This window comes from Streptomyces sp. NPDC017936 (assembly GCF_044328485.1).
In the GTDB taxonomy this organism is placed as follows: domain Bacteria; phylum Actinomycetota; class Actinomycetes; order Streptomycetales; family Streptomycetaceae; genus Streptomyces.
On sequence record NZ_JBIRHK010000021.1, the window covers coordinates 53,696 to 164,783 of the forward strand.

At 71.3% G+C, this 111,088-nt stretch carries 108 protein-coding genes and 10 pseudogenes (1 of these 118 only partly in view); 59 read left to right on the forward strand and 59 right to left on the reverse strand.

The window, feature by feature from the left end; genetic code table 11:
• Positions 1-199: 199 nt before the first annotated feature.
• The 5 genes and pseudogenes from ACH4F6_RS34085 to ACH4F6_RS34105 form a co-directional block, all read right to left on the reverse strand.
• Positions 200-379 (reverse strand): thiazolylpeptide-type bacteriocin, encoded by a 180-nt coding sequence (locus ACH4F6_RS34085; protein ID WP_397964241.1) that lies wholly within the window; start codon positions 377-379, stop codon positions 200-202.
• Between the two features lie 47 nt (positions 380-426).
• Positions 427-624: a thiazolylpeptide-type bacteriocin gene (locus tag ACH4F6_RS34090; protein WP_381224036.1), complete on the reverse strand. Its 198-nt coding sequence runs from the start codon at positions 622-624 to the stop codon at positions 427-429.
• A 531-nt stretch (positions 625-1,155) separates the two neighbouring features.
• Positions 1,156-1,631 (reverse strand): annotated as a pseudogene (locus tag ACH4F6_RS34095) (IS5/IS1182 family transposase); the annotation flags it as partial.
• Positions 1,632-1,725: 94 nt separating this feature from the next.
• Positions 1,726-2,865 carry an FAD-dependent monooxygenase gene (locus ACH4F6_RS34100; protein ID WP_397964242.1) on the reverse strand — a complete coding sequence of 380 codons (1,140 nt, stop codon included), beginning with the start codon at positions 2,863-2,865 and terminating at the stop codon, positions 1,726-1,728.
• 954 nt (positions 2,866-3,819) lie between these two features.
• Complete coding sequence (locus ACH4F6_RS34105; protein ID WP_397964243.1) at positions 3,820-4,155, reverse strand: EthD domain-containing protein; 336 nt, start codon at positions 4,153-4,155, stop codon at positions 3,820-3,822.
• 65 nt (positions 4,156-4,220) lie between these two features.
• Here ACH4F6_RS34105 and ACH4F6_RS34110 point away from each other — a divergent pair, with 65 nt between their 5' ends.
• Positions 4,221-4,595 carry a MerR family transcriptional regulator gene (locus ACH4F6_RS34110; RefSeq protein ID WP_397964244.1) on the forward strand — a complete coding sequence of 125 codons (375 nt, stop codon included), beginning with the start codon at positions 4,221-4,223 and terminating at the stop codon, positions 4,593-4,595.
• Between the two features lie 16 nt (positions 4,596-4,611).
• Here ACH4F6_RS34110 and ACH4F6_RS34115 read toward each other — a convergent pair.
• From ACH4F6_RS34115 to ACH4F6_RS34125, 3 genes and pseudogenes are all read right to left on the reverse strand, one after another.
• A pseudogene (locus ACH4F6_RS34115) lies at positions 4,612-5,039 on the reverse strand (transposase); the annotation flags it as partial.
• A 36-nt stretch (positions 5,040-5,075) separates the two neighbouring features.
• Positions 5,076-5,612, reverse strand: a complete 537-nt coding sequence (locus ACH4F6_RS34120; RefSeq protein ID WP_397964245.1) for a hypothetical protein — start codon at positions 5,610-5,612, stop codon at positions 5,076-5,078.
• The gene (locus ACH4F6_RS34125; RefSeq protein ID WP_397964246.1) at positions 5,609-6,991 is read right to left on the reverse strand and encodes an SMI1/KNR4 family protein; all 1,383 of its coding nucleotides are present in this window, start codon (positions 6,989-6,991) and stop codon (positions 5,609-5,611) included. The genes ACH4F6_RS34120 and ACH4F6_RS34125 overlap by 4 nt, the downstream gene beginning before the upstream one ends.
• Before the next feature lie 226 nt (positions 6,992-7,217).
• Here ACH4F6_RS34125 and ACH4F6_RS34130 point away from each other — a divergent pair, with 226 nt between their 5' ends.
• The 4 genes from ACH4F6_RS34130 (at position 7,218) to ACH4F6_RS34145 (ending at position 11,448) form a co-directional block, all read left to right on the forward strand.
• The gene (locus ACH4F6_RS34130) at positions 7,218-8,069 is read left to right on the forward strand and encodes an alpha/beta fold hydrolase (RefSeq protein ID WP_397964247.1); all 852 of its coding nucleotides are present in this window, start codon (positions 7,218-7,220) and stop codon (positions 8,067-8,069) included.
• A gap of 496 nt (positions 8,070-8,565) precedes the next feature.
• Positions 8,566-8,859: a hypothetical protein gene (locus ACH4F6_RS34135; RefSeq protein WP_397964248.1), complete on the forward strand. Its 294-nt coding sequence runs from the start codon at positions 8,566-8,568 to the stop codon at positions 8,857-8,859.
• A gap of 593 nt (positions 8,860-9,452) precedes the next feature.
• Complete coding sequence (locus tag ACH4F6_RS34140) at positions 9,453-9,959, forward strand: hypothetical protein (protein WP_397964249.1); 507 nt, start codon at positions 9,453-9,455, stop codon at positions 9,957-9,959.
• A gap of 58 nt (positions 9,960-10,017) precedes the next feature.
• Positions 10,018-11,448, forward strand: a complete 1,431-nt coding sequence (locus ACH4F6_RS34145) for a flotillin family protein (protein ID WP_397964250.1) — start codon at positions 10,018-10,020, stop codon at positions 11,446-11,448.
• A gap of 127 nt (positions 11,449-11,575) precedes the next feature.
• On the opposite strand, the gene ACH4F6_RS34150 is transcribed toward ACH4F6_RS34145, so the two are convergent.
• Positions 11,576-12,055: an ATP-binding protein gene (locus ACH4F6_RS34150; RefSeq protein ID WP_397964349.1), complete on the reverse strand. Its 480-nt coding sequence runs from the start codon at positions 12,053-12,055 to the stop codon at positions 11,576-11,578.
• Positions 12,056-12,213: 158 nt separating this feature from the next.
• On the opposite strand from ACH4F6_RS34150, the gene ACH4F6_RS34155 reads away from it, so the two are divergent.
• A complete protein-coding gene (locus ACH4F6_RS34155) occupies positions 12,214-12,591 on the forward strand; it encodes an STAS domain-containing protein (protein ID WP_397964251.1) in 378 nt (125 codons plus the stop codon).
• A gap of 219 nt (positions 12,592-12,810) precedes the next feature.
• Here the strand turns inward: ACH4F6_RS34155 and ACH4F6_RS34160 are convergent, their stop codons facing one another.
• A complete protein-coding gene (locus ACH4F6_RS34160) occupies positions 12,811-13,506 on the reverse strand; it encodes a hypothetical protein (protein WP_397964252.1) in 696 nt (231 codons plus the stop codon).
• Between the two features lie 184 nt (positions 13,507-13,690).
• Between ACH4F6_RS34160 and ACH4F6_RS34165 the strand changes: the two genes are divergently transcribed.
• The 3 genes from ACH4F6_RS34165 (at position 13,691) to ACH4F6_RS34175 (ending at position 16,853) form a co-directional block, all read left to right on the forward strand.
• Positions 13,691-14,911: a PP2C family protein-serine/threonine phosphatase gene (locus ACH4F6_RS34165; protein WP_397964253.1), complete on the forward strand. Its 1,221-nt coding sequence runs from the start codon at positions 13,691-13,693 to the stop codon at positions 14,909-14,911.
• A 51-nt stretch (positions 14,912-14,962) separates the two neighbouring features.
• Entirely contained in the window at positions 14,963-15,382 is a 420-nt protein-coding gene (locus ACH4F6_RS34170; protein ID WP_397964254.1) for an STAS domain-containing protein, read from the forward strand.
• Positions 15,383-16,070: 688 nt separating this feature from the next.
• Complete coding sequence (locus ACH4F6_RS34175; protein WP_397964255.1) at positions 16,071-16,853, forward strand: TSUP family transporter; 783 nt, start codon at positions 16,071-16,073, stop codon at positions 16,851-16,853.
• Positions 16,854-17,123: 270 nt separating this feature from the next.
• Here the strand turns inward: ACH4F6_RS34175 and ACH4F6_RS34180 are convergent, their stop codons facing one another.
• Positions 17,124-17,876 (reverse strand): helix-turn-helix transcriptional regulator, encoded by a 753-nt coding sequence (locus tag ACH4F6_RS34180; RefSeq protein ID WP_397964256.1) that lies wholly within the window; start codon positions 17,874-17,876, stop codon positions 17,124-17,126.
• Between the two features lie 121 nt (positions 17,877-17,997).
• Between ACH4F6_RS34180 and ACH4F6_RS34185 the strand changes: the two genes are divergently transcribed.
• The 3 genes from ACH4F6_RS34185 (at position 17,998) to folE (ending at position 19,731) form a co-directional block, all read left to right on the forward strand.
• Entirely contained in the window at positions 17,998-18,546 is a 549-nt protein-coding gene (locus ACH4F6_RS34185; RefSeq protein ID WP_397964257.1) for a DUF2231 domain-containing protein, read from the forward strand.
• Between the two features lie 71 nt (positions 18,547-18,617).
• Positions 18,618-19,073, forward strand: a complete 456-nt coding sequence (locus ACH4F6_RS34190) for a hypothetical protein (RefSeq protein WP_397964258.1) — start codon at positions 18,618-18,620, stop codon at positions 19,071-19,073.
• A gap of 1 nt (position 19,074) precedes the next feature.
• Positions 19,075-19,731 (forward strand): GTP cyclohydrolase I FolE, encoded by a 657-nt coding sequence (gene folE, locus ACH4F6_RS34195; protein ID WP_397964259.1) that lies wholly within the window; start codon positions 19,075-19,077, stop codon positions 19,729-19,731.
• Positions 19,732-19,781: 50 nt separating this feature from the next.
• Here folE and ACH4F6_RS34200 read toward each other — a convergent pair whose 3' ends face one another.
• The 4 genes from ACH4F6_RS34200 to ACH4F6_RS34215 all read right to left on the reverse strand — a co-directional run bounded on the left by ACH4F6_RS34200 (position 19,782) and on the right by ACH4F6_RS34215 (position 22,946).
• Positions 19,782-20,375 carry a GNAT family N-acetyltransferase gene (locus tag ACH4F6_RS34200; RefSeq protein WP_397964350.1) on the reverse strand — a complete coding sequence of 198 codons (594 nt, stop codon included), beginning with the start codon at positions 20,373-20,375 and terminating at the stop codon, positions 19,782-19,784.
• A gap of 359 nt (positions 20,376-20,734) precedes the next feature.
• Positions 20,735-21,112, reverse strand: coding sequence for a LuxR C-terminal-related transcriptional regulator (locus ACH4F6_RS34205; protein ID WP_397964260.1), 378 nt, complete (start codon positions 21,110-21,112; stop codon positions 20,735-20,737).
• Positions 21,113-21,933: 821 nt separating this feature from the next.
• Positions 21,934-22,266, reverse strand: a complete 333-nt coding sequence (locus ACH4F6_RS34210) for an AzlD domain-containing protein (RefSeq protein WP_397964261.1) — start codon at positions 22,264-22,266, stop codon at positions 21,934-21,936.
• The gene (locus tag ACH4F6_RS34215) at positions 22,263-22,946 is read right to left on the reverse strand and encodes an AzlC family ABC transporter permease (protein WP_397964262.1); all 684 of its coding nucleotides are present in this window, start codon (positions 22,944-22,946) and stop codon (positions 22,263-22,265) included. The genes ACH4F6_RS34210 and ACH4F6_RS34215 overlap by 4 nt, the downstream gene beginning before the upstream one ends.
• 68 nt (positions 22,947-23,014) lie before the next feature.
• On the opposite strand from ACH4F6_RS34215, the gene ACH4F6_RS34220 reads away from it, so the two are divergent.
• A complete protein-coding gene (locus ACH4F6_RS34220; protein ID WP_397964263.1) occupies positions 23,015-23,584 on the forward strand; it encodes a helix-turn-helix domain-containing protein in 570 nt (189 codons plus the stop codon).
• Between the two features lie 19 nt (positions 23,585-23,603).
• Here ACH4F6_RS34220 and ACH4F6_RS34225 read toward each other — a convergent pair whose 3' ends face one another.
• The 9 genes from ACH4F6_RS34225 to ACH4F6_RS34265 form a co-directional block, all read right to left on the reverse strand.
• Complete coding sequence (locus ACH4F6_RS34225; protein WP_397964264.1) at positions 23,604-24,323, reverse strand: beta-ketoacyl-ACP reductase; 720 nt, start codon at positions 24,321-24,323, stop codon at positions 23,604-23,606.
• Between the two features lie 54 nt (positions 24,324-24,377).
• Complete coding sequence (locus tag ACH4F6_RS34230; protein WP_397964265.1) at positions 24,378-25,460, reverse strand: branched-chain amino acid aminotransferase; 1,083 nt, start codon at positions 25,458-25,460, stop codon at positions 24,378-24,380.
• A 40-nt stretch (positions 25,461-25,500) separates the two neighbouring features.
• Positions 25,501-27,096: an acyl-CoA carboxylase subunit beta gene (locus tag ACH4F6_RS34235; RefSeq protein WP_397964266.1), complete on the reverse strand. Its 1,596-nt coding sequence runs from the start codon at positions 27,094-27,096 to the stop codon at positions 25,501-25,503.
• Between the two features lie 91 nt (positions 27,097-27,187).
• Entirely contained in the window at positions 27,188-28,126 is a 939-nt protein-coding gene (locus tag ACH4F6_RS34240) for a fumarylacetoacetate hydrolase family protein (protein WP_397964267.1), read from the reverse strand.
• A gap of 1 nt (position 28,127) precedes the next feature.
• Positions 28,128-28,550 (reverse strand): acyl-CoA thioesterase, encoded by a 423-nt coding sequence (locus tag ACH4F6_RS34245; RefSeq protein ID WP_397964268.1) that lies wholly within the window; start codon positions 28,548-28,550, stop codon positions 28,128-28,130.
• A gap of 5 nt (positions 28,551-28,555) precedes the next feature.
• Entirely contained in the window at positions 28,556-30,397 is a 1,842-nt protein-coding gene (locus ACH4F6_RS34250) for an acyl-CoA dehydrogenase (RefSeq protein WP_397964269.1), read from the reverse strand.
• A 95-nt stretch (positions 30,398-30,492) separates the two neighbouring features.
• The gene (locus tag ACH4F6_RS34255; RefSeq protein WP_397964270.1) at positions 30,493-31,713 is read right to left on the reverse strand and encodes a beta-ketoacyl-[acyl-carrier-protein] synthase family protein; all 1,221 of its coding nucleotides are present in this window, start codon (positions 31,711-31,713) and stop codon (positions 30,493-30,495) included.
• Entirely contained in the window at positions 31,710-31,952 is a 243-nt protein-coding gene (locus ACH4F6_RS34260; RefSeq protein WP_397964271.1) for an acyl carrier protein, read from the reverse strand. Before ACH4F6_RS34260 ends, ACH4F6_RS34255 begins: the two co-directional genes overlap by 4 nt.
• A 73-nt stretch (positions 31,953-32,025) precedes the next feature.
• Positions 32,026-33,045, reverse strand: a complete 1,020-nt coding sequence (locus tag ACH4F6_RS34265; RefSeq protein ID WP_397964272.1) for a beta-ketoacyl-ACP synthase III — start codon at positions 33,043-33,045, stop codon at positions 32,026-32,028.
• Between the two features lie 160 nt (positions 33,046-33,205).
• Here ACH4F6_RS34265 and ACH4F6_RS34270 point away from each other — a divergent pair, with 160 nt between their 5' ends.
• The 5 genes from ACH4F6_RS34270 to ACH4F6_RS34290 all read left to right on the forward strand — a co-directional run bounded on the left by ACH4F6_RS34270 (position 33,206) and on the right by ACH4F6_RS34290 (position 39,376).
• The gene (locus ACH4F6_RS34270) at positions 33,206-34,582 is read left to right on the forward strand and encodes an FAD-binding oxidoreductase (protein ID WP_397964273.1); all 1,377 of its coding nucleotides are present in this window, start codon (positions 33,206-33,208) and stop codon (positions 34,580-34,582) included.
• A gap of 928 nt (positions 34,583-35,510) precedes the next feature.
• On the forward strand, positions 35,511-36,137 hold the full coding sequence (locus ACH4F6_RS34275; RefSeq protein WP_397964274.1) for a hypothetical protein: 627 nt from the start codon (positions 35,511-35,513) through the stop codon (positions 36,135-36,137).
• A 45-nt stretch (positions 36,138-36,182) separates the two neighbouring features.
• The gene (locus ACH4F6_RS34280) at positions 36,183-37,745 is read left to right on the forward strand and encodes a S8 family serine peptidase (RefSeq protein WP_397964275.1); all 1,563 of its coding nucleotides are present in this window, start codon (positions 36,183-36,185) and stop codon (positions 37,743-37,745) included.
• Between the two features lie 19 nt (positions 37,746-37,764).
• Positions 37,765-38,163 (forward strand): hypothetical protein, encoded by a 399-nt coding sequence (locus tag ACH4F6_RS34285; protein ID WP_397964276.1) that lies wholly within the window; start codon positions 37,765-37,767, stop codon positions 38,161-38,163.
• Between the two features lie 913 nt (positions 38,164-39,076).
• Positions 39,077-39,376, forward strand: a complete 300-nt coding sequence (locus tag ACH4F6_RS34290) for a hypothetical protein (protein ID WP_397964277.1) — start codon at positions 39,077-39,079, stop codon at positions 39,374-39,376.
• Positions 39,377-39,479: 103 nt separating this feature from the next.
• On the opposite strand, the gene ACH4F6_RS34295 is transcribed toward ACH4F6_RS34290, so the two are convergent.
• The gene (locus ACH4F6_RS34295; protein WP_397964278.1) at positions 39,480-40,373 is read right to left on the reverse strand and encodes a LysR family transcriptional regulator; all 894 of its coding nucleotides are present in this window, start codon (positions 40,371-40,373) and stop codon (positions 39,480-39,482) included.
• 103 nt (positions 40,374-40,476) lie between these two features.
• Between ACH4F6_RS34295 and ACH4F6_RS34300 the strand changes: the two genes are divergently transcribed.
• From ACH4F6_RS34300 to ACH4F6_RS34325, 6 genes are all read left to right on the forward strand, one after another.
• Positions 40,477-41,487 carry a DMT family transporter gene (locus tag ACH4F6_RS34300; RefSeq protein ID WP_397964351.1) on the forward strand — a complete coding sequence of 337 codons (1,011 nt, stop codon included), beginning with the start codon at positions 40,477-40,479 and terminating at the stop codon, positions 41,485-41,487.
• 150 nt (positions 41,488-41,637) lie between these two features.
• A complete protein-coding gene (locus ACH4F6_RS34305; protein ID WP_397964279.1) occupies positions 41,638-42,168 on the forward strand; it encodes a hypothetical protein in 531 nt (176 codons plus the stop codon).
• Between the two features lie 30 nt (positions 42,169-42,198).
• On the forward strand, positions 42,199-42,738 hold the full coding sequence (locus ACH4F6_RS34310) for a GNAT family N-acetyltransferase (RefSeq protein ID WP_397964280.1): 540 nt from the start codon (positions 42,199-42,201) through the stop codon (positions 42,736-42,738).
• A gap of 64 nt (positions 42,739-42,802) precedes the next feature.
• Positions 42,803-44,305 (forward strand): ABC transporter substrate-binding protein, encoded by a 1,503-nt coding sequence (locus tag ACH4F6_RS34315; RefSeq protein ID WP_397964281.1) that lies wholly within the window; start codon positions 42,803-42,805, stop codon positions 44,303-44,305.
• Positions 44,306-44,382: 77 nt separating this feature from the next.
• Positions 44,383-46,158, forward strand: coding sequence for an ABC transporter permease subunit (locus ACH4F6_RS34320; protein WP_397964282.1), 1,776 nt, complete (start codon positions 44,383-44,385; stop codon positions 46,156-46,158).
• Between the two features lie 15 nt (positions 46,159-46,173).
• Complete coding sequence (locus ACH4F6_RS34325) at positions 46,174-47,460, forward strand: MDR family MFS transporter (protein WP_397964283.1); 1,287 nt, start codon at positions 46,174-46,176, stop codon at positions 47,458-47,460.
• A gap of 158 nt (positions 47,461-47,618) precedes the next feature.
• On the opposite strand, the gene ACH4F6_RS34330 is transcribed toward ACH4F6_RS34325, so the two are convergent.
• Entirely contained in the window at positions 47,619-47,765 is a 147-nt protein-coding gene (locus ACH4F6_RS34330; RefSeq protein ID WP_397964284.1) for a hypothetical protein, read from the reverse strand.
• 2 nt (positions 47,766-47,767) lie between these two features.
• Between ACH4F6_RS34330 and ACH4F6_RS34335 the strand changes: the two genes are divergently transcribed.
• Positions 47,768-48,133, forward strand: a complete 366-nt coding sequence (locus tag ACH4F6_RS34335; protein ID WP_397964285.1) for a sulfurtransferase TusA family protein — start codon at positions 47,768-47,770, stop codon at positions 48,131-48,133.
• A 304-nt stretch (positions 48,134-48,437) separates the two neighbouring features.
• Here the strand turns inward: ACH4F6_RS34335 and ACH4F6_RS34340 are convergent.
• The 6 genes and pseudogenes from ACH4F6_RS34340 to ACH4F6_RS34365 all read right to left on the reverse strand — a co-directional run.
• Positions 48,438-48,767: pseudogene (locus ACH4F6_RS34340) on the reverse strand (transposase family protein); the annotation flags it as partial.
• Entirely contained in the window at positions 48,746-49,594 is an 849-nt protein-coding gene (locus ACH4F6_RS34345) for an alpha/beta hydrolase (RefSeq protein WP_397964286.1), read from the reverse strand. The gene ACH4F6_RS34345 and the pseudogene ACH4F6_RS34340, both read right to left, overlap by 22 nt.
• Before the next feature lie 136 nt (positions 49,595-49,730).
• A complete protein-coding gene (locus ACH4F6_RS34350) occupies positions 49,731-50,879 on the reverse strand; it encodes a hypothetical protein (RefSeq protein ID WP_397964287.1) in 1,149 nt (382 codons plus the stop codon).
• A 93-nt stretch (positions 50,880-50,972) separates the two neighbouring features.
• Positions 50,973-52,628: a hypothetical protein gene (locus tag ACH4F6_RS34355; RefSeq protein ID WP_397964288.1), complete on the reverse strand. Its 1,656-nt coding sequence runs from the start codon at positions 52,626-52,628 to the stop codon at positions 50,973-50,975.
• A 170-nt stretch (positions 52,629-52,798) separates the two neighbouring features.
• Positions 52,799-53,119 (reverse strand): annotated as a pseudogene (locus tag ACH4F6_RS34360) (ISAs1 family transposase); the annotation flags it as partial.
• 23 nt (positions 53,120-53,142) lie between these two features.
• Positions 53,143-53,529, reverse strand: a pseudogene (locus tag ACH4F6_RS34365) (hypothetical protein); the annotation flags it as partial.
• Between the two features lie 9 nt (positions 53,530-53,538).
• Here ACH4F6_RS34365 and ACH4F6_RS34370 point away from each other — a divergent pair.
• A pseudogene (locus ACH4F6_RS34370) lies at positions 53,539-53,867 on the forward strand (transposase); the annotation flags it as partial.
• 318 nt (positions 53,868-54,185) lie between these two features.
• The gene (locus ACH4F6_RS34375; RefSeq protein ID WP_397964352.1) at positions 54,186-54,764 is read left to right on the forward strand and encodes a 1,4-alpha-glucan branching protein; all 579 of its coding nucleotides are present in this window, start codon (positions 54,186-54,188) and stop codon (positions 54,762-54,764) included.
• 115 nt (positions 54,765-54,879) lie between these two features.
• On the opposite strand, the gene ACH4F6_RS34380 is transcribed toward ACH4F6_RS34375, so the two are convergent.
• Both ACH4F6_RS34380 and ACH4F6_RS34385 read right to left on the reverse strand, forming a co-directional pair.
• On the reverse strand, positions 54,880-54,984 hold the full coding sequence (locus ACH4F6_RS34380) for a hypothetical protein (protein WP_397964289.1): 105 nt from the start codon (positions 54,982-54,984) through the stop codon (positions 54,880-54,882).
• A 163-nt stretch (positions 54,985-55,147) separates the two neighbouring features.
• A complete protein-coding gene (locus ACH4F6_RS34385; RefSeq protein WP_397964290.1) occupies positions 55,148-56,308 on the reverse strand; it encodes a pyridoxal phosphate-dependent aminotransferase in 1,161 nt (386 codons plus the stop codon).
• 96 nt (positions 56,309-56,404) lie between these two features.
• On the opposite strand from ACH4F6_RS34385, the gene ACH4F6_RS34390 reads away from it, so the two are divergent.
• Positions 56,405-56,923 (forward strand): helix-turn-helix domain-containing protein, encoded by a 519-nt coding sequence (locus ACH4F6_RS34390; RefSeq protein ID WP_397964291.1) that lies wholly within the window; start codon positions 56,405-56,407, stop codon positions 56,921-56,923.
• Positions 56,924-57,015: 92 nt separating this feature from the next.
• On the opposite strand, the gene ACH4F6_RS34395 is transcribed toward ACH4F6_RS34390, so the two are convergent.
• Both ACH4F6_RS34395 and ACH4F6_RS34400 read right to left on the reverse strand, forming a co-directional pair.
• On the reverse strand, positions 57,016-57,195 hold the full coding sequence (locus ACH4F6_RS34395) for a hypothetical protein (protein ID WP_397964292.1): 180 nt from the start codon (positions 57,193-57,195) through the stop codon (positions 57,016-57,018).
• A gap of 59 nt (positions 57,196-57,254) precedes the next feature.
• Positions 57,255-58,082, reverse strand: coding sequence for a helix-turn-helix domain-containing protein (locus tag ACH4F6_RS34400; protein ID WP_397964293.1), 828 nt, complete (start codon positions 58,080-58,082; stop codon positions 57,255-57,257).
• 111 nt (positions 58,083-58,193) lie between these two features.
• Here ACH4F6_RS34400 and ACH4F6_RS34405 point away from each other — a divergent pair, with 111 nt between their 5' ends.
• Both ACH4F6_RS34405 and ACH4F6_RS34410 read left to right on the forward strand, forming a co-directional pair.
• On the forward strand, positions 58,194-59,006 hold the full coding sequence (locus tag ACH4F6_RS34405) for an alpha/beta fold hydrolase (protein ID WP_397964294.1): 813 nt from the start codon (positions 58,194-58,196) through the stop codon (positions 59,004-59,006).
• A 126-nt stretch (positions 59,007-59,132) separates the two neighbouring features.
• Positions 59,133-59,345: a hypothetical protein gene (locus ACH4F6_RS34410; RefSeq protein ID WP_397964295.1), complete on the forward strand. Its 213-nt coding sequence runs from the start codon at positions 59,133-59,135 to the stop codon at positions 59,343-59,345.
• Between the two features lie 282 nt (positions 59,346-59,627).
• Here the strand turns inward: ACH4F6_RS34410 and ACH4F6_RS34415 are convergent, their stop codons facing one another.
• Positions 59,628-60,776, reverse strand: coding sequence for a cytochrome P450 (locus ACH4F6_RS34415; protein WP_397964296.1), 1,149 nt, complete (start codon positions 60,774-60,776; stop codon positions 59,628-59,630).
• 449 nt (positions 60,777-61,225) lie between these two features.
• Between ACH4F6_RS34415 and ACH4F6_RS34420 the strand changes: the two genes are divergently transcribed.
• Complete coding sequence (locus tag ACH4F6_RS34420; protein WP_397964297.1) at positions 61,226-62,020, forward strand: hypothetical protein; 795 nt, start codon at positions 61,226-61,228, stop codon at positions 62,018-62,020.
• Positions 62,021-62,285: 265 nt separating this feature from the next.
• Here the strand turns inward: ACH4F6_RS34420 and ACH4F6_RS34425 are convergent, their stop codons facing one another.
• Positions 62,286-62,864, reverse strand: coding sequence for a suppressor of fused domain protein (locus tag ACH4F6_RS34425; protein WP_397964298.1), 579 nt, complete (start codon positions 62,862-62,864; stop codon positions 62,286-62,288).
• Here ACH4F6_RS34425 and ACH4F6_RS34430 point away from each other — a divergent pair.
• The 3 genes from ACH4F6_RS34430 (at position 62,822) to ACH4F6_RS34440 (ending at position 65,316) form a co-directional block, all read left to right on the forward strand.
• Positions 62,822-63,034: a DUF6183 family protein gene (locus tag ACH4F6_RS34430; RefSeq protein ID WP_397964299.1), complete on the forward strand. Its 213-nt coding sequence runs from the start codon at positions 62,822-62,824 to the stop codon at positions 63,032-63,034. The two genes, ACH4F6_RS34425 and ACH4F6_RS34430, sit on opposite strands and share 43 nt — an antisense overlap.
• Positions 63,035-63,801: 767 nt before the next feature.
• The gene (locus tag ACH4F6_RS34435) at positions 63,802-64,197 is read left to right on the forward strand and encodes a hypothetical protein (protein WP_397964300.1); all 396 of its coding nucleotides are present in this window, start codon (positions 63,802-63,804) and stop codon (positions 64,195-64,197) included.
• 270 nt (positions 64,198-64,467) lie between these two features.
• Positions 64,468-65,316 carry a sensor histidine kinase gene (locus ACH4F6_RS34440; protein ID WP_397964301.1) on the forward strand — a complete coding sequence of 283 codons (849 nt, stop codon included), beginning with the start codon at positions 64,468-64,470 and terminating at the stop codon, positions 65,314-65,316.
• A 293-nt stretch (positions 65,317-65,609) separates the two neighbouring features.
• Here ACH4F6_RS34440 and ACH4F6_RS34445 read toward each other — a convergent pair whose 3' ends face one another.
• Together ACH4F6_RS34445 and aspA are read right to left on the reverse strand one after the other, a co-directional pair.
• Positions 65,610-65,936 carry a peptidase inhibitor family I36 protein gene (locus ACH4F6_RS34445; RefSeq protein ID WP_397964302.1) on the reverse strand — a complete coding sequence of 109 codons (327 nt, stop codon included), beginning with the start codon at positions 65,934-65,936 and terminating at the stop codon, positions 65,610-65,612.
• 86 nt (positions 65,937-66,022) lie between these two features.
• Positions 66,023-66,198 (reverse strand): annotated as a pseudogene (gene aspA, locus ACH4F6_RS34450) (aspartate ammonia-lyase); the annotation flags it as partial.
• Between the two features lie 66 nt (positions 66,199-66,264).
• Between aspA and ACH4F6_RS34455 the strand changes: the two are divergent.
• The 4 genes and pseudogenes from ACH4F6_RS34455 to ACH4F6_RS34470 form a co-directional block, all read left to right on the forward strand.
• Positions 66,265-66,390, forward strand: a pseudogene (locus ACH4F6_RS34455) (VOC family protein); the annotation flags it as partial.
• 213 nt (positions 66,391-66,603) lie between these two features.
• The gene (locus tag ACH4F6_RS34460) at positions 66,604-67,647 is read left to right on the forward strand and encodes an SGNH/GDSL hydrolase family protein (RefSeq protein WP_397964303.1); all 1,044 of its coding nucleotides are present in this window, start codon (positions 66,604-66,606) and stop codon (positions 67,645-67,647) included.
• 395 nt (positions 67,648-68,042) lie between these two features.
• Entirely contained in the window at positions 68,043-68,846 is an 804-nt protein-coding gene (locus tag ACH4F6_RS34465; protein WP_397964304.1) for an SAM-dependent methyltransferase, read from the forward strand.
• Between the two features lie 931 nt (positions 68,847-69,777).
• Positions 69,778-70,977: an alpha/beta hydrolase family protein gene (locus ACH4F6_RS34470; RefSeq protein WP_397964305.1), complete on the forward strand. Its 1,200-nt coding sequence runs from the start codon at positions 69,778-69,780 to the stop codon at positions 70,975-70,977.
• Positions 70,978-71,347: 370 nt separating this feature from the next.
• On the opposite strand, the gene ACH4F6_RS34475 is transcribed toward ACH4F6_RS34470, so the two are convergent.
• From ACH4F6_RS34475 to ACH4F6_RS34490, 4 genes are all read right to left on the reverse strand, one after another.
• The gene (locus tag ACH4F6_RS34475) at positions 71,348-72,181 is read right to left on the reverse strand and encodes a tat (twin-arginine translocation) pathway signal sequence (protein ID WP_397964306.1); all 834 of its coding nucleotides are present in this window, start codon (positions 72,179-72,181) and stop codon (positions 71,348-71,350) included.
• Between the two features lie 431 nt (positions 72,182-72,612).
• Complete coding sequence (locus ACH4F6_RS34480) at positions 72,613-73,305, reverse strand: S1 family peptidase (RefSeq protein ID WP_397964307.1); 693 nt, start codon at positions 73,303-73,305, stop codon at positions 72,613-72,615.
• Positions 73,306-74,361: 1,056 nt separating this feature from the next.
• A complete protein-coding gene (locus tag ACH4F6_RS34485) occupies positions 74,362-75,561 on the reverse strand; it encodes an FAD-dependent oxidoreductase (RefSeq protein WP_397964308.1) in 1,200 nt (399 codons plus the stop codon).
• 241 nt (positions 75,562-75,802) lie between these two features.
• Positions 75,803-76,498, reverse strand: a complete 696-nt coding sequence (locus tag ACH4F6_RS34490; protein WP_397964309.1) for a TetR/AcrR family transcriptional regulator — start codon at positions 76,496-76,498, stop codon at positions 75,803-75,805.
• A gap of 108 nt (positions 76,499-76,606) precedes the next feature.
• Here ACH4F6_RS34490 and ACH4F6_RS34495 point away from each other — a divergent pair.
• Together ACH4F6_RS34495 and ACH4F6_RS34500 are read left to right on the forward strand one after the other, a co-directional pair.
• A pseudogene (locus tag ACH4F6_RS34495) lies at positions 76,607-76,769 on the forward strand (IS5/IS1182 family transposase); the annotation flags it as partial.
• 175 nt (positions 76,770-76,944) lie between these two features.
• Positions 76,945-77,847: an aminoglycoside phosphotransferase family protein gene (locus ACH4F6_RS34500; RefSeq protein ID WP_397964310.1), complete on the forward strand. Its 903-nt coding sequence runs from the start codon at positions 76,945-76,947 to the stop codon at positions 77,845-77,847.
• Between the two features lie 408 nt (positions 77,848-78,255).
• Here the strand turns inward: ACH4F6_RS34500 and ACH4F6_RS34505 are convergent, their stop codons facing one another.
• The 3 genes from ACH4F6_RS34505 to ACH4F6_RS34515 all read right to left on the reverse strand — a co-directional run bounded on the left by ACH4F6_RS34505 (position 78,256) and on the right by ACH4F6_RS34515 (position 80,597).
• Positions 78,256-78,549, reverse strand: a complete 294-nt coding sequence (locus tag ACH4F6_RS34505; protein WP_397964311.1) for a hypothetical protein — start codon at positions 78,547-78,549, stop codon at positions 78,256-78,258.
• 520 nt (positions 78,550-79,069) lie between these two features.
• Entirely contained in the window at positions 79,070-79,870 is an 801-nt protein-coding gene (locus ACH4F6_RS34510) for an aminoglycoside phosphotransferase family protein (protein ID WP_397964312.1), read from the reverse strand.
• Between the two features lie 67 nt (positions 79,871-79,937).
• Positions 79,938-80,597, reverse strand: coding sequence for an MSMEG_1061 family FMN-dependent PPOX-type flavoprotein (locus ACH4F6_RS34515; protein ID WP_397964313.1), 660 nt, complete (start codon positions 80,595-80,597; stop codon positions 79,938-79,940).
• Positions 80,598-80,835: 238 nt separating this feature from the next.
• Here ACH4F6_RS34515 and ACH4F6_RS34520 point away from each other — a divergent pair, with 238 nt between their 5' ends.
• Positions 80,836-80,997, forward strand: a complete 162-nt coding sequence (locus ACH4F6_RS34520; RefSeq protein WP_397964314.1) for a hypothetical protein — start codon at positions 80,836-80,838, stop codon at positions 80,995-80,997.
• 87 nt (positions 80,998-81,084) lie between these two features.
• On the opposite strand, the gene ACH4F6_RS34525 is transcribed toward ACH4F6_RS34520, so the two are convergent.
• The 3 genes from ACH4F6_RS34525 to ACH4F6_RS34535 form a co-directional block, all read right to left on the reverse strand.
• Positions 81,085-82,380, reverse strand: coding sequence for an MFS transporter (locus ACH4F6_RS34525; protein WP_397964315.1), 1,296 nt, complete (start codon positions 82,378-82,380; stop codon positions 81,085-81,087).
• Entirely contained in the window at positions 82,377-82,916 is a 540-nt protein-coding gene (locus tag ACH4F6_RS34530; protein WP_397964316.1) for an ArsR/SmtB family transcription factor, read from the reverse strand. The genes ACH4F6_RS34525 and ACH4F6_RS34530 overlap by 4 nt, the downstream gene beginning before the upstream one ends.
• A 913-nt stretch (positions 82,917-83,829) precedes the next feature.
• Complete coding sequence (locus ACH4F6_RS34535) at positions 83,830-84,459, reverse strand: TetR/AcrR family transcriptional regulator (protein WP_397964317.1); 630 nt, start codon at positions 84,457-84,459, stop codon at positions 83,830-83,832.
• Positions 84,460-84,614: 155 nt separating this feature from the next.
• Between ACH4F6_RS34535 and ACH4F6_RS34540 the strand changes: the two genes are divergently transcribed.
• Together ACH4F6_RS34540 and ACH4F6_RS34545 are read left to right on the forward strand one after the other, a co-directional pair.
• Positions 84,615-86,117, forward strand: coding sequence for an aldehyde dehydrogenase family protein (locus ACH4F6_RS34540; protein WP_397964318.1), 1,503 nt, complete (start codon positions 84,615-84,617; stop codon positions 86,115-86,117).
• A 498-nt stretch (positions 86,118-86,615) separates the two neighbouring features.
• Positions 86,616-86,843 (forward strand): annotated as a pseudogene (locus ACH4F6_RS34545) (CGNR zinc finger domain-containing protein); the annotation flags it as partial.
• Between the two features lie 72 nt (positions 86,844-86,915).
• On the opposite strand, the gene ACH4F6_RS34550 reads toward ACH4F6_RS34545, so the two are convergent.
• Both ACH4F6_RS34550 and ACH4F6_RS34555 read right to left on the reverse strand, forming a co-directional pair.
• A complete protein-coding gene (locus tag ACH4F6_RS34550; RefSeq protein WP_397964319.1) occupies positions 86,916-87,563 on the reverse strand; it encodes a hypothetical protein in 648 nt (215 codons plus the stop codon).
• Positions 87,564-87,690: 127 nt separating this feature from the next.
• On the reverse strand, positions 87,691-88,374 hold the full coding sequence (locus tag ACH4F6_RS34555) for an NADPH-dependent F420 reductase (protein WP_397964320.1): 684 nt from the start codon (positions 88,372-88,374) through the stop codon (positions 87,691-87,693).
• A 74-nt stretch (positions 88,375-88,448) separates the two neighbouring features.
• Between ACH4F6_RS34555 and ACH4F6_RS34560 the strand changes: the two genes are divergently transcribed.
• Positions 88,449-88,829, forward strand: coding sequence for a winged helix-turn-helix transcriptional regulator (locus ACH4F6_RS34560; protein WP_397964321.1), 381 nt, complete (start codon positions 88,449-88,451; stop codon positions 88,827-88,829).
• On the opposite strand, the gene ACH4F6_RS34565 is transcribed toward ACH4F6_RS34560, so the two are convergent.
• Together ACH4F6_RS34565 and ACH4F6_RS34570 are read right to left on the reverse strand one after the other, a co-directional pair.
• Positions 88,826-89,362: a transposase gene (locus ACH4F6_RS34565; protein WP_397964322.1), complete on the reverse strand. Its 537-nt coding sequence runs from the start codon at positions 89,360-89,362 to the stop codon at positions 88,826-88,828. The genes ACH4F6_RS34560 and ACH4F6_RS34565 overlap by 4 nt on opposite strands.
• A gap of 149 nt (positions 89,363-89,511) precedes the next feature.
• A complete protein-coding gene (locus ACH4F6_RS34570) occupies positions 89,512-90,357 on the reverse strand; it encodes a GntR family transcriptional regulator (RefSeq protein ID WP_397964323.1) in 846 nt (281 codons plus the stop codon).
• A 257-nt stretch (positions 90,358-90,614) separates the two neighbouring features.
• Between ACH4F6_RS34570 and ACH4F6_RS34575 the strand changes: the two genes are divergently transcribed.
• The 7 genes from ACH4F6_RS34575 to ACH4F6_RS34605 all read left to right on the forward strand — a co-directional run bounded on the left by ACH4F6_RS34575 (position 90,615) and on the right by ACH4F6_RS34605 (position 99,897).
• Positions 90,615-91,877: an extracellular solute-binding protein gene (locus ACH4F6_RS34575; RefSeq protein WP_397964324.1), complete on the forward strand. Its 1,263-nt coding sequence runs from the start codon at positions 90,615-90,617 to the stop codon at positions 91,875-91,877.
• Positions 91,878-91,880: 3 nt separating this feature from the next.
• Positions 91,881-92,807 (forward strand): carbohydrate ABC transporter permease, encoded by a 927-nt coding sequence (locus ACH4F6_RS34580; protein WP_397964325.1) that lies wholly within the window; start codon positions 91,881-91,883, stop codon positions 92,805-92,807.
• Entirely contained in the window at positions 92,804-93,658 is an 855-nt protein-coding gene (locus ACH4F6_RS34585; RefSeq protein ID WP_397964326.1) for a carbohydrate ABC transporter permease, read from the forward strand. The genes ACH4F6_RS34580 and ACH4F6_RS34585 overlap by 4 nt, the downstream gene beginning before the upstream one ends.
• Before the next feature lie 73 nt (positions 93,659-93,731).
• The gene (locus ACH4F6_RS34590; RefSeq protein WP_397964327.1) at positions 93,732-95,306 is read left to right on the forward strand and encodes a beta-N-acetylhexosaminidase; all 1,575 of its coding nucleotides are present in this window, start codon (positions 93,732-93,734) and stop codon (positions 95,304-95,306) included.
• 77 nt (positions 95,307-95,383) lie between these two features.
• Entirely contained in the window at positions 95,384-96,814 is a 1,431-nt protein-coding gene (locus ACH4F6_RS34595) for a cellulose binding domain-containing protein (RefSeq protein ID WP_397964328.1), read from the forward strand.
• 510 nt (positions 96,815-97,324) lie between these two features.
• Entirely contained in the window at positions 97,325-99,169 is a 1,845-nt protein-coding gene (locus ACH4F6_RS34600; protein ID WP_397964329.1) for a thiamine pyrophosphate-requiring protein, read from the forward strand.
• Positions 99,170-99,213: 44 nt separating this feature from the next.
• Positions 99,214-99,897, forward strand: coding sequence for a hypothetical protein (locus ACH4F6_RS34605; RefSeq protein WP_397964330.1), 684 nt, complete (start codon positions 99,214-99,216; stop codon positions 99,895-99,897).
• A gap of 53 nt (positions 99,898-99,950) precedes the next feature.
• Here ACH4F6_RS34605 and ACH4F6_RS34610 read toward each other — a convergent pair whose 3' ends face one another.
• Both ACH4F6_RS34610 and ACH4F6_RS34615 read right to left on the reverse strand, forming a co-directional pair.
• Positions 99,951-100,208, reverse strand: a complete 258-nt coding sequence (locus tag ACH4F6_RS34610) for a hypothetical protein (protein ID WP_397964354.1) — start codon at positions 100,206-100,208, stop codon at positions 99,951-99,953.
• A 22-nt stretch (positions 100,209-100,230) separates the two neighbouring features.
• The gene (locus tag ACH4F6_RS34615) at positions 100,231-100,851 is read right to left on the reverse strand and encodes a hypothetical protein (RefSeq protein ID WP_397964331.1); all 621 of its coding nucleotides are present in this window, start codon (positions 100,849-100,851) and stop codon (positions 100,231-100,233) included.
• Positions 100,852-101,228: 377 nt separating this feature from the next.
• Here ACH4F6_RS34615 and ACH4F6_RS34620 point away from each other — a divergent pair, with 377 nt between their 5' ends.
• A complete protein-coding gene (locus ACH4F6_RS34620) occupies positions 101,229-102,458 on the forward strand; it encodes a heparan-alpha-glucosaminide N-acetyltransferase domain-containing protein (protein ID WP_397964332.1) in 1,230 nt (409 codons plus the stop codon).
• Positions 102,459-102,637: 179 nt separating this feature from the next.
• On the opposite strand, the gene ACH4F6_RS34625 is transcribed toward ACH4F6_RS34620, so the two are convergent.
• Positions 102,638-103,210, reverse strand: coding sequence for a CGNR zinc finger domain-containing protein (locus ACH4F6_RS34625; RefSeq protein ID WP_397964333.1), 573 nt, complete (start codon positions 103,208-103,210; stop codon positions 102,638-102,640).
• 160 nt (positions 103,211-103,370) lie between these two features.
• On the opposite strand from ACH4F6_RS34625, the gene ACH4F6_RS34630 reads away from it, so the two are divergent.
• The 4 genes from ACH4F6_RS34630 (at position 103,371) to ACH4F6_RS34645 (ending at position 106,346) form a co-directional block, all read left to right on the forward strand.
• The gene (locus ACH4F6_RS34630; protein WP_397964334.1) at positions 103,371-103,826 is read left to right on the forward strand and encodes a VOC family protein; all 456 of its coding nucleotides are present in this window, start codon (positions 103,371-103,373) and stop codon (positions 103,824-103,826) included.
• A gap of 96 nt (positions 103,827-103,922) precedes the next feature.
• A complete protein-coding gene (locus tag ACH4F6_RS34635) occupies positions 103,923-104,840 on the forward strand; it encodes a pyridoxamine 5'-phosphate oxidase family protein (RefSeq protein WP_397964335.1) in 918 nt (305 codons plus the stop codon).
• Between the two features lie 61 nt (positions 104,841-104,901).
• Positions 104,902-105,099, forward strand: a complete 198-nt coding sequence (locus ACH4F6_RS34640; RefSeq protein ID WP_397964336.1) for a ferredoxin — start codon at positions 104,902-104,904, stop codon at positions 105,097-105,099.
• Entirely contained in the window at positions 105,096-106,346 is a 1,251-nt protein-coding gene (locus tag ACH4F6_RS34645) for an NAD(P)/FAD-dependent oxidoreductase (protein ID WP_397964337.1), read from the forward strand. Before ACH4F6_RS34640 ends, ACH4F6_RS34645 begins: the two co-directional genes overlap by 4 nt.
• Before the next feature lie 138 nt (positions 106,347-106,484).
• Here the strand turns inward: ACH4F6_RS34645 and ACH4F6_RS34650 are convergent, their stop codons facing one another.
• The gene (locus tag ACH4F6_RS34650; RefSeq protein ID WP_397964338.1) at positions 106,485-106,862 is read right to left on the reverse strand and encodes a metal-sensitive transcriptional regulator; all 378 of its coding nucleotides are present in this window, start codon (positions 106,860-106,862) and stop codon (positions 106,485-106,487) included.
• Between the two features lie 418 nt (positions 106,863-107,280).
• Between ACH4F6_RS34650 and ACH4F6_RS34655 the strand changes: the two genes are divergently transcribed.
• From ACH4F6_RS34655 to ACH4F6_RS34665, 3 genes are all read left to right on the forward strand, one after another.
• Positions 107,281-107,559 carry a heavy-metal-associated domain-containing protein gene (locus tag ACH4F6_RS34655; protein ID WP_397964339.1) on the forward strand — a complete coding sequence of 93 codons (279 nt, stop codon included), beginning with the start codon at positions 107,281-107,283 and terminating at the stop codon, positions 107,557-107,559.
• Between the two features lie 80 nt (positions 107,560-107,639).
• The gene (locus ACH4F6_RS34660; protein ID WP_397964340.1) at positions 107,640-109,904 is read left to right on the forward strand and encodes a heavy metal translocating P-type ATPase; all 2,265 of its coding nucleotides are present in this window, start codon (positions 107,640-107,642) and stop codon (positions 109,902-109,904) included.
• Between the two features lie 536 nt (positions 109,905-110,440).
• Entirely contained in the window at positions 110,441-110,851 is a 411-nt protein-coding gene (locus ACH4F6_RS34665) for a four-helix bundle copper-binding protein (RefSeq protein WP_397964341.1), read from the forward strand.
• A 192-nt stretch (positions 110,852-111,043) separates the two neighbouring features.
• Here the strand turns inward: ACH4F6_RS34665 and ACH4F6_RS34670 are convergent, their stop codons facing one another.
• Positions 111,044-111,088, reverse strand: partial view of a DUF305 domain-containing protein gene (locus tag ACH4F6_RS34670; protein ID WP_397964342.1) — the 3' portion only. The gene runs 594 nt beyond the window's last position; the window shows 45 of its 639 coding nt (coding positions 595-639); the start codon falls outside the window, past its right edge; the stop codon is at positions 111,044-111,046.

Genomic DNA, 111,088 nt, shown 5'->3' on the forward strand with positions numbered 1-111,088 from the left:
TGTGTGGTGGTGGGGGGGGGGGGGGGGGGGGGGGGGGGGGGGGGGGGGGGGCGGCGGCGGGGGGGGGGGGGGCCGGGGCCGGGGGGCCGGGGGGGGGGCGGCGGGGGGGGCCCCCCCCCCCGGCGACGCACGCCGGCCGGTCAGGTGCTCCCGTGGCGTGTCACGGGTCGCGCGGCCGACGATTCGGTGTGACGGAGACCTACAGCGGTACGGGCAGCTGCGGCTGCGCGCACGAGGACGAGCTGCAGGAGCAGGAACTGGCGCCGTTGGAGGCGCCGCCCTCGGGCAGCGCGACGGTGTCGCGCATCGAAGTCACGGTGAGGTCCCCGAGATCGAGGTCCGCAAGGTCGAGGCCCGGGATGGCGCTGGTGTCGGGCATCGGCTTCTCCCTTCTCACGTTGCGGTCCGGTGGGTCGTGGGCGCGGATCAGCCGGCGTCGACGACGCCGGTCTGCAGCTGGGGCTCGGGCTGGGCGCAGGACGACGAGCCCTGGCAGGAACAGGATCCCCAGGACGCCCCGCCCTCGGGCAGCGCGACGGTGTCGCGCATGGCCGTGACGGTGAGGTCGCTGAGGTCCAGGTCGAGGTCCTGGAGGTCCAGGGCGGTGCGCGCGAGGTCGGACATGGGAGCTCCTCCGTACGAGAAAGCGAAACCGAAAGTGCGTTGAATGGGCCGTGCGAAACGGCGCCTTGCGGCCCGTCGGTAATGCGTTGCACGACGGAAATGCGGCGCGAGCGCCGCCTTGGTCCGTCTTTATCGATCGCTTTTTGCGGTCCGACTATAGGACCCACGTCGACCCGGAGATGAGCTTTCCCTCGCCTCTGCCGCAGATTTGGCCGAGAGATGCCGCTGGCGCGTACCTTTCGGTGCGGAATTCGTTGTCGGGCGGGTCTGCCGGATGCATGAAGGGGAGGGGAATCCTCCGGAAAAGGCGGACGGGTGACCTTCTTTCCATGCGACCGCCCACGGCGTGCACCGGGTGCGGTGCGCCCTGTTTCGCTTTCTTGCTCCGGGCGGTGGTTTCGTCGGTTCCCGTCGGCTCCGAACGTCTGCGCCGGTGTGGCGGACCGATGGGCCCTGCTCGGTTCGGCGGGCCCGCCCCTGCCCACGAGGTCCTTGAGCCTGGACAGACCATCCAGTGAGCTCCTTCCCACCTCACGCTGATGCGTGGTGAAGGACGAGGAGGGCTTCCACCATCGTGGTGATCCGGTCGGTGCTGCACCGGAGCTTCCGTAGGGGTCGCCGGCCCTTGAGGGTGGCCGTGGCTTGTTCGCCGACGCTGCGGATCTTGGCGTGGGTGCTGCTGTGGCGACGCTGCCGGCGCTCGAGTCGACGGCCTTTGAAGGGCACATGGGTGGAGCCGGGCAGCGCGGGCGAGGCCCACGGGAGCCGTCCGAACGGGTCGGTCAGGACCTGGACGTTCATGCCGTGGCGTTGGTGTTTGCCGGAGCAGCGGGGGTGTCGGCGGCGCTTCGGCCGATCGGCAGCAGCGTCCCGTCCAGGATGACGAAGGCCAGACGGCTCGCGGCCCGCACTGCATCGGCGTGGCAGGGCGCGAGTGCGGCCAGGAGGTCGATGGCCTCGCGTACGCAGCGGTAGACGATGGCGATTCCGATGCCGGACCCGGCGGCCGGACGTCTTGGTGCGCGGGCGGAGAAGGTCATGGTGACGCGCCCTTCGGGAGGAGGGCGGGAGCGGGTCGTCCGCGGTGTGCCAGGCCGCGCCTCAGACGGGCCGGGCCATGGACTCGAGCACGTGCTGGGTCAGGCCGGCGTGGTCGAAGTCGGGATGCGAGGCGGGGTCCATCTCGTGCTCGCCGATCGCCACCGAGGACTCCACGATGAGCTTGCAGCGCTCGTAGCGGCGCTCACCGCAGGCGGTGAACGCCTCCTCGTGGTCGCCGTGCTGCGCCAGGCACTCGGCGAGCACCACACCGTCCTCGACGGCCTGGGCCGCTCCCTGGCCCAGGTGCGGGGTCACCGCGTGGACGGCGTCGCCGATCAGGGCGATGCGGCCCTTGTGCCAGGGCGCGGGGGCGATGAGCCACGCCTCGGGCCGGAACACGATCTCGGTGGAGTCGTCGATGTGCTTGTCGCGGACCCGGCCGGTCAGCCCGCCGAACGGGGCGAGCCGCTCGTGCAGTTCGTCAGCCGTCCTGTCCTGGTCCAGCCAACGTCCCTCCTCCCAAGTGGTGTTGTGGAAGAGGTACGCCAGGTCCGGGCCGATCGGCACGAAACCGGCCATGCCTTCGGGGCCGGCCTGCAGGATGATGCGGTCGGTCTCCGGCTCGCGCGGGATGTCGAGCCGGAAGGCCGACCGGCCGAGGTGGACCGGCTTCAGGTCCTCCGCGAGCGCGTAGGGGCGCACCTTGGAGTGGACGCCGTCGGCGCCGGCCACATGGTCGTACACCGCCCGGGAGTCGTCGGTGAAGACGACACGGACGCCGTCGGGGCCGTCGTCGAGCGTGGTGAAGGTCTTGTCGTACCCGATGACGGCGCCCACCTCGCGCGCCTTGTCGGTCAGGATCTTGTGGAGCTGCGGCCGGGTCAGGCCGTTCATCGGCGGCAGGTCGGACCCGGGGATCCGGGAGCCGGGCATCTCGCGCATCAGGTTGCCGTCCACGTCGAGCAACCGGCCCCAGGCGGTGGTGGAACAGCCGACGGCCATGCACGCCTCGGCACAGCCGATCGCGTCCAGCGCGCGCAGGGCGTTCACCGGCTGGATGATGCCGACGCCGTGGACCGACGAGTGGAGGTCCGCCCGGAGCTCCACGACATGGACGTCGTAGTCGGCGTTGCGCAGCGCGATGGCGGTGGAGAGACCGCCGATGCCGCCGCCGACGACGAGAGCGTTTCCTCGGCTCATGTCCGCAACCACCTCAGTGTGATCCGTGGACAGAGGCCGTGCGGAAATTCGCACGGTCCGGTGAGGGCGAACGTAGCGGCAATTCCACGGCCCGATAAGCGACCGGAGGCGCAGAGTTAGCTTGCGTTCCCGTCTACTTGCCAGATCGCCGGAAACACTCTCCTCCTCCCACATGACCTGGTCATTCTCCGCACCGGACCGCCCTGCGGACTCCCCCGTGACCCGTGGAGGAAATCCCGCGTTTCCCTCCGGGGAATTCCGGATTCCCATCGTGTCATGCATTCCGACTGACCCGTCGTGAACGAAGCCGTCACCATTGCGCAGTTCATTCGGTATCCGTGGTTCCGTGCACCGCACGGGAGAGTTTTCTGAATGCTTCGCATCAAGCCGCGCCGGGTGGCCGCGGACGGGCGTCCGTCGTCGCCCTGGCGTGCGCCGGCGCCTTCGCCGCCCACCCGCCGGTGACGACGGTGGCGGTGAGTCTGCCGGTGCTCCAGGGGGAACTGGGAGCCTCGTCCGCCCAGTCGCCCTGGGCGCAGGACCTGCTACCACGCCGAAAACGTGTGGTGACCTGCACGACCTTCTGAACGCCGTGACGGTTCGCGCAACATCCACCGCACCCCTTGGGGCCCTTCTCGGTCAGGTGAAGCCCGCCGGATCACAGAATGTTCGGGCTTGCTGTCGCGTCGTGCCGGGCATGAGGCGGATCAATGCCGCGCATGGAGCAAGACCAGAGCCGGCCATGGTGGAGGGCGCAACCGCCGATGACGAGACCGCGTTCGCGGTCCAGGAGCCAGGCCGTTTCGTTCGGATCCCTGATCGCAGGTCCGGGTGCGTCGTTGGCTGATGCGCCGCGGGCCCGGCATGTCAACGATGTGACGGGGGCCGACGTCGACGTGTACGCGGGGGTCGGCCGTGAGAGTCGAGCCGGTGTCCGTCTGTCGAGTCGGTCCGTCAGATGACCTTCTTCTCCTCGGTGACCATCACGGCCACTGAGTCCATGTCGATGAAGCGTGCTTCGTCGGGGCTGACCAGCGTCCGGTAGTTCTCGGAGGCGAAGAAGGCATCATGGTCCTCCCAGTCCTCGAACCAGATTTCCGTCAGGCCGTCGTAGGCCCGGGGCGGGTAGTTCTCGGCGGGGACCGGGTGGGACACGGTGTACTTGCGCACGTAGCTTTCCGCCTCCGGGATGGAGGTGAACAGCGGCGCGTGCCGGTCCCGGTGGTGCTCGACGAAACGCTCGTACGACATTCCCTCGATGCGGTTGATCATGAAGATGAGCTTCAGCATGGAGTTAACCTAAAGGCTCACATCAATGTCAGGGGCAAGTGGGTCAGGAGCATGGGGGGTTCGGCATGCGGATCGGTGACCTGTCCGCCCGGACGGGAGCCAGCCGTCGGTCGCTGCGCTACTACGAGGAGCAGGGCCTGCTCGTCAGCTCCCGTTCGCCCAGCGGACAGCGCCACTACGAGGACGAGCACGTCCAGCGGGTGCGCCTCGTGCAGGCGTTCCTGGCGGCGGGCATGTCCAGTGGCACCATCGCCGAGATGACGCCCTGCATGGCCGAGCCGAACGAGGACCGGGCGCGGCAGGCTCTGGAGATCATGGGCCGCGAGCGGGCCCGGCTGTCTGAGGCCATCGACGGCCTCGCCGCCGCCAGGGACGCGCTGGACGACCTCATCGAGGACAACCACGCGTACCTGGCACGGTCGACGGAGGACGATGCGTGACCTGGGGACGTCCGCATCAGCGCGCGGACCAGAGGAAGATGCCCGCGACGTGGAGCCCGGCCGGACAGACGGTCGCGGTCTTCTCGTAGCGGGTGGCGATGCCACGCCACTGCTTCAAGCGGTTGATGCACCGCTCGACGGTGTTGCGCTGTTGGTGGGCCCCGCGGGCGAAGGCGGGCGGTCTGCCGCCGACTGGTCCGCGCCGGATCCGGTCGGCCCGCTGGTCGGCTCGTTCAGGGATCACCGCGCGGATACCGCGTCTGCGCAGGTGGTCGCGGATCTCGCGGGACGAGTACGCCTTGTCGGCCAGGACCATGTCCGGCCTGGTGCGGGGCGGCGGGGAACGCGCAGGCGGTCCGTGACGTCCGAGAAGACGGGTGCGTCGCCGGCCTGTCCGGCGGTGAGGACGGACGCCGGTGGCCGGCACCGGCCGTCGGCCGCGAGCCCGTACGCCATCAGTGAGTGGTCCTCCGCGAAGGACTACGGCAAGAAGGCCGTCGTCGCCGACCTGGACGGCGACGGCGTCCCGCGGATCGCCACGCCCAGCCGCACCGACCTGTGGGCGTACGACGACCTGGCGGGCCGCACGGCGCCCACCGGCGCGGCGCGCTTCCACCACTGCAACGCCTGCATACAGCCGTGCACCCTCACCGCCGCCGACTTCACCGGCGCCGGACGCGCCCGGCTCGTCGTCACCGGGCCCGAGAACTGCGGAGGGACGACGGGCGGCTGCCAGGCACACCGCCGTCCACACGGGTCAGCCGCGTCGTGGTGGTGGGCGCAGTGGAAGACCGACAGGTGTTCTCCGCCGAAGAACTCGATGTCGTCGGGCAGATCCAGTGGGAAGAACAGCGCCGTCCGCTCGCCGCAGAAGCACTGCGGCCACTCCTGGCCGTCGTCGAGGCAGGGCCACCCGCCCACCGAGTTCCGGGCCGGCCGGTCCAGCGGCTCGGTACCGATCTCGACCAGGTACCCGGGTGGTGGCGTCCACCCCTCCTCCAGCCCGTCCTCGCTCACCGGTCGGTGTCCAGGTCGTCTTCGAGGACGGTCCGGGTGATCAGGGGCCGGTCCCACAGGGCGAGGAGCTCGTTGGCGAGGTCGAGGACCGGAAGCGGGTGCTGTGCGCCCTGCACCTGGATGCCTGCCGCCGACAGGCTCCGGGGGACGGCACCGGCGTCGAGCAGGACGCGCCAGTCCTCGGGACCGAGGCTCAGGTACTCCAGACCCGTGAGTCCGGCGATCTCCAGGGGGTCGGCGAGCGTGCCCGGGTAGGCGGTGAGGGTCCGCAGGCGGGGAAGTCCGACGACCGGGGCGAGGCTGGTCGGCTCGCCCTCCCGTCCGCCGATGCCGAGCACCTCCAGCTCGGGACGGGCGGCGGCCTCCACACCGCCCAGGTCGCGGATGTTCACCCGGGCCACCACCGGCGGGGTGTCCGCGTCACGGTCCTGGTGCCAGCCGCCGGGGCGGTCGATCACCATGTCGGTGAGGGAGTCGGCGCGCAGTCCGGCGCCGATGGTCCGCTCGTGGTCGATCACGATGACCTGCCCGGTGTGTCCGCCCGGGCCCGGTGTCAGGTCGAGGGCCAGCCGGTCGCCGCCGCCGTTGTCGCCGAAGACGATCCAGCCGGGAGAGCCGACGAGGCCCTGCACGGCGGCGTCCGGCGCGGTGACGACCGCGTCGTCGGCAGCGAACTGCCAGGGACAGGGACGGGACTGCGCGTCCGCGACGTAGAGCCCGTCCAGGGGGAACAGCTCACAGCCGACCGCTTTGCTGACGCGTTCCTGCGCCGCGTAGTCACCGCTCCAGTCCTGCCACCGGGCCCGGGTGACGCGGTAGAGCGCCTTGAGCTCGTCGGGCAGCGCGACACCGAGACGCGCTTCCGCTTCCGCGATCTCCTCCTCGGTGGCGCCGAGGGCGTCGGGCAGCCGCTCGCGGAGGGTCCGCTCCAGCAGCGCCGGGTCCGCCGACGGCGCCGGCACCGCACCAGGGACCTCCTCGGGCAGGCGCCGCCAGGGTTCGGGAACGGCGCCCTCGACCAGGAGCAGAGCTCCCACGAAGGGGCTGACGACGCCGTGCTCCACGGCAGGGCCCAAGTCGACGACGTGAAGCCGCGTCTTCCCGTCCGGCGCCGTCTCGACCATGTAGGAAACGCTGCTCGCGCCGTCGGCCCGGAGGGCGTCCTGTACCCGTTCCACGGCGGTGAACTGGTCCTGCATGTCCGCCACATGGAGTGCTCGCCCCGGCTCCGGACGTGGCTGTGGCGCGGGCAGGGTCCAACTGCCGAGTGTGATCTGCCCCGTGAAGCAACCACCCGGCGCGGCGAGCTGCTCCGCGTTGGCATCCCGCACCAGCCGCAGCAGCGGCTCCCAAGCAGTGAGGTCACGTATCGAGGACAACGGTGTTCTCCGGTCGGTCGGTGGGCGAGGACGAGGAAGCGACACATCGCGGCGGGACGGCTCAGTGGCCCGAGCCGCCGTGCGTCCTGCGCGATCCTAGGGCCGCCCACTGACAGGGGGCGGCGCTGCTGCCGGCCGGGGCCGCGACCGGCTGTCGGCTGTCGCGTCCACCGCACGCTCCCCGCGTGGGCGATGAGTTCGGACGGCGGATCGAGTCTGCCGTGTCATGACTCGAATCACCACCACCGTCGATGCCAATGAGGTCGCCTTGGGCATCGAGTCGTTCGGTGACGACGGCGCGCCGCTCGTCCTGCTCGCGGGCGGGACGACGATGCTCTCCTGGCCCGACGCCCTGTGCGAGCGCCTCGCCGCCGGCGGGCGCCGTGTGGTGCGCTACGACCTGCGTGACAGCGGGGAGTCGACGACGACGGATCCGGAGGCTCCCGCCTACACCCTGCGCGACCTCGCCGCCGACGCGGCGGCCCTTGCCGACGCGCTCGGCGGCCGGCCCGCGCACCTCGCGGGGATCGGCGTCGGCGGGATGGTCGCCCAGGTCGCCGCGCTCGACCGTCCGGACGCGTTCTCGGCGCTCACACTGGTCGGCACCCGCGCGGTCGCGCCCGGCCCACCCGACGACGACCTCCCCGACCACGACCGGGCGACGATGGGCCGGCTGTTCGCGCACGCGATGCCCGACTGGAGCGACCGCGAGGCGGTCGCGGACTTCGCCGCCGCCGGCGCGGAGATCCTCGGCGACGACCCCGTCGCCGCACGTGCGGTCGCCGCGCGCGTCTGGGACCGCACGCCCGGCACCGCGCCGGCGGTCCAGATGGCCAACCAGCTGGGCATGGTGTTCTCCAGGCTGGACTGCACACCCCGCTGGCGCGAGCGCCTGCCCGGGATCAAGCTCCCCACGCTCGTCGTCCACGGCCGCCGCGACCGGTTCTTCCCCGTCGGCAACGCCGAGGCGATCGCGCGCGAGATCCCCGGGGCGCGGCTGCTCGTCCTTGAGGAGGCCGCCACGGCGATCCCCGATACGGCGATCGACGAGATCACCGAGGCCATGCTCACCCTCTGACAGAGGACGGCGGGTGACACGCGGGTCCGGCCTCCACGCGGCACCGGATGTCGGAGGCGTCGATCCGTCCGCGCTCCCAGGGTGTCCCATCAGCGGCGCCTTCCCTTGTGCGGCGAGCCGGTTGCCGCCTGCCGGCCAGGCCGGTGAGCGGCGAAGAGCCCTCACACACCGATGATCAGCGGTGGCCGTCCTCTTCCCGCAGCCGGTCCCCCGGCACGATCGCACGGTCCGGCCGGAGCACCAGGTCGCGCTGATACCAGGTGCCCGGCTCACCGCTGACTCGTGCAGCGCGCGGTACGGGCCCCGGGTTGAAGCGTCAGCGATACGTCACTGACCCGTGGGCCTGCGGCGGCTCCAGCACGCTCCCTGCACGATGCCGCTCGTGCCGTCATCGGTGTACTGCGGCCGCAACGCGCGGTCTCGGGTGCGGGATCGGTATGAGAAACGCCTCGCCAGGTGGCCAGTCCCTCACGGGCGAGAGCGGATCGAGACGTCGGTGGGCCTGACGAGTGTGCTCCGGGTACGGGCGACGGGTCCTGCGGCCGGGACGACGCCGCTGGCCCTGGTGCCCGGGACGAACATGAACGCGGCGGTGTCCCTTGCCGCTGTGGAGGCTCTGGCCGTGCTCGGCCCGGTCGTCGTCCTGGACGTGCCCGGGCAGCCCGGTCTCAGTTACGGTCGTCGGTCCCGCCTGAACCGGATGGACCGGTGCGCCAGGTGGCTCGCCGACTCGCTGTCCCGGGCCATGGACGGGCCGGCGTGGTCGTGGGTCATCGGCTTGGCGCCGTGATCAGCTTCGCCTGTACGTCCGAGCTCATCGCTGGCCGTGTCCTCGTATCGCCCGGCGGTCTCGTGCGCCTGCGGGTCGGAGCTCCGGTGCTCGCAGCGACCGCACCATGGGTGCTTCGTCCCTCCGCGGCGCGGGCGGAGCGGCTACTCGCGTGCATGACGGCCCCGGTCGGAAGGTGCCCTCCGAGCTCAGTGCGTGGAGGGCACCGATGGGCCGCTCCTGCCGCACCACTCGCGCGCCCGCACCACTCGCGCGCCCGCGCCGCTCCCGTCGTCCGCCTTCGAACGGGCGAGGGCCGTACCCTGCCTGGCCATGGCGGGTTGTGACGACACGTTCCTGCCGCTGCATCGACTCGGTCCCGCCGTGGAAGGCCGACTCGGTGTCCCTCTGGAGGTTCTCCCGGGTACGGGACACCTTCCCCTCAAGGAGGCCCCCGAGCGCATGACCGCACTCGTGGCTGGATTCCTGCCGTCCGTACGACCACGGCATCAAGGGCGCACAAAGATTGCCGGACTCCGGCAGTGAATACCTGTACCACCTCATGGAACCATCCGGTTGGCGGCGGAAGCAGGCGCACGAAGCGGGTGACGCACATGGGATGGTTTCTCGGTCTCGGCATCGCAGGTCTCGTGCTTCTGGCCCTGTCCCTCGTGTTCGACGGGGTGGTGGAGGGGGTCCTCGACGGCATCGGCGGCGAGCTGGACGGGTTCCTGTCGTTGCCGGTGATCGCCGGGTTCGTGTCAGCACTCGGTTTCACGGGGGCTCTCGTGCTCGAAACCACCGGTACGGGGGCGGGAGTCGCCACCGGTGCGGGCGTGGTCATGGGGGTCGTCGTGGCCTGGCTGACGTGGAGGTTCAGCCGGGCACTGACACGTGACGGGGCCGCGCCCGCACCGCGAGGCGAGGACCTGACCGGGACGAGCGGCTCTGTGGTGACGGCGATCCCAACGGGCGGCTACGGGGAGGTGCTGCTGTACCTCGCGGGTCAGCCCGTGAAGTACGCGGCGAAGGCCGCGGCTCCCGTCGCACGCGGCACAGAGGTATGGGTCGAGTGCGTGCTGTCGCCGACAGCGGTCTCCGTACGCCCGGTCGATCACTGACCGTTCAACGCCGCCCGCTCTGCTTCATGGTTCGGTTCTGATCGAAAGGGGTTCCCTCATGGGCCCTGCACTCCTGTCCGTCCTCGGCATCACCGTGCTGCTCGTGCTGCTCGGCCTCGTCGTCATCACGCGCTACAAGGTCGCCGGTCCCAGCGAGGCGTTCATCATCACCGGCCGACGCGGCAAGAAGACCACCGATCCGGCCACCGGACGGGAGTACACGGACAACAGCGGCCAAAAGGTCGTCGTCGGCGGCGGGGTCTTCGTCGTGCCGTTCCTGCAGCAGAAGTTCAGCCTCGACCTGTCCAGCCGGCACATCCCCGTGGCCGTGCGAGGTGCGGTCACCCTGCGCGGTGTGAAGGCGAATCTGGAGGGCGTCGCCATCGTCAAGGTCGGCGGCACCGAGGACTCGATCCGAGCGGCCGCGCAGCGATTCCTGATGCAGCAGGACGGCATCGTCGGCTTCACCCAGGAGGTGCTGTCCGGCGCCCTGCGGTCGATCGTCGGCCGGATGTCGGTGGAGGACATCATCCGCGACCGGGCCGCGTTCGCCGGCCAGGTCGCAGAGGAGGCCGAAGCGAGTCTCTCGGGCCAGGGCCTGGTGCTCGACGCCTTCCAGATCCAGGACATCACCACCGAGGGCTCCTATCTGGAGGACCTCGGCCGGCCCGAGGCCGCCCGCGCCAAGCAGGAGGCCGACATCGCCGAGGCAGTCGCCCGGCGGGCCGCCGAGCAGGCTCGGCTCAAGGCGGAGGAGGAGATCGCGGTCGCGCAGCGGACGCTGTACCTGAAGCAGGCCGAGATCAAGGCCCAGACGGACGAGGCGGCCGCGCAGGCGAATGCCGCCGGCCCGCTGGCCGAGGCGGCCAGGCAGCAGGACATCCTTTCCGAGCAGGAGAAGGTGGCGGCCCGCCGAGCCGCGCTGACCGACCGGCAGCTGGACACACAGGTCCGCAAGCCCGCCGACGCCGCCCGCTACCAGGCCGAGCAGGAGGCCGAGGCCCGCCGTATCGCCCTGGTGAAGGAGGCCGAGGCCGCTGCCGAGCGCGCCCGGCTGACCGGTGAGGGCGAAAAGGCCCAGCGCGCCGCGCTCGCCGAGGCCGTACGCATCGAGGGCGAGGCAGAGGCCGCCGCCATCGGCGCCAAGGGCGCGGCGGAGGCCGAGGCCATGCGGAAGAAGGCCGACGCCTTCGCGCAGTATGGCGATGCCGCCGTCCTGCAGATGCTCGTGGAGGTTCTGCCGCAGGTCGTCGCCAAGGCGTCCGAGCCTCTCGCCGCGGTCGACAAGATGACCGTCATCTCCACCGACGGGGTCGGCCAGTTGACACGTACCGTCACCGACAACGTCACCCAGGGCATGGAACTCCTCTCCTCCGCCACCGGAGTCGACCTCGCTTCGCTTCTCCAGGACATCACGCAGAAGAAGCCGGCGTCCGAGGCCGCCGTGACTCCGACGGCTCCGAGAACGCCGGTCGAGATCACCGACTGAGACACGGCTCGACGGGGACGGCACGCGAAGAGCTTCACGGTGCACGCGGGGCTGCAGTCGGCCCTGGCCCGCTACGGCGCCGGCCCGTATCCCGGCTGAGGCCAGGGCGGCCGCCCGACTGCTTCCCCTATAGCGGCTGTCGCCCGGTGATGTCGCCGCCCGGGTCGTCGATCAGGGCGATGCGGGCGGTGATGCGCTTGCCCACCGGTTCGCGCTGCGCTTCGAAGCCCTGGGCGACGGCCATGACGATCTCCAGGCCGTGCTGGCCGACCCGGCCGGCGTCCGCGGCCCGGGCGATCGGCAGGACCGGGCCGGAGTCCCACACCGACACCTCCACCGTGTCGCCGGCGATCCGCAGGTCCAGCAGGGCCGGGCCGGGGGCGTACTTGCGGGCGTTGGTGACCAGCTCGCTGACCACCAACTGGGTGACGTCCAGGGCGCGCTGGGAGACGGGCAGGCCGTGCCCGGCCTGCACACGGATCAGGAACTGCGCTGCCAGGTGGCGGGCGTGGGCGATGTCCGCACCGTCCCCGCCCAACGCCACCGTGGTCTGCAGGGCCCGCTCGCCCGGCGTGGTGCCGTCCTCGCCCACGGGCACCGATTCCATCCCGACCATCTCCGCTCCCCCGTTCGCCTCTCGCGCGCGTACCCGCGCAAAGGCGGACAACACCCCGCGCCTCTCTGTAAGCCCCGTCACACGCGGGCATCACCCGGCACGTGCGGGGCACGCACCGGGTGAAGAGCCGGTGTGCCAGTATCACCGACATGGCTGAGGAAGAAGCGGCGAACAGCAGACAGGCCGAACAGCAAGAACAGCTGTCGGTCGTGGCCACCGCCACCGACGACGTCCACGTCCTCACCCTCGCCGGGGAGATCGACCACGACACCGGCGACACGCTCCGCCAGGCCCTGCACCTCCCCGGCACGCCCCGGCCCCGCGTCGTGATCGACATGCGGCAGGTGACCTTCATGGACTCCAGCGGCATCAACGTCCTCCTCGCCGCCCACCACACCCTCGCCCGGGCCGGCGGCTGGCTCCGCCTCGCCGCACCCACCGACACCGTGATGCGCACCCTGCGGATCGTCGGCGTCGACGCCGTCATCGACTGCCGCGACACCCTCCACCACGCCCTCGCCCCCTGATCACCAACCTGGCCGCACCACGGGCGGATCCGTGCCCCGGGCGAACACGGCGGTACGCACATTCCTGGCGCAGATCGGCGTAGCAGCACAGCAGATCCGTACGCCGGGTTCCACGAGGATCTCGGCCTCGGGACCGGTGGGCTCGCATGTCGAGGTGTCGCGTATTCTCCGGCGGCTTCCGGCTTTGATCACAGCGAGTCGTCGTCGGGGTTCTGCCGCTCAGCCTGTGCGTTCATCGCCTGGAGCGTAAGGCGGGATTGTCCAGCACATCGTTGTCCGGCCTTCGAAGCCGGGGTGAGGAGTCACGGGACAGACCTGCCCGAAGCGACGTTCACCGCGGTGTCGCATTGCGTGGTCGCCGCTGTCCCAGTCGATCCCCAGAACCGGGGTGCCGACGACCTCGATGGCGCCGATGTGCAGCGGATGGGTCCAGCTCGCCCGGTTGAAGCGGTGAAAGTCGGTGTGTTCATCCACCGCGACCATGACGCCTCGGCCCTGTTCGTCGCCTTCCCAGGCGTTGAGGGCGTCGACGAGCGCCTCGGCGTCGTCGAGGGGCGGATCGAGCCACCCGCGAACGTGGCTGCCGTGCTGGATGATCAGCTGTCCGCCGACCTGCAGGTGGGAGGCATCGGCACAGTCGCCCCAGTAGGTGACATCGGCGAGGCCGTCCGTTGACGGGTGGCCGTCTCCTGTCCACGAGTCGAGGACGACTGCGTCACCGAGCACCATGCCGCACCGGTCGACCGGCAGGTCGCCTGGGAGGATCGGTTCGTTCGTGGGGCCGGTCCACGGCAGGCCGAGATCTGTCCCACGGATCGCGATCGTTGGTTCCCCGTCGAAGGGGGACGCCGTCGTGCCGGCCCGAACCGTCAACTGCCTCTCCGCTGCTGCGGGAACCGCGACCATCTCACACATCCGGTCAAGGCAACGGCCCTCGTGAAAGCAGTCATGCGAACGCGCCTCACCGTGAGCCCCCCGGCTTTCGGCCGTGGGCGGCGGGGACGGCACAACCGATCCGTTGCGCGTGTGCGGGGTAGCCGTAGACGTGTCGCCCTTCCAGCAAGTTGCCGGGAAGGCGACCGGAGAGGAGAGTCGTCCTGTGATCGACCCGGCGAAGGTGAGCGGTGCGCTGACCGATCTGATGCTGGCCAGTCACACGGCAACCCTGGAGGATCTGCCGCGGATGGTGGCTGATCACGTGGAGCCGACGGGCCTGCGCGATGTGGCGTTCTTCCTCGTCGACATGCAGGGCAAGGTACTGCGCCAGGTCACCGGTCGGGGTACCGACGCCGGTGCGGGCGGACTGGAACTGGCCGTCGACTCAACCGTGGCGGGACTTGCGTTCCAGCGGGTCGATCTGATCGCCGAGCCGGACCGGCCGTCGGGCCTGGACGGCCGTCGGTGGTGGGTGCCCGTCACCGACGGGGTGGAACGCCTGGGCATGCTGCGCGCGGACACCGGTCAGGACGACGAAGCCACCCGTTACGCGCTGCGTGCGCTTGCGTCGACGCTGGCGCTGCTGCTGCTGAGCAAACGGGACTTCAGCGACTCCTACGCCCGCTTGCTCAGAACCGCGCCGATGAGCGTGGCGGCCGAGATGCAGTGGCACCTCACTCCGCCGTCGGCCTTCGCCGGCCGCGCCACCACCGTCGCTGCGGTCTCGGAGCCGGCCTACGAGGTAGGAGGTGACGCCTTCGACTACGCCGTTTCCGACAACGTGCTGCACCTGGCCGTGTTCGACGCCATGGGTCACGACGCCAGAGCGGGCCTGACCGCCAACATGGCGGTCGCCACCTGCCGCAATGCCCGGCGTCAGGGCGCCGATCTCGTGCAGACCTCCCAGGCGGTGGAGGACGCCCTCATCGAGCAGTTCGGCACCACCCGCTACGTCACCGGCGTCCTCGCCGATCTCGACCTGGGGACCGGGCAGCTGACCTGGATCAACCGTGGGCACCACCTGCCGGTGATCCTCAGGGCGGGACGCCGGCCCAGGGAACTGCAATGCCCTCCTGCCGGCCCCATGGGGGTCGCCCTGGGACTTCCTGTCACCGTCTGCCACGAGCAGCTGCAGCCCCGTGACCGGCTCGTCCTCTACACCGACGGCATCGTCGAAGCCCGCGACGCGGACGGTCGGCAGTTCGGCCTCGACCACTTCATCGACTACCTCGTGCGCCACCACGCCGACCGGCTCACCGTCCACGAGACGCTGCGCCGGATCATGCACGCCGTCCTCGACCACCACGACGGAGAAATCGACGACGACGCCACCGTCCTGCTCGCCGAATGGCGCGATCCCGACCAGGACAACCTCACCCCCTGACCACCGCCCAGCCACCGCACCGGCGCCCCGCGACCAAGAAGAGGAGAGACCATGCCCGGCTCCCGCGATGAGCAGTCGGCCGCGGCGGACACACTCACCGTGCACACCGGCCCGCTGCCCGAAGGCGGCTTCCTGCTGACCCTGACCGGCGCCCTCGACCACCACACCAACAGCCGGCTCACCAGCTCCCTGCAGGCCCTCCCGCAGACAGCCACCCCGACCGTGTGGCTGGAACTGTCCGGTCTTTCCTTCATCGATTCCACCGGGTTGACCTGCCTGCTCCAGGTCAGCCGCGCAGTCGGCGCAGCCGGCGGACACCTGGCCCTGATCGCCCCCAGTCCCCCGGTCCAGCAGATGCTGGACATCACCGGCATCGGCCAGGTCCTTGCCGTCCACCCCGATCACCGCACCGCACGAGCCGCACGCGGCCGACAGGACGAACAGCACGGTGCGCCGGGAGAAGCGGGATGAGCTGAAGGGCCGACCTGCGTTGCGACGCCCCTCTGTCCTCCTCCCCCGTGTACGGCCGTGGGCCGCTGCTGGCTACGGCTCCAGGCGCCGACCGTCACCTGCGGGCGAACGACTCCGGCGGCAGCGGCAGCGCCGGGTCGGCGGTGACGGAAAAGGGGCTTGCAGCCGGTGTCCACCTTGACGGGGCCGGGACGACCGCGGCGCGCAGGACTCCGACCCGCCGCGCCCCTTCGTGCAGCCGCGACCGAGTCTGGTCCCGGCCGGCTCAGGCTCCCGGTACGAGGCCAGGTGGCGGGCTCGGGCGATGTCCGTGCCCTCACCCTCCACGGCGTACCTGGCAGCAAGTCGACGGACGGTCGGCTGAATCACCGAAGCGCCCTCGCACGTGCCGGGCAGCACCCTGACGAAGCCGCGGTCGTACTGGACGACGATCACGTGGGCGAACAAGGGGCTCGGGGCGTGCGTCGTCCTGCGATCCGCCGTCCTCGAGGGTGAGCCGGTGACCAGTGGCTCCTCACCACGGCGCGGACTCCTCACCGCTGCCGGCCTTGTCCACGCGTTGGGTCGGCGGTTGTTCACGGCCTCGGGAGGCGGTTGGATCAGGGCGGGGTCGATGTTCACGAGAACAAAAGGCACCTGAGCCGGAGCCTTCACCGGGCACCGGAAGCGGATCGCCGAGGGGGCTGTCGTGGACTGGTCGACGGGGCTGCTCGGTTTCGCCGCCGGGCTGTCGATCTCCGTGGCCACGGCGCCCGTGGGCGTCTCCGGAGCGGTTTTCCTGCTGCCCGTCCAGGTCAGCGTGCTGGGCGTGCCGAGCCCAGCGGTGACACCGACGAACCTGCTCTACAACGTCGTGGCCGGCCCCGGCGCCCTCTTCCGCTACTGGCGGGCCGGTCGTCTCGGGGGGCAGCTGGCCCGCCTGCTGATCGCCGGCACCCTGCCCGGCGTCGTCCTCGGCGCCCTGATCCGTGTCTTCGCCGTACCCGGCCCGCGCGTCTTCCGCCTGCTCGTCGCGGTGCTCCTCCTGCCGCTCGGGCTGTGGTTGGGGCTGCGGACCGTACGTCCGGCACCGGCCCGTGACCCGCGCCCGCCCTCGCCACGCACCACGAGGATGCTGGCCCTGGTCGTCGGCGTCGTCGGCGGCATCTACGGGATCGGAGGCGGCTCCCTGCTCGGCCCGATCCTCGTCGGCCGCGGAACCCCGGTCGCCACCGTCGCACCCGCGGCCCTGGCCTCCACCTTCGTCACCTCCATCGTCGGCGCGGCCACCTACGCCCTGCTCTCCCTGACCGCCACGGGCGACGTCGCCCCCGACTGGCTGCTGGGCCTGTCCTGCGGGGCCGGCGGACTCCTCGGCGGATACCTCGGCGCACGCCTGCAGCCCCACCTGCCCGACACCGCCCTGCGCCTCCTGCTGGCCGCCCTGGCGACCGGCATCGGCGTGCTCTACGCGGTGCGGGTACTGGGCTGACCGTGCAGCGATCCACAGCGTGTCTCTTTGAGCGGTCGGTCAGGTGATCAGTCGATCACCTGTGTCTGTCCGGTCAGTGATCACTGATGCGATGCGGGACCGGATCGAGCCGCTGGGGCGTTTCCCCCTGGTTCGAGCGGACGTCGAGCACCGGTGACGTGTGTGTTGCGCAGGGATCGTGCGGGCGATTGCGCGCTTCTTCGATCCTCGTGCCGCGGCAGGGGCGTGCATCGCGTCGGTGGTCCGCGGGGGCGGACCGCCGGTGCCGTGTCAGTGGTCCTGGGGCGTCTGGTCCTCGCGATCGGTGTCGTTCGGGCCCAGCCGTACGCAGCATTCGCCGGACTCGGGGGCCAGGACGGCCTGGATGCCGTTGACCTCGAGGCCGGTGAGGTAGCCGCTGAGGAAGGCCTGGTTCATGCCGCACACCAGGTCAGGGGCCTTCGCGGCGAGCGGGTGGAACGGGCAGTTGCGCAGCCGGAGCCGGGTGGGGGTTTCCCGTACGGGTTCGTAGCCGTACTCCTCCAGCAGTTCCTCGCAGGCGGTCAGCCCGCGCTCGGGACCCAGGCGTCCGGGACGGGTCTCCTCCCGTGCGGCCGCGCCCATGCGCAGACCGCGCTGCTCGGCGGTCCGCATGGCCGCCTGCGTGGCGTTCTCGTCGGCCTCTTCGGTCAGGACGGCGTCCAGGAGGAGGTCCGCCAGGAGTTCGTGGCGCCGGTCGGGGATGGTCACGGTGATCTGGGCGTCGGTGGGTTCGTAGACCTTCGGCCGCCTGCCGACCTTGCGGATCCCACCGGGCGTTTCGTAGCGGGCGCGCAGCAGGCCGGCCTCGACGAGCTTGTCGAGGTGGAAGGCGGCGAGCTTGCGGGATATCCCGACGTTCGCGGCGGCCTCGTCGCGGGTGACGGCGTGGCCGGCACGGCGGATGAAGGCGAACATGCGCCGTCGTGAGTCCTCGCTCAGGACGCTGACGGAGTCGATGGCGCTGCCGGCTGCGTCGGCCGGAGCTGTCTGATCGGAAGCCACAGGACCACGGTAACGCCCATCTGTGTAGGTACAAGTGTTCCTGCTGCCCTGGTTTCCTGTGCCTCTTGACGACACTCAGCAATAAGACCAAGATTTGTTGGTGAAACCGGAGGAGGTTGCGATGACTGATGCATCACGGCTTCAGGCGAAACGTCCGGTCAGTGCCTCGCTCGCCGGCCCGTACGGCCACCCGTTCCACCCGATCCTGGTCACGGTGCCGATCGGCGCCTGGGTGACCAGCCTGGTCTTCGACATCGCCTCCCACGTGGTCAGCCGGCCGGGCTTCCTGACCCAGGGCTCGGAGTGGCTGATCGCGGTCGGGGTGATCGGTGCCCTGCCGGCGGCCATGGTCGGCTTCCTCGACCTGTTCGCGATCCCCGCCCGGACCCCGGCCTTCCGCACCGCGCTGGTCCACATGACGCTGAACCTGCTGGTGACCGCCGCCTACGCCGTCAACTTCCTGTGGCGTCACAGCACCTACACCAGCGGGGGCGGCGTCGGCCGGGACAGGCTCGTCCTGTCCGCGGTCAGCCTCGTTCTGCTGGGGGTCTCGGGATTCCTCGGCGGCAAGCTCGCCTACCGCTACGGCGTCCGCGTCGCCGACGAGAACACCCAGGCCGAGGGATACACGCCCGGCGCCGGCGCGCGCGACGCCCGCCCTGCCGCCTGAAACCGCGCACCCCGCACCACGGGCCGGCCCGCTCCGGCCCCGTTCGGCATCACATCGTCCGGGAGGTCCCCATGGACATCGCCGCACTGATCACCTGGGTGGTCACCGCCCTCGGCGGCTTCTTCATGCTCGGCACCTGGATCCGACACGGCGGAATCCACCAGCAGCAGTCCGGCACCAGCCGCCTGCCCGCACCCGTCGTCTTCGGCCACTTCGCCCTGGCCGCGATCGGACTGGTGGTGTGGATCATCTACGTCGTGGCCGGCACAAGCGCCCTGGCCTGGGCCTCCTTCGGCCTGCTGCTGCCGGTCGCCCTGCTGGGATTCATGATGCTGGCCCGCTGGATCCCGGTCCACCGCGACCGTGCCGCCGTCGGAGCACCGGCCGCCCCGACGGCCCCGGGAGCCGGAGGGACCGTCCTCGCCGAACGTCACTTCCCCGTGGCGGTCGTCCTGGCCCACGGCCTGTTCGCCGTGGCCACCCTCGTCCTGGTCCTGCTCGCCGCCCTCGGCATCGGAGGAAACTGAGATGACCGAACACCCGCACCACGCCACCGCCCGCATACACCCGCGCGACGAGGAAGACACGCCACCGGCACGGCCCGCCCTGCGGGTCGTGCACGAAACCGGCGGCATCGACCTGGTCGCCGCGGAAGCCGCGGCCGGCCAGTTCCTCGACGCCCTCGGCATCTCCACCGCCTCCGAGAGCCTGCGCGCAACGCCCGGCCGGATGGCCCGCGCGTACGCCGAACTGTTCAGCCCGCGCCCCTTCGACCTGACCACCTTCCCCAACGACGAGGGCTACGACGAACTCGTCCTGGCCCGGCGCATCCCCGTCCGGTCGGTGTGCGAGCACCACCTGCTGCCCTTCGTCGGCACCGCCCACGTCGGCTACCTGCCCGGCGCCCGCATCCTGGGCCTGTCCAAGCTCGCCCGCGTCGTCGAGCACTTCGCCTGCCGCCCGCAGGTCCAAGAACGCCTGACCAAGCAGGTCGCCGACTGGCTCCAGACCCACCTCGAACCCCAGGGCGTCGGCGTGGTCATCGAAGCCGAACACGCCTGCGTGACCCTGCGCGGTGTCGAGGCCACCGGCTCCACCACCATGACCTCCACCCTGCTCGGCCTGCTCCGCTCCGACGCCCGCTCCCGCAGCGAATTCCTCGCCCTCACCGGCGCCACCTCATGATTCCCCACGGCACCGGACCACTCGGCCCGGCACCGGCGGCCTCCCAGGAGTCAGTGGCGTCCGACCGCCTCGGCAGGGGGCTGCTGCTGCTCCCACTGCTCCTTGGTGATCTCGTACCGCACGCCCCCGTGCTCGGAGCCCTCGACCGTCTCCATGTCGGGAGGAGTGGGAATGGTGGCCGCGAGCGTCATCTCGAGCTTCTCCATGATGTTGCGCGACCCGCGGTTCACGGTCATCGTCTCAGCCCAGACCATGCGCACGCCGAGCCCTGTGAACGCCTTGCCCAGCAACGCCCGTGAGCCTTCGGTGCCATAACCCTTGCCCCAGGCCGCCTGCCGCAGCCGGTAGCCGAGTTCGACCTCGTCCAGCGGGCCCTGCGGCTCGGGACGCAGGCAGAACCAGCCGATGAACGCGCCGCCGTCCTTCTCGTGCGCGGCGAACAGTCCGAGATCGCCGCGCCACCTCTCGTAGCCGGCGATGATGTTCGGCAGGTGGCGCTCGCGGACGATCTCCGGGGCGGTCGGATGGCCCCCGGTCAGATAGCGCATCACCGCGGCGTCGCTGTCCAACTCGATCAGCAGGTCCGCGTCGTCGGCAGTGAAGCGGCGCAGGGTCAGGCGCTCGGTCTCCAGGTAGGTGTCCACGGAGTGGATCATTCCTGAAGCAGACCGGGCCGTTCAACGCCTTTACCCGGACCCTGCCGGAGAACCTCGAGATGCTGCCGCGGCACCCGCACGGAGACCGACACCGCAGTGGGCGCTTGCGGACCTCAGCCGTGGCGGGCGCTTGACCGTCTTCCCGGCCCTTCCGGGCCCGGCCTTCGCCCCTCCCCTCGCCGAACCACTGGCCGGTCGATGCCCCGCTCGACACCCTCGGCATCCCTCGATGACCAGAGGAAACGTCAGGGAGATACGACTTCGCAAGAGCCCTGGGACGAGTCGGCAGGGGAAGGTCGCCGGCCTGTCGGTGACCGGACACGGGCCAAGTGGCCCTGCTCGGGGAATCACGCGCTCTCGACGTGAGGTGGGGAAGCGCTCAGGGTGTGGCACCTGGTCGGGTCGGTGGCGCAGGGGACCGCGGCGCCGTGGGTGAGGATCTCCCAGGCGAACCCGACGATGCCGGCCTGGAGACGGGACTCCACGTCGAGTTTGGCCAGTATCTGGGCGACATGGGCCTTGGCGGTGCGCTCGGTGATGACCAGCCGGGTCGCGATGGCCCGGTTCGACGACCCCTTCGCCAGCATCCGGAAGACATCGAGTTCACGTTCGGATAACAGCGGCACTCTGGTCAGAGCGGTGTCCCAGACGTGGTGGTGGACCAGGGCCGTCTGCCGGCCGGCGACGAGGTGGTGGGCCGTGGTCAAGGTTTCTGCAGTGCGCATGACGGTTCCTCGGCGTCCTCTGGCTGATAGGCGGTCGTCTCATGGGGTGAGTCTGCGCGCGCCGACGCGTGCGGGCCTCGCCGGTGAGGCCCGCAGGGCGGGGGGAAACGCGGGTCGTCCAGCCGGTCGGCCGCGGGGCACGGGTGTGACGAACGGTGCGTCGTCGTTCCGGCGAACGAATGAGGGCAGGCTTGAGGGCACGCCGGGCAGGTCAATTCCCGGCCGGTCGAATTGTGCTGCGCGGCGTGTGGATTTCGGCCACTTCCGGTGGCGTACTCGGAGTCGGCTCGACCGGCCTCGACCCAACCCGCCGGTTCGTCTCGCTCCGGGTGGCTCGATATGGGCGCAGCAAATGCGCGGAACTCTGTCCGCGGGTTACTGGAGCGCCCTCGAAATTCTGGGCGGCCGCTACGGCGCAGGGCCGACGTCGACGCCGGAAAGGAATTCCGGGCGGCTGCGGGGAGCGGATGGCGGGGCGAACGCCCGGCGCGATCGGGCCGTACGGCGGGAGTCCTGCGGTGCAAGCAACGGAAGGAGTCCGACTCCCCCACCCACGATGGTCCCCCCCGAGCATCTCGATGGAACGGCATCCCGAACGAAAGCCGAGCAATGCGCACACGGGTGGCCGACCTCTGGAGGTCGCTGCCTTACGTTAAGTTACTCAATTGCCACCGGAGTATGCAATGGCGGTCCAGAATATGAGACGAGTTGCTGAATTCCGCCATGAGGCTTGATTTCTCGGACGACGCGTCGCCCGGTGAAATGAGCGAGAGCGCCCGGAGAGGTGCCTCCGGGCGCTCTTCAGGTGTGTTCGGATGACGTCACGGAACGCCGGCGAGTCGCAGGAGCGCCGCCGTCCCGGCCGCTGCGAGGACGACGACGAGGAAGGGCGCCCTGTACCAGGCGAGCACTCCGCCGACCAGTACCCCGAGTGCCCGGGCCGCGCCGGCGAAGCCGTCGCCCTCGGTGAGCGCCGCCGTGGCCGTCAGTGCGGCGAGCAGCACGACCGCCGAGACCTCCAGCAGCTTCTCGACCTGCTTCGGGAAGGTGACCTTCGCCCGCAGGGCGGGACCGGAGAGGCGCAGCAGGAAGGTCCCGGCCGCCAGGGCGAACATCGCCGCCAGCGCCGGCAGCAGGGGGAAGGGATCGCTCATCGCGCCGCTCCTTCGAGGTTCTTCGTCCGGAACAGCGGCAGCGCGGCCAGCGCGACCAGGACCGGCAGTCCGGCCGGCAGGAAGGTGGTGAGGGCCAGCGCGATCGCCGAGCCGGCCAGCGCGGTCCGCCGCAGTGCCCGGTCCTTCATCGCGGGCAGGATCAGGGCCAGGATCACCGCGGGGAACATCGCGTCCAGGCCGAGGGCATCGGTGTCCCGGACGACGCTGCCGAGCAGCGCGCCGAGCGCGGCGCCGACGGGCCAGCAGGCCAGGATGCCGAGGCCGCAGGCCCAGTACGCGGCCCGCTTGCGGGCGAGCCCCTCCTGGGCGATGGCGAAGACGACCGTCTCGTCGTTCATCAGGTGCGTGCCGAGCAGCCTGCGCCAGCCTCGCCCGAGCACATCGGGCACCGCCAGACCGAACGGCAGGTGGCGGGCGTTGACCAGCAGCCCCGCCAGCAGCGCGGCGATCGGGCTTCCCCCGGCGGCGATGATCCCGACGAAGAGGAACTCGGACGACGCCGCCAGGACGAGCGCTCCCATGAGCACCGGGAACCACCAGGGGAAGCCCGAGGTGACCGCGATGGCCCCGTACGACAGACCGATGACCCCCACGGCCAGGCAGACCAGCGCGATGTCCCGCAATGGCCCCTTGCCCAGTGTTTCCCATAACGTACGCATGGCGTTTATGGTGAACACCCTGGAGGGTGTTCGTCAAGGCGAACGATTGACCATTGGAGCGAACGCGCGTGTCCGACGTCGACCCCACTCTCAAGCCGCCCCTGGCAGTGATCGCCGCCTCCCTGCGGGCGGAACGGGTCCGGGCGGGGCTCTCCCTCACCGAGGTCGCCCGACGTGCCAGGCTCGCCAAGTCCACGCTCTCACAACTGGAGTCCGGCACCGGCAATCCCAGCCTGGAGACGCTGTGGGCGCTGTGCGTGGCCCTGGAGATCCCCTTCTCCCGGCTGCTGGCCGCCTCCCGTCCCCCCGTCCAGGTGATCCGCGCGGGCGAGGGACCGGCCATCGGTTCGGCGCAGAGCGATTACCGGGCCACCCTGCTGGCCGCCTCTCCTCCGGGGGCGCGGCGGGACGTCTACAGCATCGCGGCCGAGCCGGGTCCGCAGCGCTCCTCCGCCCCGCACATGCCCGGCGTCGTGGAGCATGTCGTGATCGGCGCCGGCCGGGCCCTGGTGGGCACCGCCGACGAACCGGTGGAACTGCACCCGGGCGACTACATCAGCTACCCGGCCGACGTCCCGCACGTCTTCCGGGCGCTGGAGTCCGGCACGCGCGCGGTGCTCGTCTCGGAGCACTCCTGAGCACGCGCGCGGCCCGGCTTCAGTGCCCCATGCCCCAGCCGCCGTCCACCGGCAGGACGGCCCCGGTGATGTAGGCGGCGTCCTCGGAGGCGAGGAACCGGACCGCGGCCGCCACCTCCGTCGGCTCCGCGCTGCGCCCCAGCGGTACCTTGCTCAGCACGGCCGTACGCTGCTTCTCGTCGAGCGTCTTGGTCATGTCCGTGTCGATCATGCCCGGCGCCACCACGTTGCAGGTGACTCCCCGTGAGCCCAGCTCGCGGGCGACGGACCGGGCGAAGCCGACCAGACTCGCCTTCGACGCCGCGTAGTTGGCCTGCCCGGCCGCGCCCAGCAGGCCGACCGCCGAGGAGATCAGGACGATCCGTCCCCGCCGTGCGTCGACCATCTCCTCGGCGGCCCGCTTGACCACCCGGAAGACGCCCGTCACGTTGGTGTCCATCACGTCCGTGAAGTCCTTCTCGGCCATCCGCAGCAGCAGCCGGTCCCGGGTGATGCCGGCGTTGGCCACCAGTACCTCCACCGGGCCGTGCGCCGCCTCCACCTCCTTGAACGCCCGCTCCACCTGCGCGGAGTCGGTGACGTCGCAGGTGACGGCGAGGCAGCCGAGGTCGGTCGCGGCCCGCGGCGGTTCACCCGTGCGGTAGGTCAGCGCGACCTTGTCGCCGGCCCGCGCGAAGGCACGCGCCACGGCGAGGCCGATCCCCCGGTTCCCTCCGGTCACGAGGACCGAACGGCTCATGTCTTCCACGCACCCTTCTGCACCTTCGGTTGGCCCGGACCCGGCGGACGCCGGTCAGGCGATCTTGTGGACCCAGCCGAACGGGTCCGGTCGCGAACCGTCCTGGATCCCCGTCAGCTCCGCGCGCAGCCGCTCGGTGACCGGGCCGGGCGTGCCGCCGCCGATCGTCCAGTCCCCGTCCGCACTCCGGACGAAGCCGACCGGGGTGATCATCGACGAGGTGCCGCAGGAGAACACCTCGGTCAGCGCCCCCGACTCCGCGTCGGCCCGCCACTGCTCCACGCTGATCCGCCCCTCCTCGGCCCGGTGGCCGAGCTCGGCGGCCAGGGTCAGCACCGAGTCCCGGGTGACGCCCGCCAGCAGCGTCCCGGACAGCTCCGGCGTCACCAGCCGGTCGCCGTAGACGAAGAAGAGGTTGCTGGTGCCCATCTCGTCCACCCAGCGGCGTTCCGCCGAGTCCAGCCAGACCACCTGGTCGCAGCCCATCTCCTTGGCCTGCGCCTGCGCGACCAGCGTTCCCGCGTAGTTGCCGCCGCACTTGGCCTCGCCGGTGCCACCGGGGGCCGCCCGGGTGTAGCCCTGGGAGAGCCACACGATGAGCGGTTTCGCCCCGGCCGTGAAGTAGGAGGCCGCGGGCGAGGCGATCACCATGAACCGGTAGGCGGCGGAAGGGCCGTAGAAGCCGATGGTGGGCTGGGTGGCGATCATGAAGGGGCGCAGGTAGAGGCTGTGGCCGGGCCGGTCCGGGACCCAGTCGCGGTCAGCGCCGACCAGCAGCTCGAGAGCCTCGACGAAGGTCTCCTCGGGCAGCGGCGGCATCGCCATGCGCGCGCACGAGCGGTTCAGCCGGGCCGCGTTGGCGTACGGGCGGAAGGTCACCACCGTGCCGTCCTGGCGCCGGTACGCCTTCATGCCCTCGAAGACCTCCTGGCCGTAGTGGAACACCTGGGCCGACGGGTCGAGCACCAGCGGCCCGTACGGGTGCAGTCGGGCGTTGTGCCAGCCCCGGTCCCGTTCCCAGTCGATGCTGATCATGTGGTCGGTGAACACCTCGCCGAAGGCGGGTGACTCCATCAGTGCCGCGCGCTCGGCGGCCGGCCGGCGGACGGCGGTCTCGGTGGTGAAGGTGATCGTCATGGGTGCGCTCCGAGGCAAGAGATCGCGAGGGTTTCTCAGGTCACAGGGGGATGTTGGCGTGCTTGCGGGACGGCTGGTCCGCGTGCTTGTTCCGCAGCATCCGGAAGGCGCGGATGAGCAGCGCCCGGGTCTCGACGGGGTCGATCACGTCGTCGACGAGGCCGCGCTCGGCCGCGTAGTAGGGGTGCATCAGCTCGGACCGGTACTCCTTGACCAGCTGGGCCCGCAGGGTCTCCGGGTCGTCGGCCTCGGCGATCCGCTTGCGGAAGATGACGTTCGCGGCGCCCTCGGCGCCCATCACCGCGATCTCGTTGGTCGGCCAGGCGTAGGAGAGGTCGGCGCCGATCGAGCGGGAGTCCATGACGATGTACGCGCCGCCGTACGCCTTGCGCAGGATCAACTGGACCCGCGCCACCGTGGCCTCGCAGTAGGCGTAGAGCAGCTTGGCCCCGTGGCGGATCACCCCGTCGTGCTCCTGGTCCACCCCGGGCAGGAAGCCCGGCACGTCCACCAGCGACAGCAGAGGGATGTTGAAGGCGTCGCACGTCCGCACGAACCGGGCGGCCTTCTCGCTGGCCTTGATGTCGAGCACCCCGGCCAGAGCGAGCGGCTGGTTGGCGACGATGCCCACCACCTGGCCGCCGAGCCGGGCCAGCCCGCACACGACGTTGCGTGCCCACCTCTCGTGGACCTCCAGGAAGTCGCCGTGGTCGACGATCTCCTCGATCACCCGGCGCATGTCGTACGGCAGCCGGCCCTCGGCCGGAACCAGGCCGAGGAGGGCGTCGTTGCGCCGGTCGTCCGGGTCGACGCACGGGACGGCCGGCGGGTTCTGCCGGTTGTTGGACGGCAGCAGGGACAGCAGGTACCGGACCTCGCCCAGGCAGGTCCACTCGTCCTCGTACACCAGGTGCGCGACACCCGACAGCTGCGCGTGGACGTCGGCGCCCCCGAGCTTCTCCTGGCTGACGTCCTCGCCGGTGACGGCCTTCACCACGTCGGGTCCGGTGATGAACATCTGCGAGGTGCCGCGGACCATGAACACGAAGTCGGTCAGGGCCGGGGAGTAGGCCGAGCCGCCCGCGCACGGACCCAGGATCACCGAGATCTGTGGGATCACGCCCGAGGCCCGCACGTTGCGGCGGAAGATGCCGCCGTAGCCGGCCAGGGCCGAGACGCCCTCCTGGATGCGCGCCCCGGCACCGTCGTTGAGCGAGACCAGGGGAGCACCGGCCGCGATGGCCATGTCCATGACTTTCTGGATCTTCTCCGCGTGCGCCTCGCCGAGCGCCCCGCCGAAGATCCGGAAGTCGTGCGCGTACACGAACACGGTGCGGCCCTCGACCGTCCCCCAGCCCGCGATCACGCCGTCCGTGTGCGGTCTGCGGTCCTCGATGCCGAAGCCGACCGCGCGGTGCCGGCGCAACTGCTCGATCTCGTTGAACGACCCCGCGTCCAGCAGCACGTCGATCCGTTCGCGGGCGGTCAGTTTGCCCTTGGCGTGCTGGGCCCGGGTCGCGCGTTCGCTCGGACCGCCGCGCGCCCGTTCCCTGGTCGCGTGCAGGTCGGCCACCCGCGTCCGGATGTCGGTGCGCGTGCCCGGCGGCTGCTCCGTGAGTCCCTGCTGGACGGTCATCCGTTCCCTTCCCTTCCGGGATCTACGCGCCCGCAGGCGCCGTGGCCGGCGGGGCCGTGGTGGTGCGGACTGCGCCGGGGCCGGCGCCCGGTCATGACCGGGTCCGTGCGGGCGCGGCAGGCAGGACGGGGGCGGCCGCGGCCTCCGGGGCGTCCGTCCCGGCGTCGCCCAGGACCACCGCCCGGCACCGCTGCCGCTGTGCGCCCAGCCCCGACACCTCCGCCTCCACCACGTCACCGGCTCGCAGGTACGGCTGGTCGGGGCGGCCCAGCGCGACGCCGCCGGGCGTTCCGGTCAGCACCACGTCACCGGGGTGCAGCACCATGCACTGGCTCAGGTACCAGAGCAGGTGGGACACCTCGAAGACCATGTCTGCGGTGGAGCCGTCCTGCATCATCCGGCCGTTGACCCGGCAGGTCAGCCGCAGTCGGCCCGGGTCGCCCGCCTCGTCCGGGGTGACCAGGTACGGGCCCAGCGGACTGAACGACTCGAAGGACTTGCCCTTCACCCACTGCCCGCCACGTTCCAGGAGCCAGCTCCGCTCCGACACGTCGTTGCCGGTGGCGTACCCCGCGACGTGGCGCAGCGCGGAGGCGGGGTCCGGCAGGTACTGCGCGCGCCGGCCGATCACCACGGCCAGCTCGACCTCCCAGTCCGTCTTCTCACCGCCCGGCGGCAGCAGCAGGTCGTCGTACGGGCCGACCAGCGTGGTCGGCGCCTTGCTGGCCACGATCGGCTCGTCGGGCAGCGCCAGGCCCGCCTCGGCGGCGTGCGCCCGGTAGTTGAGCCCGATCGACAGCAGATGCCCGCCCGGCCGGACGGGCGGGCCGACCCGCTCGGCGGCCGGGTCGACCGCCGGCAGCCCGGCGGCCTCCCGTGCCAGCCGCGCCGCCGTCTCCTGCAGCGCGTCGGGATCCAGGGCCGCACCCGTCCAGTCCGGCACCCACGAGGCCAGATCCCGCACGACGCCGTCGGGGCCCACCGCGCAGGGCCGCTCACCGCCCGGCGGTCCGATCCGCAGCAGCCGCATCTCAGCCGGCCGCCGGTGTCTGCTCGAGGTACTTCTCGAAGAAGCGGACCTCTTCGTCCGTCAGCCGCCGGGGCCGCCCGGCCCGGTAGTCGAACGGCGCCATCACGGTCGAGGCGGTGGCGTACACGGTGTCGCCGTCGTGGACCACGTAGTCGATGGCCACCGTCGCCGACTGGAGGTCGGAGACCCACATCTCGATCTCCACCGGTTCGTGCCGGTGGACCAGCTGGCGCCGGTAGCGGATCCGGTGCTCCACCACCACCGACCCGTCCTTGAAGAAGGCGTCGCCGTCGTTCGGCGCCATCCGGAAGATGAAGTCGACCCGCGCCTCCTCCAGGTAGCGCACGTAGGAGACATTGTTGACGATGCCGTAGACGTCCATGTCCGACCAGCGGATCGGGCAGAAGTAGCTGTGCCTCGCCATGGTGCTCAGCTCCCCTCGGCGACCGCGCCGGCGGCCGGTCCGAAGGCGCCGGTGCGCTGCTGGAAGGCGCTCACGTAGTCGTCGGCGGCGATCGGCGCCCGCAGCAGTTCCGGGGAGAGGTTGAAGCCGCCGATCAGGGCGTCGGTGTACGGCTGGAGCCGCGCGCACAGCGTGTCCGCCTCCCGGGGCAGCCGCTCCACCTGCTCGGCGGTCAGCACACCGCGCGCCAGGTACCAGCCGGCGTCCCGGCGCACCTCGCTCAGCCCGTACAGTGCGGCCAGCAGGCCGAGCGCCGTCCGCGCCGACTCGTCCTCCAGCGTGCCGACCCCGGCGGCGAAGCACTCCAGCGCGCTCCGCACACCCCGGGCCCGGGCCATCTCCAGGCCGGTGTTGATGGTGCCGTTCCAGGCCTCGAAGTACGTCCGGTCGCCGGTGTCGTCCGCCATGGCCGCGGCGGCCTCCCGGAGCAGCTCCGCCTCCCGGTGCCGTACCGCCGCCACCAGGAACGCGAGGTCCCCCAGGTCCCGTCCCGCCGGGTCGGGGGCCGGGGCCGGCTCGGCGCTGTCGTCGTACTGCGCGATGATCTGCCCCGCGGTGGTGGCCAGCAGCACCTGGTTGTCGCCCTCCGCGGTGACCAGGCCCTGGAGCAGCGACCCGTAGTCCGCGATCCGGTTCGCGCTGAAGATGCCCTGCGCACCGCAGCGCTCACGGCAGGTGGCGACGACGTCGGTCATCTCCCAGGTGGACAGCGCCTTGGTGATCGATACCAGATGGTTCAGCTCGGCAGGGACGGCGTCCCGCGGCGTCGCCGTGAACTGCCGCTTGGCATGGTTGAGCAGCAGCGTCATCGCGTACGTCCGGGACAGCGCGGTGTACAGCGCGAGCTGGTGGCTGCGGTACTCGATGATCGGCAGGTCGTTGCGGCCGGGTGCGTTGGTGAGCCGCTGCGCCGCGAACCGCAGCGCGATGTACACGCTCGCCCGGCCCGCACCCGCCGCCGCGCTGGACACGCACAGCCGGCCGGGCAGAATGCGGTTCATCGCGCGCAGGAACCGCTTGCGCCGGTTGCCGGACGCCGGGCGGAACACGCCGTCGTCGTCGAAGCCGCCCATGTCGCCGTGGAGCAGCTGGCGACGCGGGACGCGCACGTGGTCGAACCAGGTGAGGCCGTTGTCGAGGCCCTGCACCGGCTTCTCCGGGCACGGCGCGGCGTGCACGCCCTCGCACAACTGCTTCCCGTCGCTGATCCGGACGAGGAACGGGTACACGCCGTGGTCCTTGCCGTCCGCCTTCAGCCGGGCCATCACCACGGCCAGCTTGGGGACGTCCCGGAACCCGCTGTAGGACATGTACTTCTGCGCGAGGGCGTCGGGCGTGTTCAGGACGAATGTCTCGGTGGCGGGGTCGTAGACGGCCTCGGTGCGCAGGGCGGCCACGTTGTTGCCGTAGCCCAGCTCGGTGGCCATGTACGGGCTGAAGGAGTCCAGCCGGTCCAGTTCGTCGAACAGGTCCTTCAGGTCCTCCCGGTCGCCGTGCTCCACGACGGTGCCGAAGGCCAGGTTGTAGTGCACCATCAGCAGCGAGAACGTGGAGACGTCCACCAGCGACGGCCACTCGGCCAGCGCGAACAGCCGCCACGGATCGGCCAGGATCTCCCGCGGACGTTCCAGTGCGGCGTGCACGGCTCGCGACCGTTCGTAGGCCAGCTTCCCGGCCTCGGTCATGTTCAGCCCTTCGCGGGGGTCGAAGACGGGGTCCAGCAGCAGCTCGTGCAGGTCCTGGTGCGTCTGCTCGTACCTGCCGTCGAAGAGCAGCCGGGACAGTTCGGCGGAGGCCGACGAGGTCATGTGTGGGTCCTTTCCCGCGGCTGTGGCTCCCGCGGTGGGGTGGTGAGGGGACCGGCGGAGGGAGCCGCCGCGATCGGGCGGAGCTCAGGAAGGGGTCAGGCCGAGGCGATCAGCAGGGCCGCGTTCTGGCCGCCGAAGCCGAACGAGTTGCTCAGGGCCACGTCGACGCGGGCGTGGCGTGCCGCGCCGTGCACGACGTCCACCTCCACCCGCGGATCGACCTCGGCGGTGCTCGCCGACGGCGGGATCACGCCGTGGTGCACGGTGAGCGCCGCGAACGCCGCCTCGATGGAGCCGGCCGCGCCCAGCGGGTGCCCGGTGACGCCCTTGGTGGAGCTCACCTGCACGTCCGGGCCGGCCACCCGGTGGATCACCCCCGCCTCGATGACGTCGTTGAGCGGGGTCGAGGTGCCGTGCGCGTTGACGTAGCCGATGTCCCGGCCGGTCAGCCCGGCGTCCGCGAGCGCCGCACGGACCGCCAGCTCGGCGCCCTTGCCCTCCGGGTGCGGGGACGTCGTGTGATGCGCGTCCGCGGAGGCGCCGTACCCGATGACCCGGGCCACCGGCCGCACGCCCCGGGACCGCGCGTGCTCCTCGGACTCCAGCACGACGACCCCGGCGCCCTCGCCGAGCACGAACCCGTCGCGGGCCGCGTCGAAGGGGCGCGACGCGGTCCCCGGGTCGTCGAGCCGCCGTGACAGCGCCCGCATCCTCGCGAACGAGGACAGGTACAGCGGTGTGATCGGCGCCTCGGCACCACCGGCCACGACGATGTCGGCCAGCCCCGACCGGAGCAGCTCGCGGCCCAGGCCGATCGCGCTGGCCCCGGCCGCGCACGCCGTGCAGGGGGCCGAGCACGGCCCGTTGGCCCCGATGTCGATCGCCACCTGGCCGGCGGCCATGTTGAGCAGCCCCATCGGGAGGGTCATGGCGGAGATCTCCTCCGGTCCCTCCTCCAGCAGTACGCGGTGCTGCGCCTCCAGCGTGGCGGTGCCGCCGGCGCCGGAGCCCAGGATCACCGCCACCCGTGAGCTGTCCGCCCACTCGCCCGGGACGAGCCCGGCCTGGTCCAGCGCCTCGCGCGTGGCGGCGACGGCGAACTGGGAGTAGCGGTCCCACTGCCAGGCGGTGCGCCCGAGAGCGGCCGGGGCGAAGTCGGGCACCCTGCACGCCATGGTCACCGGCAGGCCCTCCAGGTCGGCGTGGTGCGCCGCCGTCGGCCGGCCCTCGACCACGCGGTCCCAGCTCTCCTTGACGCCGACACCGGCGGGAGTCACCAGCCCGATGCCGGTGACGGCGGCCGCGAAGCCGGTCATCGGACCGCGGCGCCCTTCTTCTCGACCAGGGCGACGATGTCGGAGACCGTGGAGATCTCGGACAGCTCTTCGTCGCTGATCACGACGCCCAGGCGCTTCTTCAGGGCGGTGGCCAGCTCGAGCTGCGCCAGGGAGTCGAGACCGAGGTCGTCGAAGGTGGCCTCGGGCACCACCGCCTCGGCGTCCAGATCGAAACGGGCGACGAAGACCTCGACGACGGAGCCGTGGGCGGAACTCATGATGTCTCCTCCTGGAGGGCTGTAGGGGTTCGAGAGGTGAAGAGGGAACGGGGGACGCGGAACCGGGAACCCGTCAGTCGACGGGCTCCGTCTGGATCTCCGGCCACACGAGCGTGGTCGAGCCCCAGGACAGACCGGCCCCGAAGGCGGAGAGCAGCACCCGCTGGCCCGCCTTCAGGTCCCCGCGGGCGGCGTAGTCGTTCAGCAGCAGGGGCACGGACGCGGCCAGGGTGTTGCCGACCCTGTCGATGTTCACCGCGACCCGCTCCCCGGGAAGCTCCAGCTCCTCCGCGACCGCACGCACGATCCGGATGTTGGCCTGGTGGCCGACGAACCAGTCGACGTCCGCCGCGGACCAGTCGGCGCGTTTGAGGGCCGCCTGCGCCGACTGCGTCATCCGCTCGACGGCCTGCGTGTAGAGGGGACGCCCCTCCATCCGCAGGTACCAGTCACCCGTCGGCACCGTGCTGTGCCCCAGGCCGCCGTCGGCGGAGCGCTGCCGGGAACCGCCCGCCGGAATGGCCAGCAGGTCGGCCAGCGCCCCGTCGCTGCCGAGGTCGAACGGGCCCAGCGCGCCGGGCTCGTCCGGTTCGCCCCTGCGCAGGACGACCGCGCCCGCGCCGTCGCCGAAGATCGGCGCCGTGGACCGGTCCTCCGGGTCCACCAGGGTGGTGAACGCCTCCGACCCGATGAACAGCACGGTGTCGGCGGTGCCGGCGGCGATCAGGCCGGACGAGGTGGCGAGCCCGTACAGGAAACCGCTGCACGCCGAGGTCAGGTCGAACGCGGCCAGCGGTCCCAGACCCAGCCGCGCCGCCACCTCCGGCGCCACCGCCGGGCAGAGACGCTCGGGCGAGGTGGTCGCCACGACCACGGCGTCCACCCCGGACACATCGGCCGACCGCAGGGCGCGCTCACCGGCCGCCACGGCCATGCTCCCCGTCGACAGGCCTTCGGAGACGAACCGCCGCTCCCGGATGCCCGTCCTGGTACGGATCCACTCGTCCGTGGTGTCCAGGGTGCGGGAGAGGTCGTCGTTCGTGACCGTCACGGGCGGGAGGAAGCCTCCGATTCCCATCAGCACTGCCGTCATCGACTCACCCTCCTGAGGACCGCGGACACGGCCTTGACCTGACGTCGAGCAAGGCTGGCCGAAGCCTCGAGGGCCGGGCAATTGGCCGTTGGTACAGGCGCCACGGCCTGTACCAACGGCCAATTGAACGGCTGCCGCCCCGGGTGCCAACCTCGCCGGGGTGACCACGACACCGACTGATCTCGCAGGGCTCCTCCCGGCCGGACGGGTGATCACCGAACCCTCCCGGGTGGCGTCCTTCGCCCACGACGAAGCAGCGGGCGCGCCCTACGCGCTCCCGGCGGCCGTGGTGCAGCCCCACGACACCGCCGAGGTGGCGGCCGTCGTGGTCTACTGCGCGGAGCACGGCGTGCCGGTGGTGGCCCGCGGGGCCGGCACCGGCCTGTCCGGCGGCGCCAACGCGGTCGAGGGCGCGGTGGTGGTGTCCTTCTCGGCGATGGACCGGGTCCTGCGCATCGACCCGGACGAACGGCTGGCCGTCGTGCAACCCGGCGTCGTCAACGAGGACCTGCGTGCCGCGTGTGCCGCCGAGGGCCTCTGGTACCCGCCGGATCCGGCCAGCGCCCCGTGGTCCACCATCGGCGGGAACGTCGCCACCAACGCGGGCGGACTGTGCTGCGTGAAGTACGGCGTCACCCGGGACTACGTGCTGGGCCTCGAGGTGGTCACCGGTCGCGGTGACGTGGTCCGGCTGGGGCGGCGCACCGCCAAGAGCTCGGCCGGTTTCGAACTCGCCGGTCTGCTGGTCGGGTCGGAGGGCACCTTGGGCCTGGTCACCGAGGTCACGGTGCGGCTGCGGGGCGAGCGCGCCCAGGAGCACACCGTCGTGGGCTACTTCGCCGACCTGCCGAGCGCCGGCAGGGCCGTCGCCCGGGTGGTGGCCTCCGGTGTGGTCCCGAGCGCCCTGGAACTCGTGGACCGTTTCTCCCTGCGCGCCGTCGACGAGTGGAAGAACATGGGCCTCACCGACGGCGGCGACGTGCTGCTGCTGGCCCGCTGCGATGCGCCCGGCGCGGTGGGCGCCCAGGAGGCGGACACCGTGCTGGCCTGCTTCGAGGCGGTCGGCGCCACCTGGAGCGCGCGGTCCGGCGACCCGGCCGAGGCGGACGCCCTGTTCGCCGCCCGGCGCCTGGTCTACCCCGCGCTGGAACGCCTGGGCATGGTGCTCAGCGAGGACGTCTGCGTCCCCCGCGGTCTCCTGCCCGAGATGCTCGCCTGCCTCGAGGACGTCGCCGCGCGGCACGGCGTGCACATCGCCACCCTGGCGCACGCCGGGGACGGAAACCTGCACCCGATGCTGGTCGTGCCGCGCGGCGACGAGCGGGAACTCGCCCGCTGCCGCGGGGTGTTCGAAGAGGTCGTCGACCAGGCGCTCGCGCTGGGAGGCACGGTCACCGGCGAGCACGGCGTGGGTCTGCTGAAGATGCGTGGCCTGGCCGACGAACTGGGCCCGGCGGTACTGGACCTGCACCGTGGCATCAAGCGGGTGTGGGATCCGGCGGGCATCCTCAACCCGGGCAAGGTCTTCACCACCTGACGCCGGCGGGAGCGCACAGCCGGGATTTTGCGGGGCCGAATTGTTCATCTCCCCGGACGGGCATTCCGTCCCCCGAAGAGATCCGAGCGCTGCACGAGGAGTGGATGCCCGCCGCGGAGGCGTTCCGGTCGGTCCGCACGCACTGCGAGATCGTCCAGCGGACCGCCGAGCATCCAGGACCGCGACGGAGCCAAGCGCCCGCTGCCGTGGGCCAGGCCGGACCACAGCAGCGGGCGCAGGGTCTGGGCCGAGCAAGGCTTCGCCAGCCGCCTGGTCGGCTGGGCCACCCAGGTCCTCGGCAGCGATCTGGAGGTCGTCTGCAAGGGCCCCGGACAATGGGGTTTCCAGGTCCGGCCCAAGCGGTGGGCGATCGAGCGAACCTTTTCCTGGCTGACTTGACGGCCCATCGCCGCCTGACCCGCGATTATGAGCACCACCCCGCCCACGCCGAGACCATGATCCGATGGGCCATGATCAGCGTTATGGTCCGTGCGGCCTCTGTGGCCCGGTGTCCGCTCCCGCACCTGCGGCGGCGGAGGCGCGCATGACGTCCCGGGCTTGAGGTGCGTGCCCGCCTGCGCGGTCCGGGCTTCGCTGCGCGGCGCGGCGCGGCGACACGCTTCCCGGGCTGAATCGCCGCCGGCTCCGGCTGGCAGCCCGCGACCGCACCACGACGAATCGGTTCCTCCGGGCCCTGGACCAGACGCTGACGATGGTGGGCAGCGGGGTCCAAGGGGCCGGGCGGGCGCAACGCGGCGCCGGCTCGAACAGCCGGGCGCACAGCGCGAGTCGGGCTCTGCGGGTGCGGGTCGCTGCGCGGCGTGAAACCATGGGTGTATCTCCCGGGCTCCGGCACTCACCAAGGTGCAGACGACTGCGGCGTGCCGTGAAGCCGACGCCATGCACTGCGGCCTGATGGAGACAAATCATGGCTTATCTCTTCGACACAGTCGTCAATGGCCAGGGCTCCGCCGTCGGCAAGGCCTTCTTCTTCAAGGATTCCCGGTACCTCATCTACGACTGGGCGACGGGCGGCGCGACGGGCACCCCGACTTCGCTGACCGCCTGGGGGCTCGGGGCTCCGTTCGACACCGGTGTCGACGCCGCCCTGAACGGCGCGGGGCCGTCCCAGAACCTGGCGTTCTTCATCCGGGGCGACCGGTACATGAGCTACAGCTGGCTGACGTCGCAGGTCCGTGGTCCGTACTCGCTCACGACATGGAACCTGCCCGCCGGATTCGCGTCGGGAGTGGATGCAGCGGTCACCGGCCAGGGAGCGCAATCCGGAAAGGCGTACTTCTTCAGAGGTAATCAGTACGTCACCCGTGACTGGTCCACCGGTCAGACAAGCGGGCCGTCCCCCCTGTCCGGGTTCAGGCTGACCGGGCGGTTCCTGAGAGGCCTGCATGCCTGCTTGAACGGCGAGCGCCGATTCGTGGGCAGCACGTTCTTCTTCCGGGGGACGACGTTCCTCCGGTACGAGTGGGCCACGGAAGCGGTTGCCGGACCGCTTCACAACGCTTTCTGGAAGCTGAGCGGCGGAATCGGCTCCTGACCACCGGACCCAAGGACCGGGGAGTTCCGGAACGAGGTGGATGACATGACGACGCGCTACCCGCTTGAACTCGCCCGTGACCCGGACACGGTCGTCACGCTGGACCGGACCCGCCTGCTGTTGGCCTTCCGCGCACCACAGCACCTCGACGCCCTCTCACCGCGTCTGCGACAGGTCGACATGGGGCTGGAACCGAGCGCCCCGGTACCCGGCAGTGGCCTGGGGCCGTCGGAGACCGTCAATCATACGGAACGCCGCTTCTGGGTGCGTTCCCTGTCCGGTGACATCGACGACGAACTGCACAACGCCATCGAGGCCGAGTTCGACGACGCGCTGGAGTGGATCGCTCCCGTCTATCACCATCCGCTTGCCCCCGGTCGCGCAGGTCTGCACTGTCCGGTACCGGACGTCCTGCTGGTCAAGGACGAGGAGGCTCCACCACCGTCGGACATCGAACTGCGTGAGGACGCGGACACCTCGCGTGACCTGCCGGGCTACCGCTGCTACATCATCGCCGACCCTCGCAGTCACCCGGCTCACGAAGTACGGGCTCAGCTCCTGGAGCAGGAGTCGTACGACGACGACGCGGTCCTGCTGTCGACCATGCCGCTGCTCCTTCCCTACTCCTTCGAGCCGGCGGACACGTTCTACCAGCCGGATCCGTCGATCGGGTACGGCGGGCAGTGGAACCTGGTGCGCATCCGCGCCGGGGGACCGGGGCGGACGGCTTGGGATCTGCAGATGGGCGTCAGCACCATCACCATCGCCGTCATCGACTCGGGGTCCGATCTGACCCATTCCGACCTACGGCACGTGGCAGGCACCGGGGGCCCGAACAACGACGGCTCCAACAACCCGCATCTGCCCAGATACGCGAGGGGGCACGGGACGATGGTCGCCGGCGTCGCCGCGGCCATCACGCACAACCTCAAAGGCACGTCCGGAGTGGCGGGCGGCTGCTCTGTCATGCCGCTCTGCTTCAACACCAACCACACCGACACCGACGCCGCGGCGCTCATCAGCTTCGCCGTGACCAATGGCGCTCGTGTGATCAACATGAGCTGGAACGCTCCCGGCTGGCAGGGCTCGGTCATCATCCATCGGGCACTCGACCGTGCCCATACCGACAACGTCGTCCTCTGCGCCGCGAGCGGAAACGACGGGGCGGCGCTGGTTTTCCCCGCGACGGGGAGCCACGTCATCGCCGTCGGTTCGAGCGACCGCAACGATGCCAGGGTGAGCGACTCGAACTACGGCTCGGGCCTCTCGGTCGTGGCGCCGGGTGACGGAGTACCGACCACGATGCTCAAGGGCGAAGGCGACGAAGACCTCCAGGACCTCGGTCGCCGTGACTGGGTGAAAGCTTTCAAAGGCACCTCCGCGGCCACACCTCATGTCTCCGGGATCGCCGCGCTGCTCCTGAGTTCGGACCCGACGATTACGCCCGATGAGGTGAGAGCCGTCATCGAGGGCACGGCCGACCGTGCGGGCCCGGCGGTCTACCAGCCCGGGAGCACCAACGGGCCTTGGAGCATCCACCAGGGCCACGGCCGAGTCAACGCCCTCGATGCCCTGTTGGCAACGCTGCCGGCACGCCTGCGCCGGTAGCGGGAAAGCGAGAACGGCCATGCCGATCCCAGCCCTTCACCGAGAGCGCCTCGAACGAGCCCTCGAAGGCCACGAGGCCGCGCTCAGCAACGGCGGGAAGCCGCTGAGTCCTGACCGGGCGCATGTGCACCGGACGCTGCTCGAACTCGGCCGCAACGAGGAGCTGCTCACGCTCATCGAGGACTTCGTCGACTCGCCGGAGCTCGCCCTCCGGCTGCGCACCGACGGCGACTCGGTGCTGAGCGCACGGGGTGTCAAGCTCCCCGAGGGTGTGACCATGCAGGTCGTGCACTGCGACGACGGCCATCCGCGGCCGTTCCTGCGGTTCACGTTCGCCGTACGGGGCCTCAGGATGCTCGCCGATTGGGATCCTGAATCGGGGGCGTGCGCCCGGGCTCGCGGCCCCCACGAGACGTAGCCGGGCCGGTTGCCCCTCGAGCCGCCCCTGCGGCCCGGCGCCCAGGGGACGGAGCGGCGATTCGCTGGTCGCACTCCAGCAGCTTTTCGCTGTCCGGCCTGGTCGGAGGGTCGCCCGGAGCGAATTTCGCTGATGGTGCGTCAGGACGGTCTTGCCGGACCGCCTCTCCAACGAGTGGATTCGTCGTCGGTGGCGGCGGCAGGCGACGGCTCGGCGTCTGCGCGGTGCCGGAACCGTTTCTGCATCCCCTTTCGCGGTCGCCTGAGCCGCCGTGGCCGCGAGAAATGCGTGCGCGGGCATCGCGAGGTCGCCCGCACCACCGCGCTCATGAACCTCCTCGTCTACGGCCTGCGGCAGCCAAGGTCGACCACCCGCCTACCGCAGCGCCCCCCCCTCTTGCTGGTCGGGCGGGCTGCCGTGTTCCCGGTTTCCTTCGGGTTCGCGGTTTCCTTCGGGTTCGCGTTTCCTTTCGGGCTCCCGGCTTCTCCCGACCGGCGGGGAACTCCATGAGTCGAGCAACTGCTTCCTCATCCATCAGCCAGACCGGCGAGAAGCGCCGGTGGCTCCCCTGACCGTGCTGCTGAGCGTTCCCGGAGACTGAGCCGAGCTCACGCAGAAGAATCTCAAGCGAGGCGTCCACCGCGCCTCACCTGGACCAAGACCTCCAACGAAATCCTCGACAAAGCGGCCGCCTGCTGTCGATGAATCTCCGACTCAGATCACTGTCGTGGACACTGACGGCGGCGATGCCCAGGGCCGGCACAGGTGGCGGAAATGGCGGTCCGGCTGATCGCCTCGCCGCTCCACAACCCTCGGCACGAAGCAGCACCACCCGCTCATCAAGGTTTTTCCGCCGCTCCGCGTGGAGGAATCGATGCGGCGCATGGGACTTTCCGGTGACAGGATCGGTGTTATGAACACCGAGACGGACTGGGTGTACCGGGTGTTCGAGCCGCACGGCTCCGAGGGCTGGCGGCCCTACGGCAGCGACCCCGAACGGTGGCAGGGCGCGATCACCGCCCCCGACTCGACCGAGGGCGCCAAGTACGTCATCAGCCGCATCGTCGGCGACCTGATGACCGAGTGGGAGAGGATCGGCCTCCATCACGCGATGCACGTGCGGGTCTTCCTCTGGCACGACGAGGAGGGGGACATGGCGCAGGCGGACTTCATCGTGGAGGTCCGACCCCGGTCGGATATCGACGCGGAGTGATTTCCGGCGCATGAGGTTCCTCACGGTGACAGGATCGGTGCACTGAGCACCGAGACGTCGTGGGTGTACCGGGTCGAGGAGCGGCGACGTGTGCATGCATCCCTCACTGCCCTGTCGAGTCCCTGAGGGCGTCGAGCAGGGTGCGCAGAGCAGGCTGCTCCAGGGAGCTCTCCCGGATCACGACGTGGATCGTCCTGATCGGCTCGGGGCGCCGGACCCGGCGGATGACGACACCGGGATGGCGGGCGCTCAATCCCAGGCGGGGGACGAGGCTGACGCCGAGGCCGGCGGCGACGAATCCCTGAGCGGTGGCGTAGTCCTCCGACTGGGCCACGAAGTCCGGGCTGAAACCCGCCGCGGCGCAGGCGTCGATGACGGGAGCGAGACAGGGGCCGGGAGGTTCGCTGCCGACCCACGGCTCACCGGCCAGATCGGCCAGGTCGACCACGCGCTCGGCGGCGAGCGGGTGTCCGACGGGCAGCACCGCCTGGTAGGCGTCGTCGAGCAGGTGTATCACGCGGATGCCCTGGTGATGTGCCTCGGTCGGCCGTCTGACGACGACGGCCAGGTCGGCGTCGCCGCGGTCCACCTCCGACAACGCCTCATCCGGATCGGCCAGCTTGGGGTCGATCGCCACCCCTGGGTGCTCGTGGCGCACCCGGGCCAGGGCGGGCGCCAGCAGGGTCGGACCGACCGAGGCGAAGTAGCGAAGGGCCAGCCGGCCCGCGCGCCCCGCGCGCAGGTCGGCCAGTGCGGTCTCGGCCTCGGCGAGGTGCTGGCTGATGACGGCTGTGTATCGGGTGAGCAGCAGGCCGGCCGCCGTGGGCGCGACGCCTCGACCGGCCCGTCGCAGCAGCGTCATCCCGGTTTCCTTCTCCAGTGCCGAGATCTGCTGGCTGATGGCGGAGGGCGTGTAGCCGAGGTGCGCCGCTGCCGCTGTCACCGAGCCGCTGGTGATCACGGCGCGCAGTACCTGCATTCGTCTGACGTCGAGCATGTAGTCGAACTTAACAATGGTGCAGAACTTTTTTCTTGTCCTTGAAGGAAGGGTGCGGCACCGTTCATCGGGGCTGATCAAGGAGGCGACGTTGAACGGGTTCATGGACAGGAGCCGGGCATGGGCGCGTATCGGCGTGCTCGCCCTTTTGTGGGGATCGACTTTCCTGTGGACCGAGGTGGCCCTCGACGCGCTGACCCCGGTGCAGGTGACCTTCAGCCGGTGCTTGCTGGGGTCGCTCACGCTGCTGGTGGTCTGTCTGGGCTCGGGTCGGCGGCTGCCGGGCAGCTGGGCGATCTGGGGTCGCGTCGTCGTGGCCGCCTTCTTCTGCAACGCCCTGCCCTTCGCCATGTTCAGCTTCGGACAGCAGAGCATCGACTCGGGGGTCGCCGGCGTACTGAACGCGACGACCCCTTTGTGGTCACTGCTGATCGGCGTGGTCGTGGGGTCCGAGCGCGGCCGGCGGCCGTCCCGGCTGGGTGGGCTCCTGCTCGGATTCGCCGGAGTCGTGCTGATCTTCGCGCCGTGGCAGGCAACGGAGTCTGGGGGCTGGGGAGCTCTCGCCATCGTCGTCGCGGCGGCGAGCTACGCGGTCGGTTTCACGTTCATGAGCCGCTTTCTGGTCGGGAAGGGAATCCCGACCGTCTCGCTGTCCACGGCGCAGCTCATCGCGGCGACCGCCCTCACCGCACCGACCTTGCCGGCGGGAGGGCTGACGCCGATCGAGATCGGCACGAAGGAGCTGGTCGCCGTGGTGATCCTCGGTGTCGTCACCACCGGCCTCACCTTCCACCTCACCTACCGGAACATCGCCGCCGAAGGCGCCACCGACACGGCCACCGTCGGCTATCTGCTCCCGGTGGTCTCGGTGGCGCTGGGGGTCGTCCTGCTCCATGAGGACTTCGGTGTCCGGATCGCTCTGGGGATGGCGGTCGTGCTCGCCGGGGTCGGGCTGACCCGCCGGCCGACACAGGCGTCGGCACCGGGACGGGCGAAAACCGCTGACGATCACCCGACCCACGGCCTCCCGCCAACGGAGATCAGGCAGGTCGCCGCGCGGATCGGCGGGGAGGCGAACCGGCCACGCCGCGACACCGGCAAAGACATCCGGTGAGGACGGCAGGCGGCGTGGTGCGAGGGCGCCGACGGCAGGGTCTGCCGGTCATGTGTCCGGCCGGCCCCTGGGTGGCTGCCGCCTGCCGGTGGCGCTGAGCCGGGTGGTCTTCGGTCTCCGGCCAGGCGCCGCTGTTCGAGGTGGATGCCGGTGAAGACCGGGACCTTGGCGCGCAGGACCCAAGGGTCGACGTCCTCGCTGGACGGTGACACGGCGTGGCGGCCCGCCGACCTGATCGACCGGGTGGGGGCGGTGCCCGTCACGCTGATCGCCCCAGCGAGTACGGCGGCCGCTCGCTTCCCGGCCCTGCTCGCCGCCGGCAGCGAGCCGACCGGGGATCGGGGTGAACTCACGGGCGGGACGGGCGGGACGGGCTTGGAGGCGCCCGCGGCTGCAGGAGGGGCGAGGGCCGGTGATGCCGAAGTACCCGCTGCCGTGGGCGAGTCCCACGACCCGGCCGGCATACATGGCGGCGACGCGGCCGGCGCTGCGTTCGGCCGCCGCCAGATCGTGCGTGGTCATCAGCAGGGTGCGGCCGGCTTCATCAACGTGCCGGCGCAGTTCGCCGGCCGTGCGATTCAGGACGGCCACAGCGTCAGCTCCGATCGTCGGCGCCGAGTACCTGGCCGGTGGGGGATTCCGGGTTCCGGATCGTGGGCGGTGCGGCCGGGACGGACCTGATCCACAGCAGCTACTGCATATAATTCGCAAGTGCTTGACTATTGCATCAGGACAGCCATGCCCGCGGACCTGGGCGGAGCGCGGGCGGTGATGCTCGACACCGTCTACCGCGACTTCGGTACCGGGTACGTGCCGCACTGGCACGACGACATCGTCGATCCGCAGTCCTTCTACCTCACCCCGCCCCGGCACACGCTGCTGGTCGCGGTGGACGAGACGGACGGGAGGGTGGCCGCCACGGCCGCGCTGGACGCGCGGGGGCCCGCCCATCCGCCGAACCCCCGGTGGCTGGCGAAGCGTTACCCGTCGGGCGCGACCGCCCAACTGCGGCGGGTGTACGTGCGCCCGGAGCACCGGCGGCGCGGGCTGGCCCGGCGGCTGGTGGACGGACTGCTGGACTTCGCGCGGGCGGACGGCGGCTACCGGGCCGTGTATCTGCACACGTATCCGCATTCGCCCGGCGCGTTGGGGCTCTGGCAGGCCCTCGGCGAGGTCGTCTGCGACGAGCGGGAGGAGGTGCCCGGCGGCGGCAGCGGCGTCGTGCACTTCGAGATCCCCTTCACAAAATGAAAACCATGTTCATATGATGTCGGTTGACTCCGCCTGGAAGCCCCGGAAAGACAGAACGAGGACCATGAGATCTCCCCGCCCCGGCCTGATAGCCGGCCTGCTGCTCGCACCGCTGCTCTCCGGCTGTTTCTCTTCCTCCGGCGACGACTCCTCGGACTCCTCCGGCTCCGGTTCCGGCGGTCGTCTGAGCGTCGCACTCGCCTTCCCGCCCGCGGAGAACTACTCCCCCTACGGCCAGGACGCCTTCGTCCTGTCCCGGCTCGGGGTCGCCGAGGGACTGACCCGGCTCGACGCCAACGGCACCGCGGTGCCCGCCCTCGCCGAGTCCTGGAGCAGCGAACCGGGCGGCAAGAGCTGGGTGTTCACGCTGCGGGACGCGAAGTTCCAGGACGGCACCGACGTCACCGCGAAGGCCGTCGCCGCCGCCCTCACCCACGCCGCCGCGGCCGCCCCTGCCCCCACCGTTCTCTCCGGTGTCGCACTGACCGCCCAGGCCGTCGGCGACGACCGGGTCGAGGTCGCCACCGCCACCGCCGACCCCGTCCTCCCCCTGCGGCTGACCAACCCCAGCCTGGCCGTGTTCTCCCCCAAGGCATACGGCGAGAACGGCAAGGTGAACCCGGTCAGAACCGCCACCGGCCCCTTCGAACTCACCAAGACCACCGGCGACACGGCGGCCACCCTCGACCGCTTCGACGACTACTGGGGCGGCCGTGCCCAGGCGTCCGGCATCGACGCCAAGTTCGTCTCCGACGGCACCGCCCGCGCCAACGCCCTGCGCACCGGCAACGTGGACATCGCCGAGGCCGTCCCCGTCGCCCAGGTCGCCTCCCTGAAGAAGGACACCGTCCACGAGATCAACACCGCCCGGAACACCAGCCTGTACCTCAACACCCAGGCCGGAGTCTTCAAGGACGCGGGCCTGCGCGCCGCCGCCCGGGAGGCGATCGACACCTCCACCGTCGCCAAGGGCGTGTTCGAGGGATACGCCGAGCCCGCCCAGGGCCTCTACGGCCCCGCCCTGACGTGGGCCGCCGGCAAGCGGACCGAGCCCACCGGCCGGGCGAAGGCCACCAGCCCCAGGGGCAGGAGCATCACCATCGCCACCTACGACGACCGGCCCGAACTGCCCGAGACCGCCCAGGTGCTCCAACAACAGCTGAAGAAGGCCGGATTCACGGTGAAGCTGGAGGTGCGCACCTACGCGCGGCTCGAAAGCGACCTGCTGGCCAAGAAGTTCGACGCGGCCGTGGTCTCCCGCAACATGATGCTGGACACCGGCGACCCGGTCACCGTCCTGGCCGGCGACTACACCTGTGACGGCTCCTACAACCTGTCCTTCCTGTGCGACAAGGACGTGGACCGGCTGGTCACCGTCGCCGGGGCCGAGTCCGACCCGGGCCGGCGGCAGGACGCGGCGATGAAGGCGGAGGCCGCGATCCTCGGCACCGACGCGGTGATCCCGCTGGTGCACCTGAAGGTCGTCGCGGGCATCGGCACGTCCGTCAAGGGCGCCGTACTCGACCCCTACGAGCGGGGTTTCGTCGGCACCGGGACCCGGCGCTGACCGCGCCCCGGGCCAGGCTCGCCGCCGCCCTGCGCTCCCTCGCGCGGGGCGGCGTCCCCACGCTGACATGGCGGGCGGTGCTCACGGCCGCTCTCGTCTGCGCGATCGGTCTGCTGCCGTGGCTCTCACGGACCGACCCGGCGCTGACCGTGCTCAAGGCCCGCTCCGCCGAGCGCACCCCGACGCCCGGGACTCTGCGCGCCATACGTGAGCAACTCGGCCTCGACGAGGGCCCGTCGCACTTGCTCGGACAGTGGCTCGGCGGTCTGCCGCACGGGGACGCGGGCCGGTCCTGGGTGTCTGACACCGAGGTCCTGCCCGCCGTCGCGCAGGCCCTCGGGGCCTCCCTGCTCCTGATGGCCGGTGCCCTCGTCGTCGCCGTGCTGACCGCCGGGGCGGTGTGCGCGCGCACTCTCCGGCTGGGCTCGCGGCGCCGACTCGGCGACCGCGGTCCCGGCGGCACCGGTTCGGCGGTGCTGGCAGCCCTGCCCGAGTTCCTCGTCGCCTCCGTGCTGGCCTCGGTCGTCGGCGTCCAGCTCGCGTGGCTGCCCGCGCTCGGCTGGTACGGCCCGCGGTGGATGATCCTGCCCGCCCTCGCCCTCGGCCTGCCCGCCGGGGCCGTCCTCGGACGGATGCTCGACGACCTGCTGCCGGCCGCCTTCGCCGAGCCGTGGGCCCTGGCCGCCGCCGCCCGCGGAATCCCGCCCGCGTCGATCGCCCGGCAGGCGCTGCGCCGCTGTGCGCCCGGGCTCCTGCCCAACCTCGGCCTGTTCGTGGTCGGCCTGACCGGCGGCTCGGTCGCCGTGGAGCAGATCTTCGACATCCCCGGCCTCGGCCGGCTCACCCTGCGTGCCGCCCTCGCCCAGGACCTGCCCGTGCTGCAGACCGGTACCCTCGCCCTCGTCGTGTTGGCGGCCCTGGCCGCCCTGCTGGCCCGGCTCGGGGTACGGCGGCTGATCGGGCCCGCGCTGCGCGACGGCGCCCTGCACTCCCTGCACCGTCCCGCCCCGCCCGCACCCCGCGTCGTCCCCCTCGTGTACGGGCTGCTGCTCGCCGCCGTCATCGCCCTCGGCCTGCCCCGCGACCCGCTCGCCCTCGACACCACCGCCCGCCTCCAGGCCCCCTCCGCCGCGCACCCGCTCGGCACCGACGCCCTCGGCCGGGACGTGCTCGCCCGGATCGCGCACGGCGCTCTCACCACGCTCGGGACCGCCCTCGCGGTGAGCGCCGCCGTCCTGCTGACCGGCGTCCTGCTGGGCCTGCTGCCCCGCCTGTCGGGGCCGCTGGTCGACACCGTCAACGCCGTACCCCCCGTGCTGGCCGCGCTCCTGGTCACCGGCATCGCGGGCAGCGGGCCGTGGACGCCGGCGCTCGCCGTGGCCGTCGTGGCATGGTCGCCGCTGGCCGTACACACGTCCGCCCTGCTCCGGCAGGAACGCGCCACCCTGCACCTGACCGCGACCCGCGCACTCGGCGCCGGACCCTGGTACCTGCTGTGGCGCGAGCTGCTCCCCGCCGTCCTGCCGCCCGTGGTCCGCCATGCTCTGCTCCGGCTGCCCGGCATCGCCCTGAGCCTGGCCGCGCTCGGCTTCCTCGGTCTCGGCGCCCAGCCCCCGTCACCCGAGTGGGGCCTGCTCCTCGCCGAGAACCAGCCCTACATCGAACGCGCCCCCTGGGCCGTCCTGGCCCCCGCCGCCGTCCTCGCCCTCCTCGGCGCCCTGGCCGTCACCGCGGCAGGCGGAGCACGCCTCCCCCGGCGCAGGCGGAAAGAACCGACCGTGACCGTACGGCCCGCCGGGCCCGAGCCGGTCCGGCACCCCGTCCTCACCACCGCCTCCACCGACTCCCCTTGACGGATCCGATCCCTGATGAGCGACGTGTCCTCCCGTCTCCTGTCCCAGCACCCCGCCACCGGCCCGCGGCCTCCTCGTGAGCGCACCTGGCGGCGTCTCTCCCCGCTGGTGCGCCTGCTGATCGTGACCCAGCTCGCCTTCAACATCGGCTTCTTCGCCGTCCTGCCGTTCCTCGCCGAGCACCTCGGCACGGCCATCGGCATGACGGGCTGGACGGTCGGATTCGTCCTGGGACTGCGGACGTTCAGCCAGCAGGGGCTCTTCGTGGTCGGGGGCCGGCTCGTCGACCGGTACGGGGTGCGGCCCGTCGTCCTGGTGGGCTGTGCGCTGCGGATCGCCGGGTTCGCCTGGCTGGGGTTCGCCGATCAGACGTGGGCGGTGATCGGCTCGGTGCTGCTGATCGGCTTCGCCGCCGCGCTGTTCTCCCCGGCCGTGGAGTCGGAGGTGGCCCGCCAGGCGGTGGTCTGGGAGGAGGAGGGCCACGGCTCCCGCACCCGGGTCCTGGCCCTGTTCTCCGCCGCCGGACAGGCTGGTTCCTTCGTCGGGCCGCTGCTCGGCGGTCTGCTCCTCGCCGTGGACTTCCGCACCGCCTGCCTCGCCGGCGCCGCGGTGTTCGTGCTGGTCCTCGCCGGGCACGCGTGGCTGATGCCCCGGCACATCCCCGGCCGGGTACGGGTACGGGACCGGGCCGGGGTGCGCGAACTGCTGCGCAACCGCCCGTTCCTGGCCCTGTGCTGCGCCTACGGCAGCTACCTCCTCGCCTACAACCAGCTCTACCTCGCCCTGCCCGACGAGGTGGAACGCGCGGCGGGCTCCCAGGCGCCGCTGTCCTGGCTGTTCGCCCTGTCGTCCCTGCTGGTGGTCTTCGCGCAGTTGCCGGTCACCCGGTGGGCCGGCGACCGGCTCGACCTGCGCCGTTCCATGGCCGCCGGGCTGCTGCTGGTGGCGGCCGGGTTCGCGGTCGTGGCGGCGGCGCGCCCGGCGGGCTGGACGGGCCTCGCGGGCCTGCTGCCCGCCGCCGGGTACGTCGTGCTGCTCACCGTCGGCCAGATGCTGATCGTGCCCGCCGCCCGCGCCTGGGTGCCCGACCTCGCCGAGGAGGGCCGCATCGGCCTCTACACGGGCGCGCTGTCCTCGGTCTCCGGTGTGATCGTCCTCATCGGCAGCTCGGCCATCGGGTCCCTGCTCGACGCGGGGCTTCCGGCGGCCGTGCCATGGGCCCTCCTCGCCGCCGTGCCGGTACTCGCGGTGACCCTGCTGCCGCGCGGGACGGTGAGGGACCCGCAGCCGCAGACCGCGTGATCGACCACGGCAGGGGGCCGCGAACGGTTCACCCAGGCATGGCCTTCAGGGGACGTCGCCCGCACTCCGCGCACACTCCGCCGGGGCGCCCCCGTGGAACGCATCCCGCCGACGGCGGGAGGGCTCCCCAAGCACCCAGCGCGCGGGAGCCCTTCGTCCTACCGCCCGCAGGTGAAGGCGGAGAAGACGATCACGAGCAGGAGGCTGTCGCCGCAGTCCGGGGACGACAGGTCCGCGAGCCGGGGATGCCCCGGATGCACGCGGGCGAGCAGCTCGGCCAAGGTCCTGCGCTGAGCCGAGGTCATACGTGGGGCGGTCGCGTCGAAGTCCGCTCGATCCTTCCGGCGGGCGTGCTCGGCCTTGGACAGCAGGACCGGCCACCGCCCCTGAGACTCCCCCGCCCTGCCTCACCGTCGACGGCACCGGCCTGCTCTGCGTCACCCTCCTGCTGCGCCTGCGCAAGGAGATCGACGGTGCCCGGCCGGGCACCGTCGTCCACGTCATCGCCACCGACCCGGCCGCCCCACTGGACCTGCCCGCCTGGTGCCACATGACCGGCCGTCACCACCTCGGCCCCGTCCCCGACGACGCACGGCCGGTATACGCACTCCAACTGGCCGCCGACGCACTGCCCACCCGGGCCGACGCGCCATGGCACCCCGCCACTCCGTAGCCTCCGCACCGGCCCGCATCGTCGAAGCACGCCTCACGCCACACCGCCTGCCCCAGAGAACCCGCTCTGCGTGATCTGCCAGGTGGGGTGTAGCCGGCGCCCTGGTAAGCCTTGTCGCCGTGGCGAGCCGGGCCGACCTCGGCCAAGGCGTCGATGATGCCGTGGGTGCGGGCTGCCTTGATGTCGTGGACGGCGTCGGGCAGCACGGCGGAGGCCTACGGCAGGCGAGGGTGCCGTCCAGGATCACGAGCGCCTTGGCTGCCGCGCGTTCGAGGGTCTGTTGACGCGTGGGAACCAGCGCGGCCAGGAGGTCCACGGCCTCGCGGATGTAGCGGTGGACCGTGGCTGCCCCCATGCCGAAGGAGGCCGCGAGCCGGATGCAGGTGTCACCGCGGTGCAGGTGGGCCGGGGCGGCAGGGCCTGCCCGGTCAGGAAGCGCACGGGTGAGCCGGACAGGTCGGTCGCGGACGGGTGGACATGCACGACGGTGCTCCCGGTCAAGCGAGTGTTCTTGGTCGTGAACTCGCCTGCCAGGAGTTTCACGCCTCTGTGCGACCAGGGTGCGGCCCACCTCACCGCAGTCGGCGCCAGGTCGCACGATGCGGGTATCGATCAGTCCTCGTCGGGCCGCCACAGCCAGCGCAGAGCGTCCGGAAGCAGGACGCCGCCGTGGTTGGGGCTGTGTCCGCCGTCTCCCAGGACGAGGCGGAAGTCGTAGCCCGCTTCGGCGAGAGCGGCCGCCACCCGCAGGTTCTCGGCGAGCCAGTTCCCCTGGGGCTCATTCCAGTGCAGGTCGCGGTGGCCGCCTTGCATGAAGATGCGCAGCGGCTTGCGGGGGACGCGGGGGATGAGGTCCGGGTAGGGGTTGCCGTCCGGCATCTGCGCGAAGCTGGACAGGTACCCGATGACGCGGCGGAACGTGTCCGGACGCAGCCACGCGGCGGTGAAGGCACAGTTGCCGCCGCTGCTCCCGCCGCAGATGCCCCACTGTTCGGGTGACCGGGCGATGGCACAGCGCTTCGCGACCTGCGGGATGATCTCGGTGAGGAGGAAGGTGACGTACCGGTCGTCGAAGGCGTCGTACTCGTTGTTGCGGTTCTTGGGGTTCTCCGCGTCGGGGAAGACGCCAGGATCGACGAACACGCCGATCGTGACGGGGATGTCGCCGCGGTGAATGAGGTTGTCCAGGACGATCGCGCCGCGCACCTCCCCGGCGGGGTCCAGGTACCACCATCCGTCCTGGAACACCATCAAGGATGCCGGTTCCGCCGGGTCGTACTGTGCAGGCACGTGGACCCAGAACTTCCGGAAGGTTCCCGGGTAGACCTCGCTGCTCCTCCAGTCGAACGCGACCGTCTCGCCGGCGGGTACGCCCGGCTGTGGAGCGGAATCGGGTCCGTGGACGTAGCGCACGTCCGACTGGTCGATCGGAAGTGGCTGGTAGGGCATTTCGATGGTCACGGGGAGCAACCGTAGGGCGACCACCGCCTTTGACCGCAAGGGGTTTTCGTCCGGACGCTCCACCTCGCGGCTTCAGTGCGAGGTGGGAAAAGGCTCCGTGTCTTGCGAAGTGCGACGCGCGCCGCGAGGGGACCTGTCAGGTAGCGCGGGAAGAGCGGTGGGAGAGGGTGGGACGGGGATCCAGGAAGCGGCCGGAGGCGGAGAACGCGGCTGCGTTGAAGCTCTCTTCTCGCATGTCGACCGCAGGGAATTCCTTGCAGGCGGTCTTCGGCTGGGCCGTGGACCGGCCGAACCGGCAGGCGATGCCGGTGAGCCTGATGGTGATGAAGTCCGCGATCTGGGCTCCGAACTCGATGGGCCTGCCGCCGATGGTGATGTCTCCGACACCGAAGCCCTTGTCCGGGGGCACTTCGTAGACGGCGCGGACACGATGTTCCGAGTCGCCTCTCAAGTAGGTCCAGTAGCTCTCGGGGGCGGAGCCGTCCGGGGTCTCCCAGCCATCGGTGGACAGGCCGTCGAAGTACAGGCCCACGGGGTCGGCGAGGGTGATGTCGGCCTTCTGGCGGGCCAGGGCGTTGACTCCTGCGCCGATGTGCGGATCGCTGTTGCGCTCTGCGGCACCGTACTTGCTGCAGGTGATGAGCTCCTGCTCCGTGGTCAGTTCCTGGCCGTCGATGACACGCCGGAGGGTGGCCGCCGCGGCCAATTCGATCTCTGCGCCCAGAGTGTTGTTCGGCTGAATCAGGTGCATGGCTCCGTGGCTCGTGGAGTTGTTCCACTTGTTGCGCGGCTGGTATCTGCCGCTGGGCGAGAACAGATCCTCCATGCGTACGTCCGGACTGATGAATGCCCGGTAGAGATCGAGCACCTTGTTCGGATTCGTCTGCGCAAGGATCTCCCAATACTCGGGTCCTTCACAGGTGAAAGCGACCTTGGTGATCTTCCCTGAGCCGTCGCGGGTCACGCTCCACTCGCAGTACTCGTCCTGGACGTCACGGCTGGCGTCGGCGCGCTGCCATCGTTGGAGGTCGCCGATGGAGGTGATCTTGATGATGCGTGGGAACGCGGTCCATTTGATGGGGGCGCGCTGGAGGTCCGGGGCCGTGTCCGTGCTGGTCAGGTTGAAGAACTGTGGTCTTGGGCTGTCGTTCAGCACCTGTTGGGGATCGGGGCCCTGAACGGCCTCGTCGACGGTGTCGGAGATGAACGTGTTCCAGGCCTTGCGGCCGAAGTCGTCCAGATCGTCGAGGTTGCCGGGAGGCCCGTAGGCATCGAGTCCGGCCATGGTGTTCTCCTTACTGGTGAGGGCGGAGCGACGGAACGCGGCGGTGGACAGTGCCGTTGAAGCCGATGCCGGGCCGGCTCGTGGGGAGCGGCGTCAAGCCGGCTCCGCAACAGTGGCGTCCTCGCGCATCGCCAGCGGCGGAGCGTCGGGGGGAAGGTGGGTGACGGGCAGAGTGAGCTCGAACTCATTCAGCTTCATGAGGCGGAACTGCCGACGGCGGGACTCGGCCAGCCGGACGTAGCCGTCGAAGCCGGACTCGGTCTGGATCTGCCGGGAGACCTCGCGCAGATAGGTGTCCACCCGCTGTCCGAACACCGACCGCCAGGCGTCGTCAGGTACTTGCCAGTGTGCGGCGAAGCGGCCCTCGGGACTGTCGGCGGGCAGGGTTCGTGCGGCGGTCAGGACGGCTCGGGCGACTTTGTCGCACAGCTCCACCGCCTTGGTCGGCGTGGTCGGCACGTACCGCATGAGGTGGCTGCGGGCGGAGCTGAAGACCGGATTGGGAAAGTCCACCATCAGCGCGCAGGCGGCGAACCTGGCCGGGACCAGCCCTTGGCGGACCATCTGCCGGATCACCTCGTTGTCCTCGTGCGCGGCCTCGGGGACCACGAAGGCGAAGAACGTGTCGCCCGGCTGCGAGAACCCGCTGGACTTCTCCTCCAGCCGGAAGCCGAACCGGGTCAGGCCGGCCAGGTACCGGGCGGCCGGCGCCCTGGGCGGGGCGGCCTGTGTGGCCAGGCGAAGGTCGTCGAACAGGACGTCCTGGTTCAGCCAGAAGCCCGTGGGCAGCGTCAGGTCGGGACTGTCCGCCGTGATGTTGCTGCTCTGTCGGTCGGTGCTGGTGAGATTGACCGCGGTGCTGGTGAACAGATGACGCAGCAGCCGGTCGGGGTGGTCCACCACGCCGTTCGCGGTGACCGCGGCCAGGCGGGCCGCCGTCCACCGGGTGATGAGGGACCTGACCGTCAGCTCCAGCTGCTGGGCTCCGATGACCTGCTGGAACAGCTGGTCATGGCGCAGCGGATCGTCCTCGGCGAGCCGGATCGTGGCGCGCTCGGACTGCCAGTTGATCCAGGGGATCCTCAGCTCCTTCATCACGGCGCTGCCGTTGACGTGACTGTCGAAGCAGCCCCTGCCCCGCGAGTCGGGCTCCAGAGCGTCCCAGGAGTTGCCCGCCCACACCCAGCTGGATGCGAAGCGGGCATAGAAATTGAAGACCCTCGCCTCGGGATCCCATGCCGCGACCTGAAGGAACCCCTCCTCGGGGTCGCCTCCGGCCTGGGTGCTGACCAGAAGGTCGGCCTGACCGCCCGCCACGGCGGTGGTGATCGCGAACCGCATGTCGCGCTCGCCGAGGGCCTCCGGCGGGATCTGACCGGCCTCGCTGACCAGATACACCTTCCGTGAGGCGGCGGCCGTCGCGGGGAGTCGGGACAGCAGGTCCTGCACGGTGGTGGGAAAGGTGCCCACGCGGAAGAATCCGGCCGCCATCGGGTCCTTGAGCAGCGCCAGTTCCTCATCGCTGACGGGCCGCGCCCGGTCGTCCCTGCCGCTGATCCTCCGGTACAGCCGCCCGGGTTCCAGCACAGTGGAGCCGGGCCCGCAGCCGTCATCGGCAAGGTCATGGCCCAGCCCGGGCTGGACGGATGTCTCGTCCAGGGCGGCTGCGGCACGGGCGGCGTCCGCTTCCTCAACGGCAGCCGTCCTCGCCCAGGCGGTCGCCCGCCGCAGCTGCGTGTGGTCGGGCATGGCCACCCTGCTCCTACACATAGGCACTTTGCGTATCAACGCATAAATTGCCACCCCGTCATGAAGCCCATTCCGGCCGCGCCCGCAGATCCACCCTCATGGCCCACCTGCCACGGATCCGACGAGCCTGGCGAGGACCGGTTCGCCCGGCGGTCTTCCGCCGGAGAGCGGGCGTGGTCCTTCTGGGTGTGGAGGACGTCCACCGTGACGACGGCGTCGGCCGGATCCGTGTCGTCAACGGCGTCCGGAAGCAGGGCGAACGCGGGGATTTCGTTGGTCTTGGCGCCGATTTCGCGCAGTGCGGCGGTCAGGGCGTCGTCGTGGCGGACGACGGTGAGGACGAAGACGTGGCTGCCGTCTCGCCGGACGGCTCCGCGCAGACACGTACCGTCCACAGCGAATGCGCGACGGCGTGGCTGTCCGTCCCGGCGGCGGGCGGCTGCCCGGTGAAAGCGGTGCTGTCCGCGCTCGGGCCCGCCACCGGGGCACAGTGTTCCCCCAGGGGCACGACAAGCTACTGGACGCTCCAGCGGTGCGGATGCTCGGGATCGTCGGGACAGGCGAACACGTTGAGCTCACCCCAGCGGCCCACGGTGACCTGTGTGGGAGTGGCGCAACCGTGAGTGGGCTGGTTCCGGTCCTCCAGCGGTTTCCAGCTGCCGCTGCCGCCGTCCCCTTCCGAGCTGTCGATGGTCAGCAGCAGGTGCATGGGTGTCGCGCAGGTCAGGCAGTCCATGGGACGCGGGTCGGTCGCGTGCCAGGAGGCGAAGCCGCCCACACGTCAGCCGGGCGGGATCGACAGGTCGTACTGGTGGCCGATCGGCTCTGTCGTGCTTTCGTCCGCCGTCTGCTCGACTTCCTCCTCGAGGGCTTCTTCCCAGGCGTCGGTCCGGGCGCACAGTCCCTTGTGACCTGGGCGGACGTGGCGACCGAGACGATCGGCCGCAGCAGGGTGACGTGCTGGCGGCGGCTGCGGGACTGGACCGAGGCCGACGCCTGGCCCCGCCTGCACGAGATGCTCCTCGGGGAACTCCGCAAGGCCGGACTGGCCGGACTGTTGGACATGGAGGACGCCGCAGTCGACGGCTCGCACGTCCGGGCCCTGAAGGGGGGCTCACACCGACACCTTCGCCGGTCGACCGCGGCCGCCGGGGCAGCAAGCACCATGCGCTCACCGACCGGCACGGAACACCCCTTGCGATGTCGCTGACCAACGGAAACCGTCACGACGTCACCCGGCGAGGCCTCGCCCAAGTTGCTTCGGACGAAGAGGTCGTGGGTTCGCGCTTTGGCGAGCGAGGCCACCCGCCGCCTGCCCTGAGCAAGAGGTCGCGCAGGGAGACACCCCGGGGAGGGCCGGAGCTGTCAGCAGCGGCAGCGGCGACACGCGAAGGATGCGGCGGCCGGAGACCCAGAGCTCCTCCAGGGCGGGAACGCGGCTGTCAAAGGCCACAAGGACAACAGGAAGGTTTACGAGGTCACTCGCTGCCGCTCGGGAAGCACGGCCGTTTCCCTATAGATTCGATCACACCCAGACCTACGCATGAGGGAGATCGCATGGCCTCCATACACCGGACCACCATGACACCCGGCAAGCTGGAGCTGCTCACCGGCTGGCTCCCGAAGCAGAGCTGGTACGTGGGCGACGCGGAAACGCCGGAACTGGTCAAGGCCGGCGGGTTCCGTCTGGACGACCCGGAGGGCGCTGTCGGGATCGAGTTCATGATCGTGGCGGATGCCACCGCGCAGGAGCCGGTGGCATATCTGGTGCCGATGGGATACCGCGGTGCGGCGCTCGAGGGCGGCCCCGGCAAGGCACTGATCGGCACCTCCGAGCACGGAGTGCTCGGCACCCGGTGGATCTACGACGGCGTCCACGATCCGGTGGTGATGGCGCAGTTGCGCGCCCTCCTGCGCGGTGAGGCGACGCCGCAGCACCAGAACAAGAGCGACACCCCCGACCCGACCGTCACCGTGCACGGAACTGGCCCTGACGACGGGCTCGACATTCAGGTCAACCGCGTCCTGCGGCCTGCTGAGGCCGCGCAGAAGTCGTCCGGACTCCTCGTCGCCGGGTGGACCTGGCCGGACGGAACGGCTGCACGGGGAGTACTCGCGGCCGTCGCGCCCCAGTAGAAGACCGCGCGGATGAGCCCGGCACACGGTGGAGTCGACATTCACGTCCCAGGCGTTCAGGCCCTTCGCGTCCGCCTGGGACTGAAGCTGAGGGACGGTCCTGGCCCAGGTGCCATCACGCTGCCAGCGCCGGAACGAACGGGTCGTAGAACCGGTCCCAGGGGCCGTGGCGTTCGGGCACGTCACGCCAGGGAGCACCGGTTCGCGTCCGCCACCGCATGCCGTCCACCAGTTGCCGTCGCGTCCATACCGGCGGGCGTCCCGGCCCGGCTCGGTGTCCCGCGGCAACAACGGCTCCGGTCGGGCCCACTGCTCGTTCGTCAGGTCCCCACGCCCCGCGGAACGTGATCGTCCACGGCCAAGATCCACTTTCGCGACGGACCCTAGCCGAAGGCGGCTACGAAGCGGTCCCGCAGCCCGTCGAGGCGTTCGACGGGCTCGTTGGCGAAGACCAGCCGCAGATGGTGGCTGCCGTGTGGGCCCCAACCGGTCATCGGGGTCGCTGCCACCTTCCCGTGCCGGAAGAGCCGTTCGGACGCCTCGGCCGGGGTGAGGCCCAGCGTGGTGGTGTCGATGAGCAACGACCAGCCGCCGTGCGGCCGTACACACGGATAGTCGGCCAGCTCCGACAGGACCAAGTCGCAGCGTTGCCGCCAGGTACGGACGGCCGCGGCCATGTCGGCGTCCGCGTCCGGGGCGTCGAGAGCAGCAGCCACCGCCTGCTGGGCGATGCCGACGGGAGTCACCACGTTGGCCATGCCGACCAGGGCGACGTCGGCCATGATGCGCGGCGGACCGACGACCCAGCCGACCCGCCAGCCGATGAGCCGCAGCTCCTTGGACGCGGAGCCCACCGTGATGGTGTGCTCCGCCAGTTGGGGATGGGCAGCGGGGTGCTCCGGGGCCTGTCCGTCGAACCGGATGCGCTCCATGGCCGCGTCGTAGATCACCCAGCAGCCGTGCTCGGCCACCGCCGGGGCCAAGGCGTCCCAGTGTGCGTGTCCGAGCAGGTCGCCGGTGGGCATCGCGGGGGACATCACCAGGACTGCCGCCGTCTCCGGCCCTGTCGCGGCAGCGAGTTCGGACGGGTCGGTGCGCCAGCCGGCGGGCGTGGGGCGGCACGGCACGTGTCTCGGGACGCCGCCGGCGAGGCGGATCCTGTTGACGAGGCCGGCATAGACCGGGTCGCCGATCACCACCTCCTGCCCCGGCTCGACGGTGGCCAGCAGTGCGTTGAGGACGCCGTTGAGGCCCCCGGCGACGATCGCGCAGCTTGCCGTCGGGTCGTAGTCGCGGCCGGCGATCCGGCCGACATGGGCCGTGGCAGCCTCACGCAGGCCGCGCTGGCCGTGGAAGGGGAGATAGCTGTTTGCGGCGTCGTCATCGATCGTCCGCCGCGTCACGTCGAGGGCGATCCGAGGCGGCCGCAGGTCGGTGTCGAGATTCTCGAGCCGCAGCATGTCGGGCTCGTGGGCTGCATCGGCGGCATCTCCCACGATGTCGACTCCGATTCCAGGGATGTGCTGCAGGCGCGACACGGTCATGGGGCCTCCCTTTCGTTCCATAAACAGAACGTTCTGTTTGTGGAACACTAGGGATGAGACCCGAACCGGTCAATGGCCTCGTGGAGAGCGGGAGATATGGAGCTGGCTCAGCAGGTGGGCAGTCGGCTGCGTGAGCTACGCGTGGAACGCGGCCTCTCACTGTCCGCGCTGGCGCGCCGGTCCGGCGTCGGCAAGGGCACGCTCTCCGAGCTGGAAGCCGGGCGGCGCAACGCCACGCTGGAGACCCTCTACGCGCTCACGACCGCGTTGGGTGCCCCCCTCACTGCCGTACTCGGGCCCGACCCGGCGCGAGCACCGCTGTCAGGCCGCGCCGTGGACGCGGTCCTCGTCGAACGGTACGAGGACCCGGCCGCCATCACCGAGATCTACCGCATCCGCATCCGGACCGGCGCCGTCCAGGAATCGGACGCCCACCCCTCGGGCACCGAGGAGCACCTCGTCGTCCTGTCCGGCACCGCCCGCGTCGGCGCGGCCTCGGCCCCGGTCGAGGCAGGCCCGGGCGAACACGCCCACTGGCCTGCCGACATCCCGCACGTATACGAGGCAGTGTCCGGTGACGTCGAAGCCCTCCTCACCGTGCGCTACCCGACCTGAGGCAAGCGCCCTGCGCCGCTCATCGCCATCGCGCGGCGGGCCAGGCCTTCGGAAGCCGGGCAAGGCTCCGCCCTGATCAGGGTCGCCTTGTCTCACGTTCCCTCCGAAGAGGGGCGGTGGAGCGCGGCGCGGGTCAGGTCGCCGGCGGAGCCGAGAGCCGCCACGGTCAGGCCTGCCTCCCGTGCGCGCCGCACCGCGGCGCGAAGGGCGTCCCTCGCCTCGTCCTCCGAGTCCGCGCCGGGGACCTTGTGCGCCACTGCGGCGTGGGCCATCGTGCCGTCCCGGCCGACGGCCCCGGTCGTGCAGGGATCGGTGGCTTGTGGGCACCTCCTCACTCGGCGGTCACCATCGCCTGCCACGCGCCCGGGCGTTTGCCTGTGGCCTTGTGGAAGAACACCGAGAAGTTGGACGGGTCTGGGAAGCCGAGCATGTCGGCGCAGCGGGCGGCGGTGAGGCGGTCGTGCGCGAGGAGCCGTTTGGCCTCCAGGGTGATCCGTTCGACGATGTACGCCTTCGCGGTGCGGCCGGTGGCCCGCTGCACCGCTCGTGAGAGGGTGCGGGGCGCGTATCCCAGCGCACGGGCGTAGTAGCCGGCGTCGTGGTGCTGCCGGAAGTGCGCTTCGACGCTTGAGCGGAACAAGCGGAACACCGGATGTGTGAGCCGTGCTTCGGCGTGCGGTGGCCGCAGCCGGGCGATGAGCGCGGAGAGCAGGATCTCGGGCAGCTCCGTCGAGGAGTCACCGGGCGGGGCGGATGCCTCGAGGAGGAGATGATTGCGCGCCGTGTCGACGAAGGGCCAGTCGGCGTCGGGAATGCTCCAGTGCGCGGCCAGCTCCGGGGAGGCGACGAGTTCCCGGGTGGCGTGGGTGACCGGCGCGGTCGGCACGAACAGCACGAGGTGTCCTGCCACTTCGGCGATGTCGTCCCACCGGTGCACCGCGCCGGGTGGAACCCACACCGCGGACCGCTCCTCGAGCGGGTGGTGGAGGAAATCGACCGTCACCGAGCCGGGTCCGGCGTCGATGACGGCGAGAACGTGGAAGTCGGTGCGCTGCGTGCCGCCGTCGTTCAGCTCGCGGAGGCGGCCGAACGTCATCGTCTCGACCGCGGCGGCGCGGCGCCCCGCGGGCCGGTAGGTCATCTGCCGGATCGCGCTCATGTGTCCAGTTTTCACCATCGGGCGACCAGTCACGCCGATGCCCCGTCCGGGTGCGGAAGTTTCAATGAACACACAGGGCGATCGCCCAGAACACCGACCGGAAGAGCCACCGTGAACATGACGCAGCAGACACTTCTGCCCGCTTACGACCACCGGCCGGGGGCCGGACCGACCCTGGTGTTCCTGCACTACTGGGGTGGTTCCGCCCGTACCTGGGACCTCGTCGTCGACCGCCTGGCGGGCCGTGACGTGCTCACGGTCGACTTCCGCGGGTGGAGCCGGTCGAGCGCTCTGCCCGGCCCCTACACGCTCGGTCAGCTCGCCGACGACACGCTCGCCGTGCTCGCGGATGCGGGGGTCACCGACTACGTCCTGGTGGGGCATTCGATGGGGGGCAAGGTCGCACAGCTGGTCGCGGCCGCCCGGCCCGCCGGCCTGCGCGGCATCGTCCTCGTCGGCTCCGGCCCGGCGAAGCCCGCCGCACACATCACCCCCGAGTACCGGGAAGCCCTGTCGCACGCCTACGACTCCACCGAGTCCGTGGCCGGGGCACGGGACCACGTCCTCACCGCGACCGAGCTGCCCGCTCCGGTCAAGGCGCAGATCATGACCGATTCGCGGACCGTCGCCGACGCCGCCCGCACCGAGTGGCCACTGCGCGGCATCGCGCAGGACATCACCGAGCACACGCGCAGGGTCAGCGTTCCCGCTCTCGTCGTCGCCGGAGAACAGGACCAGGTCGAGCCCGTCGACGTGCTCCGCGACAACCTGGTGCCCCACCTCTCCCAAGCCGACTTCATGGTGATCCCCCGCACCGGCCACCTGATCCCGCTGGAAGCCCCGGCCGACCTCGTCGACGCCATCACCGCATTCGCGCCGGCAGCCTGCCCGTCCCCACGGCCCGACGACGGGCTGTACCCCTGATCACCCGCCCACGGGGCCGGGACAGGCCCTGCCGCGTCGAAGGCTGGCAGCGAAGTACTCACGCACGGGTTCCTGCGACTCCTCGTCCAGAAATCAGCGGACCCGCTCGCCTCGCCCGGCGGCCACGTGACCCCTGGGGAGACGAGCCGCGCGGCGGCGGCCCGAGAGCCGGCTGAGGAGACGGGCGTCCGTGGGGGACCTCGACCACCTGCGCCGGATCGGCGTGCGGGACCAGCCCGACGTCCACCCCGTGCCGTCACCCGCCTGCAGCCCGGTGGCTCCCGGGACATGGCGGTGGTCGAACCACGGCTACGTCCAGTACTTCACGCGGGTCGGTGACGTTGTCGCAGTCCTCCGAGCCCGCACGCCCCCCGTGAGCAGCGCTGTTCTCGGGGAGCTCGCCGGCACCGTGCGAGTCCGCCCACCGTCGTACTTCACGGGCGGCCAAACGCTGAGCGGGATCCCCGTCCTTCGGCGTCCCCGCCCGGAACGCCGGGACCGGGACCGCCGGGTGCTGCGCCGGGAGCATCGCGTGGGTGCGGGCTCGCCGTTGCCCAGGGCGGCGGGCGACGCGCGTCCTGCCGCCGCGAGGGGCCGGTGATCACGAACTGCCGGCTCGGGTCATGCGGCGCGCACCGTCAGCCGGGCGTACGACGGGATCAGCACGCCACGGGCCGGCCGGCGGTCGGTGACGACGAGGTCCGGGAAGGGCCGCAGGGCGTCGACCACCGCTCGGATCTCGGCCATGGCCAGCGGCATGCCCAGGCAGAAGTGCGGTCCTGCCCCGAACCACAGTCGCCGTGCATGCGTCGTGCCGGCACCCGCGCCCGCATCCGGTGTGCCGTCGGGATCGAAGGGGCCGAGCGCCTGCAGGCACAGCAGCGTGGCCACCACGACCCGTTCCCCCACCGCCACCCGGACACCGCCGATCCGGCCCTCCCTCGCGGCGCTGCGCAGCATCACCGGCGTCGGGGAGGTGATGCGCAGCGCCTCCTCGACCAGCGCGTCGGTGATCCGGTCCGGCCCCCGTCCGGTGTCGTGGACCAGCGCCACGAGCCGTGGCACGAACGACACGAGCGTCTCGGTCCCCGTCAGCAGGAACATCCCCACCGCGCCCCTGGTCTCCGCCTCGTCCAGACCGAGCGAGCGCAGCCGACCCGGTACGGTGGACTCGTCGCCCGCCCGGTACGCGACCACCGCCGCCTGGTTCAACCGCGCCAGCGCTGCCCGTGCCCGGTCCGCCTGACGGCCGGTCAGCGAGGTGCGCCACAGCCGGACCGTCGAGACCACCGCCGAGGCCTCGGCGAAGTGGTCGGCGGCGTCGGTCAGTCCGACGAGCTCCCGTATGACCGCGCCGGCGCCCTCCCGTACGACTTCCACGAGGTCGCTCTCCTCCCCCGCCGCGAGCCTCTGCGTCATGCGGGCGAGCGGTGCAGCGAGCACCCGCTCGCACACACCGGCGACGTGCGCCGGGGTGAACAGGCCGGCGAGCCGGCGGCGCAACGCCGCGTGTTCCTCGCCGTCCATGTTGATGAGCACCCGCGGGCCCAGTATCGGGGTCCACAGCTGCGCCGCCGCGCCCGGTCCTGTCTTGGTGTAGGCGTCGGTGTCCATGAGGACCTCCCGGGCCAGCCGGGCATCGCTCACGAGCACGCCGACGCGCGGCACCCGCACCACTGGCCCACGCGCCGCGACGGCGCGCAGCAGCCGGTACACGGCCGGATGCGCGGCGCACTGCACCCGGTGTTCCCAGCGCTGCCAATCGTCCATCAGCGCAGGATAGGGGGAAACGGGTCCGCGGCTCCCCCTCGTGCGACGATCCTGTCACCCGCGCCCGTGCCCGCCTGCGCGTACGCCTCCACGAGTTCCACGCTGCGGGCACCAGTCGCTGAAGCACCGCCGTTCCTGCCCAGCGGGGGGCCGCGAGGTCCCGTACGAGGAAGCAGGCCGTGGCGCCGCTCCTTCCCTGCGGGTCCGAGCTGTTGAGGTGCCGATGTTCTCGCGTCGATGCGGCTCCGCGCCGATGCGGCTGGACACGCATGGCGCGACAGGTCTGGCTCCCCTGCCCGTTCGGATGAGGGTTCACCCGGTGACTCCTGGTGGTCGGCCTTCGCTGCCGCGGGAACCGAACACACCGGCCTGAGCCCCTGCCCGGGGTCGGGGCGGCGGGATGTCGTCCCCTCGCCGCAGGGCCGCTTCGTATCTGGAACGATGAGCGCATGTCCGAGGAGTCGAACCCGTTGTCAAGCCTGTGGCCGCTCGTGCCGGCCGGGGCCGCCGACTGGCTGCTGGAGCTGTGCGGCGACGGCCTGACCGGGTTCATGCCTCCGGCGATGCCCGACGCGGTGTGGGTGCTCAACGCCATGTACGAACAGGGGCCGCCCGATGTGTCGTCCCACGAGCACCACCGGGCACGTCCGGCGGACGGAAGCGCCCTGCCCCACCTCGTCGCGGGCATCGACCTCGACGCCGTGGGCGTCGCCACGGGAGGAGGGCTGGGCCGCGCCCGGCACCCGGGCCCCGGCTGGCGACGGCTGCGCTGGGCCGAGCTTGCCCGGCGGACCGGCGACCCGGTCGTGCCCGACGGGCTGATGCCCTCCCACCGTTGCTTCCCCTCGGCCACGAAGGGGGGAAGCCGGCCGCTGGGCATGGTCCCGCCGACCGAGGGGAGCCTGGACCGTGAGACCTGGAACCGGCTGATCGCCGTCCTCACCCAGTACAGTCCCGGGGGCCCGGACGCCCGCTGCCTGGCCTACTACAGCCCGCTGACGCTCGGAGCCGCCGACTTCGACGACCTCCACGTGCGTGCGGGTCGGCTTGGCGACGCCGAGGTCCTCTACGACCGGTCCGAGGCCGACTTCAGCCCGTCCAACCTCTGGGCCGCCGACCGCTCATGGGTCCTGTGCACCGACTACGACCTGTGGGCCACCAAGGTCGCCGGGCCCCCGGCCCTCATCGACGCGTTGCTGAACGACTTCGAGATCGAGACGGTGCGATTGCCCTGGGCACACTGACGACAAACCGCTCGGGCTCCTTCTCCGGCCCCGGATCTGCCGGAGCGGATCACCGCGCGGCACGCGGAACTGGACGGCCTCGAAGAACAGCCGGCCGACCTGCCGGCGGGGATGCGGGCCGCGCGGAACGGACTCACTGTCCCCGGACGGATCAGGCGCTCGGTCACCACGACAAGACAGCCACCCGCCTGGTCACCGAAGCCGGCGGAACCTGGATCCGATACGCCCCCGGTGACCACACACGGTGACCGCCGTGCTCAGAACCTCAGGCGACCGACGCCCTGAAAGGATCAATGGGGTTGATCTCTGCCTGGTCGAAGAGCTGCTCCAACGCCTCATGCCCGTGACGCCTGCGGAACACGATCTCGGCTGTTGTCACGGGCAGGGTCCACAGAATGCGGGCGTGACCTCCGGGAACGGGACAGTGTTCCAGGTCAGGGCCGTGGAGATAGGGCAGGCTGATCAACAGGTGATCGCAGGTCGACCCCGGCACCCACGGTTCACCGATCGGCATGCTGTGCTCCAGGTCGAGCTGATGTCCTCCGCAATGGTAGTAGGCGATCATCGCCATGAGCTCGATGAACCGCTGGTCGCGGACGTGGGCGGTCATGACGAACTCAAGTCCGTGACCGTCCTTCTCCATCGCGGCCCAGCACCCGGCGGTCACATAAGCCCAGCCGTCGCTGCGGGGACCGGGCCCCACGACGAGAACTCGCAGATCGGGCACCACCGCTCGCCGTTCCGGCCCGAGGTCGTAGTCGACGCCCTCCACGGAGTGTCCCTCGAAGAACGCCCGGACATGTGTCTCCACAGCCTCCACGGCCGACACCCTCGTATCACTCACCGTGCGATCATCCCAGACCACGATCGACGGACCCTCGACGGCTTGCTCGACGTCATGGAGCTGCGGACGCGGAGTGGTTCCCCAACGACATCGGCTCCGACTACGGCACAGCCGCGCTCTTCCCCGGCCGCCGCCGGACAGCCGTCCTGGCAGCGACAGACACCGACTGACGAGCTCGTGCACGGTAGGCGGTGAGGCATCGAGCTCCTGATCGTCGATCATGGTCGTGTGGTGGGGGACGCGTCGTGTCATCGCCGACTGGTGCGGTTCTGCTCAAGCAAAGGGTTGATCCGGGAGAACGCTGCACGGGGCCGTGCGCGAGGTTGCTCGTCTCCACCGTGGCGCAGGAGGCCTGCTGTTCATCCCGGACGGCACAGGCCGGCTTCCTGCGCGACGTCCCCGTCTCGGCCACACCGATGACCGAGCTCCTCCGGGACGGCCCCGCCGCGCCCGTGCGGCGGGGCCGTCCAACACTCCGAGCATCAGGTCAGCAGGACGGACGCACCCGTGCCGCGGCCGGTGCGTGGCAGACCATCGCACACCGCCTTGCGGTCCGCGCAACGCCCCCCACCAGCCCCGGGGGCGTCCGGTCGATTCGGCGCCGGTCACACGGGGCCAGACGGGGCCGACTCTCCACAGCACGTTTGAGCTGCTCGTTCTCCTTCCGAAGCAGCATGACCTACTCAGTGCCGGGCTCCGCTGGAGTGTCACCCGTGTACTGCGGAGTATCGGCGGACGACGGGTCTGCACCCGCGTGCTGCTCCCGTATGTCCTGGAGAGACCGCATACAAGGCGCCTGCCCCCGCACCTACCGGCACACGAGCAATCCCCCCTCGCTCCGGCCCGTCCACCTCACACGGGCCCCCAGCAGGCCGCCACCGAAGAACTCCAAAAGCATACTCATGCCTCACCTGGGGATCTTTGACACAATTCCCTCGTGCAGTCTCTCCCCGTCCCCTGCCCCGCACACCTCATCCCGGACGCCACGGGCACCGACGCCTTCCACGCCGCATACCGGCAGGCCATGGCGCAGCATGCCGTGTTCGTCGCCATCGAATCCGAAGAGCGCCGGCAGTGGATCGTCAAAGCAGACACACTCACCGCAGGCTCCGGCCACACCGTCGACGACGCCGTGAACGAGGCGGCCCGGGCCGCGATCACCCGCCTGGTCCAAAACCGTGAGGTCGATCTGGACGCCTACCCGGGACCGATCTACTTCATGATGCACGGCGTGCGCAGCGAAGACCGAGCCCGTGAACTCGCGGCCGCGCTCCACGCCGCCCTCTACGGAGACCTGGAACCCCTCACCCGCGCCGTCCCTCCCACACCCTGAACGAACCCACCACCCCGAACGGCCGGACCCGAGGCAGCACCCAGGTGGAGAAGTCGTGTGCCGGCTCCTTGGCGTCCGGTCAGGGAGCCCGGGCAGGAATCCGTTTGGCGGACCACCGCGACCACTGCTACGTTCCCGGAGGCCGTGCGAGAGGACGAGGAGGTGGTACCCGTGAACGTATCGACATGGGTGCTCTCCTCCAGGGTCACGGTCGGGCGATAGGTCGTCGTCCGGGAGCGCCGTTCCAGTGCACTCCCGAAAGGCACGACCGTGCACTTCATTTCTGAACAGCGTCTCGACGACGGTGTCCTCGAGCGCGCATTCACCCTGGGCGAGATCCCCGGCATCCTGTGGACGCCCGTAGCCGCATCCGCACCGGTCCCGCTGATCCTGCTCGGCCACCCCCCGCTCGGACTGCGCACCATGTACCCCCGGCTGGTGGCCCGGGCCCGACGCTCCGCGGCGGAGGGCTTCGCCGCGGCCACCATCGAGCTCCCCGGGAGCGGCGACCGGTGTTGCCGCGGCTCACGGACCATTCGAAAGCTGCGGCCCCCGGGACCGCCTCCCGAAGCGGCGAACGCTTGCCGCCCCTTCCCGGAGGCCCTGCCGGTGATCCAGGAGGCCGCACGTGAGGCGACCCGGGAGCTGCGCGCGCCCCTTCAGGCGCCGCGCGACGACGACACGGCCCCGCCGCGCGGCCTCGACCACGTCCCGGAACTGGTGGAACGAGCGAGCAGGACCGGCCTGGAGGCGACGCTGACGATCGGGGGACAGCGGCACGACGTGCCGGCCGCGGTGGGGCGGACCGTCTACCGGATCGTTCAGGAGTCGCTGACCAACATCGCCCGTCACGCGGACGCCGGCACGGCGTCGGTCCGGATCGACTGCCGTCCGGACGTTCTCGCGCTACGCATCGATGATGCCGGCAGGGCGACGCCGGGCCCTGCGCCGAAGCCCGGCGTAGGGCTGCCGGGCATGCGCGAACGCGTCACCGCCCTGCCGATCCCGAGCACCCGTGCCCGCCCCCATGGAGCCTCCAGCAGATCACCGGATGCCTCACCCGGGGCGGCGTCGCTTCTACGGAGCGGTGGCGCACGGCTCCGGTGGCCTGCTCGCTGACCGGCGAGGGTCTGGTCGAACGGTCCGCCGTCCGGCGCGAGGTCCCCGACGGCGCCGGGGGCCCCGCTACGGCGTGGGCGAAACCGTCCGCCGTGAGAAGACACTTGCCGCCCTACAGCGGTTGAAAGGTCAAAGAACAAGCTGAGTGCCTGTTCCTCACCCCTGCATCAGGCGGAAGAAGCGGCAAGCGCCGTGGTGTTGGTCCGCACCACCGCCGCTCAGGGCCACCGACGGATCTCTCGCCATCCGCGCGTCGCGGTCTGCGTCGACCAGGACGGCGGATGCGGCGGCGGTCAGGACGACGACCGGTCCTCGAAGTAGAACCAGTTGTCACCGTTCTCCGCGGAGAAGACGTACTGGCCGTCGTCCTCGTCCATCTCGGCGACGACGATCGCGGACGCCTTGTCGTGGAGGGCGCCGTCCACTCTCCGGGTGTCCGCGTCCAGGGTGATCTGCGCCCCGGTGAAGTCCGCGTGCTCGTAGAGCGTCGCCTTCCATCCGGACGGCACGCGGACGGAGGAGATGCAGTCGTTCATGGACGGGTCGAGCTTGTGGCGTCCCTGGGCGAGCGTGGCGCTCTTGCCCTTGTAGTCGACGTCGGCGTACACGGTCACAGACATGAGAGACCATCCCTTCTCACAGTGTTACTGAATGAGCACTATAAGTAGCGGGGCGGTTCACGGCTCGTCGAGCGCCTGTCCCTGTGTCCGCTGGTCTCCGCGATCGCGTCCTCGGCTCTGCGGGCCTCGAAGTGGTCACGCGCTTCGGCCGGCGGCAGCTCGGCGAGGCGGGGCAGAGAGGCCCGAAGCCGTTCGATGCCGTACCGGATCCGCGCCGCGTGCCGCCGAACTCCTGGCCGAGGGTCACCGGGGCCGCGTCCATCCGACGCCCGTCGCGTCCTGGAGCGTTACCGACACACGGAAGATCGTCGATCACGGGTGCAGGGCCGGCGCACGCAAGGAGGAGGTCGCCCGCCTGGAGTCCCTGGGCGCCGCCCTCGTCCGCGAGGTCACGGAGCGGGGCGGCTCCTGGACGGTCATGACGGACCCCGAGGGCAACGAATTCCGCGTCCACCGCCCCCGGTCGCCCCGTCTCGCGCGCGCGCGATTAGCAGGCTGCGCCGGGAGTCGACGCGAAAGATCCGAACAATTAGCCCGGTCGGGTGATGACGGACCGTTTCACCGGACAGGGCGGGGCGACGGCGCGGATGATTTTGGATGAGGTGCGTTCCGCTCCGGGCGTCGCGTTCCGGCCGTCCGGACGTCTTCCACTGATCCTGGAGGATCCATGCGACACCCTGTCTCCCGCCCGCGCACGCGAGCCCTGGCCGTCGGGCTCGCGCTCGCCGCGGCCACGCTCTTACCCTCCGGCTCCGCCGGTGCGGCCGACCAGTACGAGTGGGCCGCGCTCGGCGACTCGTTCACCGCCGGCGTCTTCGTCGGCGATCCGCAGCCCCCGCTGGGGGATCCGTCGCAGGACGGCTGCGCCCGGACCAGCGGCTCCTATCCCAGCGTGGTCGAACGGGAACTCGCCGGGTCCCCGCCGGGCAAGTACGTCCACCTGACCAACGTCGGCTGCAGCAGCGCCGTCATCGCGAACATCGCCAAGGTCAAGCAGACGCCGATCAGCCCGGTCCAGACCCCCGCCGGCGGCTGGCCCGCGGTGGACACGCAGATCAAGCGGGCCGGGCTCGACGACGAGACCGACGTCGTCACCATCGCCATCGGCGGCAACAGCCTGCCCTTCGGCGACATCTTCCCCAAGTGCCTCGACCAGGGCACGATCGGCAAGTCCTGCCGCGAGTACTTCACCGACCCGCCCGAGGGGGTGGAGAGCATCCGGGAGAGGCTCGCCCGGGTCCAGGACGAGTACATCGAGATGCTGGCCGAGGTGCACCAGGCCGCGCCCAACGCCAAGGTGATCAACGTCGGCTACCCGGCCATCATGCCGGCCGATGCCAGTGACTGCGACCGCGGGTCCCTCACCGAACTCGGCGCGACCACCCACGCCGACATCGACTGGCTCCGTGACGACGTCCTCAAGCCGCTGAACAAAACGATCAAGCGGGCCGCGTCGTTCTTCGGCGACCGCTACGTCAACGTCTACTCCTCCAGCGAGGGCCACGACGTCTGTCAGCCGGCGGGCACCAAGTGGATCGAAGGAATCTGCGGCGACGCCGCGGACTACTGGCCCACCACGTTCCCCGGCACGTCGGTGGACTGCGGTCCCATCGAGAAGCGCGCCACAATGATCCACCCCAACGCCGCGGGACACGCCAACACCGCGGTCCAGGTGGAGCGAGCGATCCGCATCGCCCTCCTCCGACACTGACCCACCGGCCCGGAACAACGAGCGACGTCGTGGCGGCGCTGCCGGCGCAGGCCCAGCGCGAAGGGGAAGACGCATGATCCCGGCGCCGCACTGTACGACGGGCCCGGCGCACGACGGAGGATTCCGGCGACCACTCCTCGCCGGGCTCCTCCGTCTTCAAGGCCGATCTCACCGATGACCGCTGTACCGGTGTTCCCCGGTCCAGCGGTTCCGTGGGGGCGCTGATCAGACGGAAATCTTGGCTGCGCCACGGATTCCGTGTCCTCGCAGCGCTGTGAAGGTCCGACCGCCAGCGGGCCGTCGCGGCCCTGGCGGCGTTCCTCAGCCCGAACGAAGTCGGTCCGGTATCGCGAGAGTTGACCTACAGAGGCATAGCTCTATGTGAAGCTTTCCCCATGACCCACCCGAGTGAAGAAGTCAGGGCCAGGCTGCAGACCGATCGCCCGCACTCCGCCCGTGTCTGGAACTACCTGCTGGGAGGCAAGGACAACTACCCCGTCGACAGCGAGGCCGGTGAGGTCATCCTGAAGACCTTCCCGGAGTTCGCCGCCGTCGCGCGCCTGCAGCGGAGGTTCCTCACGCGCGCCGTGCGCTTCCTGGCGGGCGAGGCCGGTGTCCGCCAGTTCCTCGACATCGGCACCGGACTGCCCACCGCCGACAACACACACGAACTGGCCCAGCGCATCGCGCCGGAGAGCCGCATCGTGTACGTCGACAACGACCCCCTCGTCCTGGTGCACGCGCAGGCCCTGCTCACCAGCAGCGCCGAGGGCGCCTGCGCCTACGTCGACGCCGACGTCAGGGACCCGGAACGCATCCTCGCCGAAGCAGCGAAGACCCTGGACCTCAGCCGCCCGGTCGCCCTGACCATGCTGGGCATCATGGGGCAGATCTCCGACGCCGAGCGCCCCGCCGACCTGGTGAGCACACTGATGTCGGCCCTGCCCCCGGGCAGCTACCTGGCCCTGAGCGACGGCACGAACACCAACGAGGCGCTCAACACCGCGGTCGGGATCTACAACGGGCAGTCGGCCAACACCTACCACCTGCGGTCACCGCAGGAGATCGCCTCCTTCTTCGCCGGGCTGGAACTGGTGGAGCCGGGGGTCGTGGCCACGGCCGCCTGGCGCCCGGACACCGACCGGGCCGAGGAGGACACGGCCGACGTCTCCGTCTGCGGTGTCGCGATCAAGAAGTGACCCGGCCCGCCGCTCGGTAGTCCCGCGGAGGCACCCCGCAGCGCCGGCGGAAGACCCGGCTGAAGGGGAAAGGGCCGGCGCTGCCGGACGCCTCGGTCACCCGGGCGGGCCGGCAGCGCGGCACTCCGCAGCAGCCGCGCGGCGTGCCGCGGGAGTGCCTCGCACAGGGCCCGCAGCGGTGTGGCGCTGGTCTGCCGGGCGAACAGGTGGGCCACGCGGGACGGTGACAGCGTGACGACCCCAGCGAGTGCGGCGATGGTGTGCGCGGCGGCGGGATCGGCGTCGATGCGTGCCTGAGCACGGCGCATCCGGGCGCCGGAACTCCCGCCCTCTCCCGCCAGGGCCTGTTCCCTCCGCGCCCGGCGCGGTCACGTTGTCCACGAAGCGACTCGAGGCCGACTTCGGGACCGTGCCGCTGACCCCGGGGTTCTGTGAGAACCGTGCCTGTGAGCTGGGGCCGTCCCCACCTGTGCTCCGGAGGTCCTGGGCGTCCTGAAGGAGGCCGTGGGAGGAGTCCGCCGAGGCGGGGCCGGCGGCACCGAGCAGAGCCGCACCGGTAAACACGGCGAACGTGATGATCTTCCTGTCTGGTCCGACGACGAACCCGGCAAGAAGAGGCTCCCGCGAGGACGCGCTCCCCCTTCGGTGAGACTGCCCGGCCTTCCATGCGACGGGACACAACCCGAGCAGGGAGAGGACCCCTCCCCCGTCCGGCGGCGAACCCGGTCGACGGGCGAGCGCCCCGAGCACCGGCTCCGAAGCCGCCGCGGTCCGCGAGACGGCCCGTGTGCGAGGAGCCGGCCGGCACGCGCGCGTATCGCCTGCGGCCGCCTGGTGGAGACCGGCATCCGACCCGGGATGTACAGCCTTGGCGGCGGTTGCGACCGTGGACGGACGCGGGGTGCGGGGCCGGGACCGTAGCGTCCCCGGCATGAACAAGCTGACCCGGGCGGCCGCCGCCGCCCTTCTCGCCTGCGCGGTTGCGTTACCGGCCGCCACCACCGCCACCGCCGCGCCGGCCCTTGCGCGCACCGCCACGACCACCCCGGACCGGCCGGCCGACCCCGTGCGGCTGCCGGTGCCCACCGGACCGTACGGGGTGGGCAGTTCCGTCCTCCACCTCGTGGACCGCTCCCGCACCGACCCCTGGGTGCCCGGGGCCGACGGCCGGGAAATCATGGTCACCCTGCACTACCCCGCGGCCCGACCCGCCTCCGCCCGGCACACGCCGGGCCGCCCCGCCCCGTACGCCACCCAGGAAGAGGCCCGGCTGCTGCTGAAGGGCGTGCCGCTCGAGGACCCGGCGTCGGTGCGGCAGGTGGCGCGGGCCCTCACGCACAGCGCGGTGGACGTGCGCCCCGCTGCGGGACGGCACCCGCTGGTGGTGCTCTCGCCCGGCTTCGGCATGCCGCGGTTCACCCTCACCGGCCTCGCCGTGGACCTCGCCTCCCGCGGCTACGTCGTCGCCTCGCTCGACCACGCCTACGAGTCGTCCGGTACGTCGGTGCCGGGCGGGCGCACCCTGACCTGCGTCGCCTGCACCGTCATGGAGGAGGACGACTGGGCCGACGGCAGCCTGGTGACCGGGGCCCGGGCCGCCGACACCCGGTTCGTCCTGGACCGGCTGACCGGCCCCCGGCCCGCCTGGCGGTACGCGTCGTCCATCGACCGGACGCGGATCGGCATGGCCGGCCACTCGGTCGGCGGTGCGAGCGCCGTCAGCGCCATGGCCGCCGACCGGCGTATCGACGCCGGAGTGAACATGGACGGCACGTTCTGGGACGCACTGCCCGCCGACGGGCTCGGCGGGCGCCCGTTCCTGCTGCTGGGCACCGACGAGTTCCACCGGCCGGGCGGCGAGGACACCTCCTGGGACACCACCTGGACGGCCCTGAGCGGCGAGAAGCACTGGCTGACCGTCGAGGGCGCCGACCACCTCGGCTTCAGTGACGCGCCCGTGCTCCTGGGGCACTTCGGCCTCCCCGGTGGTGACCTCCCGGCCGACCGCGCGGTGGCCGTCACCCGCGCGTACGTCGCTGCCTTCTTCGACGAGCACCTGCGGGGCAGGGACCAGCCCCTCCTCGACGGCCCGGATCCGGCCCACCCGGAGGTGCGGTTCCACCGTCCCTGAGCCCGGAGCGGGCGACCGGACGAGGGCCAGGAGTTCGCCGCCCGGGGGGCCGTCCTGGTGACGGGCCCCCGGGCCCTACGGCGTACGACCACGTACACGTCCCGCGCGGCCCCGCCCCGTGCAGGGCTTTCGCGGAACTCTCGCCGGTCCGCTCGTAGCCGCGGGCGAGACGGGGCGGCTCCGCCCGGGGCCCGGTCGGGGCGGGCGTCGGACGAAGGCGGCCGCACGCGGGGCGTCGCCTCACAGCGCCTGCGGGAGACGAGGGGGGTCCAGGGCGGGCGGAACGAGCCGGCGCCCGGACGGCCGAGTGGTCGGACGGGGCCGATGGTCCCGCCCGCCGGTGCGACGGCACGAGGAACCAGGCCGTCGCTCACCAGCCCCCGGTGAAGAGGTGGGCGAGCGCCTGGGGCGAGTTCGCCGCGTTCATGGCGTTGGAGAAGGTGATGACGAGCGCAACAGCCGCCCACAGTGCTGAGACGGCAGCGCCCAGTTTCGTTGCCTGCTTTGCGTGCCTGTCGGCCGATGTCCTCGACCGGTTCCACAGCAGGATGCTGCTGCCGGCCAGCACGCAGGTGATCGTGGCGGCCATCGCGGCCAGTACGGCATGGTAGACGGCGAATTCACCGACCATGAAGGTCAGGGCCGGAGAGTGCCCGGGACTCGGGTGAGCCGCGGCTTGTTGCCGGACCTGGGTGAGGGTGGCGGCGAGTTCGCCGTCCGCACCACCGTTCGTCAACAGGGGCAGCAGCGAGGCGAAAGGCGCCGCCGCGCCTTGCACGTTGGCCATCAGTGCCGTCAGAGCGAAGAGCGCGAGCACCCCGACCAGGACGCAGGACAGTCCGCGGCGAAGGCGAGCGGACCGCCCGCCGGTACGCTGCCGAAAGTGCCGCCGCAGGGTGACGCCCAAGGCCACCGCCACGGCAAGGAGCAGCACGGAGCAGCCGGCCTTGACGAGGTGGAAACGGAACCAGAAGGCGACCGTGGCCTGCAGTCGAGGCGGGAAGTCCTGGCTGCCGGACTGCCAGTAGGCGATGAAGCCCTGGCGGAAGGAGTCGCTGACGTTCGCCGTGCTGACAGACGTCCGGGCCACAGCGTCGGGGGCGAGGAAGAAGACGAGGAGGATCGCCCCCGCTGATGCGGTCAGTGTGCTGATCTGCCGCTGTGGCGTGGCAGTCATGCGCGCGATGGCGCCGAAGCGTTTCATCAAGGCTCTCGCGTCTGTGGGAAGGCTTGGAAGGCAGCGCCTTTGCGCCGTGGCCGCGGATCGCGGTCCTCGGACAGGGAAGTTAGCGCGTGGGTGCCCGGGCGGTCTCTGCGGCCAGCCTCCGGCTGGAAGGTGGGGTTGTCCTCACCACGGGAACCAGGCGCAGCGGGGCGCCCCCGGTGAGACGTCGAGGACTCCGGTGGAGGTCGGAGGTCCGCCTCTACCGCGCCGGGGCCGGGCCGATGATCTGCCTGGGGGGGCAGCAGACCGACGACGGCCTGGACGGTGTCGCTCATGCGCTCGTGGCGGCCGAGGTGGTGGGCCCGTGCCCGCCGCCGGTTCTTCAGGTGTGCGATGCCGTGCTCGACCCGGACAGGTCACAAGCCGTCAGGAACGTGCCTTGCGCGCCCGGCCGGCTCGGCTCGGCCGCCTCAGTAGACGCTCAGGCCGTACACCGACAGCCACTCGACCACCGGCTGGTAGTAGGTGAAGCCTCCTGAGCTGCAGTTCCCGCTGCTGCCCACGATGATCCCGAGAGCCGTGCCGCCGGAGAAAGCCGGACCGCCTGTATCTCCGGGCTCGGAGCAGACGGTGGACCGGAACAGCCCGTACACGACTCCCCCACCGTAGTTGACCGTCACGTTCACGGCCTGGACGGTTCCGCAGCGGTGTCCGGTGGTCCGCCCGACGTGGCAGACCGGCTGCCCGACGACGGGAGCCGCCGCGCCGGTGATGTCGCGCGTGCCGGCGCCGGCGCCCAGCGAGACCTCGCCCGGATAGGCGACCGCCGTGTTGGTGTACCGGACGCTCGCGTAGTCGTTGCCCGGGAAACTCACTCCCGCGGTGACGCCGACGACGGTCAGGGCGGCGTCGGCGTACCAGGTAAGGGCCCCCTGGGCGCACCGGCCCGCGACGAGCGCGTACAGCGTGGAGCCGGAACGCGCGTTGAAGCCCACGGTGCAGCGGGTGCCGGAGCTGTAGAGGGTGTCGCCCCCGCGCACCGCGACGGCCGCCTGTTGCCCAGCTCGTTCCCCGGCACGGGCGGCCGGTCCGATCGCGGCGTACCAGCCGACGAGCACCGCCAGCACGACCACCACCTGCACGACACCTCGCAGGAGCCTCACGGAACGCGAAGAACGCACAACGACCTCCTACGGCGAGTACCCGGCATTGTGCGCCTCCCGCGCTCCGACGGTCAGGCCGAAAACCGCCAATCCCACAAGCACGGACACAGCCGTCGGCCGCCCCTCGTGCGCAACACCGCACGACGCCCCCGAACAGGCGGACAGCGAAGGAACAACCGGACAGCCCCCGTGAGTACCCGGGCGAGGTCCTGGTCTTCACGCAGGGCGGCTACCTGTCATGGCTGGAAGTCTGTTCGTGGAGCGACGACGTCGAGGTCACGCTGTCCGCCGCACGTCACTGGCCGCAGCCACGCTCTTGACCCCGAACGGCGAGTGCCGGCGGTCTCGACTCCGTACGACACCCCGAGCCGGCCATCACCCATCAGGGTGCGCTCCGCCTCACGGCCCTCCTCATCCGGCCCGCAGCTGACCGATGGGACGAGTTCCCGCCCAAGGGTGTTGCACAAGGCCGTGGAACGGGCAGCTCCGTCGAACGGCTGGGTTGTGGAAGGCCAAGTGGGTGCGGGCCGGACGTTCACCAGGCTGCGGGTGAAACAGTCCGGCCGGCTGCTGAGAGCGCGGTCTGTCCAGTGACAGGGAAGCGTCCTGCTTTTGGTGGTGCCGCGCCTACCGGGTCAGGTCATCGAGCCGGTTCTCCGGCGCCGCGGCGGACGCGTCGAACGCGGCCACCTCGTGTACGTGCGCGCGCTCCGGGCGGGCGCGGCCGTCTGCTCCGCCTCCGCCTGAAGGCCGGCGGCGAACTGCCGATGCAGCCGGGTACCGTCGCGCACCAGGACGAGGACTCGGACGATGGGTGCGCTCGGTCCGGCTGGGGTGGGACAAGCTCACCACCGTGCCGCAGCGGATGTGCGAGCACACCCACAGGATCGAACCTGCGGCTGAGCACGAGAAGCCCGAGCCACGCCGTGGCCAGGCCGACAAGTGGGCCATCGACCTCGCAGTCGCCCGGCAGGACAACGAGCGGAGCAACTGTCCGCCGTCGGCATGCGCTGGATGTCACGTCATGTGAACGAACAGCGTCGTCGACGCTCGCCCTCAGGCTGATCCCACCAGGGAGTTCCCCGTTCGCCCGACGCGGCCTTCGCCCGGTTCACCGGGCCTCACCGGGCCGGAGGTGAAGAACTCGGCCATCCGCTCCAGGCCCCGCTCGCCGAACATCGTGTCCAGGTTGGCGGCGGACTCGGCGGCGGACGCTTCGCTGCGCGGGAAGAGGGCCCCCTCGTACGCGGCCAGGGCGGCCTCGGTGTCGCCGGGGTGGGCGGCGACGGCCAGGGCGAGTTCGGCGCCGTCGAGCATGGCGAGGTTGGCGCCCTCCCCGGCGAAGGGGGACATCACGTGGGCGGCGTCACCGAGCAGGGTCACGCCCGGGACGCGGTCCCAGCGGTGCCCGACGGGCAGGGCGTGAATACGGCGCGGGGTGATCGTCTCCGCGTCGGCGACCAGGCCGCGCAGGCCCTCGTCCCAGCCCTCGAAGTGGGCGAGGACCGCGGCCTTGGCGGCGGCCCGGTCGGTGAAGTCGACCGTGTCCAGCCAGCCTTCGTCGACCTTGAGGGCCGTGTGGACGTGGAGACTGCCGTCGGTCTCCCGGTGCGCGAGGACACCGCGTTCGTTCCCCAGGCCGAGGAAGAACCCGCCGCCGATGACCGCGGCGCTGCGCGGGTGGCGGGTGTCGGCGTCGAACAGGTCGGTCTCGACGAAGGAGATGCCGGTGTAGGCGGGCTTGGCGTCCGAGACCAGCGGCCGGATCCGGGACCAGGCGCCGTCCGCGCCGATCAGGAGACCGGTGGTGATGGCCGAACCGTCGGCGAACGTCACCTCGTGGCGCCCGTCGCCCAGCGCCCTGGCATCGGTGACCTTCCGGCCCCAGTGGATCGTGCCGTCGGGCAGGGAGCCGAGGAGCAGGTCACGCAGGTCCCCGCGGTCCACCTCCGGCCGGCCGCCGGTGCCGTCGTCCTCCTCGGCCACGTACACCGTGCCGTCGGGGCCGAGCAGGCGCATGGCCTGACCGCCCTCGTGGACGATCTTGAGGAAGTCGTCGTGGAGACCGGCGGCGTGCAGGGCCTTCTGCCCGTTCTCCTCGTGGATGTCGAGCATCCCGCCCTGAGTACGGGCCGCCGCCGATGCCTCCAGCTCGAAAATCGCCGACTCGATGCCATTGACGTGCAGGACACGCGCGGCGGTCAGGCCGCCGAGACCTCCGCCGACGATCACGACAGGAAAATGACGGGTGCTCATGGGGGCCTCCGGAAGGAACAGGGGAACGCCTCTGTCCGCCGAGTCATCGCCGCCGACGGCGCAAGCCCCCTTCGGAAGGCGGTGTGCGCGACGGGGCGGCAAGCGATGCCTCGGCCGCTTCCACCACCGTAACGAACATGTTCGTCACGAACAAGTTCGTTCGAGCGTCGGCGGCGGGCGGTGAGGGAACCCGGCTCCCCAAGCCCCCTCCGCCGGCAGGGCAGCCCACCCCGCCCGAGGCTCAGTCCACTGCGCCCGGGACCGGCGTGTGCGTGATGCCGTTGACGAGGACGTCGAAGTTCCAGCGGATCCTGTCCCGCACCGAGCCACCGATCAGGGCGGGCATGTGCGCGGTGATCGCCGGATGCGTGGTGGGGTCCACGGCGTGCAGCGCCCGTACGGTTGCGTTCCAGTCGCCCTCGGAGGCGGGGTCGTGCTCCTGCGTCGAGTGCTCGGCAGCGGTGGCCGTCGCGTCCTGGAGCAGCTTGTCCACCCCCCAGGCGACCTGCTCCCGGCCGGCGCCGCTGCGCGAAAGGAGATCGAGGATGCGCTCCACCAAGCGCAGGTAGTTCTCGCCGCTCGGGCGGGCGACGAGCGCGGCCCGCGCCAGCTGCGGGTGCTCGAACAGCACAACGGTGTACGACGTCATGACGGCGCGGAGCTGCTCGCGCCAGTCCTCACCGCCGTCCCGTCCGGTCAGGTCGACCTCGCCGAGCAGAGAGTCCAGCACGGCCGCGTGCAGCTCGGCGGTGTTGGCGACGTAGACGTACAGCGACGCCGGACCGGTGTCCAGTTCCTGCGCCAGGCGGCGCATCGTGACCTTCCCCAGCCCCTCCGCTCGCATGATCCGCACGGCGGTGTCCACGATCCCGCGCCGGGACAGAGCGGGCTTCGCCGGACGCTCCCGGCGGCTGATCGGCTCTCTTCTCACGGTCATCGCCCGATCGTAACGAACATGTTCGCAGTGCCGGATCGTCCACTTCCCCCTCGGTCTCCTGCACCACCGGGACAGCCGAGGCGTCGGGGACGGCGGCTACCGGGGCGGGGCACGGGCCTGGTCATCCCGCACCGCCGCGAACGCGGCCAGAGCGAACCCCCCGGCCTGGAAAGAAGAGCACAACGCCTCCCGCCGCAAGGTTCGCGCCCGCGTCGGACGCGCCTTCGTCCGCATGAAGACCTGGAAGATCCTTCGCGACTGCCGCCTCAAGCGCGCCCGATGCTGCTCGCACGGTCCCCGCACGCCTCCGTCCCCCTGGAGCGGTACGCCCGTCCCGGCGTCGATGCGGTCCCCCGGCATGTTGCCCGGCGCGACCCCGCCGCCCGCCGACGGGGCTGGAGCGGATGCGCTCGGCGGCTCCTCCTGCCCCGGTACGGTGACTTCGCATGACCGACGCCGAGATCGAGATCACCGCAGACCTGGTCCATGACCTGCTGGTGGAGCAGCATCCGGACCTCGCAGGGCTGGCCATCCGTGAGGTGGCGGGCGGATGGGACAACCAGCAGTGGCGCCTCGGGGACGAGTTGGCCGTGCGCATGCCGCGTACAGAGCGTGCTCCGGATCTCCAGCGCAAGGAGTGCCGGTGGCTGCCTGTCCTGGCCCCGCTCCTGCCGCTCCCGGTCCCGACCCCCGTGCGGATCGGTGAACCGTCCACACGCTTCCCGAAACCCTGGACCATCATGACGTGGGTGCCCGGCGAGCCACTGGACTCCACCCCCATCAGCCGCGACGACCACGCGGCTGACACGCTGGCGGGCTTCCTCAGGGCGCTGCACACGGAGGCGCCCGCCGAGGCGCCGACCAGTTCGGACCGCGGCGCTCACCCCAGGAAGTGCGCCGACGGCTTCGACCACTTCCTTCGATCCCTTGCACCTGGCGGCGTTGCCGACGAGGTCCGGACCGTCTGGGATGACGCCGTCGCGGCGCCCGAGTGGGAGGGCGCGCCGGTCTGGGTGCACGGTGACCTTCATCCCGCGAATGTCATCGTCTCGGACGGGACGCTCTCGGGTGTGATCGACTTTGGTGACATGTTCGCCGGTGACCCGGCCTGGGACCTCGCGGCCGCATGGGTGGTTCTTCCCGCGGGCGCCGCCTCACGGTTCTTCGACGTGTATGCGCATGCGGACGAGGCGACGATCCGGCGCGCCCGCGGGCTGGCTGCTCTGAAAAGTCTGTTCCTCATGCTCATGGGGCAGAACGGAGATCGGGGCCTTCCTGGTGGCAAGCCGACGTGGGGTCCCGCAGGCCGGGCAGCCCTCGATCGTGTCGTGAGAGGCGGTCTGGTGTAGATACCGCGCGCCGCCCACGGTGTTCTCCTACCGGCCCCGCCGGCCACGGCGACGTTCTCGACCTGGCGGCGACCTTGTGCGACGGGCAGCACCCTCTTGTCGCTCGCTTCGCGTTGCTCGGTGGCGGCGCTGCGGCCCGGACAGGGTCCGAGCCTGGGATCAGGCGGGCAAGGGCAAACCTCCGCACCGCGATCCGCTTCGTCTCCTGCGCCTCCTTGAACCGGCCGGGCGGGCTTCTCCCCAGGAACCGCCATCCGGCCATCGCCGTGCCCGCCCACCGGATCGTCGCGCTCACCGGCGACCGGCAACGGCGCGGCGGGCGCGGCGGGCGCGGCGGGCGCGGCGGGCGCGGCGACAGGCAGGTACCCGCCCCACGACCCGTACGACGGTGAGGGCCTGTCTTCCGGATCAGGCTGTGGGGCGGCGGGCGCGGAGCAGGTGGACGCCCTTCACTGCGTAGACGGCGGCCATGAGCGCGAAGCCGGCGAAGGTCAGCCAGAACCAGGCTTCCGCCACCACGAGACTCAGCAGCAGGCCACCGAAGAGCAGCAGGGAGCCGACGACGTCCAGCAGGTCCAGGCGCGCCTTGACGCGCGCCGCGGAGTCGGATCCGCGCAGGCGGCGTATGACGGGAACGAGGCCGAGGGCCTGCAAGACGACCAGGCCGAGGGCGATCCAGGCGAACCAGCCGCGTATGTCCACGGTGCGCACCGTATCGCTCGCCCGGGACCCTCGGGACGAAGATCAGCAAGCTGGGGGACGTTCAGGCACCGCACCTGCTGCGCGAGGCACACCGGGTGCTGCCCACGGGGCCGGGTCCCCGCGTGGTCCGGCTGCCTCGGCGGCGCCCTGTGGAGGCCCCGGCCGGGGCCGGTGGGGTCGCTACGACGGCCGGGCCCGGTCATCACCCCGGCGAGAGGGCATCGCAGTGCCCCAGCGCTGTTCGGCCCGTGCTGCGGTGTTCTCGGCCGGGTCCTGGGACACCGCCATGGCCAGGGTCCTGGCCGACGCCGGCGCCGGCGCCGGCGTCATCGTGCACGTCCGCCGCGACGAGATCGCCGACGCGATCCCCGCACAGAACCCTGTGCGGCCGTCTCCGGCCGGATCACCTTCGGCTGCACGCTGATCCGGACCGGCACCGACTCCTACCGGTTCCAGGCCACCGAGGACGAACGCGGCACCAAGGACGCCCCGCACGTTTGTCCTCGAACGTCCGGCCCGGTCAGCTCAGCAGGGCAGCCGTGAACGTCTTGCGGTGTTCCACCAGCCATGTCTGCGTACGGTCCCAGCGTTCCCATCCCCCGCGTTCGGCCAGCGCCTGGAGACGGACGGGGTCACCGTCGGCCACGCGGCGGGCGACGAAGGCCCGGCAGACCTCCGTGGCCTGCTCGATGACGCCGGGCAACTCGGCGCGCTCCCCCGCCGAGAGGCCGTAGCTGTCGGCAAGGATCCGCAGCCGTGCGGGCGCATCCAGCCCAAAGGGGTAGGGGGCCGCCGCCGAACCGGGATCGAGCATGGGCACCCAATAGCGGGCGGTCATCGCGATGTCCCAGAGGGGGCGGCCCGGGGCCGCCAGGTCGAAATCGATCAGGGCAGCGGCACGGCCGGCGCGGAAGACGACATTGTCCGGGCACACATCGTTGTGGCACAGCGTCGTTCCCCCTTTCGGGTCGGCCAGGTCCCGGGGCCATTCGGCCTGGGTGTCGACCGCGATGGCCGCGCTGGTCTCGTGCAGGCGCCGCAGCAGGCTCCCCACCGATTCGAGGGCAGCCTTCGTCATCGCCCAGTCCGGGAACGACGGCAGAGCCACGTCGCCTGGGATGAAGGCCAGCTGCTCACGACCGTCCGCGGTGAGACCAAGAGGGGTCGGCGCCGCGTCGAAGCCGTCTTCCTCCAGCGCGAGGAGATAGGTGTGCAGGACGCGCGCGTTGCGCGGCGCCGGGCGATCGACCACCGTTCCCCGACGGAAGACCGCCCCCGCGTTCGCCATTCCGCCGACCAGCGCCTCGTCTTCAGCCGTCATGACGATCACGCTATCGCTGGTCCGGGGGTTCGGCGGGCCGGTGGTTCGGTCACCGCTGGTCGGCCCGTCACTCGTACCGGTACTTCAGCGAATCCGCCTCCGCCTGTTCGATGTCGGCGATCGTCAGCTCCGGCATCCGCAACTGGGCCAGCGTCACCTCGGCCGAGGTCGGCTGGGCGCCCGCCGGCAGCCACTGCTCCGGCTTCCACGCGCCGCTGCGCAGGAGCGACTTGGGGCAGTGCGGGTAGACCTCCTCGATCCCCAGCACCAGCGCGCTGGCCGGCGGCTTGCCCACGGCGGTCAGCTGCGACAACAGCTCCGGGCGGGTGGAGACACAGGCCCGGCCGTTCACCCTGAGCGTCGTGGTGCGCCCCGGGATGACGAACAGCAGCCCGGCCCGTCCGGTGGCGACGACGTTCTGCAGGGTGTCCAGGCGCTTGTTGCCGGTCGCGTCCGGTATCGCCACCGTCCGTGTGTCCAGGACGGCGACGAACCCGGCGGGGCCGCCGCGCGGGGAGACGTCACAGTTGCCCTCGGCGTCCGCGCTGGCGACCAGGACCAGCGGTGAGCATTCGATCAACCGCCGTGTCTGCTCGGTGAGTTCGGTCATCTGCTTCCGCACGGCCGTGTCATGGGGGAGTTCGTAGACCTGGCGCAGCGCCTCCTGGTCGGACACGGCGTCGAGGCGGAGCGAGTCGAAGGCACTGCTGGCGAGGAGTGGTGTCATGTCCCGACCCTAATGGGCCGAGCTGCTCTCGATGTCGGTCGGTGAGTGCGGGGACAGGGAGACACCCGCGCGAGTTGTCTGGTGCACGAAGGTCAGGCAGGTCCGCGCGGCCCTGTGCCATCCTGCCTTCTGCGGGTTGTCGCGCCGGCATCGGGGCGAGTTGATCGCAGAACTCGCCCCGCGTCGGGTGGTGCGCTGGGAGTCCCGGACGCCATGAGCGATGTGGGGGCGCCGGTCGGTGGGAGGCGGGGCCGGCCCGAAGGACGAAGACGTCGCCCGCCTCTCCCCGCTCAAGGACCGGCACATCAACTTCCTGGGCCGCCACCTGTTCACCGGCAAAGGCAGCGGCCCCGGCCAGGGCCTGCGCCCCTTCCGCAAACCGGACGCCGCCGAGTACTGACGGCCGGCGCACCCGACCGGCCTGGCCACTCGTTGCGCCCCACGGGGGCCTGGCACCCGACGTGTGGTGACGCCTTCGCGGCAGGCGTCAGGACACGTCGGGTGCACTCTCCTGGGCGGGATCTCCGGATGCCGGGTGATGCGGACCGTCGGCCGGGGCGGCGGCACGCAGCGCCGCTTCGACCCGGCGGTTGCTGGTCATGGATGCCGTGACGGCGGTCATCGCCAGGAGGAGGAGGGCGGCGGCGTAGAGCGGGGTGCGGATGTCGTAGGTGGTGGCCAGCCAACCGCCGAAGAAGGCCCCGATGGGGGCGGCGCACATGGCCAGCATGCGGGAGGTGGAGGCGACCCGGCCCATCAGACGGGCGGGGACGATCGCCTGCCGGAGGGAGGGCGCGAGCACCATGGTGGCGCCCATGCCGGCCCCGCAGACGGCGAGCGCCAGCCCGGCCACGTACGGGTCCGGGGCGGCGGCCAGGCCCAGGACGGCAAGTCCTTCGACGGCGGCCGTGCAGGTCAGTGCGGCGCCGGTGCCATGTCGTCGGCCGAGGCAGGAGGCGATGCCCGCGCCGAGCAGGCCGCCGGTGGCCTCCGCCGTGAGGAGCAGGCCGAAGCCGTAGGTGTCGATGCCGAGGCGGTCGTGCGCGAAGAGGGCGAGGACGGTCTCCACAGCGAGGAAGGCGACGTTCCCGACCGCCGGGCGGAGCGCCAGTCCGAGCAGCACCCGGTCCCGGAAGACGTACGCGGCCCCGGCCCGCGCCTGCCGGAGCAGCGGCTCGCGGACCTCCGGCACGGGCCGGGGCATGGCGGGCAGCGTACGGACGAGCAGTGCGGAGAGCATGAAGGACACCGCGTCGGCGAGCAGCGGAACCGCACGTCCGAGCGCGAGCAGCGCGCTGCCCGCAGGCGGCCCCGCGAAGCCGGACATGGCGGTCTGGGCGCCGCGCAAGCGGGAGTTGGCGCGCTCCAGGAGCGCGGGATCCCGGCGGAGCAGATCCGGCAGATAGGCCGTGGCGGCCGTGTCGAAGAAGAGTCCGCCGAGGCCGAGCAGGAAGGCGACGGCCGCGAGCAGCGGAATGCTCAGCACGTCGAGCACGGCCGCCGCCGCGGGTATGCCGAGCAGCACCGCACGTGCCGCGTCCGAGACCCACATCGTGCGCCGGCGGTCCCAGCGGTCCACCAGCGCACCGCCGAGCACCCCGAAGAGCAGCCACGGCAACGTCCCCGCGGCCGTGACCGCGGCGAGCGCCATCGGATCCCGCGTCAACGTCAAGGCGAGCAGCGGCAGCGCCGCATGCGTCACCCCGTCACCGAGCGAGGAGATCGTCTGCGCGGTCCACAGCCGTCCGAACCCGGTCGGTAACTCCCGGATGTCCGAGGTCACTCGGCGCCCCCCTCGGCCTGCTCGCGCGGTGCCGGGTGGAACAGTGCGAAGACGAGTGACGCGTCCGGCAGCGACGGATCGGACAGCTTCCGGTACTCGTCCGCCAGCGCCTGCAACCGCGCCCCCAGCTCCGCGAACTGCTCATCGGTGAGCCGCAGATGCGCCATCCGCACGTGCCGCTCGCCCTCTGCGGGCGCTGCCTCCAGGTCCGCCACCGCGTGCCGCATCAGCACGTCCGGTCCTCCCTCGCCCGGATCCGGCAGCACGATCGACCGCGCGGCCATCGCGTAGTACCGCTCGGTGACCCCCCGGACCTTCCGCGTTCGTACCACCCTCACCAGGCCGGCCCGCTCGAGCAGCCGCACGTGATAGCTCGAACTCCCCTTCGCAAGGCCCACTCGCTCGGCGATCTGCGTGATCGTCGCGGGCTCGAAGCGGAGCACGGCCATGATCCGGTGACGCGTGAGGTTGGAGACGGCGCGCAGCTGTTCGTCAGTGGTGACGTGAAAGGCCTCGGGTAGATCATCGGCAGTCATGCGAGCAATGGTCAACGACTCTTGACCATTGCGCAAGGGATTTCGCGCGGCATCCGACCGGCAACGAACGCGAGGAGACATCCCGCGGCATCGCCGCCAAAGAGTCAGCCGGCAGCCGGCCGAGCGGCTGGCCGGATCCCCTTCGACCGTCTCCCACGAGATCGCCCGCGACGGCGACGGGACCGCCACCTCGTCGACGCCGGCGTGAGGTCCGTCCTCGCCGGGCCGGCACCGACAGGCCCTGCGCGTCGAACCGCTCGACCTGCTCGAACCTGCCGCTGGACGCGGTCGGTTCACACTCGTCCAGCGCGATGTGGCACCGCTCGGGTGGTGTGTGCTCCTCGACCGGCGTGATGACGACCAGCGCCCTGCCCTTCCGCAGGCGTGCCCAGCCGGCGCAGAACGCGGGCACGGTCCCGGACGAACACGATGGACAACCGCATGACGACCAGGTCGTAGCCGTCCTCCGCGAGGTCGCCCAGGCTGTCGTGTTCCCCGTCCTCGCACAGTCGGCGCACCCGCTCCGCCCCGGCGTACTCCGCGCGGAGCCGCGAGGAGTGCCTCAAACTCACCACGTAGGACACGGTGTCAGCCTCGGGCTTTCACGAGCCGGCCTCTCCGGGACTTGATCGAGCGAGTGGAGAGCGGCTCCGACCTGCAACGATGGGGGCCCGTCCGGGTCCTGTCCGCTGCCAGGAGGGAAGCACTCTCCAGGTGCAGAAGCGCAGTCGGGCATGCCCCTCCGCCCGTCGTGAAAGCGCTGGTCGCGGGTGCGGGCCGTCAGGGATCCTGGACCCGTGCCTCGACGCCCGAGCTTTCGACGGCAGCGCTCGGTCGGCCTTGTCCGGAGTGGTGCAGCGGATCCTGCGGCGGCGCAGGCGGGCGCGGGGTCTTACGGGGGGACGGACGCCACTCACTCGCTCCTTCTTGTGGTCGTGGGGATGTCCGTGCCTTCACCGGCAGCCGGCGATCCGCCCGGGGTGCGCGGATCCGGATGCAGACCGTCGAGCAGGATGCGGATCAGGGCGCCGGGGAAGTCCGGGTCGTTGTCGATGCCGGCGAGCGCGACGAGGCCGTCGAGGATCTGTCCGAGAGAGACGTCGTCGCGTACTTCTCCGCTGCGTTGCGCGGCGCGGAAAAGGGGTTCGCCTGCCGCGATGGTGCGGGAGCGGCTGGCGCGGAGGATGGGGGTGCCATGGGCGGATTCGGAGAGGAGGACGGAGGCGAGAGGTCCTTTGCGGGCGCCGATGGCGTGGAAGCGCATGAGCCAGGCGAAGAAGGCCTCGCCAGGCGTGTCGCCACTGACGGATTCGGCGGCTTGGCACATGTCGTCGACGGTGTGACGGAAGAGTTCCTCCACCAGTTCGAGCCTGCCGGGGAAGTTGCGGTAGAGCGTGGCCATGCCGACGCCGGCACGTCGGGCGATCTCGGCCATCGACGGTGCGGCACCGGGTTCGGCGAAGGCCTCGCGGGCGACCGCGATGATCTTCGACCGGTTGCGCTCGGCGTCGGCACGTCGGGCAGGGGCGGGCTCAGCGCTCACGGCGGATGCTTCCTTCCTTCGCTGTCCAGAACCTCAGCGTACCGGACACCCTTCTCACTTCCTCTTGCAAGCGGACAGCCTGTCCGTTACGTTAAGTGGACAGGCAATCCGCTTAGGACGGATCTGCTGATCAGGACATCGGAAGAGGAACAGCCATGACTGCACCTGTGAGCGTCCCGCCCGTCGCCGACACCGCCCGCCGTGACATCCCCGCGTTCGTACGGGCCGGGGAGCGGATGATGTGGATCGGAGGCCGACAGGTCGCCGCGGTCTCCGGACGAACGCTGCCGAACACCGACCCGGCCACCGAGGAGGCGCTGGCCGGTGTGCCGCGCGGCGAGGCAGCCGACGTCGACGCCGCGGTGAACGCCGCGCGCGCGGCGTTCACCGATCCCGCCTGGGCGGAAATGAGCCCCGACCGGCGCGGCCGGATCCTGAACCAGATCGCCGACGTCATCGAGGAGCACGCCGACGAACTGGCCACCATCGACTCGGTCGACATGGGCGCACCCCGCATGCTGACCGCACACATGCTGGCCGAGGCGAGTGAGGTCTTCCGCTACTACGCGGGCTGGCCCACCAAGCTGTCCGGCGTGAGTGTTCCCGCAGGCAAGGACCGCATGGCCTACACCCGCAAGGAGCCCCTCGGCGTCGTCGGCATCATCTGGGGCTGGAACGGTCCGATGGGCCAACTGCCCGGCAAGCTCGCCCCGGCCCTGGCCGCCGGCAACACCGTCGTGCTCAAGCCGGCCGAGACCGCCTCGCTGAGCACGCTGCGCCTGGCCGAGCTGCTGGCCGGCACCGACCTGCCGGCCGGTGTCGTGAACGTCGTCACCGGCCTGGGCGCCGAAGCGGGCCAGGCGCTGGTCGCGCACCCCGGTGTCGCGAAGATCGCCTTCACCGGGTCGACCGCGACCGGCAAGCTGGTCCAGCGCCAGGCCACCGACACGCTCAAGCGCACAACGCTCGAACTGGGCGGCAAGTCGCCGTCGGTCGTCTTCGCCGACGCCGACCTCGACGTCGCGGTCCGCGGCGTGGCGGCCGGCTTCCTGGGTAACGCGGGACAGGCCTGCGTCGCCGGATCACGGGTGTTCGTCGAGGAGAGCATCCGCGAGGAGTTCGTCGAGAAGTTGCTGAAGACGATGGAGGCATTCACCCCGGGCGACCCGCTGGCCCGGGGCACGCTGGTGGGACCGCTCTCCACCAAGGCGCAGTTCGACCGCGTCAGCGCCTACGTCGACATCGCCCGCGAGGAGGGCGCGAACGTGGTGACCGGCGGCGGGCGCTTCGGCGACCACGGATACTTCTTCGCCCCCACCCTCCTCGACGACGTCCGCCCCGACATGCGCGTCGTCCGCGAGGAGATCTTCGGCCCCGTCGGCGTGATCACCACCTTCACCGACATCGACGACGCCATCGCCCAGGCCAACGACACCGACTACGGACTGGCCGCCTCCGTGTGGACCACCAACCTCACCACCGCACACCGCATGGCCGCAGCCATCGAGGCCGGCACCGTCTGGGTCAACACCTGGGCCGAGATGAGCACCGGCAACCTCCCCTTCGGCGGTTACAAGCAGTCCGGCCTGGGCCGCGAAGGCGGCCTGGAGGGACTCGACACCTACACCCAGGTCAAGACCGTCCGCATCGCGCTGTGACCACGCCACCTCACACCTGAGCGGCCTGGCCGTCCTCGAGCGCGACACCGGCGCGCGCGGCCGTTTCGGACGGTCAGATGGTCCCGCGTGGGCTTGTCCGGGTCTTGATCAATCCAACGGAGAGTGCCTCTGAACTGGGACGACAGGGCTTGTCCAGGGTCCGGTCCCCGCAGAGGGAGAAGCACTCTCCAGGTGAAGAAGCGCAGGGGGTTCTCTCCGCGGCCCGACGAGACATCCCCGGCCGGAGCCGCGGAACCCTGCGCCCACCCGACGCGAGAGCCGGGCCGTCGGCCTGCCCTCCACCGGCCCGAACAGCCGAAACGGCGCGCCGGGCAAACCGGCGCACGCGGCACAGTTCACCACAGCCGTCGCTTTTGTCGAGCCGGTGAGTCGTGCGTGAAAAAATCCCGACAACACTCCGACGCACCCGTAAAGAATCATCTCCATCAGGACACTCCTCGCAGATACCACCTGCCTGTCGCGACATCGCCGTGAACCTTGACGTCCGAGGGTGGCCGGGAACGGCGTCTGAGCTCTTCTTCCGCAGAAGACGCGCTCAGCGTGATCGCCGCCGATGCGATCAGTCTCCTCGCGGGAGAGCGGAAGGGAAAGATCTCCTTGTGCGCATCGCCCACCTGCCGAGCCGTTTCCTTGGACACCAGCCGAGGCGGCACCCGGAAATGGTGCGACATGAATACGGGTGGAAATCGCGAGAAGAAGGCACGCGGCGGGACCGCGTTCGGGTGGATCGGCTCCTCCGCTCTCCGGCAGCGGGGCGGTCCCGGCGTGGCCGTCCGGTCAGCCGTCGAGCGCGGCGGAAGGCGTGTCCCCGTTCTGGGCCTGTCGGGCCCGCTCGGCGAGCACCGTGGCCAGGTCCCGGACTCCGTCCTCGTCGATGCCGCCCTTGTCCGCGGAAGCCGCCTCGATCCACAGCAGCGCCGTGCCGACCCGGGTCTGGGTCACGGCGCCGGGCTCGCCGCGGAAGCCGGAGGAACCGAACCGGGCGTCGCGCTCGTCACCGATCGGGCCGAGGCTGAACGTCTTGGCCCGCTGCCCCGCCCTCTCGCCGTAGTAGCCGTCCCAGAGCACGTCGTACGCCTCCCGGGCGGCCTGTTCGCTGTCGTAGGCGACGATCAGGAAGGTGACGGTGGCGGCGTTGCCGTCGTGCCGGAAGGTCGAGGCGCCGTAGAAGCGGGAGTTCTCGCAGCCCGCGTTGCCCTTGATGGGGCAGGCCTGCGAACGGTAGAGCTTGTCCATCTCGACGGCCGTGGGCCGAGCGGACTTCTTCCAGCCCGTCATGGCCTCACCGTCCGGCAGCGTCTTGCGGACCTGCTCCTTCGTGAGCGCCACCGCCTTGCCGTCCCCGCTGTCGCTCTCCGCGCCACCGCCACAGCCGGCCAGCAGCAGTACCGCCGCGATCGCCGCGCACCACCGGTAGTTCCTCATGACCATGCCACCACCCCTCGAGCGGTGATCTTACGCGGACCGTCCTCGCGCAGAAGGCGCCGCCCACGATCCGAGCCCCTCAGCCGCCGTCGCGAGTGGTCTGTCGGCCGCTGCCGGTCAAGACCCCCTAGCGGAAAGCCCCCGTGCCGCCTTCCGTTTCCTGGTGGCTCGGTCCGGCCGCGTACGCCAGCGGAGGGGCGATGGCTTGTGCATCCGCTCCCTCGCCGACCCACAGGGCGATGAACAGCGCGGCGGTCGCCTCCAGGAGTCCCGCACGCTCGAGACCGCCGCCGGCCACGGGTTCGCAGCCCACGTCCCGCACCAACTCGCGTACACGCACGAGGGCAGTCTCGTCGTCCCCGCAGACCGGAACCACCAGTGGTCGCCCGTCGAAGACCGGCGGCCGCATGCGCCACACGTCCTCGTGGCAGAGGTTGAAAGCCTTGACCACGTGGGCTCCCGGTGCCGCCGCGGCGAGGTGCCGCGCGGCCGAGGGGCCCCCTTCCGTCAGCAGCCGGAAGCCCGGCCCGACCGGGTTGGAGCAGTCGATCAGCACCTTGCCCTCCAGGGCCGCGTGCAGGTCCCGCGCCACGTCTGCTCCCGCCCCGAAGGGCAGCGCGGCCAGCACCACCTGGCCGGACTCGGCCGCCGCGCGCAGACCGGCAGGCTTCGCGCCGCCTCCGATGCGCGTCGCGAGCCGCTCCGCCTTGTGTGCGTCCCGCCCCCCGATGATCACCTCGTGCCCGGCCCGCACCCAGTGGGTGGCGAGCGCGTCGGCCATGTTGCCGGTTCCCAGTACACCGATTCTCATCACGCGTTCCCTCTCCGTGCCCGCTTCGACCGTTCACACCGACGTTAGAAGGCGGTTCGGGCACCATTTGGTACGTGACGACCGACGCCTTCCTCGCCGACTGCCGCGCGCGCCTCGCTTTCGACCTGCTCTCCCACACCTGGAACGCCGTGGTGCTCTGGGCGCTGCGCGACGGCCCCAGACGCCCGGTCGAACTACGGGAGCGGATCGGGGGCATCAGTTCCAAGGTCCTCACCGAGACTCTGCGCCGGTTGCAGTTCAACGGACTGGTCGACCGGCAGGCGGACCCCGACGCACCATCACGGGTCGAATACCGGCTCACCGCTCTGGGCCGGACCTTGCTGGCGCCCATCGACGCTGTCGGCGCATGGGCCTTCGAGTACGGCGATGAGGTCATGGCCGCCCAGGAAGCAGCATGCGGTCCCGCCCCGCAGTCCCCTCGTCCACCTTGCTAGACAGGTCGACAGCGTGAGCGCGGGCGCCGCCGGCAGATGAGTGCGTTTCCCGGAGTGAGGAAGGCGTCGTGGATGTCGTCGCGGATCCCCCAGCAGATCCGCAGTCGGCGGAAGCCGTGCAGCCAGGCGCTGGTGCGCTCGACCACGTAGCGGAAGACGCCCGGGCCGCTGCCGTGTGCCTGGCCTCGTTCGGCGGTGACCGGTCGCCTCCCGCGCTGTCGCGGCAGGCGGCGGTACTTGTCACGGCCGTAGCCGCGGCCGGCGAGGAGGGCGTCGGGCCGGTGTCCGGGACGGCCGACGACGCCGGACACCGCCGGGACCTCGCCCAGCAGGGGCAGGAGTTGGGTGACGTCGTTGCGGTCGCCGCCGGTCAGCGACACCGCGAGAGGGATGCCCTGACCGTCGGTGAGGACGTGGTGCTTGCTGCCCTGCCGTGCGCGGTCGACCGGGCCGTGACCGCTTTGGGGCCCCTGCGGGCCGCCCGAACATGGGTGGGGCCGCCCCCCGGCGAAGCCAGGGGGAGAATCGATCACCGCCCGCGATCGGTCCAGCTTCTTCGCGACCGCAGTTCATCCGGCACGTCCCATGGCCGCGTCCGCCTCCTCCCCACGAGGGGACCAACAGGCGGACAAGCCGGCAGTCGTACGAGCGGCAACGTTCGTCAGGACCGGTCGACGCCCTCTCAGGTGTTCTGCTGGACGACGCCCCGTGTGGAGAAGGTGACCGGGTCGCCGCTGGTGAAGTCCCCCGGCGGGATGCCCGGGTGGTGGCCTTCGTCCGTCGCCGGCTGCTCGTCACCGGCGCTGAGGGTGAGGCGCGAGACGATGCGGTAGCGGTCGCCGCGGTAGAGCGAGTGGACGTACTCGACCGCGCGGCCCCGGGAATCCGTGGTGAGTCTCTCGAACAGCAGGGCCGGGGAGAGTTCGGGGACGTCGAGCAGGTCGGCTTCGGCGCGGGTGACGACGGTGGGTTCGATGGACTGCACCGCCTCGCTGACCTGCACGCCGTGCCGATCCCGGAGGTGCTCGTAGAGGTCGCCCTGTTCGAGCTCGTCACTGGTCAGCCTGGGCGCGAGATCGGCCCGGACGTGCAGGTGCTCGATGGCCATGGGGGAACCGTCCACGAGACGGAGGCGGGCGACGTAGAGGATCTCGGCGGCGGGCGAGATGCGGAGCTTGCGGCTGACGCGGGCACCGGCCGCAAGGGTACGGAACTCCAGCAGTCTGCTGGTCCAGACTCCGCCGGCCTGCGGAAGACTGAAGGAGTTCTTGTCGGAGACCAGCTCCTGGGTGATCTTCTCCGCGGCCACGAACATGCCCCGGCCGTGCTCGCGGACCAGCAGCCCGGCGACGACCAGCTCGTCGACCGCCGCGCGCAAGGTGGGCCGTGAGACACCGAGTCGGGCACAGAGGACGCGCTCGGACGGGATGGCATCGCCGGCGCTCCGCGCCTCGATGAGTTCGAGGATCGCGTCACGGACCCGCTCACGCTTGAGTATGGCGCCGGAGGCTGCCGCGTCGATTCCCATACGGGGGACTCTCGTTCGTTCGTCGGGACGTTCGCCGATCAAACATAACTGGTCCACTGGTCAGGTGACAACTGGCTGCACAGGTCCGGCCATCCGGCGCCTTCCAGCCGCTCTGTGACCAAATCGCGTCTGCGCGGCGGGGGTTGACGCTGCCATTGGTCCATGCCACCTTCATCTCGCCCCAACTGGTTAACCCCTGACGGGTAAGTGGTCAGCTCGGGGTCTCTCTCCGTTCTCAGGCTCCCCAGAGGTGAACCGTGAAGTACCGCCCCCTTGCCCTGCTCGGCGCCCTGCTGCTGAGCACCGGGCTCGTCGCCTGTTCCTCGTCCGGTGACGAGCAGGGCGCCGGTGGACCGACCGTCCTCGACGTCTGGCTGATGCGCGACAGCGTCTCGGAGGCCTTCCAGAAGGAGTTCGAGGCCGGCTTCGAGAAGGACCACCCGGACATCGACGTCAAGATCCAGATCCAGGAGTGGGAGGGCATCGGCGAGAAGGTCACCGCTGCTCTGGCCAGCAACGACGCCCCGGATGTCATCGAGGTGGGCAACACCCAAGTCGCCCAGTACGCCCAGAGCGGCGGGCTGACCGACTTCACCGAGAAGGTCGGCGACCTCGGCGGTGACTCCTGGCTCAAGGGCCTCGCCGAGCCCGGCGCCTGGGAGGGCAAGCAGTACGGCATCCCGTACTACGCCGCCAACCGCGTCGTCATCTACCGCACCGACCTGTTCCAGCAGGCCGGCATCGACGCCACGACGATCAAGACCCGCGACCAGTGGCTCGCCGCCACCGGGAAGCTCGACAAGGACGGCGTCCAGGGCATCTACCTCCCCGGGCAGAACTGGTTCGCCCTCGCCGGCTTCATCTGGGACGAGGGCGGCCAGCTCGCCACCCAGGAGAACGGCAGGTGGAAGGGCGGATTGGACAGCCCCGAGGCGATGCGGGCCATGGAGTTCTACAAGCGGCTCCAGGCCCTCGGCAAGGGCCCCAAGGACTCCGACGAGGCCCGCCCGCTGCAGGCGGAGGTCATGGCCGAGGGACGGATCGCCCAGATCATCGCCACCCCCGGCGGCGCCAACGCCATCGCGCAGAGCAACCCCGGTCTCAAGGGCAAGCTGGGCTTCTTCCCCATCCCCGGCAAGACCGCCGACACCCCGGGCTCCGTCCTCACCGGTGGCTCCGACCTGGTCGTGCCCTCCGTCGCCGAGCACCAGGACGAGGCGTACGCCTTCATCAAGGCACTCACCGGTGACGCCTGGCAGACGAAGCTCGCCCTCGCGATGAGCTACGTCCCGAACAGGACCACCCTCGCCGGTGCCGTCGCCTCCGACCCCGGCGCCGCGGCCATGGCGGTCGGCGCCGCCGAGGGGCACGCCACACCCAGCACTCCCCAGTGGGCCGCGGTCGAGGCCAAGAACCCCATCAAGGACTACATGACGGCCGTGCTCACCGGCCGCGACGCGAAGGCCGAGGCCGCCAAGGCGTCCCGATCCATCACCACCACGCTGAGAAGTGGTTCCTGACGGATGCTCGCCACGCCCTCCCGGCGGCCGCGCCGCAGACGTTCCCTCACCTTCGGCCCCTACCTGCTGATCGCACCGGCGGTCCTGGGCATGCTCTACCTCCTGTTCTATCCGCTCGGCCGGGCCCTGCTCATCTCCTTCCAGGACTTCCGGCTGCGCGAACTGATCAGGGGTCATGCCAGGTTCGTGGGACTGCGCAACTACCAGACCCTGTTGACCGACCCGAGGTTCTGGGACGTCGTCCGCCGCACGTTCCTGTTCATGGCCGTCAACGTCATCGCCATCATGGTCCTCTCGACGCTGGTCGCCCTGATGACCGAACGGCTCGGAAGGATCGGCAGGACCGTCGTCCTGAGCTCGCTGGTGCTGGTGTGGGCGGTGCCCGTCGTGGCCGCCACCACCGTCTTCCAGTGGCTGTTCCACTCGGAATTCGGCATCGTCAACGAAACCCTCACCGACCTCGGCTTCAGCTCCTTCGAGGGATACACCTGGCTCGCCGACGGCAGCGCCGCCTTCACGATCCTCGTCCTCCTCATCGTGTGGCAGTCGGTGCCGTTCGCCGCCATCACGCTCTACTCGGCCCTCACCACCGTGCCCGAGGAGCTCTACGAATCCGCCCGCCTCGACGGCGCCGGCGCACTGAGGATCTTCCGCTCCGTGACGTTCCCCGTCGTGCGACCGATCTTCATGCTCGTCCTCTCGCTGGAGGTCATCTGGACCTTCAAGGCGTTCGTCCAGATCTGGGTCATGACCCGGGGCGGACCGGGCGACGCGACAACGATCCTGCCGGTGTACGCCGTGCAGACCGCACTCGCCCACCAGCGCTACGACCTGGGATCCGCCGCCTCCCTCGTCACCGTCCTCCTCATGAGCGGCGTCCTTGTCCTCTACTTCCGGCAACTGTTCCGCCAGGAGGGGGAGCACCTGTGACCACGTCCCGCAGGCCCGCCCGGCGCCGCGCGCTCCGCCGGCTCCCGCTCAACGCGGCGGCCACCCTGACCGTGGCGGTCTCCCTCTTCCCCGTGTACTGGATGGTCGCCACCGCCTTCAAACCGTCCCGCGACATCCAGTCCTACGCACCCCGCCTGATCCCGCGGGAATGGACCCTCGACCACTTCCGCACCGCGGTCCGGGCCGACGGCTTCGCCCAGTTCTGGCGCAACAGCGTCCTGGTCACCCTCGGCACCGTCCTCCTGGCCCTGATCGTCGCCCTCGGCGCGGCGTACGCCGTGGCCCGGCTGCGCTGGCGCGGGCGCCGTCAGTTCATGCTCGCGGTGTTCATCGCCCAGATGGCGCCGTGGGAATCACTGATCATCCCGATCTACATCATCTCCCGCGACACCGACATGCTCGACCGGCTGCCGACGCTCACCCTGGTCTACTTCATGATCACCCTGCCCTTCACGGTCGTGGTGCTCCGCGGCTTCATCGCCGGCATCCCACCCGAACTGGAGGAGGCCGCGCAGGTGGACGGCTGCACACGGCTGGGCGCCTTCCGCCGGATCGCCTTCCCGCTGCTCGCCCCGGGGCTGATGGCCACCTCGCTCTTCGGCTTCATCACGGCCTGGAACGAGTTCACCTACGCCAACTTCCTCATCATCAAACAGCAGGACAGCCGCACGCTGCCCGTCTGGCTCTCCTCCTTCCAGACCACCTTCGGTACGGACTGGGGAGCCACGATGGCCGCCGCCACCCTCTTCGCGCTGCCCGCGCTGATCGTCTTCCTCGCCCTGCAGCGCCATGTGACCTCAGGTCTGACCGCTGGAGGAGTCAAGGGCTAGGCGGACCTGTCGCTCAGGCCGGCGCGTTCGCCCCTCCCTCTTCCGCGTCCCGCAGAACACCGGAGACAACCCCGTGGACCAGCCCCGTCCCGCACACCCACGTCAAGACCTCACCCTCGTACCCCGCCCCCGCCGGTTGTCCCCGCGCCCCGGCCGGTACCGCCTCGACGACGCCACGCGGCTGCGCGTCACCCCCGGCGCCGAAAGGGCCGCCGACCTCCTGCGCACCTACCTCGCGCCCGCCACGGGACTGCGCCTGGACCACGCCGACGACGGCGCCTTCGTCCTCGTCCTCGACCCCGCCCTCACCGGCCTCGGCGAGGAGGGGTACGGACTGACCGTCTCCGCCCACGGGGTGCTGCTGCGCGCCGCCCGCCCGGCCGGCCTGCTCCGCGGCGTCCAAACGGTCCGCCAGCTCCTGCCCAGCGAAGCCCTCACCGCGCAGCCCGCCACAGGAGACGTCGAACTACCCGGCGTGGAGATCACGGACGTGCCCTCCCACCCCTGGCGAGGCATGCTGCTCGACGTCGCCCGCCACTTCCAGCCCGTGTCCTACCTGCGCCGCTTCGTCGACCTGCTCGCCCTGCACAAGCTCAACGTGCTCCAGCTCCACCTCACCGACGACCAGGGCTGGCGGATGCCGGTGGCCGCCTACCCCCGGCTCACCGAGATCGGCGGCCGGCGGACCCAGTCCATGGTCGGCCCCGCCGGCAGCACGTGCTTCGACGGCCGCCCGCACGGCGGCTCGTACACCCGCGCCGAACTCGCCGGCCTCGTCGCCCACGCGGAGGCCCGAGGCGTCACGGTCGTACCGGAGATCGGTCTGCCGGGGCACGTACGGTCCGCGCTCGCCGCCTACCCCGAACTCGGCAACCGCCCCGAGCGGCCCCTCGACGTCTGGACCCACTGGGGCATCTGCACGAACGTCCTCGGCGTCGGGGACCACGTCCTGGACTTCTTCCGCACGGTCCTGGACGAGGTGATGGACCTCTTCCCCTCCTCGCACATCCACATCGGAGGTGACGAAGTCCCCACGGAGGAATGGGAGAGCAGCCCGGCGGCGATCGCCCGCGCCGCGCGAGAAGGGCTGTCCGGCCCCCGTGACCTGCACGGCTGGTTCATGAGCACCATGGCCGACCACGTCGTACGGGCGGGCCGGCGTCCGGTCGCGTGGGCCGAGGACGGCACCGCACTGCCCCCCTCGTGCACGGTGATGAGCTGGCGCACGCCGGAGCACGCCTGGGCCGCGGCGCGCCGGGGCCACGACGTCATCCACGCCGACCACCGCCACACCTACTTCGACTACGCACGGGGCCCGGGCCCCGAGGAACCGCCCGCCCAGCCGGGCCGCGCCATCGACCTGCGCACCGTGTACGGCGTCGACCTGCTGCCGCCCCCCGACGAGCCACGGCTCGCAGAGAAGGTCCTGGGCGTCCAGGGCCAGTTGTGGACCGAGTTCGTCCCCACGCCCGAGCACATCGAGTACCTCACCTACCCCCGCCTGTGCGCCCTCGCCGATCGTGCGTGGAACGCCACCGACGACTGGCGGGACTTCCGCACCCGGCTCACCGGTCACCGCGCACGGCTGACCGCGCTCGGCGTACCGCACGACACCCTCCAGGACCGGACGGCCCACGCCCCCGCCTGAAGCGGTCGCCGCTCCCCCTCACCCACCCCACGATCCCTCCCGCCGGCCGACGGGAGCGAACGAAAGGAAACCACGGGATGAGTACCCGAACCACCCGCCCCCGCACCCGGACGGCCCTCGCGCTGACCGCCCTCGTCGGCAGTGCGGCCCTGGCCGCCCTGCCCCTCACGGCCGCCTCCGCCTCGGACGCGGCGGCCGGGGGCCTCGCCGTCCAGTACCGCACCAGCGCATCCGGCGCCACCGCCGACCAGAGCGAGCCGTGGCTGAAGCTTCGCAACACCGGCAGCACCGCCGTGGAGCTCAGCAAGGTCAAGGTCCGCTACTACTTCAAGGCCGACTCCCCGACGGCCTCCTACCGCTTCGCCTGCTCGTGGGCGGTCAAGGGCTGCTCGGTGATCACCGGCACCTTCGGCACGCTCGCCGACCCCACCGCGACGGCCGACCGCTACCTGGAGATCGGCTTCACCTCCGCGGCCGGCTCCCTCTCCCCCGGCGCCGACACCGGCGACATGCAACTGCGCTTCCACCAGTCCACCTGGCAGACCCTGAACCAGAGCGACGACTACTCCTTCAGCGGCGCCCAGACCGCGTACGCCGACTGGGCGCGGGTCACCGCACAGGTGGCCGGCGCGCACGTGTGGGGCACCGCCCCCGCCGGGAACGGGCCGACCGACCCGCCCACCGACCCGCCCACCGGCAGCGGCGAGACCCTCTTCGACGACTTCTCCTACACCTCGCACACCGACCCGGCCCTCGCCTCCCACGGCTGGAACGTCCGCTCCAACTCCGGTGGCCCCGGCGTCCCCGGCGCCACCTGGGACCCGTCGAAGGTCACCTTCGTCAACCAGAGCGGCAACACGGTCATGAACCTGGAGACCTCCAGCGCCGGCACCGGCTCCACCACCACCCACACCGAAGTCCTCACCAGAGCCACCAAGTTCAAGAACGGCACCTACGCGGCCCGCGTGAAGTTCTCCGACGCGCCCAAGTACGGCCCCGACGGCGACCGCATCGTCCAGACCTTCTTCACCATCAACGACCTCAAGGCCCCGATGGCCGACGACTACGCCGAGTACGACTTCGAGTACCTGCCCAACGGCGGCTGGGGCGAGCCGGCCAACATCCTCTACACGACCTCCTGGGAGACCTACAACCCCGACCCCTGGCAGGCCGTCAACCAGCACAGCGAGAACCGCAGCAGCTTCGCCGGCTGGCACGACCTGGTCGTCACCATCGACAACAGCAAGATCACCTACTACGTCGACGGCGCCGTCTTCGGCACGCACGACGCGACGTACCTGCCCGAGCGCCCCATGTCCATCAACTTCAACCAGTGGCTGATCGACCTCGACGGGCAGACGTCGACCACCCCGCGCGCCTACGACCAGCAGGTCGACTACGTCCTCCACGTCAAGGACCAGGTCCTCACCCCGGCCCAGGTCGCCACGAAGGTGGCGTCCCTGCGCAGCGCCGGCACGTCCTTCGTGGACCAGGTCCCGGCTTCCTGAACCTCCGCCGGCGCCGGCGTGGAGCATGTTCGCGACGGCGCCGGCTCTCGCGCCCCGATCACGTCACTGCGGATCTCGGCGCGCCTCACGGACCGTCACCTGATCGGTGGCCACCTCGAAGAAGCCGCCGAAGGCTTTCCACGAGCACAGCGGTCAAGGGCATGCTCGCCACCCACCTCACCGGCCTGGGCGGCGTGGACCGTGACCAGCCGGCCCGCCGCATCGGGGAGTGCGCCGCCTGCGCCCGGGCGTGTACCGCGTGCGCCGCCGTCTGCGGAGCCTGCGGTGGCGAGTGCGCGGGCCGCGCCGACCAGCACGATCACTGCCGCGTCCGCGCCGAGGCGTGCAACGACCCGCCGCCTCCCCGGGCTGATGTCCACGCGGGCGGGTCAGGCTTCGCGAGGGCAACGTTTCCCGCGTACCCGCACGGTTAACCATGGAGTGTCGTGCCCCCACACGTCTCGACGCCGGGGACGGTCGTTCACTGGCGGGATCGGAAACGGAGCTTGCATGGCCAGCACGAAGGTGTCCGACTACATTCTCCAGCGGCTGCGCGAGTGGGACGTCGACCATGTCTTCGCCTACGCGGGTGACGGCATCAACGGGCTGCTGGCCGCCTGGGGACGCGCGGACAACAAGCCGAAGTTCGTCCAGGCCCGGCACGAGGAGATGGCCGCCTTCCAAGCCGTCGGCTACGCCAAGTTCTCCGGCAAGGTGGGCGTGTGCGCGGCCACCTCCGGGCCGGGTGCGATCCACCTGCTGAACGGGCTCTACGACGCGAAGCTCGACCACGTGCCGGTCGTGGCGCTGGTCGGGCAGACCAACCGCAGCGCCATGGGCGGCTCCTACCAGCAGGAAGTGGACCTGGCCGGCCTGTACAAGGACGTCGCCTCGGACTTCTGCGAGACGGCCATGGTTCCCGAGCAGCTGCCGAACCTGATCGACCGGGCCTTCCGCACCGCCTACGCCGAGCGCACCGTCACCGCGATCATCCTCCCCGCCGACGTGCAGGAGCTGGACTACAGCCCGCCCACGCACGCCTTCAAGATGGTGCCCTCCAGCCTCGGACTGGGACGGTACGCGCCGGTCCCGGCCGACGAGGACGTCCAGCGGGCCGCCGACGTGCTGAACTCCGGCGAGAGGGTCGCCGTCCTGATCGGGCAGGGAGCCCGCGGAGCGCGCGCCGAGGTCGAGCGGCTGGCGGACGTGCTCGGGGCCGGCGTGGCCAAGGCCCTGCTCGGCAAGGACGTCCTGCCCGACGACCTGCCCTACGTCACCGGCTCCATCGGGCTGCTGGGCACCCGCCCCTCCTACGAGCTGATGCAGGAGTGCGACACCCTGCTGATGATCGGCTCCAGTTTCCCGTACACGCAGTTCATGCCGGAGCTGGACCAGGCGCGGGCGGTGCAGATCGACATCGACCCGCACATGATCGGCCTGCGCTACCCCAACGAGGTCAACCTCGTGGGCGACGCCCGCGAGACGCTGCAGCGGCTGCTGCCCCGCCTGCACCGCAAGGAGGACCGGTCCTGGCGGGAGAAGATCGAGAAGAACGTCGCCCGCTGGTGGGAGGTCATGCAGCGGCGCGCCGCCGTCAGCGCCGACCCGGTCAACCCGGAGTACGTCGTGCACGCCCTGGACGGCAAGCTGCCGGACGACGTGATCCTCGCCGCCGATTCCGGCTCGGCCGCCAACTGGTACGCCCGCCACCTGCGGTTCCGTGGACACATGCGCGGCTCCCTGTCCGGCACCCTGGCGACGATGGGCCCCGGCGTGCCGTACGCCATCGGCGCGAAGTTCGCCCACCCCGGCCGGCCCGCCATCGCCCTGGTCGGGGACGGCGCCATGCAGATGAACGGCATGATGGAGCTGGTCACCGCCGCGAAGTACTACCGCGAGTGGTCCGACCCGCGGCTGATCGTGGCCGTGCTGAACAACGGCGACCTCAACCAGGTCACCTGGGAGATGCGTGCCATGTCCGGCGCCCCGCAGTTCGAGGAGTCCCAGCACATCCCGGACCTGCCTTACGCCGAGATCGCCCAGCGCATCGGCCTGGACGGCGTCCGGGTGGAGAAGCCCGAGCACGTCGAGTCCGCCTGGGACCAAGCCCTCGCTGCCGACCGGCCCTTCGTCATCGACTTCCGCACCGACCCGGCCGTTCCGCCCGTCCCGCCGCACGCCTCGCTGGACCAGATCGAAGCCGCGGCCACGGCGATCCTCAAGGGGGACAGCGACCGCGGCTCGATGGTGAAGCAGGGGCTCAAGGCCAAGGTCCAGGAGATGCTGCCGGGCAGCCGGCACCGCGGCGACCGCCCCGGTGCCGGGCCGCACGACAGCACCGAAGGGAACAAGTGACCCAGGCGGCGCCACCGGGCCGAGCGCTCCACGACGGGCCTGTCGTGGAGCGTCCGGCCGTCTCCGTGTACCGGGTCCCCACGGACCTGCCGGGCGGTGACGCGACCCTGACCTGGGACGCGACGACCCTCGTGCTGGTCGAGGCCACCGCGGCGGGCCGGGCGGGCCTCGGCTTCACCTACGGATCCGCCGCCACCGCCCCCGTCGTCGAGCACGAGCCGGCGGACCTCGTCGTCGGGCACGACGCCCTCGACGTCCCCGCCGCGGGCGACCGGATGAGCCGGGCCCTGCGCAACGCGGGCAGGCCCGGCATCGCCGCCGGTGCCGTCTCCGCCGTCGACACCGCGCTGTGGAACCTCAAGGCCCGTCTGCCGGGCCTGCCGCTGGTGCGTTTGCTGGGCGCGGCCCGTGACGAGGTCGCGGTGTACGGCAGCGGCGGTCTGACCACGTACGACGACACACAGCTCGAACGGCAGCTGCGCGGCTGGGCCGACCAGGGCATCGACCGCGCTGCGCCGACCGGAACGTCTCGACCCTGTATCCCCGGCCTCGCGCCCGCAGACCGGGGTGGGCGTCCGGCGCACCGGAGCCACCGCGTGGGGCCGTGCGGGCGGCGCTGCGGGGGAACGCCGCCCACGGGGTACGCCTGTTCTGAACCGGGTCCCGCATACCGTCGAGGGGTGGTGCGTGTGCCGCTGTCCCTTCATGGAACGCCGGATCGCCGGTGACCGTGGCGAGCGGCACCTGTGCGACCGATCGCGCGACGTGCCCGTCCGCACCGTCACGGTCTTCGCCCGTCCTGTGCGGGGCGGGTGGGCAGGTCGGATGCGGGCGTCCAGGGCAGCACCTGCGCCAGGTCACGGCGGATGCGGTCGGCTTCGCCGCGGACCTGGGCGGGGACGTCGCCGCGCTCGGCGACGAGACGGCTGAAGATGGGGGTTTCCTGGGACACGGTGCGGTCTGCTTTCTGCTGGGCGTCCGGCCGCGGGCCGGACGACGCGGGGTGCTCACAGGTGCGGATGAGGCCGAACCGGTTCATCTGGCGAGGGCCTCACGGGTGCTCAGCGGCGTTGCGCCGCGCGCAGGGCGTCGGTCTGGGACTTCAGCAGGTCGAGGTTCAGCTGTGGCATCAGGGCGCGCTTCTTCGCTTCGGGCAGTTCGCTGCCCGCGCCGATGTCCGAGGCGAGGGTGAGGGTTGCTTCGCCGACGCGGACCGCGGTGGTGAGGCGGAAGGTGTCGCTCTTGGATCCGTCCAGTTCCAGCACCCAGTGGGTGCGGAAGCTGAGCGCGTCGTCTCCCGGTGCGTCGGGGAGTTCCACGCGCTCCACGTCCACGGTGACCGGGCCGCCGTAACTGCCTTGGAGGGTGTAGGTCGCACAGGTGGTGAGCGCCTTGTCGAGGGCCGCGAGGGAGGCGCTCGCGCCACCCGGCCGGTAGCTGGAGAAGGTGAGGCTCTCGGTGGGCGGCACGAAGGTGTCGGGGGTCAGGTTCACCCAGGCTGCCGCCGTCGCGGAGGCCGGTGCCGAGAAGGCATCCTGCAGCGGCCGGCACGCTGCGGGACCGACGACCGACTGCGGCTTGTCGCCGTCGGACGTCCTGGGCGGACCGACCAGCTCGTAGCCCGGCAGTGTCCCGTCCCGCGGCAGTGCCGCCGCCAGCTCGTCCGCACTCAGTTGACGCACCGTCCGAGAGGGAGCGGGCGAGGGGCTGGTGGACTTCGCGGAGCCGGCGCTTCCCGTCGCCGATCCGGACGAGCAGGCTCCCATGAGCAGCAGTGCCGCACCGACGACCCCCACGGTGAGAGGACGCCGCACTGAACCGAACGACACAGACCCCCCCGGACAGCCTCAGGTCGAATCCCCGGGAGTCTATGCAGTGATCGATCCGGCCTCGATCGGTTTACGGCCTTTTTCCGCCCCCTCCGCCGGGGCGGCCGGCTCCCCGCGCCGGTGCTGCCTGCCGCGGCAGCCCGGCGGGCACACTCCCAGCCGGTCGGCGGGGTCGTTCCGGACGGTAGGCGGATGGTTGTCATCGATGACTGTCTGTCACTCTGGTCGACATGATGCGCGACGTATCCCCGGCCGCGTCCTCCAGGGCAACACCGGCCGGCAGACGCTTCCCCCGTCCGTCCTGCACGAGCCGCTTGGTCGGCCTCGACCTGGCCCGTGGTGTCGCGATACTCGGCATGTACGCCGTGCACCTCGGTCCTGACCCCGCCGTGGGGGGTCCGCTCGGCTGGGCGATGGAGGCTGCGGCAGGCCGTGCCGCCACCCTCTTCGCCCTGCTCGCCGGCTTCACCCTCGTCATCCTCACCGGCCGCCCGGAACCGCAGACCGGACGCGCGGGGCGCCAGGCCGTGGGCCGGGTGCTGATCCGTTCGGCCGTCCTGTTCGCCATGGGGTACGCCCTGACGTGGCTGGACACCCCGATCGAGGTGATCCTGTCCTTCTACGGACTTCTCTTCGTCCTCGCCCTCCCCCTGTACCGGTTGCGGGCCGCCGCCCTGGCCGTGATCGCCGCCGCGACAGCGCTCGTCATGCCCGTGGTGGTCTATCTGCTGCGGGCGGCGGTGGACGGCGGCAGCTGGTCCGACGCGTTCATCGCGCACGATCCGCTGGCCCTCGTCACCGGGTCGGACGGTGTCCTGGAGCTGTTCGTCACGGGCGAATATCCCGTCCTGACCTGGCTCCCGTTCATCGTCACCGGAATGGCCCTGGCCAAGCTCGACCTCACCCGACCCCGTGTGGCGAGCACGGTGGCCCTGACGGGTGTCGCGCTGGCCGTGCTCGGCTACGGAGGCTCGTGGCTCGCCCTGCACCTCGTCCCCGGCGCGCCGGCAGCCGTCAGCGCGGCCACGGAAGGCGGCCCGGCCGCGTCGGCGTGGTGGTCCGACGCCATCGGCAACGAGCCGACCGCCGGCGAGCCCGCGTGGCTGCTGGTGGCGGCCCCGCACAGCCAGACGACCTGGTCGATCCTGGGGAACACCGGCGCCGCGCTCGTCGTCGTGGCGGTCTGCTTCGTGCTCATGGACCGATCGCCGCGCCTGCGGTGGCTGGCCGCGCCGGTCACCGCGCTCGGGACCATCGCGCTGACCGCGTACGTCGGTCACATCCTCGGCGTCAAGGCCCTGAACACCTTTGCGATGCCGGACTCCACCGCCCTGCCGGTCTTCCTGGGCTTCGCTGCGGTCGCCATGCTGGCCGCCGTCGCCTGGACGTGGTTCTTCCGGCGCGGCCCGCTGGAGTACTGCCTCCACCTGGCCACCACGCCGACACGCCTCATCACGTGACGAGCGATGTGAGCCCCCGCTGAGGCACCGCACCTCGGCGGGGGCTCACGCGGCTCGGGGCCTGCGCCGCTTCCGCCGTCCCGTACCAGGTGAGCGCGCACAGAACTTCCGAGGGAACGTGTCCGTGTTCGCAGGCCCGCCTGGCCCGGACCACCTCGGGCAAGGTCCGGCCCCGGCGGTCAGGCCTTCTTCTGGCGTGCGTAGTGGCGCTGTGCCTTCGCCCGGTTCCCGCAGCCGGCCATCGAGCACCAGCGACGCGTGCCGTTCTTGGACACGTCGTAGAAGTGCAGGACGCACTCGGGGTTGCCGCACGACCGGATCCGTTCCGGCCGCTCCGCGAGGAGCCGCAGGTAGTCCTCGGCCGCCCGCCACGCCGGCAGCCAGGAGGGGGTCTCCACCTCGACGTAGCTGTCCGGTCCGTCGGGACGCAGCAGGAGTCCCCTGCGGCCGTGCGCGAGTACGGCGTTGAGGGCCTCGACGGCGCCGGCATCCGGGCGCTGCGCATCGGCGATCGCCTGGTCCAGCGCGGCGCGCGCCTGGAGCAGCCGCTGCAGCGTGTCGTGGTCCACCGGGACCGGTACGCCACCGAGGGCCTGGCTCACCGGGGGGCCGGCGAGCCAGGTCGCCAGCCCGTCGAGCGAGTCCAGCAGGTCATGACGACCGGCGGCGTCGATCCAGCGGGTGTTGAGCAGATCGATGCTGAGCGGCTCGTCGGTCAAGGGGCGGGGGTCGGCCCCCGGAGTCGGCGGCACGGTGCGGCGTCCTTCCTTCGCGGTGACGGCGGAATCACACGACCACCATAACCGGTCATCCATTGATCAGCGGTTGACACCCTTTTCCACTAACCCCTAAAGTTCATTTCAGTGGTTACGAGACGGGCTCGTGACGATGAGTGAAGGCATGTGATGAACCATGGCCAAGACGAAGACCCTGCAGACCGGTCACGTGGGAGTGAACGTCACCGACCTCGAGCGTTCCCTCGCCTTCTACCGCGCCGTGTTCGACTTCGAAGTGATGGCGGAGGGCAAGGAGGACGACCGCCGCTGGGCGTTCCTCGGCCGGGACAACCGGCTGCTCGTGACGCTGTGGCAGCAGAGCACGGGCTCGTTCGCCACCGACCGGCCGGGGCTGCACCACCTGTCGTTCCAGGTCGAGACCGTCGAGGAGGTCAAGGCCGCCGAAGAGGTGCTGCGCGGACTGGGCGCCGAGTTCCCCTACGACGGTGTCGTCCCCCACGGCGAGAACGGCACCTCCGGCGGCATCTTCTTCACCGACCCCGACGGCATCCGCCTGGAGATCTACGCGCCCACGGGTGCCGACCCGGCCGACGCGCCGACCCCCGGCGCCCCCACCTGCGGCTTCTTCTAGGAAGCCCTCCGGTCCGCCGGGGTGCCCGCTCCCCCGGCCCGGCACCCCGGCGGACGCCGGACGACCGCACGCCAGCACGCTCGGAAAGGACATGCCGTGGCCACGTATCACAGCGGCGAGATCGCGGTGCAGGAACGCGCCGGCCTCACCGAACAGGCGGAGTTCTCACTCGGCGGCATCGGCGAGAGCATTCCGCCCGTCGCGCAGGACTTCCTTGCCGAGCAGCCACTGATCGTGCTGGGCGGCGCCGACCGCGACGGCCGCCTCTGGGCCACCCAGCTGACGGGCGAGGCCGGATTCCTGCGGGTGCCCGACCCCCGCACCGTCATGATCGACGCCCTGCCCCTGCCGGAGGACCCGCTGGCCGAGGTCCTGACCGGTGGATCGGCCGTCCGGATCGGGATGATCGCCATCGAGCCCGCCACCCGGCGCCGGATGCGCGTCAACGGCCGGGCCCGCCGGGAGGGCGACAGCCTGCGCGTCGACCTCGACCAGGTCATCGCCAACTGCCCCAAGTACCTGCAGAAGCGGGACCACCGCAGGACCGGGCCGGGCGAGGGCGGGGCGGCGGACCGCACCGTCACCGACGGCACCGGACTCAGCCCGGCCCAGCAGCAGGCGGTGCGTGCGGCCGACACGTTCTTCGTCACCACCGCCTCCGACCGCGGCGACGCGGACGCCTCCCACCGCGGCGGCAACCCCGGCTTCGTCCAGGTGCTCTCGCCCACCCTGCTGCGCTGGCCCGACTACGCCGGCAACGCCATGTTCCTGACCCTGGGCAACCTGCTGCTCAACTCATCGGCGGGCCTCCTGGTCCCGGACTGGGAGACGGGCACCACCCTGCACCTGTCCGGCACCGCGCACACCGTGTGGGACGCCGAGGAGATCGCCAGGGTGCCCGGCGCGCAGCGCCTGGTCGAGTTCTCCGTCGAAGCCGTACGGGAGATCACCGCCGCCTCGCCGCTGCGGTGGACCGGCCCCGGTTACTCGCGCTTCAACCCCCCGGTCGGCTGACGTCCGCACCGCACCCCGCATTGCACACCGACGACCATCACGGGACCCCTACGGAGCGACCATGCAGATCACCGTGGACATGAACCTCTGCGAGAGCCACGGACAGTGCGTCTTCGCGGCGCCGGAGATCTTCTCCTTCGACGACGACGACCACCTCGTCCACGAGGCCGCCCCGTCCGACGCGCTGCTCGACAAGGCCGAGAAGGCCGCGGCCGTCTGCCCGGTCCGCGCCATCACCGTCTCGCCGGCCGCCTCATGAGCGCCGGAGACCGCCGCGAACTGGTCGTCGTGGGCGCCTCGCTCGCCGGACTGCGGGCGGCCCGGACCTTGCGCGAGCGGGGTTTCACCGGCGCCCTGACCATCGTGGGCGACGAACCGCATCCGCCCTACGACCGGCCGCCGCTGTCCAAGCGGGTACTGACCGCCCCCGACCGGCCGCCCGGCACCGAACTGCCCGTGCCGCACGGACTGGAGGCCCGCTGGCGGCTCGGGCAGGCGGCCGTCCACCTGGACCCCGCGACAAGGACCGTCACCCTCGCGGACGGCACGCGGCTGCCGTACGACGGGCTGGTCATCGCCACCGGATCGGCCGCCCGCGGCTGGCCGGCCGCGGAGCCCTCGCCACCGGCCGGCGTGCTCACCCTGCGCGGCCGGGACGACGCGCTCGCCCTGCGGGCCGCGCTGGTCGCGGGAGGCCGGCTCGTCGTCGTCGGCGCCGGATTCCTCGGCGGCGAGATCGCCGCCGCCGCCCGCGGGCGCGGGCTGGACGTCACGCTCGTCGAAGCCGCGGCCCAGCCCCTGGAGCGCGCCGTCGGCACCGCCGCGGGCGCCTACGTCGGCGCGCTCCACCGCGAGGCGGGCATCGCGTTGAGGACCGGCACCACCGTCGAGGGCTTCCTGACCGGGGCCGACGGCCGGCTGGCCGGCGTCCGTCTCAGCGACGGCACCACCGTCCGGGCCGACACGGCGGTCCTGGCGCTGGGCGGGGTGCCGTCGTCGGGCTGGCTGGCCGGCTCCGGCCTCGCCCGCGACGGCGGCGTCCACTGCGACTCCCGCCTGCGCGTCCTGCGCACCGACGGTTCGGTCGTGCCCGACGTGGTGGCGGCCGGTGACGTGGCGCGCGTGCCGCAGCCGCTGGCCGACGGTGAACGCCTGGCGCTCGGTCACTGGACCAACGCCGTCGAGCAGGGCGCGGCGGCCGCCGCCACGCTCCTGGCCGGGCAGGACCCGGCTCGGACGCCCGGGCCGTTCGCGGCCGTGCCGTCCTTCTGGTCGGACCTGCACGGCGCCAGGATCCGCTCGATCGGCCTGCCCGCGGCCGCCGACGAGACGCGGGTCGTGGAGCACGACCTGGCGGGCCGCCGGCTGGAGATCAGCTACCACCGCGCGGGCCGGCTGGTCGGAGCGCTGACCATCGGACGGACAGGGCGGCTGGCGTCCTACCGCTCCGCGCTGGAGGAGCGCCTGATCCCCGCGACGGCGGCGAAAGCACCGGCCGCCGTGTGAAAAATACGCGGCTCGCCCGGTCGCCCGCCTCCCCGCCGGAAGAAGGGCTGTTCCCCCCTACGCAGCGCTGTACTTCCGCGACGGGGGCGCCGACCCGCCCGCGCTCATCCCCCGGGTCCACCTGCCCCTACGACCCGTTCACCGCCAAGGCCGGGGAGCAGCCCGGTCCGCTGGTCCGACGGTGCATGGATTTTCCGCTGCTCCTCTCCCACCGCGCGCATGGTCGAGGAGGGGCCAGGAGCGCACGAGGCGTGCGATGGCGTCGCGGGCCTCCTTCAGCTTGAGGTCCCCGTCTTCACCGCCTTCGGCCACGGCGGTCCGTACGCAGGTGTCCATGTGCCCGTCGAGCATCTGCAGGGCGAAGGACCGCGGGGCGCGTGTGGTGGCGGAGACCTGGGTGAGGACGTCGATGCAGTAGGTGTCTTCTTCCACCATGCGCCGCAGTCCTCGGACCTGCCCTCCGATCCTCCGGAGTCGCTTGAGTACGTCTTCCTCGTGGTGGCTGCAGCTGACCATCGCCCTGTCCCTCGTGTCCCGTGGAGCGTCTCGTTGTGCGAAGGCGGCTGCGCCCGCGTCCCGGCCGCCGTGTCCGCCGGCGCCGCGGTCGAGGGGGCCGACCGGTCGTGCTCGGCGTGGGCTGCGGGCTCCGGGTCAGAAGCGAGGGGGCCGGCGGCCGCGCCGACACCGTAGGCGGCGGCGAAGGTCGCCGCGACGGCGGCGGTGAAAGCAGTGATCTTCACGCCGGTGTTCATGACGGGCCCTTCTCGGCGGTGTCACCGCCTTCCCTGACCGACGCCCCTGACCTTGTACCCCGTGGGGGTATCAGGAAGAGATCCGGAGACGTTTGCCAAACATACCCCCTGGGGGTATATCTAGTGGCGTCAGATGTACCCCCCTGGGGTACATCAGTGCTCACGTTCTCCGGGAGGAACCCATGTCCTGCTGCACCCCCGACGGCAGCTGCTCCACCGGCACCGCCACGGCTGAGGCCACCGAGGGCACCACCACCGTCTACAACGTCTCCGGGATGACGTGCGGGCACTGCAAGGCCACGCTCACCCAGGAGATCGGCGCCCTGGACGGCGTGCTGGCGGTCGACGTGGACCTGGAGACCGGCCAGGTCGCCGTCACCAGCTCCGGCGAGCCCGACGACGCGCTCCTGGCGAAGGTCGTCGACGACGCCGGCTACGAGCTCACCGGCCGCGCGGCCTGAAGACTCCGCCTGCCCGCCGGGCCCGGCCTCGGGCCCGGCCCTTCCTTCCCCCTTCCACCCACCCAGCCCGAGGAGCAGTGATGGCCACCACGGTCCCCGACACAGCCGAGGTCGAACTCTCGATCGGCGGCATGACCTGCGCCTCGTGCGCCGCGCGGATCGAGAAGAAGCTGAACCGGATGGAAGGGGTCAGCGCCACGGTCAACTACGCCACGGAGAAGGCGAAGGTCACCTTCCGGCAGGACCTCGACGTCGCGGACCTGATCGCCACGGTGGAGGCCACCGGCTACACCGCCCGTCAGCCGGAGCCGGAGCCCGCGCCCGGTGTGGCCGGTTCCGGGGACGGCACGGACCAGGAGGCGGAAGGCGACGAACTGCTTCCGCTCAAGCAGCGGCTGGTCACGGCCGTGGTGCTGGCCGTCCCGGTGATCGCGACGGCGATGGTGCCGGCCTGGCAGTTCGAGTACTGGCAGTGGCTGTCGCTCACCTTGGCGGCGCCGGTCGTCACCTATGCCGCGTGGCCCTTCCACAGGGCCGCCTTCACCAACGCGCGGCACGGTGCGGCCACCATGGACACCCTGATCTCGGTCGGCACCTCGGCCGCTTTCCTGTGGTCGCTGTGGGCGCTGTTCTTCGGTACCGCCGGCACCCCCGGCATGACCCACCCCTTCGAGCTGACCATCGCCCGCACGGACGGGGCGGGCGCCATCTACCTCGAGGCCGCCGCCGGTGTCACCGCCTTCATCCTGGCCGGCCGCTACTTCGAGGCCCGTTCCAAGCGCAAGGCCGGCGCCGCCCTGCGGGCCCTGCTGCAGCTGGGTGCGAAGGACGTCACCGTCTTGCGCGACGGCCGGGAGGAACAGATCCCGGTGGGTGAGCTGAAGGTCGGCGACCGCTTCCTGGTCCGGCCGGGCGAGAAGATCGCCACCGACGGCACGGTGCTCGAGGGCGCCTCCGCCGTCGACGCCTCGATGCTCACCGGCGAGTCCGTGCCCGTCGAGGTGGGCGCCGGGGATGCCGTCACGGGCGCGACCGTGAACGCCGGCGGCCGCCTGGTCGTCGAGGCCACACGGGTGGGCGCCGACACCCAGCTCGCCCGTATGGCCAAGCTGGTGGAGGACGCGCAGAACGGCAAGGCCGCGGCCCAGCGGCTCGCCGACAAGATCTCCGGCGTCTTCGTCCCCGCCGTCATCGCCCTCGCCCTGGGCACCCTGGGCTTCTGGCTCGGCAACGGCGCCGGACTGACGGCCGCGTTCACCGCCGCCGTGGCGGTCCTGATCATCGCCTGCCCCTGCGCGCTCGGACTCGCCACCCCCACCGCTCTGATGGTCGGCACCGGACGCGGCGCCCAGCTGGGCGTCCTCATCAAGGGACCGGAAGTGCTGGAGTCCACCCGCCGCGTCGACACCGTCGTCCTGGACAAGACCGGCACCGTCACCACCGGACGGATGACCCTGCTGGCCGTGCACACCGCCGAGGGCACCGACGAGGACGAGGTGCTGCGCCTGGCGGGGGCCCTGGAGCACGCTTCGGAACACCCGATCGCCCAGGCGGTGGCCGCGGGCGCCGCCGAGCGGGTCGGTGCCCTGCCGGCGCCCGAGGACTTCGCCAACGTGCCCGGCCTGGGCGTCCAGGGCGTGGTCGAGGGTCACGCGGTCCTGGTGGGCCGGACCAGGCTTCTCGCCGAGTGGGCCATGGAACTGCCGACCAGCCTGGCGCGCGCCGAGGCCGGCGCCGAGGCCGCGGGCCGCACCGCGATCGCGGTCGCCTGGGACGGCGAGGTACGCGCGGTCCTCGAGGTCGCCGACGCCGTCAAGGGCACCAGCGCCGAAGCCGTCACCCGTCTTCGGGCCTCGGGACTGACGCCGATCCTCCTCACCGGGGACAACAAGGCCGTCGCCGAGGCGGTGGCCGCGGAGGTGGGCATCGACGAGGTGATCGCCGAGGTCATGCCCGAGGACAAGGTCGACGTCGTCAAGCGCCTGCAGGGCGAGGGCCGTTCAGTGGCGATGGTCGGTGACGGCGTCAACGACGCCGCCGCGCTCGCCCAGGCCGACCTCGGGCTGGCCATGGGCACCGGCACCGACGCCGCCATCGAGGCCGGCGACCTCACCCTCGTCCGCGGCGACCTGCGCGCCGCCGCCGACGCCATCCGCCTGGCCCGCAAGACTCTCGGCACCATCAAGTCCAACCTGTTCTGGGCCTTCGCCTACAACGTCGCCGCCCTCCCGCTCGCCGCGGCCGGTCTGCTCAACCCGATGATCGCCGGCGCCGCGATGGCGTTCTCCTCGGTCTTCGTCGTCGGCAACAGCCTGCGCCTGCGCGGCTTCAAGGCCGCCGACTGACACCTCGCCCTCGCCGCACGGACGAGGGGCGGACCGCCAGGCCCGCCCCTCGTTTCTCCGTTGCCCCTCCCCGTCCCCGGGGAGGGCGCCGTTCATGGCACACGAGGGAAGCCGCCTGCGCGACTTCGTCCACCGCGGCAGCGACGGCTGCCGCGGTGGACGGCACGGTCCCCGGGCAAGGACCCGGGCCGGTTCTGCTGCACGACGGCGGCCCCGCCACCGGTCCTCAGCGGCACGCGTGAGACCGTCACGATCCGCTGCCTGGCTCACGGACGCGTTCACACGGTGCCGTGACAGTCGCTGCCGGTGCGGCAGCGGCGCCGGGCTCGTTCCGCGGCCGCAACCACCGGACGGCGGGTGAGCCGTCCCCGCGCTGACCGTACTGCGCTGGGCCTTCCACCCCCCTGCCGAGGCCTCGGCCGTCCCCGGAACGTCGCGGGACGGCAGTGGTTTGCGGCGCTTCGCGCAGTGATACCCGGCAGGCGTCAACGGCAGGCGCTTCGCGCCCTGCCCGCAGCAGAACAGGAGCGCCCCTCATGACCACTTCCGTCAACGACATGCTCCGCACCTACCCGGCCGACCTGGGCGGCGTGGACCGGGAGGCCATGGCCCGGTGCATCGAGGAATGCCTGGCCTGCGCGCAGGCGTGTACCGCGTGTGCGGACGCGTGCCTGTCGGAGGGCATGGTCGGCGAGCTGACCAAGTGCATCCGCACCGACATGGACTGCGCCGACATCTGCAATGCCACCGCGTCCGTCCTGTCCCGGCATACCGGCTACGACGCCGACGTCACCCGGGCCGTGCTCCAGGCCTGCGCCACCGTCTGCAAGGCGTGCGGTGACGAGTGTGCGGCCCACGCGGACATGCACGAGCACTGTCGCATCTGCGCCGAGGCGTGCCGGCGCTGCGAGCAGGCGTGCCACGACCTGCTCGCCGGGCTCGGCTGACACTCGCGACATGCCGCCGGGCGGCCCCTGGACGACGAGGGGGCCGCCCGGCGGCGTCGCACCGGGATGCGCCAGTGGCAGGCGCGGACGACGGCGTGGCCCTTGCCGCGGCCGGTGTCGGCGAAGACGGCAGGCGGTACACCGGTGCGGGGCGGGCACCGGCGGTGCCCGCCCCGTGCGCGTGAAGCGGGGTCAGTCGTTGCCGAGCAGCTTGTTCATCTGCTGGATCTCCGCGCT

Bases quoted from the DNA above. Each gene is read 5' to 3' on its own strand.
- ACH4F6_RS34085 (WP_397964241.1), bottom strand. From the start codon at position 379: ATGCCCGACACCAGCGCCATCCCGGGCCTCGACCTTGCGGACCTCGAT.
- ACH4F6_RS34090 (WP_381224036.1), bottom strand. From the start codon at position 624: ATGTCCGACCTCGCGCGCACCGCCCTGGACCTCCAGGACCTCGACCTG.
- ACH4F6_RS34100 (WP_397964242.1), bottom strand. From the start codon at position 2,865: ATGAGCCGAGGAAACGCTCTCGTCGTCGGCGGCGGCATCGGCGGTCTC.
- ACH4F6_RS34105 (WP_397964243.1), bottom strand. From the start codon at position 4,155: ATGCTGAAGCTCATCTTCATGATCAACCGCATCGAGGGAATGTCGTAC.
- ACH4F6_RS34110 (WP_397964244.1), top strand. From the start codon at position 4,221: ATGCGGATCGGTGACCTGTCCGCCCGGACGGGAGCCAGCCGTCGGTCG.
- ACH4F6_RS34130 (WP_397964247.1), top strand. From the start codon at position 7,218: ATGACTCGAATCACCACCACCGTCGATGCCAATGAGGTCGCCTTGGGC.
- ACH4F6_RS34140 (WP_397964249.1), top strand. From the start codon at position 9,453: ATGGGATGGTTTCTCGGTCTCGGCATCGCAGGTCTCGTGCTTCTGGCC.
- ACH4F6_RS34145 (WP_397964250.1), top strand. From the start codon at position 10,018: ATGGGCCCTGCACTCCTGTCCGTCCTCGGCATCACCGTGCTGCTCGTG.
- ACH4F6_RS34150 (WP_397964349.1), bottom strand. From the start codon at position 12,055: ATGGAATCGGTGCCCGTGGGCGAGGACGGCACCACGCCGGGCGAGCGG.
- ACH4F6_RS34155 (WP_397964251.1), top strand. From the start codon at position 12,214: ATGGCTGAGGAAGAAGCGGCGAACAGCAGACAGGCCGAACAGCAAGAA.
- ACH4F6_RS34160 (WP_397964252.1), bottom strand. From the start codon at position 13,506: ATGTGTGAGATGGTCGCGGTTCCCGCAGCAGCGGAGAGGCAGTTGACG.
- ACH4F6_RS34170 (WP_397964254.1), top strand. From the start codon at position 14,963: ATGCCCGGCTCCCGCGATGAGCAGTCGGCCGCGGCGGACACACTCACC.
- ACH4F6_RS34185 (WP_397964257.1), top strand. From the start codon at position 17,998: ATGACTGATGCATCACGGCTTCAGGCGAAACGTCCGGTCAGTGCCTCG.
- ACH4F6_RS34190 (WP_397964258.1), top strand. From the start codon at position 18,618: ATGGACATCGCCGCACTGATCACCTGGGTGGTCACCGCCCTCGGCGGC.
- folE (WP_397964259.1), top strand. From the start codon at position 19,075: ATGACCGAACACCCGCACCACGCCACCGCCCGCATACACCCGCGCGAC.
- ACH4F6_RS34205 (WP_397964260.1), bottom strand. From the start codon at position 21,112: ATGCGCACTGCAGAAACCTTGACCACGGCCCACCACCTCGTCGCCGGC.
- ACH4F6_RS34210 (WP_397964261.1), bottom strand. From the start codon at position 22,266: ATGAGCGATCCCTTCCCCCTGCTGCCGGCGCTGGCGGCGATGTTCGCC.
- ACH4F6_RS34215 (WP_397964262.1), bottom strand. From the start codon at position 22,946: ATGCGTACGTTATGGGAAACACTGGGCAAGGGGCCATTGCGGGACATC.
- ACH4F6_RS34225 (WP_397964264.1), bottom strand. From the start codon at position 24,323: ATGAGCCGTTCGGTCCTCGTGACCGGAGGGAACCGGGGGATCGGCCTC.
- ACH4F6_RS34230 (WP_397964265.1), bottom strand. From the start codon at position 25,460: ATGACGATCACCTTCACCACCGAGACCGCCGTCCGCCGGCCGGCCGCC.
- ACH4F6_RS34235 (WP_397964266.1), bottom strand. From the start codon at position 27,096: ATGACCGTCCAGCAGGGACTCACGGAGCAGCCGCCGGGCACGCGCACC.
- ACH4F6_RS34240 (WP_397964267.1), bottom strand. From the start codon at position 28,126: ATGCGGCTGCTGCGGATCGGACCGCCGGGCGGTGAGCGGCCCTGCGCG.
- ACH4F6_RS34245 (WP_397964268.1), bottom strand. From the start codon at position 28,550: ATGGCGAGGCACAGCTACTTCTGCCCGATCCGCTGGTCGGACATGGAC.
- ACH4F6_RS34250 (WP_397964269.1), bottom strand. From the start codon at position 30,397: ATGACCTCGTCGGCCTCCGCCGAACTGTCCCGGCTGCTCTTCGACGGC.
- ACH4F6_RS34255 (WP_397964270.1), bottom strand. From the start codon at position 31,713: ATGACCGGCTTCGCGGCCGCCGTCACCGGCATCGGGCTGGTGACTCCC.
- ACH4F6_RS34260 (WP_397964271.1), bottom strand. From the start codon at position 31,952: ATGAGTTCCGCCCACGGCTCCGTCGTCGAGGTCTTCGTCGCCCGTTTC.
- ACH4F6_RS34265 (WP_397964272.1), bottom strand. From the start codon at position 33,045: ATGACGGCAGTGCTGATGGGAATCGGAGGCTTCCTCCCGCCCGTGACG.
- ACH4F6_RS34275 (WP_397964274.1), top strand. From the start codon at position 35,511: ATGGCTTATCTCTTCGACACAGTCGTCAATGGCCAGGGCTCCGCCGTC.
- ACH4F6_RS34280 (WP_397964275.1), top strand. From the start codon at position 36,183: ATGACGACGCGCTACCCGCTTGAACTCGCCCGTGACCCGGACACGGTC.
- ACH4F6_RS34285 (WP_397964276.1), top strand. From the start codon at position 37,765: ATGCCGATCCCAGCCCTTCACCGAGAGCGCCTCGAACGAGCCCTCGAA.
- ACH4F6_RS34290 (WP_397964277.1), top strand. From the start codon at position 39,077: ATGAACACCGAGACGGACTGGGTGTACCGGGTGTTCGAGCCGCACGGC.
- ACH4F6_RS34295 (WP_397964278.1), bottom strand. From the start codon at position 40,373: ATGCTCGACGTCAGACGAATGCAGGTACTGCGCGCCGTGATCACCAGC.
- ACH4F6_RS34300 (WP_397964351.1), top strand. From the start codon at position 40,477: ATGGACAGGAGCCGGGCATGGGCGCGTATCGGCGTGCTCGCCCTTTTG.
- ACH4F6_RS34315 (WP_397964281.1), top strand. From the start codon at position 42,803: ATGAGATCTCCCCGCCCCGGCCTGATAGCCGGCCTGCTGCTCGCACCG.
- ACH4F6_RS34325 (WP_397964283.1), top strand. From the start codon at position 46,174: ATGAGCGACGTGTCCTCCCGTCTCCTGTCCCAGCACCCCGCCACCGGC.
- ACH4F6_RS34330 (WP_397964284.1), bottom strand. From the start codon at position 47,765: ATGACCTCGGCTCAGCGCAGGACCTTGGCCGAGCTGCTCGCCCGCGTG.
- ACH4F6_RS34350 (WP_397964287.1), bottom strand. From the start codon at position 50,879: ATGGCCGGACTCGATGCCTACGGGCCTCCCGGCAACCTCGACGATCTG.
- ACH4F6_RS34355 (WP_397964288.1), bottom strand. From the start codon at position 52,628: ATGCCCGACCACACGCAGCTGCGGCGGGCGACCGCCTGGGCGAGGACG.
- ACH4F6_RS34375 (WP_397964352.1), top strand. From the start codon at position 54,186: ATGGCCTCCATACACCGGACCACCATGACACCCGGCAAGCTGGAGCTG.
- ACH4F6_RS34380 (WP_397964289.1), bottom strand. From the start codon at position 54,984: ATGCGGTGGCGGACGCGAACCGGTGCTCCCTGGCGTGACGTGCCCGAA.
- ACH4F6_RS34385 (WP_397964290.1), bottom strand. From the start codon at position 56,308: ATGACCGTGTCGCGCCTGCAGCACATCCCTGGAATCGGAGTCGACATC.
- ACH4F6_RS34390 (WP_397964291.1), top strand. From the start codon at position 56,405: ATGGAGCTGGCTCAGCAGGTGGGCAGTCGGCTGCGTGAGCTACGCGTG.
- ACH4F6_RS34395 (WP_397964292.1), bottom strand. From the start codon at position 57,195: ATGGCCCACGCCGCAGTGGCGCACAAGGTCCCCGGCGCGGACTCGGAG.
- ACH4F6_RS34400 (WP_397964293.1), bottom strand. From the start codon at position 58,082: ATGAGCGCGATCCGGCAGATGACCTACCGGCCCGCGGGGCGCCGCGCC.
- ACH4F6_RS34415 (WP_397964296.1), bottom strand. From the start codon at position 60,776: ATGGACGATTGGCAGCGCTGGGAACACCGGGTGCAGTGCGCCGCGCAT.
- ACH4F6_RS34420 (WP_397964297.1), top strand. From the start codon at position 61,226: ATGTCCGAGGAGTCGAACCCGTTGTCAAGCCTGTGGCCGCTCGTGCCG.
- ACH4F6_RS34445 (WP_397964302.1), bottom strand. From the start codon at position 65,936: ATGTCTGTGACCGTGTACGCCGACGTCGACTACAAGGGCAAGAGCGCC.
- ACH4F6_RS34460 (WP_397964303.1), top strand. From the start codon at position 66,604: ATGCGACACCCTGTCTCCCGCCCGCGCACGCGAGCCCTGGCCGTCGGG.
- ACH4F6_RS34465 (WP_397964304.1), top strand. From the start codon at position 68,043: ATGACCCACCCGAGTGAAGAAGTCAGGGCCAGGCTGCAGACCGATCGC.
- ACH4F6_RS34470 (WP_397964305.1), top strand. From the start codon at position 69,778: ATGAACAAGCTGACCCGGGCGGCCGCCGCCGCCCTTCTCGCCTGCGCG.
- ACH4F6_RS34475 (WP_397964306.1), bottom strand. From the start codon at position 72,181: ATGAAACGCTTCGGCGCCATCGCGCGCATGACTGCCACGCCACAGCGG.
- ACH4F6_RS34485 (WP_397964308.1), bottom strand. From the start codon at position 75,561: ATGAGCACCCGTCATTTTCCTGTCGTGATCGTCGGCGGAGGTCTCGGC.
- ACH4F6_RS34490 (WP_397964309.1), bottom strand. From the start codon at position 76,498: ATGACCGTGAGAAGAGAGCCGATCAGCCGCCGGGAGCGTCCGGCGAAG.
- ACH4F6_RS34500 (WP_397964310.1), top strand. From the start codon at position 76,945: ATGACCGACGCCGAGATCGAGATCACCGCAGACCTGGTCCATGACCTG.
- ACH4F6_RS34510 (WP_397964312.1), bottom strand. From the start codon at position 79,870: ATGACGGCTGAAGACGAGGCGCTGGTCGGCGGAATGGCGAACGCGGGG.
- ACH4F6_RS34515 (WP_397964313.1), bottom strand. From the start codon at position 80,597: ATGACACCACTCCTCGCCAGCAGTGCCTTCGACTCGCTCCGCCTCGAC.
- ACH4F6_RS34530 (WP_397964316.1), bottom strand. From the start codon at position 82,916: ATGACTGCCGATGATCTACCCGAGGCCTTTCACGTCACCACTGACGAA.
- ACH4F6_RS34540 (WP_397964318.1), top strand. From the start codon at position 84,615: ATGACTGCACCTGTGAGCGTCCCGCCCGTCGCCGACACCGCCCGCCGT.
- ACH4F6_RS34550 (WP_397964319.1), bottom strand. From the start codon at position 87,563: ATGAGGAACTACCGGTGGTGCGCGGCGATCGCGGCGGTACTGCTGCTG.
- ACH4F6_RS34555 (WP_397964320.1), bottom strand. From the start codon at position 88,374: ATGAGAATCGGTGTACTGGGAACCGGCAACATGGCCGACGCGCTCGCC.
- ACH4F6_RS34570 (WP_397964323.1), bottom strand. From the start codon at position 90,357: ATGGGAATCGACGCGGCAGCCTCCGGCGCCATACTCAAGCGTGAGCGG.
- ACH4F6_RS34580 (WP_397964325.1), top strand. From the start codon at position 91,881: ATGCTCGCCACGCCCTCCCGGCGGCCGCGCCGCAGACGTTCCCTCACC.
- ACH4F6_RS34595 (WP_397964328.1), top strand. From the start codon at position 95,384: ATGAGTACCCGAACCACCCGCCCCCGCACCCGGACGGCCCTCGCGCTG.
- ACH4F6_RS34600 (WP_397964329.1), top strand. From the start codon at position 97,325: ATGGCCAGCACGAAGGTGTCCGACTACATTCTCCAGCGGCTGCGCGAG.
- ACH4F6_RS34610 (WP_397964354.1), bottom strand. From the start codon at position 100,208: ATGAACCGGTTCGGCCTCATCCGCACCTGTGAGCACCCCGCGTCGTCC.
- ACH4F6_RS34620 (WP_397964332.1), top strand. From the start codon at position 101,229: ATGATGCGCGACGTATCCCCGGCCGCGTCCTCCAGGGCAACACCGGCC.
- ACH4F6_RS34630 (WP_397964334.1), top strand. From the start codon at position 103,371: ATGGCCAAGACGAAGACCCTGCAGACCGGTCACGTGGGAGTGAACGTC.
- ACH4F6_RS34640 (WP_397964336.1), top strand. From the start codon at position 104,902: ATGCAGATCACCGTGGACATGAACCTCTGCGAGAGCCACGGACAGTGC.
- ACH4F6_RS34645 (WP_397964337.1), top strand. From the start codon at position 105,096: ATGAGCGCCGGAGACCGCCGCGAACTGGTCGTCGTGGGCGCCTCGCTC.
- ACH4F6_RS34650 (WP_397964338.1), bottom strand. From the start codon at position 106,862: ATGGTCAGCTGCAGCCACCACGAGGAAGACGTACTCAAGCGACTCCGG.
- ACH4F6_RS34655 (WP_397964339.1), top strand. From the start codon at position 107,281: ATGTCCTGCTGCACCCCCGACGGCAGCTGCTCCACCGGCACCGCCACG.
- ACH4F6_RS34660 (WP_397964340.1), top strand. From the start codon at position 107,640: ATGGCCACCACGGTCCCCGACACAGCCGAGGTCGAACTCTCGATCGGC.
- ACH4F6_RS34665 (WP_397964341.1), top strand. From the start codon at position 110,441: ATGACCACTTCCGTCAACGACATGCTCCGCACCTACCCGGCCGACCTG.